The organism is Kitasatospora sp. NPDC092286 (genome assembly GCF_044755565.1).
Classification (GTDB): domain Bacteria; phylum Actinomycetota; class Actinomycetes; order Streptomycetales; family Streptomycetaceae; genus Kitasatospora.
This window is the reverse complement of record NZ_JBIVRD010000012.1, coordinates 109,389-212,598: the sequence shown is the minus strand read 5'-3', so window position 1 is coordinate 212,598 and position 103,210 is coordinate 109,389. Positions and strand designations below refer to the sequence as shown.

The following is a 103,210-nucleotide window of genomic DNA, read 5'->3' as shown; positions in this document are numbered from 1 at the left end:
CGGTCCGATATCCGCTCATCCGCAGGCGACTTGACCTGCCCCACCCTCGCCACACCACAACCAACGAGACACCGACCACAAAGTCACCGGCATTGGCCCTAGCCGGTGCTGAGGGCGAGGGTCGGGGAGAGGCGGGAGGCCCGGACGGCGGGGTAGAGGCCTGCCGCCGTACCGATGAGCAAGGTGGCGGCGAAGCCTCCGGTGACGGCCCACAAGGGGACCACCCAGGGCAGGCCGCCCGAGGCGGCGAAGGCGTAGGTGGCGGCCGAGCCCAGGGCCACGCCGGCCAGCCCGCCCAGTCCGGAGAGCAGGAGGGACTCCGTCACGAACTGGAGACGGATCTGGCCCCTGGTGGCGCCCAGGGAGCGGCGCAGTCCGATCTCGTGGCGCCTCTCCAGTACCGAGATGATCATCGTGTTGGCGACCCCGACGCCGCCGACCAGGAGCGCCACACCGCCCAGCCCGAGCAGGAGGTCGGTGAACGCCCCCTCGGTGGCGGCCTTGGCCTGGAGCGCCGAGGAGGGGTCGGTGACCTGCACGTTGCGCGGGTTCTGCGGATCGACGGTGCGTGGGATCAGCTCGCGGACCGCGCTGACCGTTCGATCCGTCGACCGTTCGTAGATCTGGGTCGGGTGGCCGTCGAAGCCCAGCAGCGCGCCGGCGCCGTCCCAGCCGACCAGGGCGGCCCGCTCGATCTCGGGAGCCAGCGGCAGCGGGTCGAGGATGCCGATGACGGTGAAGTACCGGCCGCCGATGTGGACCTGCTGACCGGGGGTGGTGATGCCCAGGCGCTGGGCCGCGACGTGTCCGAGCACCGTCGACGGGTAGCGCCCGTTGGCCTCGTTGAGCCAGGTGCCCGAGCCGACCGCGCCGCGCACGACGTCCAGCAGTCCTTCGGTGGCGGCCTTCACGGTGATGCCGCCGGTTTCGTCGTCGGGGATCTTCTCACTGCGCCTGACGGACTGGGCCAGGTCACCGGTCGCGCCGACCTGCTCGACCCCGGGGACGCGACTCAGCATGCCGATCGACTCCTTGGGCAGCTTCACCTTCTCTCCGAACAGCCCCTGGCCAGGGGAGGCGACCAGCAAGTTGGTGCCCAACTGGTCGAGCTGCCGCAGGAGTTGGGCCTTGCTGGAGGAGGAGATGCCGACCACCGCGATCATGGTGGCGATACCGATGGCGATGCCCAGCGCGGACAGCACCACCCGCAGTGGCCGGGTGCGCAGGCCCGCCGAGCCGACGTGGAGGACGTCACGGGGGCCGAGCCGGGCCGGGGAGAGCCGTGTGCGGCTCATCGCTCCCCACCCCGATCGGCCGGGTCGGCGGCGCCGGTGCGCAGATCCGCTACGACGCGGCCGTCGCGGATACGGACCTGGCGTGGCAGGCTGTCGGCGATCTCGCCGTCGTGGGTGATCACCGCGATGGTGGCACCCTCGGCGTTGAGGTCGTGCAGCAGCTCCATCACCGCTTCGCTCGAGGCGGAGTCCAGCGCGCCGGTCGGCTCGTCGGCCAGCAGCAGGTCAGGCTCGCCGACCACCGCCCGGGCGATGGCCACCCGCTGCCGCTGGCCGCCCGACAGCTCGTGCGGACGGTGGTGCATGCGGTCCGCGAGCCCGACCCGCTCCAGGGCCAGGGCCGCGCGCCTGCGGCGCTGGGCGCGCGGCAGGCCCGAGTAGAGCAGGCCCTCGGCGACGTTGTCCCGGGCGCTGACCCCGGCCACCAGGTGGAAGGACTGGAAGACGAAGCCGATGTGCCGGGCGCGCAGGGCGGACAGCCGGCGGTCGGAGAGGGCGGCGACGTCGTGGCCCGCCAGGGTGACGGATCCGGCGCTGGGCCGGTCCAGGGTGCCGACGATGTGCAGCAGGGTGGACTTGCCCGACCCCGAAGGCCCGACGATGGCGAGCAGTTCGCCGCGTCCGATGCGCAGGTCCACCCCGTGCAGTGCCACGACCCCGCCCGGATACTCCTTGGTGACCTGGTTCAGCTCGACCACCGCGCTCATGACTTGGGCACCCCGACCTTCATTCCCTCGGCCAGGCCGGTCCCGCTGACCTCGACCCGGCCCTGTCCGAACATGCCGAGCTCGACCGGGACTTCGCGCACCTTCCCGCTCTCCACGACCTGGACGCCGAAGCCCCCGCCGGACAGCGCGAGCAGTGCGTTGACCGGTACCGTCAGCACGTCCTTGCGGACCTCGCCTTCGAGCTCGACGGTGACCGGCGCCTGGTCGAAGCCCTCCGCCTGCCCCGGGTCGTCGAAGAGCACCCGGGCGGTGATCTTGGCGGGCTTGTCCGGGGAGCCCTGCTCCTTGCCGTCCTCACCGATGGTGCGGTCGACGGAGGCGACCTTGCCCTTGGCCCTGCCGCCGCCGGGCAGGTCGACCTCGACCCGGGTACCGGGCTTGGCGAGGTCGGCCCGGGAGACCTCGATCTTGATCTGCACCTGCCGTTCGGAGCCGGTGGTGGTGAGGACCGGCTTGCCGGGAGCGGCCTGGTCGCCGACGGCCGCATCGTTCTTCTTGATCCGTACCGGAGCGGGCGAGAAGGCGATCTGCTCGGGGCCGATCTCGCCGGTCCGGGCCAGACCGCGGGCCTTCTGCCAGCGCTTGACCGCTTCCGCGGTGCCGGGGGTGAACTCCTCGTCCGCAGCCAGCCCCTTGCCGTAGCCCAAGTCGCGGAGGTTCTCCTTCAGCTGTCTGACGTCCGGCCCCTTGTCGCCGGCCTTCAGCGTCCGGTACACGGGGCGCTCGCCCTCCATGAGCCGGACCTTCCGGCCGTCGACCTCGTAGAGAACCCCGTCGCGTTTCACGACCGCGCCGGCCTCCGGGAGCCAGGTGAGGGTGCCCGGCACACCGGCGTTGAGCCGGCGCTCCTCGGTGTAGCCGAGGGTCCCGTCCACCTGGGTCCGGCTGCTCAGGTCCTGTCGTTCCACCGAGCCCGTGCTCGGCGGCAGCCCGTCCGTGCGGTCCGTACCGGCGCTTCCGCCGCCGCCGGTCTGCGAGAGGGCCGTGACCCCGCCCACCAGCGTGACCGAGGTGACCAGCGCGGCGATCAGGCACGTTCGGCGGCTCCGCCCGCGCTCACTCCGCATGCTGACCACTGCACGCCTTGTTCGCCTTGTCGAACCTGTCCTTCTCGGCGCCCTCCGGGATCTTCATCGCCTGTCCCGATATCGCCGAGTCGCCGTCGAACTTCGGGTCCGGCATATCCACACCGTTACTGCGCATGCACTGGGCGAATTCGAGGGCCTTGTCCTTGTCGGCCTGGGACATCTTCGCGCCGCCCGAGCCACCGACGCCCCCGCAGGCCTTGAGGGCTTCCGCCATCTTGTCCTGCCCGCCCTCGAGGACCAGGCCCCGCGGGTCCTGGCCCGGCTCCGGCTCCTTCACCTGGGCGCCGTGCTCGCGCAGGCACTTACGGTGCTCGTAGGCCTGGTCCGCCGCCGCGCCCTTGCCCGACGAGTCCGAGCCGCCGCCCCCTCCGGAGCCCGCGACGCCTCCGCCACAGGCCGCGGTGAACAGCGCCATCCCCGCCAGCAGCACGGCCGCCGCGCCGTACCTGTGGTTCCGCATGTGGTTCCGCATGGAATTCCTCCGTGTCCGATTGCGAGTGACCGACCACGCAGAGGCTGGCACGCACCCGCATTTCGCCGCTGTCAGCCGAGACCTTTACGGCGACGAAAGGTGGTTTTCAGGTACACCTGATGTCATGCGTGTACTGATCGTGGAGGACGAGGAATTCCTGGCGGACATGATCGCCGAGGGACTGCGGCGCGACGCCCTGGCCGTCGACGTCGTGTACAACGGCGCCGACGCGCTGGAACGGCTGAGCCTCACCGACTACGACGTGCTCGTGCTCGACCGCGACCTGCCCGGAGCACACGGCGACGAGGTGTGCCAGAGCGTCGTCGAGCAGCGGTTGCTGACCCGGGTGCTGATGCTCACCGCCGCCGGTACCGTCCGCGACCGCGTCGACGGCCTGGACCTGGGCGCGGACGACTACCTCACGAAGCCGTTCGCCTACGAGGAGCTGCTGGCCCGGGTACTGGCCCTCGGCCGCCGCACCCACCCCGCCCTTCCGCCGGTCATCGAGCGTGCGGGCATCACCCTCGACACCGCTCGCCGCCAGGCCTTCCGGGAGGGCCGCTACCTTGCCCTGTCCCGCAAGGAGTTCGGCGTACTGGAGGTGCTGATGCAGGCCGAGGGCGCCGTGGTCAGCGGTGAGGACCTGATCGAGCAGGTGTGGGAGCGGAACATGGGATACCGCACCAACGCGGTTCGGGTCGCCCTCAGCAAACTCCGCGCCAAGCTCGGCGAGCCCTCGGTCATCGACACCGTGCCCGGCCACGGCTACCGCATCGGCGTCCCGGCATGAGGCGCTCCGCTCCGGTCGGCCCGAACCGCCTTCCGCTGCCCGGCAGACCACGCCCGCGGCTGCCGGGCGGGGAGCGGGGCCGGCTGACCATGCTCTACGGCGGGCTGCTCGTCCTCGCCGGGGCCATGCTCATCTGCCTGGTCAACTTCCTGGTCCGGGAGGGTCTGTACACCTCGATCAGCACGGCCGTCGCCGTCGAACCGCGACTGGCCACACTGGCGACCCCGGGCGCCACCTCGGCGGGGACCCTCACAGTGGGAACCGCTTCACCCGCAAACGCTCCACCCGGAACCGCCCCCGCCGACGGCGGACAGTCCCACTTCCAGGCTGTCAAGGTCGTCACCCAGGCCGCCGAGCAGGCCGCCCAGAACCAGCTGCTGACCGTCTCCCTGATCGCTCTGGCGGCCTTCGCCGTCATCTCGGTGGCGCTGGCCTGGTGGATGTCGGGACGGGTGCTGCGCCCGGTAGCGGTGATCACCAACACGGCGCGGCGGCTCTCGGGTGAGAACCTGCACGAGCGGATCGCCCTCGACGCACCCCCGGGCGAGCTCAAACAGCTCGCCGACACCTTCGACGCCATGCTCGACCGCATGGAGCAGCTGGTGGGTGCGCAGCAGCGGTTCGCAGCCAACGCCGCACACGAACTGCGGACGCCGATCGCGGTGCAGCGGGCCGCGGCCGAAATCGGGCTGGCCACCGAGGACCCGGCCGCCGTCGCCCGGGTCCGCCGCAAACTGATAGAGGTCTCCGAGAGCAGCGAACGGCTCATCGAGGGCCTGCTGTTGCTGTCCGTCTCCGACCAGAGGCTGGACCGCCGCGAACCGGTCGCACTGGACCAGCTGGCCCGCGCGGTGGCCGCCGAGTGCGCCGCCTCGGAGGAAGCCCGAGCGAACCGCGTCACCGTCCGATCCGACATCGCCCCCGTGTCCGTCGAGGGTGATCCGGTGCTGCTGGCACACCTGGTGCGCAACCTGGTCGGCAACGCCCTGCGCTACAACCACGACGGCGGCCGGGTCGAGGTCGGCGTGCGCGACGGTGTCCTGGAGGTCGGCAACACCGGCCCCCAGGTGCCGCCGGAGACGGTCCCCTATCTCTTCGAGCCCTTCCGCCGCCTTCAGGAGCGTCGACACGGCCCGCGTGAGGGCGCGGGCCTGGGCCTGTCCATCGTCGCCTCCATCGCGCGCGCCCATCACGCCGCCGTCACCGCCGTCCCCGGCAGCACGGGCGGACTGCGGGTCCGGGTCGAATTCCCCACGGCCTGACCCGGCTGTTGGGGCGCCTGTACGTTCTCCGAACAGTGCCCACACCGAAGGGCCTGCGCACCTTCAGGGCTGTGACCGCAGGGGTTCACCGAGTTGCTGCGTGCCTGTCCTGGCCGGAGCTCCAGGGCAGGGACAGTCCGGCGACGGCGGCGTTCTCGTCGTACCGGAGCCCCTGGGCGAACGCCCGGATGGCCGGCAGGTCGTCGCGCAAGACACCGTTGATCCAGTCGGGCCGTTCGTGGCCACGGAGGCCGGTCATCATGCCGGCGAAACCACGGACGTGGCCGGTGGTGGCCTTCAGCCGTGGTGCCGAGGTCGAGCGCGACCAGCCGAACGCCGCTCGCGGTCTTCGGCCCCCCTTCGAGGACGTCCCAGCCGAGCTGGACGAGCCGGGTCTCCACCGCCAGGGAGTGTGTGGCCTTGTCGAAGTCCATTCATCCGGCACCCAGGCCCGTGACGGAGGCGGAGTCTTGTTGACGGGCCTCTGGTGTTCCGGTGTGACGCCGCTAACATGACAGTCCCTCATGTTCTCGTCAGGAGGCTGTCATGCCCGACCGCTTCGACCTGCCGGCGGACTTCCGCTGGGGTGCCGCCACCGCCGCCTACCAGATCGAGGGGGCGGTGGACGAGGACGGCCGCGGGCCGTCCGTCTGGGACACCTTCGCCGCCCGCCCCGGGGCCGTCCGGGACGGGCACACAGGGGCGGTGGCCTGCGACCACTACCACCGGTACCCCGAGGACATCGCCCTGATGAAGGGCCTCGGGCTGGACGGCTACCGCTTCTCCGTCTCCTGGCCCCGAGCGGGACCAGCTCGGCCAGCCTCCAGTACGACGCGACCGGCAACACCACGTCCATCACCGACGTGTCCGGTACCACGGCCCTCACCTGGGACGGCGAGGACAAGCTCACCTCCTACCAGAAGGCCGGGAGCGCGGGACCGACCACCTATCTCTACGACGCCTCGGGCAACCAGCTCATCCGCCGGGACCCGGGCAGGATCACCATCACGCTCGGCAACGAGGAACTGGTCTACGACACGACCGTCGGCTCCGCCAACGCGGTCACGGGTGTCCGCTACTACCCGATTCCCGGTGGCATCACCTTGGTCCGCCAGGGCGGGAAGTCGACCTACCAGATCGCCGACCACCACGGCACCGGCGTCCTCGCCCTCGACGGCGCCACGCTGGCCGAGACCCGGCGGCTGAGCGATCCCTTCGGAAAGCCCCGCGGCAACCAGCCCACCACCTGGGCCGGCTCGCGAGGCTTCGTCGGCGGCACCAAGGACGACGCCACCGGCCTCACCAACCTCGGTGCCCGGGAGTACCAGCCCGGCACCGGCCGGTTCCTCAACCCCGACCCGGTCATCGACCCCAACTCCCCCCAGCAGTGGGACGCCTACGCCTACTCCGGCAACGATCCGGTCAACAGCAGTGACCCGAGCGGCCTGTGCCGTGCTGACCAGTGCGGCATCGGCACTCCGATCGGCGGGACCGGCACCGGGCCGGACAACCCGCTGCGGGTCGTCACCGAGGGGCCGATCGACCCCAGTGACCCCGGTAGCGGATACATCCACCACGGAGTGGTGACCAAGCCCCCGACCCCGGCTCCCAAGGGCTCGGTGTCGGCCGACGTACTGAGCAAGGTTCCGAAGAAGCGTCTGGACAACTTCAAGGAAGCGGTCCATATGATCATGGAGGAGAGCCCGAAGACCTGGAACGTCCCGGGAACACCCGCGTACCAGGCGATCGAGGAGCGGGCCAGGCACATGGTGCTCGGCGATCTCACCCTCGAGGAACTGTGGGACGCCGCCAAGGGCCAGCTCGCGGGCATGATCGTCGGCCTGGTGGGGGCGGCACTCTGCCCCGAGACATGGGGCGCGGGCTGCCTCGCGATGGTGGGCGCGGCATCGGGCATGGCCGCCCAATGCGTCGAGGACTGCAAAGACACGCAGAAGATGATCCTGAGCGCGGTCGCCGGTGCCGCCATGGGGTACGCCGGCGGAAAGCTCGGGGAGGGCTTCGGCGGCGCCGGGTGCAGCTTCTCCCCGGACACCCAGGTCCTGCTCGGCGACGGAAGCACCAAGGACATCGCGAGCGTCGGGCCGGGCGATGAAGTCCGGACCGGTGATGGGGAAACCGGAGCACCAGCCGGAAGTGACACGGTCCGCGCACTGTGGATCAACCACGACAAGGACCTCCTCGACGTCACGGTCTCGGACGCGCACGGGAATCAGGCCGTTCTCCGCACGACGGCGAATCACCCCTTCTGGGACGACACGGCCGGCGCCTGGGTGCCGGCCGGCAAGCTCGAGCCCGGCCACCACCTGTCCACGCCCGACGGATCGACGGCGGTCGTCGCGAGTCTCGACCCGGAACCCGGTGTCGCCGACCGCTTCAACCTCACGGTCGATGACCACCACACGTACTATGTGCTGGCCGGAAACACACCAGTCCTCGTTCACAACAGCAACTGCAATCTCTTTAATGGGGGTGGCTGGCAACACGTGCTGGATGAGCACGTAGATGGAAGTCCAGGAGTGGCGCAAGGAAACACAACTTTCTCCAATTATGCGGATCTGGATGAAATTGGAGAGTTGATTGAGGACACTGCAAAAACGCCAGGGCGGCCAAATACTCCCGATGCAGCCGGGCGTCCTCGCGACGGAACAATTCACACACACGATTTCGGCTGCCCTGTTGGATCTCAGGGTGAAACTAGCGTCGAAGTTGTCCTCAATCCAGACGGATCCCTACGTACCGCCTATCCAAGGTGATGGCAATGGAACAATTTTCTCTGCATTGGAAGATGGTACGGGCCGGCTCGGCCGACCTCGTTCTACGCTTTCCGCGAGAGACTATCGAAGTACACACCACATACATTGGAGATGGTCTCGGTTCTGTGGTGCAGGCGGCCATCGACCTCCGACTGGGGTCAAGCTCGGCAATGGCCTTCCTTCCCGCCGAGCCCGCGGGTACCTTCCTGTTCCTTACGGGAGCAGACGAAGAGGCGTACTTGCAGGTCGTCCAATTCGCGGACATGGAATCAGAGTCCCGCCGCTGGAGCGGTGGCAGTCTGCGATGGTGCGGTCGGGTTGACGTCCGTGCATTTATTCGCAGCGTGGTGGTCATGGCTGACGACGTGCTGGTTCGATGCGGCAGCACTGCCGAATATTCAAAGGCGTGGGGTGGAATCACCTTCCCGATTCATGAACTGGAGACCCTCCGGCAAGGGGCGTGATCCTTGTACGCTCAGCAGCTAGGTCTGAGAAGGGTCTCCGAGTGGGTGTTCTGAGAGAGTTCGGCATGCAATTGACGCTGCGGTAGCGCTGCCCAGTTTCTAGATGTCGTGAGTGCAAATCTGAAGGCCCATCAGGCATTGCCTGGTGGGCCTTCAGCGGATCTTGACGGCAGTAGTTGACGGCAACGTCAGCGGACGGGTGCTGCACAAAGCGGCGGTTCGTCGCCGTCGTCGGGTCGAGTGGCGGTCTCGTCGGGGTTGCGAAGGGCGTTGCCGAGGAGGTCTATGGCGTCGCGCTGGAGGCGGAGTCGGACGTGGGCGTACACCGTGGCCGTAACGCCGATGCGGGCATGGCCGAGGAGCTCCTTGATCACGACGAGCTCGACACCCTGCTCCAGGAGGAGCGTCGCCGCCGAGTGCCGAAGATCATGGAAGCGGATGCGGCGGAGCCTGGCCCGGCGGAGCAGGGCGGTGAAGTGCCGGGTGAGGGTGGCTCCCTCGATCGGGCAACCGTCAGGCCGGGTGAAGACGTAGCCGCTGTCCTTCCAGCCCGCTCCCGCCGTTTCCCGTTCCTGGCGCTGCTGGTCGCGGTGCTGTTCGAGTGAGCGCAGGCATGGCGTGGGCAGGGCGATGCGCCGCTCGGAACTCTGGGTCTTGGTGGGCAGGGCGGTCAGGCCGCTGGAGTTGGTGCGCTGGAGGGTGCGGCGGATGCTGGCGGTTCCGCCGGCCAGGTCGAGGTCTTCCCAGCGCAGGCCGAGCAGTTCGCCTTTGCGGAGCCCGGTGCGGAGGGCGAGTTCGAACAGGGCGTGCAGGCGGTGGCCGTGGGTGGCGGCGAGGAACGCCCGGGCTTCCTGGGTGGTGAGGGGTTCGAAGCGGCGGGGTCGGGGTGTGCCCATGCGGACGTTGCGGGCGACGTTGCGCGGGATCTCCTCTTCTCGGACGGCGTGTTCCAGTGCGGACTTGAGGACGGAGTGGACGTAGGCCAAGGTCAGCGGGGACAGTCGCTTGGAACAGCACTTGCCGACGGCGCAGCACTGGGGCTGGTCGCGGGCGGCGTCGAGGCCGCGTGCGCAGCACTGGCAGGTGGTGCGGAGTTGGTCGAGCCAGGTACGGACGTCCTTGACGGTGAGTTTGGCGAGCTTCTTCCGGCCGAGGCCGGGGATGAGGTAGAGGCGGGCGCAGGCGGTGTAGCGAGTGTGGGTGTTCTCGCGGAGGCGGTGGACGGCGACGGTCTCCAGCCAGTAGGTGAGGAACGCGGCGACGCTGCCCTGCGCGGACGCGGTGGGCACTCCGCGGTTGCTGGCGGCGATCTTCTCGGTGAGCTTGGCGAGGGCCTCCTTGCGGGTGCTGCCGTAGACGTGGACGCGCTTGCGGGTGTCGCCGACGGCCAGGACGTAGCCGGCGGCTTCCCAGCGTCCGTCCTTGCGCTGGTAGACGGTGCCGTCACCGTTGGCGCGGACCCTGCGAGAACTGGTGCTGGCGCTGGGGCCGGGGTTGGTTTCGGAGCTGGTCATCAGGCTGCCTCTGCGAGTTGGTGGTGGACGAGGGCGGTCAGGGCGTGGGCGGGGATGCGGCGGGCGCGGCCGATGGTGATCGAGGCGAGCCGCCGAGTGCGGATGAGGTCGTAGACGGTGGAGCGGCTGATTTTCAGGCGGGCCATGACCTCGGGAACGGTGAGGAGTTCGGTCTCGGCGGTCACGCGTTCGCCCCCGTCTGGACGGCGGTGGTCAGCGGGTCGGTGGTGTGACCGGCCGGGTCACCGGCGCGCCGCGCCTGCCGGGGGCGGCTCGGTTGCTCGGTCCGGGGGCGCGGTTTGGTGGACAGGAGGTCGGCGAGGTGGGCGAGTTCGGGCAGGAGGCCGGTTCCGGCGTACTGCCAGTGCGAGATCACCAGAGTCGTGTCCGCGCCGCCGGATCGCCCGTCCTTCGCGCGGTGACCTGCGCGGTGACCGGGGCCGGGGTCGGTGTGGCCGGCGGTCAGGTCAGCGCGGTCCTCGCGGTCACTGTGCCGGTCAGTGACCGGCTGGCCCTCACCGGTCGGTTCCTGACCGGCGTGTCGGCCAACAGCTGCCGGGTCGAGCGGCGTCGAGGCAGAGGTGGCGTCGTCTTGGCGGGTGCGCCAGGCGGTGCGTTCGGCGCGGAGGTGGGTGAGGGTGGTGGAGTAGCGGCGGGTGCGGGTGGAGAAGTGCCCTCGGAAGCCGAGCATGTGGGCCCACTGGCGCAGGCGGAGGTGGGTGGGTGTGCTGGGGTTGGGCGCCGAGGTGCCAGGCGGTGTGGATCATGCGGCGGGCGTGGTCGGTGAGGTCGTACTGGGCGAGTTCGGCCAGCAGACGCAGTCGGCGGTCGAGGGTGCCGGTGGTGGTCTCAGCTCCCTTGGTGGCGTACTTGGCGATGTAGGCGGCGACGTGCCGGTCGGCGACGGGGCCGTCGCCGGTGAAGTCGGTGCCGCGTATCGCGCGGACGTCGATCTGCCGCCCGAACCGGAACACCGAGGGCTCCGGCGACTGTGCCCGATCGCCCTCCCCAGCCCCGGAGAGGTGCTGGACGCGGGTGCGCTTGGCAGCGTCGCGGTCAAGGAGCCCCGTGGTGGCCCAGGTGGGTGGGGTGCTGGTGGGGCCGGTGGGTCCGTCGATGCGGATGACGGTGTGGAAGTGGATCTGGCCGCGCTTTTGGTATTCGGCGACTTTGGCGTAGGAGAGCGTGGCGTGGTGGCGCAGGGTGCGCTGGGTCAGTCCGGCGGCCTTGGCGATCTCGCGGCGCAGGTGGGTGGCGAAGCGGGCCCACAGGGCCGGGGCGTGGGCGTTCCACAGCACCGCGCCGGTGTAGTCGTACCGCTGCGGGTTCAGCGGGGTGCCGAGGAGCGGGTCGCCGTCGTCGTGCCGGGCGCCACAGGTGCAGGGGGCGGCACCGGGTTGGTTGTGGACGGGGCCGAAGCCGGGGGCGGTGAGGGTGGCGAAGACGCGGGGTGGGTGGCGACGGTGGTGGGGACGGTCTTGCCGCCGCGTAGTCCGGCGGCGATGAGCTGGTAGGTGTCGTAGCGGTAGAGGGTGGAGCAGGCGGGGCAGCGGGTGGTGCGGCGGTTGCCGCAGCGCACCAGGAGTTCGCCGGCGGGCAAGTGGCGGGTGTCGGGATGGTCGAGGATCTGGCCGGTGGCGGTGTCCAGGCGGGTGCGGTGTCCGGTCATGCGGATCGGGCGGGCGCAGCCGCCCAGTGAGCCGATCTGCCGGGCCAGGGGTGCGAGGTATCCGGCGGCGGCGAGTTTGGCCAGCCTGGCGGTCAGCCGCGCCCGGCGTTCCAGCGCCGAGTTCCTGTTCGCGGACGTGTCGGCGTTGGTGGTGAGAGCCGGTGCGGCGAACGCCGTGCTGGCGGGAGTGGAGGTGGTCGCGGGGGTGGGGAGTTGAAGCTGCGCGGACATGGGGACAGACCTCCGGCAGGAGTCGGGAGAAGAGGAGTGGCGATTGAGGGGCGACCGGGGTGGTCGGCGCACGTGGGCACGGTGCGCGTGACGGCGGGCGCGGATGGTGGGCCGGGGACGTCTGGCCTGGTCAGCGGTGGTGTTCACCAGCGGTGCGTGAAGGTAGCATCGCTTCAAGCGCGCATTCAAGTGCATCCCTCCTCATCCATTTCGGTGGCCGGTGGGGACGCGAGTACTGTGGCCCCGGTCTTCCGTTTTGGACGGGCCGGATTTCGGTGGTAGTAGCGCAGAGAAGGCGGGGTGACCTGCAGTGACGGTGGGGCGGCGGGGGCGCAGACCGGCGGGCGGCACGGTGTTGCTGACGTTCGAGGTCATCGCCGAGGCCCTGCGGGGGCGGATCCGCTCCGGGGAGCTGAAGCCCGGGGACGCGCTGCCGACGCAGGCCGTGTTGATGGCGGAGTACGGGGCCTCCAGCCTGTCCGTGCAGAAGGCCATGGCCCTGCTGAAGCAGGACGGCTACGCGATCTCCCGCCCCGGCAAGGGAGCCTTCGTCGCCCACCCCGACGCCGACACCGACGAAGACCTCGGCAGCCCGGGCGTGGGGAACGCGCACGGCGGCGGCATGGTGGCCCGCGTGGAGGCGCTGGAACGGGCACTGGCCGAGGCTGTCGGGCAGATCGCCGACCTCCGCACCCGCGTCGAGGCTGTGGAGCTGGGCAGCAGGCACCAGGGTTGACCTGGGGATACTCCGCTCCACGGTCACTGGATCGGGTGAGATTCCCGGCCCTCGACCCGTCGTGCACGGGGCGCGGATAGGGTCAGCTCGGGACCAGGGCCCGGCCGGGGCGGTGGCCGCGTCGACGCCCGGGGTACCGGGGAGGCAGACTGGCCGGGTAGTCGTAGAAGCAGGGAGGTGGCCATGTCGGTGCAGTCGGTCCACATGGAAGGCGCGGGCGAGCGGGTGCCGCGCAACGCCGAGGGGATCGCGGCGGCGTTGTCCGGGGCGCGGCGGATGGAGTTCTACCGCGAGCTGCTGGCGGCGGCGCCGCAGGAGGCGGAGGCGGTGCTGCGGCACTGGTGGTGCGAGGCGGTGCTCGACGCCGACCAGGCGCGCGGCGACCAGCTCACCGCTGCCGCTCTCGCTGGCACGCTGCCCCTGCGAAGCGTGGCCGACGCGGTCGAGGCCCGGCGCGCGGCAGGGCTGCCCGTTGAGTGACTCCGGGGAGCCGTACGACGAAGGCGAGGACGGGGTGGACGACGATGGGTGGCCCTGCTACCTGTCCCCGGAGGTCGAGGCCCTGTTGCAGGACCCGGCCGTGACCGGCGAGGTCTTCAGCGCCATCATCTCCGCCACCGTACGGATTAACACCACCTGCGGCCTGGTCCCCGGCAGCACGGCCTCCGAGCGTTGGCCCCAGCAGCGACGGATGCCGCTCGGGTCCGGCGGCTCCCTCGGCGTCACCGAGTACGTCATCGTCGCCGACGCCCCCGAACCCCACTGTGTCATCACCCGCGTCCAGCTCTACTGACCGGCCGTCCCACCTGGGCGCGCTGCCGCCCCTGCCGTGTCGGTTGGGGGCGTGCGTCCAGATTTTCTCTACGAGGTTCAAGGCGGGACCAGCCCGCTGGAGGTTGCCCGACGTCGCCGACCGACCCAGGGCCGGACCAGCGCATGAGGTCGGTGCGGGGCGGTCAGAGAGCAGCCGGGTCGGGGCGGGCTTCAACTTGTGCCCGATGGGAGCAAGTTGTGGGGTAAGCGCTGCTTACCCGAGCACCGCCCAGGGTCGGAGCAAGTTGTGGGGTAAGGACTCCTTGCGCCTTGCGGAGCAAGTTGTCGCCTGCGACCGTCCTACGGTCGGATCGCTGGCACAGGGTCGGCCAGGGGTCCGACCCTCCGTTTCCATCGCCGGGCCCGCCGAGGGCGGTGTCCGACGCCGCCCTCGGCTCCGCAGGGCAGGTTGCCCGCCGACCGCTCCTGTGCCGAGCGACCAGACCGTGCGCAAGCCCGCCGAGTACCGAGACGCCCGCAATCAGCAGATCCGAACTCGCCCCCCGCGCCCGATCGGGACGATCAGGACGCCAGCAGCTCGGCGACTTCGGGAACGTCGCGGAACGCTCGCAGCCGGTCCAGCACGATCCGTGCGCGCTCGGTGATGCGTTCGCTGCCGCTCTGCCCCAGGGCGAGCATCCGGCCAGCAGTCCCGGCTGCGGCCTCGGGCTCGTTCGCGTCAGCGTAGGCCACGGCCAGCCAGGACAGGTACAGCGCCAACTCCCTCGCGTGACTGGCGTCGTAACGACCCAGGACGTCCGTCAGCAGCGGAACGGCGCGAAGCGGCCGGTGCAGCTCGGTGTAGACGCGGGCCTCCATGACCTGCAGTTCCCCGGCGTCCATCCAGTACAGGTACGACGGCGATTCGGTGCCGGCCGAGTCCTGAGCCAGGGCCTCGCCGGCCTCCCCGAGGGCAGCCATCGCCGGGCGGTCCTGCCCGGCGCGGGTGTGCGCCCAGGCCACCCGGTCCAGGTAGAGCGCGCGGGCTTTCGCCGGAGCATCGGGACCGGCCTCTGCCACTGCGGCGGCAGCCAGGTCTACCGCGTCGGTTGCCAGTCCGGTGTTGCTCCACTGGTAGGCCAGCGAGCCCGCCACGTTCCCCGACAGCACGCCGTCCCCGGCGGCACGAGCGGCACTGATCCCGAGCCGGTAGATCCGCTCCGCCTCGGCATGCTCGCCCGCATCGGAAGCGACCCAACCGGCAATCTGCGCCAACTCGCCAATCGCCCGTAGCAGTTCACGGCCCACATCCTCGGTGTGAGTACCCTCGCGGTAGAGCGTGACCGCCGCCCGCAGTTCCCGCAGGGCCGGGGCGATCAAGTCCTTCCCGTACACCACATCGTCGGCCAGCCGCAGGCCGTGGACCCGCTGAGCCAGGTCGGCCACCTGCCCAGCCCCGATCCGACGGCCCGTACGGGCGCTCAACGGGGACAGCGGGTCGCCCTCGGGCAGGAAGTCGGCCACGGTCAACACGCGCGGCGCGGACTCGGGGGGCTGGACTGCCTTCGCCGCTTCCAGCAGCTCGCGGGGAACCTCCAGCACCAGCGCCAGGAAGGGCAGCCACTCCCGGGGGGACCGAGTGCCGATCTCCCAGCGGGACACATCGTTTCGCGTCGGAGGGATGCGCCCGGGAGCAGCATCGGCCAGCGCCTCGGCGAGCCGCCGCTGACTCCAACCGCGCGCCCGGCGCAGCCGCCTGACCAGTTCCCCGACCGTCTCCCGCACCTGGCCAGCTTGGCAGACACAGAGGCAGACACGCTGGCTACTCCGCAAGGTTCGCGCCAAAGGGGACCCTGATCAACAGCCACAGCGGAGCCGACCACGGGCGGGCACGATGAACCAGAACAGCAGCCAAGCGGAACGCCTGTCTCGCGGGAGTGCGGAGTCTGCAGGGGAGGGGCCTCGGTTGCTTCCTTGGACCACCCCGGACGGGAACCCCTGCTACCTGAGCACCGACGGCAGGGGGTACCTCTCGACCCTCGCCGACGACATCGAAACGGTGCAGATCGGCATGGGCGAGGAACTGTTGGAGTACGCCCGAGGCGTCCTGGAACCTGGTACGCCCGTACGGCCGGCCGTCGAATACCGCTGGCTGGCCTGCCGCCTGACCGAGGCCCTGTCGGACGTTCTCAGAATCGCGGACTCGCGCGGGCAGCGCATCCCCGCCCCACAGGAGGCGACCGAAGATGCCCGACCTGACGAGCACAACTGCCGGCCAAGTCCGCGATACCACCACGGCGGTAGACCTTCGAGACCCGATGACGCGACAGAGGCAAAGGACCACACTGATGGGGACGGCCACCCGCTACCGGTTCCGCGAGTACAACGTGACCACCGACCCGGACCCCTTGGCGCTGCCGACCTTCGAGGCGCTCTGCGTCACCGGCGAAGAACAGGGCTGCGCGGCCGCGTCCGGCGAGATGCACACCCCCGATGACCTGACGCGCTGGATCGCCGGACACTGCGCGCAGACCGGCCACCAGTCCTATCGGCAGACCACCCACGCCATCGTCCGTGCCGAGCCCGGAGCGTGGCAGTAGGATCACGCGCGCAGCCGATGACAGCACAACTGGTCTATACCTCTGACGGCAGTAGCGACGGCAACAACCACGGACTTCGGCGCACATCCACGGACACCAACGGACCGTCAAACCACCGTTGACCTGCGAAAAGGCAGGTGGAGAGGGGTCGCGTAGCACACGTACTATGTACTGGCAGGTAACACGCCAGTCCTCGTCCACAACACAGGACCAGACTGCCTTATCGCCGGTGGCCCACGCGTCCGTTCGGGGAGGGATATTGACGTCGATCCTGAAGGATTCGTTCACGGCCCTTCGGCTGCCAGTTTGGAGGCGCTGAATGTGAGTGGGCTGTCGGTCTTCGACTCCGTCGAAAACCTTCGCGCAGCCAACCTGAGCGGCCAGGTTCGGGCACCGAATGCTCCGCTGCCCGACGGCCTCGGCATCATTGCGGACGGCGCTGGAGTCGGTGGACCCATGCCGATGGGGCACTCTACTGTCTATCCGACGAGGAGCATGACGTTCGAGGAATTCGATGGACTGATCAAGAGCATGAATTGGCAGAACATCGGCGTCAAGCTTCCCTGACCTAGGAGACCCATGGACGCTCGGAAGTCTGATCAAGACCTGTGGACGGCAGTCGTGGCAGCCGAAAGGCGGGCCGCCGATGTCCGGGCCGACTTCTACCGGAACGCCGAGTCGCGTCGTGACGTCCTGGCAGCTGCCTTGCAGGGGTCCAACTGGGAGCGAGACGCAGCCCTCTCGTTCCTCGAGGTGTTGCCGGAAGATGTTCCCGTGTTGCTTGATCAGCTGATCGACAACGCGGTTTCACCTGGATGGGCACTTGCCGCGAGGCGGGTGATCGCGAGTGGGCAGACGGACGTCGTTATATCGGCTGTCCGGCAAATCGTCGACGCGCGTCTGCGGACGGCGGACGCAGACGACTATCGAAGGCTGGCCGAGCTGTTCCGGCATCTGAATGACCGGCCGGCACTTCACCGGCTGGTCGGGCAGGCCGAAATGAGCGATGACCAGGACATTCGGGAGGTGGGCGAAGACTTCTCGCTCTGGCTTTCGGAATCTCTGTGAGTCGGAGCGCCGCCTGCTGAACCGGCATCCCAGGTGACGCCGTCGGACGCTGCCGACGGGGTGGCGCCCCTCCGAAACCCTTCGGAGGGGCGCCCAGGCCGTTGTGGCGGCAAAGCCTCCGGAAGGCCGCTCGACGTGGTGCCGACGTGGCCGGTCGCCGAGGAGCCCCACCGGAGCGGTATCCGGTGGGGCCGGCTGCGTTACGGCGCCGCGTCCGACGGGGCCGCCGCGACGCCGTCGAGGAGGAGGGCGAGGCCGGTGCGGAAGGCCGCGCGGTCGGCAACAGGCCATCCAGCGCGGCCAGTTCGGCCGGGCCGAGCACCGGGCGGGCCTGCGAGACCTGAAGCACCCAGGGGCGGCGTTCTGTCATGTTCGGCTTCAGGCGTGAGTGATGGGGAAGAGGGGATGGCGGCGGCGTCGGGCGGATCGGTGGTGGCTGTGTGTCGCCAGTGCCCAGAGCATCGGCTACACGTATGGCGTCCTGGGCTCGTGGCCAAGGACGTTGCCGGGCAACGCATCACCTACAGCTACGATCGGATGGGCCGCCTCGCCAGTGCGGTCGCCCCGGGTGTTGAGCTGGCCCACCGCTACGACCAGTTGGGGCGTCTGGCCTCGGAGAATGTCAACGGCCGCATCCTGGCGATCGAATGCGACGCAGCAAGTCGCCGCATCCGACGCGTCACCCCACGGGCTTCAGCCGTGCTCCACTGCGGCTTCTCGGAAAGCGGCCTTTTTCTGGGCCACTGCAACAAGCACGTTCTTTGACTCCGAGGGGCAGAGATGCCATGGTTCCACAGCTCTTCGCGGTGAGTCGGTGCACCGCTGAGCCGCGGTGAGGGAGCTCACTGCGGCTCACGGTCCTCTCGCGCGCCTCTCACGGAACCGGTGCCATGAGGTGGAATCAGGTGTCATGGCGGGTGGATGAGATGAACCCAGATCTGCGTGAATCAGACAGAATGGTGATGTGTGCACCTATTTTCGACTGCTGAGGGGCAAGTGGGTTCGGCGGTCGTTGAGGTCCGCGATCTCGGGGCGTCGACCTCTTCTGGTGTTCCAGCGTGACGTCAGTAACATGAGTCATCCTCGCATTAGTCAGGAGGCTGTCATGCCGGATCGTCTCGACCTGCCGGCGGGGTTCCGCTGGGGTGCCGCCACCGCCGCCTACCAGATCGAGGGGGCGGTGGACGAGGACGGCCGCGGGCCGTCCGTCTGGGACACCTTCGCCGCCCGCCCCGGCGCCGTCCGGGGCGGCCACACAGGGGCGGTGGCCTGCGACCACTACCACCGGTACCCCGAGGACATCGCCCTGATGAAGGGCCTCGGGCTGGACGGCTACCGCTTCTCCGTCTCCTGGCCCCGCGTCCTGCCCACCGGCGCGGGCGCCGTCAACCCGGCCGGCCTCGCCTTCTACGACCGGCTCGTGGACGCGCTGCTGGAGGCCGGCATCACCCCGCTGCCCACCCTCTTCCACTGGGACCTCCCGCAGGGCCTGGAGGACCGGGGCGGCTGGCTGAACCGCGACACCGCGTACCGCTTCGCCGACTACGCCACCGTCGTCGCCGACCGCCTCGGCGACCGCGTCCCCGCCTGGATCACCCTCAACGAGCCCTTCGTCCACACCGTGTACGGCTACGCCCTGGGCACCCACGCCCCCGGCCGCACCCTGATGTTCGAGGCCCTCCCGGCCGCCCACCACCAGCTCCTCGGCCACGGCCTGGCCGCGTCCTTGCTCCACGACCGAGGTCTGGAGGCGATGCTCTCCAACAACCTCACCCCGGTCGAGCCGGCCTCCTCGGACCCCGCCGACCTGGCCGCCGCAGCGGCCTACGACGCCCTCCACAACCGCCTGTTCACCGACCCCGTCCTCCTCGGCCGCTACCCCGACCTCTCCGCCCTCGGCGTCCCCGACGACATCTTCGGCGCCGTCCGCCCCGGCGACCTCGACCTCATCCACACCCCCGGCCTCGACGGCCTCGGGCTCAACTTCTACAACCCCACCCGCGTCGCCGCCCCCACCGAACCCGGCCTGCCCTTCGACCTGGTCGACATCCCCGACGTCCCCCACACCGCCTTCGGCTGGCCCGTCGTCCCCGAGGCTCTCACCCAACTCCTCCTCGACCTACGCGAGTTGTACGGCAAGGCCCTCCCGCCCGTCACCATCACCGAGAACGGCTGCTCCGTCGCCGAGGAGACCGTCCCCGACCAGCCCCGCATCGACTTCATGGCCGCCCACCTCGATGCCCTCGCCCGCGCCGCCGCCGAGGGCATCGACATCCGCGGCTACTACACCTGGTCCCTCCTCGACAACTTCGAATGGGCGGAGGGACTGTTCAGTCAGCGCTTCGGTCTGGTCCACGTCGACTTCGCGACGCAGGTGCGCACGCCGAAGGCCTCGTACGCCTGGTACCGCGACCTGATCGCCGCGCACCGGAAGCGGTTCGCGGGGCAGGGGGTCGGGTGACCTTATCAACTCATTTGGGAATTAGTCGACTTGATTCATGGTGTGGCCGAGAGTCAAGGCGGGCGCACTGCCGGAGCTGAAGTCGTGGAAGAAGAACCAGGGCGCCAACGCGGTGCACGAGCATCAAGGTTGATCCTCCGTTGAGCGCGCCCCAGCCCCGGCCGCCCGCGCCTCCCGCGGACGGCCGGGCCGGCGGAGGCGTTGCTCCGCGGCGGGCAGCGGGGCGGGTGCCCGGCGGATCGTGCTCGTCGTGACGCTTCGGAGGGCCTTGACCACCGATCCGTAAGGCCGTCGTAGGCTGGGCCCACCGAACGACGACTCGATCGAGGATGGCCCCGATGGCGCGAACCCCCTTGTCCTGGTTGGCAGGACGCTACACGCTCGGACCGCGGAGCGTCCGGGCGGCGGCCGTGACCTCGGTGGTGGCGGCGATCGGGATCATCATGACCGGCGGCGTCGTCCGGGTCACCGGCTCCGGCCTCGGCTGCCCCGACTGGCCGATGTGCACCGACAGCACGCTCGCGCCGACCTCCGAGATGGGGCTGCACGGCGCGATCGAGTTCTCCAACCGGATGCTCACCGGCGTGCTCTGCGTGGTGGTCGGCTGGGTGATCATCGCCGCCCGGCTGCAGCGCACCCCCGTGCCGCGGGTGCTCCGGGGCGGCTGGGCGCAGTTCTGGATCGTGGTGCTGAACGCGGTGGTCGGCGGCGTCACCGTCTGGCTGAAGCTCAGCCCGTACATCGTCGCGGCGCACTTCCTGGCCGCGATGCTGCTGCTCACCGCGGCCGCGGTCACCTGGGACGCGACGCTGGACGACGCGCGCGGCGGGCCCGCCGGGGCCGCGCCGTCCGAGCGCGCCCGGGGCCTGGCGACGGCCCTGGTGGCGGTCACCGCCGTGATGGTGGTGGTCGGTACGGTCACCAGCGGCACCGGCCCGCACGCCGGCGACTCCTCCGACGTGCCCCGGATCGGCCTGGACTGGACGACGGTCACCGTGGTCCACGGCCTGCTCGCGGCGGTGGTGCTGGTGCTGGCGGCGGTGCTGTTCGCGGCGCTGCCCCGGGACGCGTCCGGCGCCGCCGCGCGCCGCCGGACGGCGGTCTTCCTGCTGGTGGTGCTGGCCCAGGGCCTGATCGGCGTGGTGCAGTCGCTGACCGGCCTGCCCGAGGCGGCGGTGATCCTGCACCTGCTCGGTGCCGCCCTGGTCTGGGTGGGTGCGCTCCGGGTTCTGCTCGCGGCCCGCCCGGCCCGGCTGCTCGCACCGTCCGGGCCGGAGCCGGTGCTCCCGGCGCCGGCCGTTCGGGCTCCGGAGCACTCGGCCTGAGGGCCGTCGCTCGCACTGCTCCCGCCCGGACCCCCGCGGCGCCCGGCCCCGTGCCGGGTGCCGCGGGGGTTCAGCGTTCCGCGCGGGCCGCGGCGTCGACCCGGTCGGCGGCCAGATAGAGCGTCAGCTCGCCGTCGGCCCGGTCCAGTTTGGCCGCCGCCCAGTGGAACGGGTTGGCCGCGGAGCCCTCGGGCGCGGCGGCCGCACAGCGCGCGACCAGCGCCTCGACCCGCCCCCGCACCGCCGGTGCGAGCAGCCCGCCGAGCCGGGCCAGCGTCGGCGCCGCGTGCGGGGTGTAGTGGTTGAACGGCAGGTACAGGGTGGCGTCCTCGGGCCGCCCGGGATGCCGCGCGGTCAGGCTCCAGCAGAGCGTCGGCCGTACCCCCGGCGCCGCCAGCGCCTGCGGCCCGGCGGCCGGGAGGGCGTCCAGCAACGCGGCGGTGCTCTGCCGGGCGGTCGCGGAGAGCCGGGCCATCCGCTCCTCCAGTTCGCCGGCCGACCGCTCGGTGATGGTGGTGTAGAACTTCGCGCGCGCCGCCGGCGAATCCACCAGGTCCAGCGAGAACACCGCCGGCATCGGCACCTCGATGCTCGCCGGGTCGTGCGCGCGCAGCCACCGCCAGGCCTCGCCGTGGCCCAGCCGCTCCAGCGCGGCGCCGACCAGTTCCCGGTTGCGGGCCAGGCCCTGGGCGAGGGTGTCCAGGTAGACCTTGACTCCCGAGAGCCCGTCGGGCCGGACCGTGGCGGCCAGGCAGAGCCCGAACGAGGCCTTCCGGCTGACCGGGCGGAAGAGGTCGCGCAGCACCGCCGCCCGGCCAGCCGTGGCCACGTTCTGCCGTTCCAGCTCGGCGAGGATCCGCCAGCCCTGCTCCCAGCTGCCGAGCGCCGTGGTGTTCCCGGCCGGGGGCAGCGGGCGCAGGAAGATCCGCAGCTCGGGCTCGCCGTCGCCGAGCACCAGCGAGTACTCGAACGGTGCCACCCGCGCGGCCGGATCGGCGGGGTCGGAGCCGCGCGAGTCCCGGTGCCCCCAGCCGTCGAACAGCAGCGGCACGGCGGCGTCCACGGCCGTCCCGAAGCCCGGGCCCAGGGCCAGCGCCTCGCCCAGCCAGCGGAGCCCGCGGGCGGCGCGCTCCGCGAAGCCGTCCGTCGCGGCCCGCCGCTCCGGTCCGGTGGCCGGGAGAGTGGCCGGGGGAGTGGGGCGGGTGCCGGGGTCGCCGAGGTCGGTGGTCATCTCAGCGGCCCGCGCGGAGCTCGGCCGGCACGTACGGGGCGGTGTCGATACCCGGGTACAGCTCCGCCACCCGCTCCAGCGACTGCTCCGTCCAGTAGCCGTCCCCGGGCGGGGGGAAGCCGAGCAGGTGCCGTTGGCGCGGCGAGAGCTCGACCATGAACTCCCGGAAGGTGTCCCAGCCTGGCGAGGCCGGCCGCATCGACCACAGGTGCTTGTCGGTCCAACGGGCCACCGCCGCGTGGATGTTGAAGAAGAGCGCGAGCCGCCGGCCGTGCGTGCCCTGGTAGCCGGCGCCGCGGTGGACGATGTCACCGACGAAGAGCAGCACCGAGCCGCGCTTCGCCTCGATCGGGCGCTGCCGCTCGTACAGCTCGGGGTAGGTCTCCTTCTCGTAGGAGGCCTTGCCGGTCGCGGTGAGCAGCGGCACACCGAGCTGCTCGGCCCGCGCGACCACGTAGGTCGGCCCGGTGTCCACCGTGACGTCGGTCAGGTAGACGATGCCGAACAGCCGTTGGTAGACGCCGTCGGCGCGCGGCGGCAGCAGGCTGCTGGCGGCCCAGGCGTCGTTGTGCAGCGTCTGGTCGATCGAAGGCCCGTACGCCGTGCCGTACTTGGCCTGGATGAACGAGCTGGTGAGCCGCAGGTCGGGGTCGCCCAGCAGGTGTTCGGCGACTTCGATCACGCGCGGGTCGAGGGAGAGCCGGTTGAGCGCGTTGGCGGAGAACGGGAACGGCACCGCGTGCTTGAGCGCGGCGACCTCCTCGGCGGTGGTCCGGCCGTCCTCCGGGTCCGGGAAGTAGGTCTCCATCGCCGCGACCGCGTCGGTCAGGGCCTGCCCGGTCACGAAGTCCGGTACCAGCGCGTAGCCGTTGGCGGCGATCTCCTTGGCGATCGCCGCGGTGTCCAGGGTGCCCATCGTCATGCCTCTCCGTCCGCCGTGGCCGCCCGCCCGGCCCGGGCAGGCGGGCGGGAGACCTGGATGTTCTTGTGGAACCCGTCCAACCGCAGCGGCTCGCCCACCGGCTCCCCGTCGACCTCGATCCAGGCGTGCGCCGCGAACGGCGCGAGGTTCACCCCGGAGACCCAGTCCGCCCAGCCGCCGCGCGCCCGCACCAGCAGGGCGGCGGCCACCGACCGCTCCAGGCAGTACTGGCCGGCACAGCGGCCGCTGACCGAGACCACGTCCTCGCGGGCCCGCAGCGCCTGGGCGTAGGAGGCCGGCCGGGCGTTGGCGCTCAGCCGGCGCAGCAACCGCTCCAGCCGGTCCGGGCTGGAGGTGGTGACCAGCAGCCGGCTCGCGGCGACCGCCAGCAGCGGCACGATCCGGCGGTGCGGCGGCAGCCAGGCGCGTGGCTCCGGGGTCATGTGCAGGGTCATCGGTCCACCACGATCCGGGCCGCGCGCAGTTGTTCGACCAGCCGGAGGACGTCGTCGGGAATTCTCTCCCGGGCCGCCGGAAACCTTTTCCGGAGAGTTTCCGTGATTTCTTCCGGGGATTGTCCGGCGGATAACAACTCGAAAACGTCGGCGCCGAGCCGATTGAGCCGGAAATACTTCCCGGATTTCTTGTCGAGGAGCACCGCCGCCTCGCTCTCCCGGACCAGGGTGACGTGTGGCACCACGCGCGGCGTCACGGCGCCACCGGATAGCTGTTCACCAGAATTCCTCCCGGTTCCCTCGGTGTCGGGGTCGTCCGCCCGGCCACCGTGCGCAGCCAGGCCTCGGCGCCGAGCGTCAGCTCCAGCGCCGCCGTCTCGTGCTGGGGGCGCATGGTGTCCCGGATGCTCGCCCGCAGCGCGTCCGGGTCCACCAGGCCGTGCTCGGCCAGCAGCGGCTCCTCGACCATGGCGAGCAGCGCCCGCCGGTTGCGCTGCAGGCCGCGGTAGACCGACATGCTGAACTCGCCCTTGGTCGAGCGGGAGAGCGCCCCGCTCCCGGTCGGCCCCATGGCGGCCTTGAGCAGCGGCTTGTAGCCCCGGCCCGGGAGCGACTCGCCGCGCGGGACGGCCAGCGCGGCCTCCAGCACGTGGTCGTCCATGTAGGGCAACGACAGCAGCACGCCGGAGCGCTCCATCAGGTCCCGCAGCGGCCCGAGCCGCTGGCCGCCGATCCGCTGCCCGGCCACCGCGGTGTGGGAGGCCCGGTCCCCGGCCTGCGGGCGGACCTCGCCGGACCGTTCGCGGGCGATCTCCCGGATCGCCTCGGCGGCGTGCGCGGTGGCCCAGGGCGGCAGGTGCAGGGCCGGCCCCCAGCCGACGGTCGGCCCGTCCGTGGCCGGGCGCGGCAGGTGCAGGGTGCTCAGCTCCTGGGTGAACCACGCGGCGTACGTCCGCCGGTCGGCCAGCGACCTGACCACCTGCGGCAGCGTCCACCGGCGGAGCCGGGCGAGCGGGCGGATCCCGCGCACCGCCGCCACCGGCGCGGTCCGGTAGAGGTCGCTGAAGTAGGAGGGGGCGACGGTGAACAGCTCGTCGCCGCCGAAGCCGCCGATGTGCACCGTCGCACCGGTGGCGGCGAACAGCCGGGACATGGCGGTCTTACGGGTGCGGTTGCGGATCAGCGTGTACGGCTCGCCCAGGCCGTAGGGCACCTCGGTGACCAGGCCGGCGTCGCCGTCCCAGATGCCGTCGTACGGGCCCGGTACGTCCTCCGGCCCCAGCACGGTCAGCTCCCGGCCGATCTCGCGCGCCGCGAGGGCGGCCCAGCGGGCGTCGTCGTGGTTGGGATCGACGGTCTGCTCGACGAACGACCGGAACGACGCGTCCTGGCCGGCCAGCAGGTAGCAGAGCGAGGTGGAGTCCATGCCGCCGGAGAGGTCCGCGGAGAGGCCGGCCGCGGTGCGCACCCGGACGGCCACCGCCTCCTCCAGCGCGGCGCGCAGCAGTGGTGCCCCTTCGGCGAGCGGGAGCCCGCCGGTCGGGGGCCGCCACCAGGGCCGGGTGTCGGCGCGGTCGCCGGTCAGGCGCAGCCGGTGGTCGGCGGGCAGCCGGTGTACACCGGTCCAGTGGGTGCCGTCGGTCAGGCCGTAGTCGAAGCCGGGGTGGACCAGCCCCCAGGCGACCATCTCCGGCCGCGGGGCGCCCCCGCTCCAGTCGATCAGCGGCTCCACCGAGTCGGCCGCCGCGTAGCCGCCCTCGGGGTGGCGGGCGTAGCAGACCTGCCGCAGCCCGGAGGCGCTGCCCTGGACCCAGAGCGCATCGCCGTCGGCGCAGATCAGGTGGAAGCTGCCCGGGACACGGTGCGCCGCGGCCAGCAGGCCGGGTACGTCGTCGTGCCGGTCGAGCAGCCGTGCCAGGCGCCCGGCGTCGGCGTCGAACTCGCCGAACAGCGCGAGGCGCCTGGCACCCGTGCCGGCGACCACCAGCCGGGCGTGTGAGGCATCCGCGACGATCCACGGACGCCCCGACGGGTGGTGCACCACCCGTACGCCGTCGGCCGGCACCGGGATCCTGGGCGCCGGGCCTTCGGCTTTCCCCGGGAAAGCCACGAACCAGGACGTGCTGCCCACAACCCCTCCGTTCACCAGCGTGCTGTCGGGGCGGGATCAGATGATCGCCACGCCCTCACCGTCGTTGCTCGCCCAGCCGTACCAGGTGGTCACCTCGTTGAATTCACCGACCGGCAGCAGCGCGGGAGCCTCGTACTCCGTCTCCTCGATCTCCTTCATTGATATTCACCTCCTCCGGAAAACTTGCCTCGATGCTAATCACGGTTCAGTTGCGTCGGCAAGAGTGCGAACAGTTCCCATCCGTCCTTCTGTTTGTGGACGCGGTACTTCCGGACGGCTGGGCGATGGTAAAGCAGCGGACATGGCCGGGCGGTACATGCGCGAATTCCGACCGGAATCGGGCGGGAACGTTCGCAGGGCATGCATGGGGTGTGCACATCCGGGGCGCGGCCTGTCACTTCCGCCAGGCTCCGGGCCGGGCCGGGCCGGCGACCCGGCGCCCGGATGGAATCATGGGGATGCCCGGAGAGGGCGCCGCACGGTCGAGTCGGGACAGGAGCCGTCAGTGGGAGAGCGGCAACGGACCGTCCGGAAGCCCAAGGTCGTCCTCGCGGACGGCGAACGGCTCCACGCGGTCGCTCGCGCGGTCATCGGCGATCACCGGAGTGCTGTCGAGCAGGTGTGCCAGGCCGCCGCCGGCCTGAGGGGCCGGCTGGTCCGGGACGAGCTGGACGCCATCCCCCTGGCCCGGCTGAAGGATGTGACCGAGGGGCGGCTGCGCGTCGCCGCGTTGGAGGCCGCCGGGCTCAGGACCGTGCGGCAGGTTGTGGACGCCACGCCCTACACGCTTCAACTGCTCCCCGGAGTCGGGGCCCAGACTGCCGCCCAGGCCATTGCCGCCGCGGGGCAGATCGCCCGGGCCGCCGAGCGGACCGTGGCCATTCGGCTGGACATCGACCACCAGGATCCGGCCGGCACCGCACTGGTCATCGCGCTCCAACGGCTGGTCGCCGCCGGGCCCGATGCGAGACGGGCCAGGGACACCGCGGAGCGTGTCGTCGGTGAGGTCGCCGCCCTGATGTCCGCCGCCCAGCCGGCCCGGGGCGTTGTCAGAGGCCTGTTCGCCGGGCGGCAGCGCAGACAGCAGGCGCTCGCCGCGGTCGATCAACTCGACGCCCTCGTCGCGGAGATGGAGGGCGAAGGGGCGGCCGTGCTCTTCGCCCAGGCGTCCGTGGACCTTCTCCGCCCCCTGGTCACGGACATCGAGGCATGGGCGGACTTCGAAGTCCGCTCGGCCGAGTTCTACAGTGTCCTCGCCGAGACCGCCGGATTCGGCCCCGACGGGGTCACCGCCTCCGAGGGCTTCCTTCCGGAGAATCTGTCGGACCGGGTCCGGGCCGAGCCACTGAACGACACGCGGTGCAAGGTCTCGCTCCGCGGCTACCAGGAGTTCGGTGCCCGCTTCGCCCTCGCGCAGAAGCGGGTGATCATCGGTGATGAGATGGGCCTCGGGAAGACCGTTCAGGCGATTGCCGTGCTCGCGCATCTTCGAGCGCACGGGAGCACACACTTCCTCGTCGTCTGCCCGGCCAGCGTCCTCGTCAACTGGGTCAGGGAGATCGAGTCACGCAGTACGCTGAGGGCGTTCCGGTTCCATGGCCAGGAGAGGGAGGCGGCGCGCGCCGAATGGCTCGGAAACGGCGGCGTCGCCGTCCTGACGTTCGATGGACTCCGCCGGCTGGAGGTCCCGGTCGGCATGGTCGTGGTGGACGAGGCCCACTACGTCAAGAACCACGGCGCCAAGCGTTCTCAGGCGGTGGCCGAGTGGACCGGCCGCGTCGACCGCGTCCTGTTCCTCACCGGCACCCCGATGGAGAACCGGGTGGAGGAGTTCCGGAACCTCGTCCACTATCTGCGGCCTGATCTGCTGCCCCGGATCCACAGCGGTTCGGCCGCCGCAGGGCCGACGTCGTTTCGCAAGGCAGTCGCCCCGGCCTACCTCCGCCGTAATCAGCAGGACGTTCTCACCGAGCTTCCCGACGTCGTTCATGTCGACGAATGGGAGGAGTTGACGGCATCCGATCTCGCCGCCTACCGGCTGGCCGTCGCCGAGGGGAACTTCATGGCCATGCGCCGTGCCGCGTACGCGGACCCGGAGAGGTCCGCGAAGCTGCAGCGGCTGATGGAAGTTGTCGAGGAGGCCGCGGACAACGGATTGAAGGTCGTTGTCTTCTCGTTCTTCCGAGATGTTCTGACGGTTGTCCAGGAGGCCCTGGGACAGCGTGCGTTCGGCCCGGTCGACGGCGGCCTGGACGCGGTTCGACGGCAGGACGTGGTGGACGAGTTCGCCGCTGTGCAGGGTCATGCGGTGCTGCTGAGCCAGATCCAGGCCGGAGGTGTGGGACTGAACATCCAAGCGGCCTCGGTTGTCATTCTCTGCGAACCACAGGTGAAGCCCACCATGGAGAGCCAGGCGATAGCCAGGGCTCACCGCATGGGCCAGGTGCGGCGAGTGCGGGTGCACCGGCTGTTGGCCACGGACAGCGTCGACCAGCGGATGGTGGAGATTCTTCGCGCGAAGAGCCGGTTGTTCGACGAATACGCGCGCCGGAGTGACGTGGCCGAATCGACTCCTGAAGCGGTCGACATCTCGGAGCAGTCGCTGGCGGCGCTGATCGTGGAGGAGGAACAACTGCGCCTCGCCCGGCCGGCCGGCCGGGAGCGCGGAGGTTTCCTGCCCTGGCGACGGCCCGTCCGTCAGATCGTGAGGAGCACGTTGACCAGGACGCCGACGGCGACCACCGCGAGGACGACCCAGGGCCACATCGGACGTTCCTTCGGGGGCTTCCAGCCGGCTGAATCTGACATGACTGCTCCTGACTCGAACTGGTACGGGGAGGGACCGCGGCCGACGTCCTTCCCGGCTCCCGTGGGATCCGGTGGCTGCGTGTGTCCGTTGTCCTGGCGCTGGTTCCGCCTTCGACGACTCCATTCTGGAGCCGGGCGCGGGGGATTTCACGGGGGCCTGCTTCCGGTCTGAGGTGCAGTTCTCTGCACCTTCGGCCGGCAGGCACCCGGCGCCCCGCCCCGGTCCGCCGGGCGGCGGCTGAGGCCCGGCGGCGGTTCAGGCCCGGAGGTAGGTCAGCACGGCGAGCACCCGGCGGTGGCCGCTCTCCGGCGTCGGCATGTTCAGCTTGGCGAAGATGTTCCCGATGTGCTTGTTCACCGAACTCTCCGTGATGAACAGCAGCTCCGCGATGGTGCCGTTGTTGCGGCCCTCCGCCATCAGGGCCAGGACCTCGCGCTCGCGTTGGGTCAGCGTGGACAGCGGATCGGCCCCGACCCGCCGGACCATCAGCTGCGAGATGACCTCGGGGTCCATCGCCGTGCCGCCGTCGGCGACCCGTTGCAGCGCCTGGAGGAACTCCTCGGCGCGCCCCACCCGGTCCTTCAGCAGGTAGCCGACGCCGGCGGCGTTCTGGGCGAGCAGCTCCGTCGCGTACGCCCGCTCGACGTACTGCGAGAGCACCAGGACAGGCAGCGTGGGCAGTTGCCGGCGGGCCTCGACCACGGCCCGCAGCCCCTCGTCCCGGAAGGTGGGCGGCAGCCGGACGTCCACCACGGCGACGTCCGGGCGGTGTTCGAGCAGCGCGGGCAGCAGGTCGTCACCGTTCTCGACGGTGGCGCACACCTCGTGTCCCTCGCTGCCCAGCAGCAGGACCAGCCCCTCGCGGAGCAGGGCGTTGTCTTCGGCGATCAGGATCCGCATGGAATTTCCACCTTCACTACGGTCGGGCCCCCGGGCGGGCTGAACAGCTCGGTGGTCCCGTCGAAGGCGGCGACCCGCCGCCTGAGTCCGGGAAGCCCGCTCCCCGCGCCCTCCGTGGCGCCGCCCCTGCCGTCGTCCTCCACCCTGATCGCGATCGCGTCGGCGGTGACCCGGAGCCGCACCAGCGCGCTCCGCGCGCCGCTGTGCTTGGCGACGTTGGTGAGCGCCTCGGAGATCACGAAGTAGGCGGCGGCCTCGGCGGCGGCCGGAGCGCGCGGCGGCGGGCCGGCCGTCTCGTCGATGTCGATCCTGGCGGGGACCGCGCAGTGGGCGGTGAGCGCCCGCACCGCGTCGTTCAGCCCGCGGTCGGCGAGTACGGGCGGATAGATCCCGCGGACCAGGTGGCGCAGGGACTCCAGGGCCTGCTCGGCGATCAGCTGGGTCGCGTCCACCATCTCCGGGACCTGCTCGGGGCGTTGGCCGAGCGCCCGCTTGATCATGCCCAGGCGCAGTGAGACGGCCACGATGGCGGCCTGGGCCCCGTCGTGCAGGTCCCGCTCGATCCGGCGCAGTTCGGCGTCGTGCGCGTCCAGCGCCTCCGTCCGGGTCACCGCCAGTTCGCGGACGCGCTGCGCGAGCGCGACCCGAGGGCGGGCGGTCAGCAGCCACCGGGACGCCCGGGCGTGCGCGCCGGCCAGCAGCCGCACCGCGGCCATCGCCACCACGGCGTAGCCGACGCCGACGAACGCCGCGGCGACGGCCTTCGGCCACGAGTCGACGTTCAGCAGGATGATCGCGTCGCGCTCGCTCGGCGCGAGCTTCCACCAGACCGGCGCGGTGAGCCAGTTGACCGCATGGCCGCACACGGTCAGGGCGACGGCGCACAGGGCCGTCCCGGCGACGCTGTGGGTGATCAGCCAGAGCAGGTCCTTGCGGACCGCCGGATCGCGCAGGGACGGCCTCCGGGGCGCGGCCGCACCGGGCTCCAGGTCGCGGTAGGGGGTGCGCACCCCGGCTCCCAGCAGACGCCCGACCCGGCCGCGGTGGAACTCCGCGAACCGGCGCACCACCCGCAGCGCTCCGGGCAGCAGCGGGAAGCCCGTCCCCACCAGGCAGAGTGCGAGGACCGCGACCATCAGATAGGCCACCGCCACCCCGGCCAGCCCGGTGCCGAGGCAGATCAGGAGATAGCCCGCGGTGGGCGGGAAACGGATCACCGTCCGGCGGATCCACTGCTCGGGCCGTAACCGTCGTAACGCGGCAACCCAGGGCGCTCGCACGGCTTTTCAGACCCTCCGAGTCGACATTTCGATCACCCTACCACCGTGCGTGGTCCAACCGCGGGTGGCAGTTTTCTGCACCATCGGGTCTCCAGTGCACGCCCTGGTCCCCGTTCCATCGTGAACCTACCGTCGTGAACGTCGGGTTGTGCGTACGAGCGATGGAGGGCCGGAAGTGGGCGGAAGGGAACGCGGAATGCGGACGGAGGGGCTCCCGGACGCGCCCGCACGGGAGGACGCGGCGCAGCCCCGGCCGGACGGCGGCGCCGCTCCGGACCCGCGCTGGGTGGTGCGCCTCGACGGGGTCCGCAAGACGTACGGCAGGGGCGCCGGGGCCGTGCACGCGCTGCGTGACCTGTCCCTCGCCTTCGCCCGGGGCTCGTTCACCGCGGTGATGGGCCCGTCCGGGTCGGGCAAGAGCACCTTCCTGCACTGTGCCGCCGGGCTGGACCGCCCGGACGCCGGCTCGGTGGTGCTGGGCGGAACCGACCTGTCGACCCTGGGCGAGGTGGAGCTGACCATGATGCGCCGGGAGCGGGTCGGTTTCGTCTTCCAGGCGTACAACCTGATGTCGGCGCTGACCGTGGCCGACAACATCACCCTGCCGCTGATGCTCGCCGGGCGCAGGCCGGACCACCAGTGGATGCACCAGCTGGTGACGCGGGTGGGGCTCGCGGACCGGATGAACCACCGGCCCGCCGAGCTCTCCGGCGGCCAGCAGCAGCGGGTGGCCATCGCCCGTGCGCTGGCGGCGCGGCCGGAGGTGGTGTTCGCGGACGAGCCGACCGGGGCGCTGGACACACGCACCGCGCAGCAGGTGCTGCGGCTCCTGCGCGAGGTCGTCGACGACCTCGGGCAGACGGTGGTCATGGTGACCCACGACCCGGTCGCCGCCTCCTACGCGCACCGGGTGGTGTTCCTCAGGGACGGGAGTCACGCGGAGGAGATGACGCGGCCCACTCCTGAGCGGGTCGCCGAGCGGATGACCGGACTGGGGGAGTGGTGAGGCGTGTTCAGACTCGTCGTACAGACCGTCAAGGAGCGTAGGGCCGGATTCGTCGGGGCCTTCGTCGCGCTGTTCGGCGCGTCGGTGCTCATCACGGCCTTCGGCGTCATTCTGCAGTCCGGCATCGGGTCGGGGGTGCCGGTCCAGCGGTACGCGGGCGCACCGGTCGTGGTCGGCGGTGAGAGGTCCTTCACGGTGCACGAGGGGAAGAAGAGCAAGACCAAGGCGCTCACCGACGCGGTGGGCGTCCCCGCCGACCTGGTCGGCACGGTGGCGCGCACCGAGGGCGTCGGCCGGGCCGTCGGCGTTCTCGACTTCCCCGCGCAACTCGTCGACGGGAAAGGGGAGCTGGTCAGAGGGGCCGGTGACCGGCGCTCGATCGGGACGAACTGGGGCGGGGTCGGGCTCGGCCCGTTCGAGCGCAGCGGTCAGGAGCCCCGGCGGGCCGGCGAGGTGGTGCTGGAGAAGTCCGTCGCCGACCGGGCGGGGGTGAAGGCGGGCGACAGCGTCCGGATCGCCTCCACCCGCGCCGCGAGCCCGTACAAGGTCGTCGGCATCGTGACCTACACGGGCGGTGGCGGGGCGCTGCGCATCCCGCCGGTCTTCTTCACCGACGACGAGGCCCGCCTGCTGTTCGGCCGCACCGACCAGGTCAGCGCGATCGGGGTGCTGGCGGCGAAGGGCACGGACACCGGCAGGCTCGCCGACCGGGTCGGGGCGGCGCTCAAGGGCACGCGGACCGACGTCCGCACCGGCGACGGGCGCAGCAGCGTGGAGAACCCGGACGTGGCCACGGCCCGGGGCAGTCTGAGGGAGCTGGCGGGCGCGCTCGGCGGCATCGTCATCCTCATCACCATGGTGGTGGTGGGCAGCACCCTGGCGCTGGGTGTCCACCAACGGCGGCGCGAGCTGGCGCTGTTGCGCGTGGTCGGCGCCACACCCAAGCAGATCCACAAGATGATCTCGGGCGAGACACTGGTCGTCTCACTGGTGGCGTCGGTGCTGGGCTGCATCCCCGGTGCGGCGGCCGCGGAGGTGCTGCGCGGCGCGCTCTCCGTCATCGGTGTGGTGCCCGAGGACTTCGAGTTCTCCTACGGCCCGCTGCCGATGGTCGCGGCGGTCGTCATCGGGGTGATCGCCGCGCAGGTGGCGGCGTTCGCGGTGGCCCGCCGGGTGGTGTCGGTCCGGCCGGTGGAGGCGTTGAGCGCGGCCCGGACCGAGCAGCCCGGCCTCGGCCGGGCCCGGGTCCTCTTCGGGGTGCTGCTGTTCGTCCTCGGCCTCGGTGCGGCGCTGCTGCCGCTGTTCTTCGGCAGTGTCTTCGCGGCGGCCGGCGCGGCCAGCGGCGGGCTGGTCATGGTGATCGCGATCCTCATGCTGGCCCCGCCGGTGGTCGCCCGGGCGACCCGGCTGCTGGCCGCGCCGTTCCAGTGGTGGTTCGGCCGGCTGGGGCGCCTGGCCGTCGCCAACACCCGGGCGAACGCCCGCCGGCTGGCCGCCGGCATCGGCCCGCTGATCCTGGCGATCGGCTTCGCCTCGGTGCAGCTGTTCATTCCCACCACCACGGCGGGCGCGGCCGAGGAGCAGGCCCGGGCGGGCGTGGTGGCCGACTACACCGTGACCAGCGAGGCCGACGGCCTGCCGGTGGACGCCCCGCGGTTCATCGAGGGCCTGGACGGAGTGGAGTCCGCCGCCGGCACCGTGCGGATCGACCTGTTCGCCTCCATCCGGATGCTCGACTCCCCGGAGATCTTCAAATACCAGGCCCAGGGGCTGAGCCCGGGCCGACTGGACCGGCTCGTCGACCTGGACGTGACCGAGGGCGGCCTGGACGGGCTGTCCGCGGACACGGTGGCGCTCAGCAGCGCGGCAGCCGGGACCCTCGGCGCGGGCGTCGGGGACACGGTGCGGCTCCACCTTCCCGACGGGCAGACGATGGAACCGCGGGTGGTCGCCGTCTACCGCCGTGGACTGGGCTTCGGCGACGTCACGCTGTCCTACCAGACCGTCCTGCAGCACAGTTCGCGCCGGATGTACGACTCCGTCCTGGTCCGGGCCGAGGCGGGCGCCGACCGGCAGCGGGTGATCGACGAGCTCACCGGGCTCAACGACCGCTACCCCGGTGTGCTGGTCCGGGGCAAGGGCGGCCTCTCCGCGGCCCAGCAGCGGACGGCCACGGTCGGCCTGGTCGGCAACGCCCTGCCGCTGGTGCTGGTCTTCGGCTACATCGCGGTGGCCGTCGCCAACACCCTGGTGATGACCACCCTGTCCAGGACACGGGAGTTCGCGCTGCTGCGCCTGGTGGGCGCGACCCCGGACCAGGTGATGCGGATGATGCGGACGGAGACTCTCATGGTGATCCTCATCGCGGTCGTGGTCGGCAGCGCGGTGCCGGTGCTGCCGCTGATGACGGTGAGCCTGGGCCTGACCGGCTCCCTGGTCCCGCACATCCCGCCGCTGCTCTATCTGGCGATCGTGGCGGCGACCGCGGCGCTGGCGGCGGCGGCCGTTCTGGTGCCGACCGGACTGGCCCTGCGCGCCCGCCCGGTGGAGGCCATCGGACTGCGCGAATAGCCGCGAACGGCTCCGCCCGTCACCCGGCGCCTCGCGGGGCCGGTCATCACCCGCACCTTCCGCACCCGTCCTCGGCGCCGCCGACACCGCACTGGCCCTACCGGCACCGGGGCGCCTGACAGCGCGCTGTGCGCGGGTTGTCAGTGGCGGGCCGGAGGCTGAGGTCGTCCAGTTCACCCGAAGCGCAGAGGAACGGATCAATGTCCCGCTATGTTTTTTCGTCGGATCGTGCGGTGTGGTCACGCCGTTCGCGCATGCTGTCCGCCGTGGTGACGGCGTCGGCCGTGGGGTTGGCGGTGTCCGCGATCGCGGTGCCCGCCTCGGCGGCACCGGCCACGCCGTCCGCGCCCGCGTCGGCCCGGGCCGACGCGCAGCGGGCCCACTTGAAGCAGCTGGCGCGGGAGTTGGTGGCCGCCGGGGCGCCGGGCGTGATCGTGCGGGTGGACGACGGCCGCGGCCGGCCCGTCGAGATCGTCGAGCAGGCTCCCTGGGCCGGGCGGGATCACCGGCTGGAGGTGGGGGACGAGTTCCGGATGGGGTCCAACACCAAGACCATGATGGCCACGCTCGTTCTGCAGCTGGTCGCCGAGGGCAAGGTCACCCTGGACGACCCGGTGGAGAAGTGGCTGCCGGGCAAGGTCCCGAACGGCGGGGCGATCACCTTGCGGATGCTGCTGAACCACACCAGCGGCCTGTTCGACTACACCGAGGACGGTGCCGTCCTGAACTCGATCCTCGGCAAGGACCCGCGGCGGTGGACCTCCCTGGACCTGCTCGCCGTGGGCGTGCGGCACGAGCCGCTGTTCGCCCCGGGCGCGAAGTGGTCGTACAGCAACACCAACTACGTCGCGGTCGGCGCGGTCCTGGAACAGGTCACCGGGGCGAGCCCGGCCGACCTGATCCGTGACCGGATCGCCCGGCCGCTGGGCCTGCGGCACACCTATCTCGCCACCGACTCCAGCTGGCACGGGCGGTACGTCCGTGGCTACGAACCGGACTCCGCCCACATGCCGCCGGATGTGCCCACCGAGTTCCGGGAGATCGCCGGGGTGCGCCACGACGGCCATGTGGACGTCTCCGGCAATGACCCGAGCTGGGGCGGGGCCGCCGGGGCGGTGGTGTCCACCGCGCGGGACTGGTCCCGGTTCTACACCGCGCTGATGTCCGGCAAGCTGCTGCCCGCCGCTCAGCTGGAACAGATGCGGACCACCGTCCCGACGGACCCGGAGAATCCGGTGAACGGGCCCGGCTCCGGGCTGGGCATCGGGACGGGTACCACCCCGTGCGGCACCATCTGGGCCCACGAAGGGGGAATAACCGGGTACTCCAGCACCAACTTCACCGACGGCACCGGCAGTCGCACCGCCACCGTTCTCGTCCCGACGGAGGTCCTGTTCGAGTTCGGGGCCGCCCCGAAGCTCGTCGAGGCCGACAAGGCGCTCAAGGACGCGGTGGTCTGCACCATGTTCGGCAAACCGGCTCCGACCGGCCCGGTCACGGCCCGGACGGGCTGATTCGCGCAGTCCGGGTGCGTCCCGAGCGCGTCCCGGGTGCGCCGCGGTCTACCTGGACGCGATCCTGGCACAGGGGGACAAGTTGTTCGACCGGGACTTCATGCAGGCCGCGTTCGACCGCTTCTGGGCGGGCGCGCGGCACGCCACCAGGTGGACCAACGCGATGCTCGCCCCGCCGCCGGCCCGCGTCCTCGATCTGCTCGGTGCCGCCGGTCGGATCCCGGCGGTGGCCCACCGCTTCGCCAACGGCTTCGACGACCCCGCCGACCTCGACCAGTGGTTCTACGACCCGGACCGGGCCGCGGCCCACCTCGGGACGGTCACGCCACGGGGCTGACCGCCGGGTCGCACCGCCGGGTCAGGCCGCCGGGGAACGGCCACGGCCTCAGGCGCCGGTCGGGAGGGCGGTGCGCGGATAGGAGGGGAGGGGGACACCGAGGGCGTCGGTGGTGCCCGGGGGCAGGGTGAACGCGGCGGTGGCGGCGGCGGGGAGGTCGTGTACGCCGAGGAGGCCGGCCGCCAGCCGGGCGGTGGCGCGGTGCCAGTCGCCGAGCCGCTGGAGCAGGGCGTGGCCACTGCCGACCACGGTGTAGCCGCAGACCCGGGCGCCGGCCGTCCGGCCGCGGGCCGCGAACCGGCGGGTGTCGGCCGGGGAGGTCACCTTGTCGCGGTCGCCGTGCAGCATCAGGACGTCCCGGCCGGCCAGTTGCTCGCACGGGTCCTCGGCCGGGCACCACGGTGCCAGCGCGACCACCCCGGTGACGTTCGGGTGGCCCGCCGCGCGCAGCGCCGCGCGGCCGCCCATCGAGTGGCCGACCAGCACCGTGGGCACCGGGCCCAGCTGCCCGGCGAGGTCGTCGAGCGCGGCCAGGGTGTCCCGGGCGGCGTCGGCGCGCTCGCCGTTCCACCCCCGGTGGCGGTAGCGGACCGTACCGATCGCCACGCCCGCCCCGGCGGTCTCCCGGCGCACCGCCCGGACGAAGCCGTGCATCCGCAGACCGGGCAGGTTGAGCGGGCCGGGCCTGGCCAGGCTGTGCTCCTCGCCGCCGTGCAGCACCAGCACCGCCGCCGCCGCCGGCCGCTCCGGCCGCACCCGCCAGACCAGCGCCCGGTGTCCGGCCGCGCCGGCCGCACCACCTGCGCCGTCCGCGCCGCCCGTACGTTCCACCGCGTGCCCGCTCACCGTGTACCGTCCCGCCCCGCCGTCCGTCCCGTGGACCGCCACTGTACGCGCCGCCTGCCGGATGACGGGTTCACCCGGGGGGATCAGTGCCGGCCGCCGCCGCGCGCGGTGGTCCGGGCACCCTGCTATCCACGAAGGGTGGGGGGTGTACCCCGCGCCGTTCCGGGCGTCGGGTCGCCTAGTGGAGGACTCCCGTGGCTCAGCAGCTCGCACTCTCCGTCGACTTCGGGTCCGGCTTCACCGAAGCCTGGTCCAAGGTCGCCAAGTTCATTCCGCAGTTCCTCGCGTTCCTGGCGATCCTGGTCATCGGCTGGTTCGTCGCCAAGGTGATCGCCAAGGTCCTCGACCGGGTGCTGCGCCGGGTCGGTTCCGAGAGGGTGGCCGCGCGGGCCGGGATGACCCGGTACCTGAGCGGATCCAAGTACGACATGACCGGCATCATCTGCAAGATCGTCTACTACGCGATCCTGCTGATGGCCCTGCAACTGGCCTTCGGCGTCTTCGGCCCCAACCCGATCAGCGTGATGATCCACGGCATTGTCTCCTGGCTGCCCAGGGGCATCGTCGCCGTGGTGATCGTGGTGATCGCGATGGCCATCGCCAACGCCGTCCGCGACATCGTCGGCAACGCGCTCGCCGGCGCCTCGTACGGGCGCACGGTGGCCACCATCGCCTGGGCGTTCATCGTGGTGCTCGGCGTGATCGCCGCGCTGGGCCAGGCCGGCATCGCCACCGCCATCACCGGCCCGGTGCTGATCGCGGTGCTCGCCTCGATCGCCGGGATCCTGGTGGTCGGCGTCGGCGGCGGTCTGATCATCCCGATGCGCCAGCGCTGGGAGCGCTGGCTGGACCACGCCGAGCGGGAGAGCGCCAACCTGCGCGGCAGCGCCTACCAGGCCGGCCGTTCGGACGCGCTGACCAACCAGCCGGTCCGCCCGACCACCCCGACCACCCCGCCGGCCCCGGGCATCGACCCCGGCCGGCCGGGTGGGCAGCCGCGGTAGGACACCCGGCGGCTCCCGGAGTCAGGGCGTGAGCAGCCCCTGTTCGCGGACCAGCCAGCAGATCGCCGTCAGCCGGTGCACCGCGTAGTCGTACCCCACCGGCTCGCGCCAGCCGATCTCGGCGAGCGCGTCCAGGAAGCCCAGCGCGTAGTCCGACAGTTCCTCACGGTCCAGGGGCCGGGGCAGCAGCTCCGGCCCCTGCGCGTACAGCAGTTCGCGCAGCTCGGCGGCGTGCTGGTCGACCACGGCGACGAAGCCGGGCTCGAACGCGAACTCGGCCAGCCGCGGTGTGAAGGCGGCGACGATCCCGGGCAGCGGACAGCCGGCCGGCTGGTCGGGGGAGCCCCTGCGGGACTCGTCGGGAGTGGCGAACATCCGTCCACCGTAGGCGAGCCCCGGCGTGGAAAAGGCGGCCGGGGGCGCTTCCGGGCTGAGACCTTGGCCACCCTCAGGACGCCCGCCGTTCGCCCGGCCGACGTCCGGGACGATTGGCGAATCGCCGGGGATCATGGGGCGGTCTATACCAGAATGGGCCGCATGGATCTTCGAATCTTCACCGAACCCCAGCAGGGCGCCGACTACGGCACCCTCCTGCGGGTGGCGCGGACCGCCGAGGAACTCGGGGCCTTCAGCGCCTTCTTCCGCTCCGACCACTACCTGCGGATGGGCTCCGCCCCGGAGGGCGACCCGGCCGCCGCCATCCGGGCCGGCCTGCCCGGGCCGACCGACGCCTGGATCACCCTGGCCGGCCTCGCCCGGGAGACCAGCACCATCCGCCTCGGCACCCTGATGACCGCCGCCACCTTCCGGCTGCCCGGTGTGCTCGCCATCCAGGTCGCCCAGGTCGACGCCATGAGCGGCGGCCGGGTCGAGTTCGGCCTCGGCGCCGGGTGGTTCGCCGAGGAGCACGCCGCCTACGGCATCCCGTTCCCGAAGGAGAGGTTCGGGCGGCTGGACGAGCAGCTGGCCATCATCACCGGGCTGTGGAACACCAAGGTCGGGGACACCTTCGACTTCGCCGGCCAGTACTACACGCTGACCGACTCGCCCGCGCTGCCCAAGCCCGCCCAGGAGAAGATCCCGGTCCTGATCGGCGGCACGGGCCCGACCCGCACCCCGGCGCTGGCCGCCCGCTACGCCGACGAGTTCAACATGCCGTTCGTCTCGCCGGAGGCCAGCGCGGCCCAGTTCGGCCGGGTGCGGGCCGCCGTCGAGGCGGCCGGGCGCGAGGCCGACGACCTGGTGTACTCCAGCGCCCTGGTGGCCTGCGTCGGCCGCGACGACGCCGAGGTCGCCCGCCGCGCCGACGCGATCGGCCGGAACGTGGCCGAGCTGAAGGCCAACGGTCTGGCCGGCACCCCCGACGAGGTGGCGGAGACCATCGGCCGCTACGCCGCCCACGGCACCCAGCGCATCTACCTGCAGATCCTCGACCTGGACGACCTCGACCACCTGGAGCTGATCGCCTCGCGGGTCGCCCCGCAGCTGGGCTGACCGCCCGGCCGGTGCCGCCGACGCCCGTTCCCGGGGTGCCGGCGGCACCGGCACGTGCGGGGATGCGCGGGGGCGGCAGGGCTCAGGACAGCGCGGTGACCACGTTGTGGGTGATGGTGCGCACCCGGGGGTCGAGGGCGAGCAGCCGCGGCCAGTCGACGGTGGCGGCGGTGAAGACCGTACCGCCGCTGGTGTACAGGCCGAAGGTCGCGGCCCGGCCGGGGCCGTCGTCCTCCCGGACGGCGGTGTGCCAGCCGGCGGCCGGATCGGCCGGGAGGTCGGCCACCCCCAGGATGGTGAAGCCGGGCGGCGTACCGTCCGCGCCGGTCGCCACCGCCCGCCCGGCGCCGTCGCGGCGGTGGGCGGCGCCGTCGCACTCGTACCCCACGAGGGCGTGTTCGGCGCCGAGGACGTCGCCGTCGCGCAGTCCGGTGCCCGCGAAGAGCTCGTGGCCGGTGTGCTGGACGGTGAAGCCCAGCGGGGCCCGGGGGCCCTCCCAGTGACCGCCGCCGTTGCGGTAGCTGACGCCCGTCAGGGTGTTCTCGGGTTCGGACTCCCACCAGTGGCCGGGGGCACCGCGCAGCCGGTCGACGTCGACGCCCGGGGCCGCGCCGGGCGGGTGCTTCGCGCAGCGCACGGTCGTGCCGTCGGCCGAGACCGTGACGCGCCACCAGCAGGTGTTCGCGCCGAAGACGGCGAGGTTGCCGCCGCGGTCGCGGAAGGCGGTGACGTGGCGGCGGGCGGGTGCGCTCCAGTACTCGTCGTGTCCCGCCGAGAGCAGCAGGCGGTATCCGTCGGCGCGGTGCGGGTCCTGGTGGAGGTCGAGGTCCGTGCAGTAGTCGGCGGTGAAACCGCCGCGCTCCAGCCAGGCGACGAACGGGGCGTCCCAGTGGGCGAAGGTCTGCCGGGGGGTGCGCGGGTCGTGGGCGTCGGGGTAGCCCTTGACCGGGCCGCCGATGCCGCCGCCGGGGCGGCGCAGGGTGACGGCCTGGGTGACCGGGGTGTCCGCGCCGGGCGGCGGATCGTCGGTGCGCAGCGATCCGTAGAGGCTTCCGCCGCCGCTCTGGTTGTACGCGTGGTAGGTGAGGACCGGCACCTTGTACAGCACCCGCGCCTTCGTGGGCCCGGCCGGTGTCACCACGAACAGCAGGCGCGAGTGCCGGGCGTCCAGGTGCTCCGCGCCGGCGCCGGGCTCCGGGAGGTCCGGCGGGCCGGACGCGTGGGGCCGCAGGACGGCGATGTACACGCCCGAGGGCCAGTGCGCGGGGACGGTGAAGTCATGGCCGGGCCAGTGCCAGTCCTGGTCGTAGCGGCCGGCGGGCGCGTACCGGCCGGGCCCGCCGGTGCCGCCCATGTGGCGGACCTCGGCGCCGCAGCGGAAGAAGTCGGCGCGGAAGCGGTCCGCCCGGGTCGAGAGGTGCAGCCGCAGGACGCCTCCGGCCCGCACGCTGGGGCTCGCGGGGTAGCCGTCGACGAGGGGGTGGGCGTCGTCGGTGGGGTGGGCGCCGTCGCTCCGCGCATCGGGCAAGGGGCTCTCCAGACGGCCGGGTTGTGGCCGCTCCGGCGTCGGTGGGGCGGGGCGCGTGGTCGTCACGGATCAGATTCTGGACGGTCCCGGTGTGCGGAGGCACGCGCGGATTCGGACGTTGTCCGGCTCTCCCGGGGTGGAAGCGCCGCCACCGGACGCCGTCGTTCCGGTCCGTGCGGTGCCCTACCGGCCAGCCCGTGCGCGTGGTTCCACCGGCACCGGCCCGGTTCAAACCCGTTGCCCACGGGTCGGCCGGTTCCCACCGGAAGCGGATCGTCACTCTTGGAAGCCGCATGATCACTGAGGATGATGAATGCGCGCCGAGGGCCCGTCATCCGGGCGGGATCCGGTGGTTCGAAGGGAGTCGGATCATGTACGAGGACATCGAGCCCGTCACGTCGGAGGAACTGCCGGAGCTTCCGCTGCTGATCGACCTTCCGGGCGAGTGACCACCCGCGCGTGACGCACGCGGCGGCCATTCGGTCCGCCGCGTGCCACTTCTGATCCATCGTTGACCGGCCTCGCCCGGCGGATCGCCCACCGGCGGCGGCACAGAGGAGCGCGCACGTGGACATCGAACCGAACGCGGCGGAGGCGGCGCGCGACCAGCGGGGAGTCTGCCGGCTGACGCTCGGCGCGCTGCGCCGGGCCACACTGGCCGCCCCCGCCCCCGCCCCCGTTCCCGGAGCGGACGGTCCGGCGGCGCCGCCGCACCATCCGCCCGCGCTCGCCGCGCGCCACCCCGGCCTGACGGCCGACGACCTCGGCCACCCGGCCGTGATCGAGCTCGCCCACACCGCGCAGCGCGCGCTGCGCTCCGGTCCGCTCACCCCGGAGCGCCACGACGAACTCGCCGCCCGGCTCGACACGGCCCTGGCCCTCGCCCGCGCGGTGCCCGGCCGGGACTGCGGCGGCCGCCCGTGGCGGCTCGAACTCGCCGGGCCCCAGCCGCACCTGAGCCGCTCGGTCGCCCGCGCGCTCGCCGACACCCCGCCCGCCCCGGCCGCCGGAGCGCGCAACGGAGCAGCACCGGCGACGAGCGAGGTCCGCGCGTGGACGGACACCGAACGCGCGACCGCCGACGAGGCGATCCGGCTCCTGGCCGCCGTCTGGCCGGCCATGCTCGACGAACTGACGTACACCGTGCGCCAGATCGCCCTGCTGTCCGGCGAAGCCATCGAAGGGTTCACCGACTTCACCGTGCACGGCGCGGTGTTCCTCGGCCGGGAGCGCCTGACGGACGAACCCGACGGCCTGCCCGCCCCGCTGCGCCTGGCGGAGGCCCTGCTGCACGAGGGTACCCATCAGCGCTGCAACGCGGCGCTGATCTCGACACCGCTCTGGCACCGCACGGCCGAACAGGGCGCCCTGGTGGCGACACCGCTGCGCGCCGACCGGCGCCCCCTCGGCGGGCTGTTCCACCAGATGGTGGTCCTGTCCCGCAGCGCGTCGTTCTACCGCAGGCTCCTCACCGGACGCTCAGGACCGGCCCTCGACCAGGAGTTGCTGCGCACCAGGTACGCGCGGCACCGCGAGGACGTCGGACAGGCCGCCACGACGCTGGAGGCGCACCGGGCCGCGCTCACCGACGCGGGCCGCCGGGTGCTGGCCCGGGCCGGCGCGGAGGCGTCGGCGTGAGCGGCTCCGCAGGGGCGCCGGCCCGGCCGTGGGAGGCCCAGGCGTTCCGGCCGTTCGCCGGTGCGCCGGCCGTCGTGTTCGCCCGCGCGGCGGCCCGGTCGGCGCTGTTCACCGGCGTCCGTGCGGGCGGTGACGAGGTCGTCGTCGGCAGTGCGGCCGGGCAGGACGCGCAGGACACCGCCGTCCGGGCCAGGGGCGAACTGATCGAGCGGATGGGCAACATCGTGGCCGGGCGGGAGGCGGAGGCCGGGCCCGGGGTGCGGGCCACGTACCGGCGGCTGCACCGCGCCGGCCGGCCGGCCGTCGATCCCGCGCTGCTGGTCCACGGCGCCCGGGGAGCCGACGGCGACGTGCGGGACGCGGCCCTGCTCTGGGCGGTCGGCCGGTCGCTGACGGACGGGGGAGACGTCCTGGTGCCCGCCGGAGCGGTGTACCTGCGCCACCGGCCCCCGCCCGGCTGCCGGGCGGGGATCAGCGCCGGATCCACCGGGGTGGCGGCGCACCCGGACGAGGCGACGGCCCGTGACCACGCCCTCTGGGAGATCCTGGAACGCGACCTGATCCGGCGCAGCTGGTACGGCGACGACACCGAACCCCCCGTCGTGGTGCCCTGGCGGGCCGACCCCGGGCTGTGCGAGTCGCTCGGCCTCCTCGGTCTGGAGGCGACGGCCTTCCTCCTGCCCGCTCCGGCCGGGGCCGTCTGCGTGGTGGTCTGCGTCCACGCCCCGGACGGCACCGGCCAGGCGTTCGGGGCGCGTTGCGGCCCGGCAGGTCGGTATCCGGCCCTGGCCGGGAAGGCGGCCTACGAGGCCCTGATGGTCCGCTGGAGCATGGACACCCCGGTCGCGCGGGAGACCTGGGCCCGGTGGGCCGGTGCCACGGAGCCGGCCACCGCGCTGGAACACGCGCTCTGGGCCTACCACCGGCAGGACAGCCTGGCCCTCTGGCTCGCCGAAGCCCGCCACGACCACGCCGGTCCGCAGGCCCCGGTGGGGTACCACGCCGGTCCGGGCCCACTGCTGGCCGCGCACACCGGCGCGGACGTGATCGCCGTACCGACCCCGTCGCCGCAGGGCACCGAGGCCGGGCTGCGGGTGGTGCGGGCCGTGGCCCCGGGCGCCCTCCCGCTGCCGGGCGGCCCGACCGGAGCCGCCGGACCGGGACGGCCCGGCCGGCCGCATCCCTTCGGCTGACGGGCCCGCCGCCCGCACCCCGCCCGCACCGTGCCCGCCGCCACGAAAAGGACCGTCCGCCATGGCCGACCAGGACCCGTACTACGCCACCGCGTTCGCCGCCCGCTACGACGACTGGTTCCCCTCGTACGTCACCGACAGCACCGTCGACCTGCTCGCCGGTCTCGCCGGGGCCGCCGGCGGCGGGCCGCTCCTCGAACTGGGCTCCGGCACCGGCCGGATCGCCCTGCCACTGGCCGCGCGGGGCCTGGAGGTCCACGGCATCGAGGGCGCACCCGAGATGACCGACCGGCTCCGCGCCAAACCGGGTGGCCGGTCCGTCCCCGTCACCGCCGGGGACTTCAGCCACGTCCCGGTCGACGGCACCTTCGCCCTCGTGTACGTGGTCAACGGGACGTTCTTCGAACTGCCCACCCAGCACGCCCAGGTCCGCTGCTTCGCCAACGCCGCCGACCGGCTGCGTCCCGGCGGGCTGTTCGTCCTCGACGCCCACGTCCCCGAGGCGCTCGCCGACCCGGGCGCCGCGGTGGCCACCCTCCCGATCCCGGGTGGGGTGACGGTCCGCACCCGCCGCGTCAACCGCGCCGCGCAGCAGTACACCTCGGACTACCTGATCGTCGACGGCGACGGCGTGCACCACGTCCCGGTCTCCTTCCGCTACGCCCATGCCGGCGAACTCGACCTGATGGCCGGGATGGCGGGGCTGCGCCTGCGGGACCGCTTCGGCGACTGGAAGGGCGGCGCCTACACCTCCGCCAGCTCCTACCACGTGTCCGTCTACGAACGGACCGCCTGACCCGCGGTCCGCCCCCGGCAGGAGAGCACCGAAGCACCCGCGGGAGACCACCGGCAGCGGAGACGCCCGGGGCGGCCCCCGCGACCAACCGCCGTCGACGAACGGGAGGTTCCCATGTCCGCACCCGCCCGAGAACCCGGTGCCGCGGCCACCGGCCGGCACGAGATCCTGGAGCCGCGCCCCGGCCCGGGCGGCCTCGGCGTACCGCTGCGCCAGGTGGTCGACGACGGCCGGCTCGTGGTGGTCAGGCGCGGCCTGCACCACCTGGACGCGCTGGAACCGCTGCTCCGCGCCACCGGTCACGCCGCCGCCGGGACCCTTCCGCCCGACGCCGCCGCCACCGTCGGGCGCCTCGGTGTCGAAGCGCTGCACACCGCCGCGACCGTCGAGCAGGCGACCGCCTTCCGTACCCGGCTGGAGACGCTGCTGCGGCCCGTCGCGGCCGAGGCGGTGCGCTCCTTCGCCGAGCGGGCGGCCCCGGGCGGCCCCCGGGTCTACCTGAGCCACCACCTCGGCGTCCGGATCATGCTGCCGCACGCCGCCGTGGCCGGCCGCGCCGAACTCGACCCGCTCGCGGGCTTCATGGTGCCGCACTCCCCGCACATCGACTCGTGGTTCAACACGCCCGTCAACTCCGTCAACCTGTGGATCGCGCTGGGCCGGGTCCGCCCCGGCAACGGTCTGCTCATCTACCCGCACCTCTACCGGGAACCGGTCCGCCGGGAGGGCTTCCGCGTCGCCCCCGGCCAGGACCTCGGCACCCCCGTGCGGGTCACCCTCGATCCCGGCGACATCCTGGTGTTCGCCGGCGACCACGTCCACAGCTCCGAGACCAACACCACCGACGAGACCCGGTACGTGCTCACCAAGCGGATCAGCGTCGGCGCCCCGCGCTTCAGCCGGCAGGGCGGCGGCTGGATCCCGTACCACGACCCGCGGCTGCTCGACGGGCCGCTGCCGGCGCTCGCCTCCCTGCGCTCGCGGGCCACCGCCGCCTACGGCCGGCACCTCCTGCGGGCGGCCCTGCGGAGACCACCCGCCTACGAGAACACGCGGACGCCGCCCCCGTCCCCGGCCCAGGCGTAGGCCGGCATGCGCATCGCCTACCTGCACAGCGGCAGCATCCCCTCCGTCTACGCCAACGGCATCCACGTCATGCGGATGTGCGACGCGTTCACCGAGGCCGGACACGACGTCACCCTGTACGCGCTGCCCGGCTCGTACCCGGCCGACGACCCGCACGCCTACTACGGGACCAGGCACCGCTTCCCCGTCCGCTCCGTGCCCGCCCCCGACACCGGCGCCGCCGGTTACCGGGAACGCGCCGCGCGGGTGAGCGAGTTGCTGATCGACGGCGCCGCCCCCGACCTGATCTACGGCCGCGACGCCTACAGCCTCGCCCTCGCGCCGGACCTCGCGCCGCTCGTGTACGAGACGCACCTGCTCTGGGACGACCCCGACATCCGCCGGGCGGAGCGCGAACTGCTCGCCCGGCCCTCCCTCGCGCGGGTCGTGGTGATCACCCACGCCCTCGCCCGCGACTTCCGGCAGGCCCACGGCGGCCCGGGAACCCCTCCGGTCCTCGTCGCCCCCGACTGCGCCGACCCGCCCGGCTCGTACCCGGCACCGCCGCGGCTGCCCGGGCGCCCGGGTGTGCCCAGGATCGGCTACGTCGGGCACCTCTACGCCGGGCGCGGCATCGACCTGATCCTCGATCTCGCCGGACGGCTCCCCGGGCTCGACTTCCACCTGGTCGGCGGCACCCCCGAGGACCGGGCCCGCTGGGAGGAGCCCGGCCGGCTCCCCAACGTGTACTTCCACGGCCACCGCCCGCCCGGTGCGGTCCGCGCCTACGTCCCGCTCTTCGACGTCGTCCTGGCGCCGTACCAGAAGAAGGTCTACGCCGCCGGAGGGCTCGGGGAGACCAGCCGGTGGGCCTCCCCGCTGAAGCTGTTCGAGTACCTGGCCCACGGCCGCGCCATCGTCGCCTCCGACCTCCCCGTCCTGCACGAGGTTCTCCAGGACCGGGTCAACTGCCTGCTCCGCCCGCCCGGCGACCCGGCCGCCTGGGTGGCCGCGATCACCGAGCTCCTCGCCGACCCGGCGCTGCGCCGGGCCCTCGGGGACGAGGGCCGCCGGCAGGTCCTCGACCGGTACACCTGGCGCCACCGCGCCGACGACGTCCTCGCCGGTCTGCACTGACCCGTCCGCTCCGCGCCCCGGCCCGGACGGGCGGGTGAAACGGTGTCACGCCGCTCGACGGCGCCCCCGTCGCCATGGCCTAGTCTTTACTCTCTCTTGGGAAGGGAAGGCTTCACCGAGAGGCCCGACCGGGGAGACAGGCCGGGGGACAGGGGGAGAGCCGGTGGTGGAGACGAAGGTGTCCGGGGCGGAGCCGTCGGCGGTGGGGGCACCGGCGCAGCGCGTGCCCGCGCCGAGAGCCGCGCACCGTGCCGTGGCCGGGCCGGCGGAACCGGCGCTGCGCCCGCGCGGCCTGCACGACCTGCGGCAGGGGTGCGAGGGCCGCCGGCCGACGGCGCTGCGCTACCCCGCCGACGGCCTGCTGGTCGTCTCGGGGCTGCCCGGCAGCGGGAAGAGCACACTGATGCGCCGTTGCGTACGAGCCCGGCTGGTCGACTCCCAGCAGGTCCGGGAGGAGTACGCCGCCCGGGCGCCCGGCTGGCTGCCCTACTTCGTCTACCGCCCGCTGGTGCGGATCGAGCACTACCGGCGGCTGCGGCGCGCGGTGCTGGCCGGCGGCCCGCTCGCGGTGCACGACTGCGGGGCGCTGCCCTGGGTGCGGCTCTGGCTCACCCGGGCCGCCGCCCGCCAGGGCCGGCGGGTGCACCTGGTGCTGCTGGACGCCAGTGCCGGTGAGGCCCGGGACGGCCAGCACACCCGGGGGCAGGCGGTCTCCGCGTACGCCTTCGCCCGGCACCGGGAGGCCGCGCGGCGGCTGCGCCGGCGGCTGGCGGGCACCGGACGGCCGCCGGCCGGCTGTGCGTCGGCCGTGCTACTCGACCGGGCCGGTGCGCGCGCCCTGCGGGAGATCGTCTTCGTGGCGTCGTAGTCTCGGCGAGGCGGTGCGGGCCGCCGACCCGGATCGTCCTCCCCGGCTCCCCGGCCGGTCGGACGGGACGGTGCGTCAACTGCCGGACGGCACGGGGGCGGTAGGGGATCGAGCGCCAAGGCATCCGCCGTTCCGGGCGGGCCGGGTGGGCCGATCGGGCTTCCGGACGGCGTCCGACGGGGCGTCAGAGTGCCCGGCCCGAGCGGGTCCGGCGCTTCCGGGCGGCCCTGCGCAGCCCTGGCCGGGCGGCCGCCGGTGGCCGCCACCGTGACAACTCCCCCTCAGGAGCGCAGATGCGTCGTTCTGCCCGCGTCCCCTCGTGTGTTCCCCGCAGATTCCTCAGCGCCGCCGCCCTTGTCGCCGCCCTCGGGCTGACCCAGTTCGCCGCCCCCGCGGCGTTCCCCGCAGCCCGGCACGCGGCCTCGTCCCGGTGTGCCGACGCCGACGGCCGGCCCAGCCAGGGCAGCCAGGACGGCCGGAGTGGCCAGGGCACCGGGGCCCGCAAGCCCGCCGGCGGCCCGGACAGCCAGGAGCCGAACGCCGTCACCGAGGTCCAGGCCAGGGCGATGGAGACGGACCTGACCATCCGGGCCGCCCTGGCCGCTGTGGGCCAGGGCGGCATGCCGCCCGTCCCCGGCGGGCCGGGCGGCGTCACCACCATCCCGGTGTACCTGCACGTCATCCACTCCGGGGCGACCGGCCGGCTCGGCCCGGCGGACATCGCCAACCAGCTCGCCGTCCTCAACGCCACCTACGGCGGCCAGGGCGCGGGCAACACGGCCAGCCCGTTCCAGTTCCGGCTGGCCGACACCGACTACACCGACAACGCCGCCTGGTACAGCGGCATGACCCCGGGCTCCCCGGCGGAGAAGGCGATGAAGAGCGCGCTGCGCAGGGGCGGCGCCGGCGCCCTCAACCTCTACACCGCCAGCCTCGGCCAGCCGCTGCTCGGCTGGGCGACGTTCCCGAGCCAGTACCTGCTGAACCCGACCGACGACGGCGTGGTCATCCTCGACGCGTCCCTCCCCGGTGGCGCGGCCGCCAACTACAACCAGGGCTACACCGCGACCCACGAGATCGGCCACTGGCTGGGGCTCTACCACACCTTCCAGGGCGGTTGCAGCGACCCGGGCGACTACGTCGACGACACGCCGGCCGAGGCGAACGCCGCCTACCAGTGCCCCGAGGGCCGGGACACCTGCCCCGCCGTCGGCCTCGACCCGGTCCACAACTTCATGGACTACACCTACGACTCCTGCATGACGCAGTTCACCCCGGGCCAGTCCGCCCGGATGGCCGGTTCCTGGGCGGTCTACCGGGCCTGACGGCCGGTCGGTGCGCGCGCCGGCGGCGGTGCTTCTTCGGCGTTGGCCCAGGGCGGCACAGGGTTCGAATGTATTCGGGGCTTCCGGCGTGGCAATTGGCGATCGTTTGCCCGTATCGATCTATGTTTGTGGTGCAAACGGCAGCTGAAGCCGAGGTAGTCGAGCAAGGAGCAGCGGCATGACCAACAGCGCGCACCCCCGGATCGTCGTCGGCGTGGACGGCTCGCCCGCCTCGGAGCAGGCGTTGCGGTGGGCGATCGACTACGCACGGCTGACCGGCGGCACCGTCAACGCGGTGGCCGCCTGGGAGTACCCGGCGTTCTACGGCTGGGCCGGCCTCAGCGTGCCCCCGGCGGAGGGCTTCAACCCCCAGGACCTGGCCGGGCAGACGCTCTCCGAGACGGTCGCCAAGGTCGTCGGGGACGACCCCGCCGTCCACGTCTCCGAGGCCGTGGTGCCCGGCAACGCCGCACAGGCCCTGCTGGAGGCGGCCGACGGTGCCGCGCTGGTCGTCGTGGGCAGCCGGGGCCTCGGCGGCTTCTCCGGCGCGCTGCTCGGCTCCGTCAGCCGGCACCTCACCGAGCACGCCCCCTGCCCGGTCGTCGTGGTCCGCGAGGGGCAGGTGGCCGCCGCCGGGTGACCACGGTCCGCGGAACCACGCCGGGCCGCCGCGCTCAGGGCAGGATGGAGACATGCCAGAAGGTGACTCCGTCTACCGCGCGGCGGCCCGGCTGCACGAGCTCCTCGCCGGGCAGCTGCTGACCACCGCCGACCTGCGGGTGCCCGCGCACGCCACCGCCGCGCTCGCCGGCCGGCGGGTGCTGGAGGTCGCCCCGCGCGGCAAGCACCTGCTCACCCGGCTCGAAGGCGGCCTCACCCTCCACACCCATCTGCGGATGGACGGCCGGTGGGAGGTCTACCGGCCCGGCGAGCGCTGGGCCGGCGGGCCCGCCTGGCAGATCCGGGCCGTCCTCGGCACCGAGCACGGCACGGCCGTCGGCTACCGCCTGCCGGTCGTCGAGCTGCTCCGCACCGCCGACGAACCACGCGCCGTCGGCCACCTCGGGCCCGACCTGCTGGGCCCCGACTGGGACCCGGCCGAGGCCGTCCGCCGGCTCCTCGCCCACCCCGGCCGCCCGCTCGCCGAGGCCCTCCTCGACCAGCGCAACCTGGCCGGGATCGGCAACGTCTACGCCAACGAGCTCTGCTTCCTCGCCGGCGTGACACCGTGGACGGCGGTCGGCGAACTGCCCGGCCCCGACCGGCTGGTGGCGCGGGCCCGGCAGCTCCTCGACGCCAACAGGCTGCGCCCCGGCCACATCACCACCGGTGACACCCGGCGCGGCCACCAGCACTGGGTGTACGGCCGGGCCGGCCGCCCCTGCCCGCGCTGCGGGACGACGGTGCTGACGGCGGGTCAGGGCGAGCCGCCGCGCGACCGGGTGGCCTACTGGTGCCCGTACTGCCAGCGCGGCCCGGCGCCCGAGGTGCCCGCCGGGCGGCCGCTCAGGGGCGTTCGACCAGGGCCGGGTGCCGAGGGTCGTCCACCCGGACGGTGAGGTCGGCCGTCTCGGCGGGAGTGGTCTCGGCCTCGTAGCGGGCGAAGGCGGGCAGTGTCCACTGCTCGTCGGGCGGGGTGCGGCGGGCGAGCGCGGCGGGTGTGAGCGCGAGATGGACGGTGAGCTCCAGGGGCAGCCACCGGCCGAGCAGCAGCGGGCCGTCCAGCAGCAGCACCCCGCCGGGCGGCATGGTGGTGTACGGCGCGCGGGTCGCACGGTCGGTCGCCGGATCGCGCAGCGAGGGCAGCACCCGGCCGGTGCCGCCGGGCTCCAGCGGGTCCAGTACCTCGCGGGTCAGGGCGCCGTCGTCCAGCCAGAGGTCGTGGAAGGCGTCCGGGTCGTGCCGCCCGTACTCCAGCCGGACCGAGGCCGGCCGCAGGAAGTCCGCCGCCGACACCCGCAGGGCCGGCCGGCCGCGCAGGCGCAGCGGCTCCACCAGGGCGTCCGCGAGCGCACCGGGGCGGGCCGCCGCGGCGCCGTCCACGGCCACCCGCAGCCACCGCTGCCCGGAGCCGGGCAGGGCGGTCACACGGTCGGCGAGGAGGTCGGCCAGCCGTTCGGGCGAGATCGGTCGTACCTGCATCGGGCCATCCTGCCTCGGTGTGCCGGGAGGTGGGGGTTCGGGTGGGGCCGGGCGGGCTCAGGTGAGCGGGAGGGCGTACAGGATGTCGTCGTGGCCCGCGTAGAGCCGGGTCCGGTCCGCGGCGAGGGACCAGACGTCGACGCCGGGACCGGAGTCGCGGAACGTCCACAGTTCGGTGCCGGTGGCGGCGTCGAGGGCGCAGACACCGGCGGCGGCCGGGCCGGGGACGAAGAGGACGCCACCGACCGGCAGCGGGTGGCTGCGGCGGTCCAGCCGGAACGGGAGGCGGCGGGACCAGAGCTCGGCACCGGTGGCGGCGTCGTACGCGGTGACCAGGCCGTTGTCGCGGGGGAGGTAGACGCGGGTGCCGTCGGTCACCGGGGACAGCGAGCGCAGCTCCCCGGCCGGGTCGGCGGCGGTCTCCCAGCGGGCGGAGCCGTCGGCGAGCCGCAGCGCCCGCAGGCCGGCCGGGCCGTCGGGGAGGTAGAGGTTCTCCTGGTCGGCGGCGCACCAGCGCAGGTTCTCGTCGGCCGCCGCCGACCAGGCGCGCTCGCCGTCGGCGGCGCCGCGGACCACCAGTGCGGTGCGGCCCGCCGTGGTGTCGCAGGCCGGGAGCCGGCCGCCGGCCGCGGTGACGGGCGTGAACAGCTGTTCGGCGGGCGCCACCGGACGGGACCAGAGCACCGTGCGGTCCGCGATCCGCACGGCGAACAGGGTGTCGCCCCCCAGGGCGCCCCCGGCCGGCCGGGCGGAGACCTTGCCGTACAGCGTGGCGCCGTCGCAGCCGTAGAGCGTGATGCTGCCGTCGAGGTGGTCGGGCAGCGGCAGGCTCCAGTCGGCGGCCGCGTCGGTGAGGTGACGGCCGTCGATGTGGCCGTACGAGACGGTGAACATCCGGTCGGCGCCGAGCACCACCCGGTCGGCCGGTGTGCCGAGGTCGCCCGGCCGGTCCTTGCCGGGCGTCTCGAAGACGAGGCCGCGCAGCGGGGAGCCGTCGGCGGGGTCGAGCACCTGGAGCCCGGTCCGGGAGAGGAAGAGCGGCCGGTCCGGGTGGTCGGCCAGCCGCTCGGGCGTCATCGCCGCCGGGCCGCGGTACGTCCAGAGCGGCTCCGGCCCGGCGATCCGGGTGGGCAGCGGCCTGGGCGGCCCGGGTGCCGGTCCGCCGCCGGACGGGCGGGAGACCGCCCAGAGCGCGGCGCCCGCCGCCAGCACGCCGGCCCCCGCCAGCAGCCGCCGCCGGCTCGGCCGGGGCCCGTCGCCGTCGGGCCCGGCGCCGCCGCCGACCACGTCCGCGGGCGCGGCGGCCCGGTCGTCCGCCTCCTCGTCCCACTGCCAGGACGCGCCGGACGTGTCCTCGGCCGGGTCGGACGCCTGCGTGGCGGAACGCTCGGACGCTGCCGGCTGCATGCCTGATACCCGCTTTCCCCCCGGGAGCGGCCGTCGCGCCGCCCTGTCCGACGGACAATACCGAAGCGGGCGGGGCCGCCCCCGGGGAGACCGGTCGCGGTGTGCTCGGACAAGCCCCGGGCCGGGCGGTCAGCCGGGGCCGTGGTCGGCGAGGTCGGCGAGGACCTGGGCGTGGCAGGGCAACGGGACGCACCAGCAGCCGAGGCGGTGGCCACGCAGGGCGGGGACGAGCGCCAGCAGGTCGGGGCGGGCCAGCAGATAGGCGCGGTACCGGGCGGTCATCTCCTCCCGGGTGCAGTCCGGGCCGGGGCGGTAGGGGCAGTAGAGCGGGGAACCGGGCAGGTGCCAGCCGCCGCGGTGCATCGGGCGGCCGACGTACAGGACATCGGCGAAGTCCGGGTCGTCCCGGTGGCCCTTGAGGTTGACCACGGTGGTGGGACCGGGGGAGGTCGGCATGCTGTCATGATGGCCCGCCGACGGCGGGGCGGCCCGATGGCGGGGCGGCCCGCCGGGGGAGGCCCGGCCCCGCCTTGACAGTCCCTTGACCCGGGCGTAGCAAGAGAGGATGCGCCAGGGTGTGCCGGCGGACCGGGACGGTCCGCATGTGACCGGCGGTACCCGGGCCGCGCGACCCGACCTGCGCCGCCCAGGGGAGAGCGGTGCCGCCGACGGGACGGCGGACGAACGGGACGAGCTGCTCGCGACCGCCGTCCGCACGGTGCTCGGCAGCACCGACGCGTACGGCGCCATGGTCTACCTCCGCTCGCGCGACCGGCGCTCGCTGACGCTCTGCACGCTCGCCGGTGTGCCGCTGTCGGTCATCAGCCCGTTCCGGCGGGTGGCCGCCGCCGGGCCGCTGCCGGTGGCGGTGAGCTTCCGCACCGGGCACACGGTCGTCCTGGCCGACACCGAGGACACCATGCGACGCTTCCCGCAGCTCGCCGTCGGGATGCCGTACGACTTCGCCTCGGCCTTCGTACCGGTCAGGGCGGGCCCGGAGACGTACGGGGTGCTCAACGTGCTCTGGGCGGCCTCGGCCGACGGGGTGCCGGACGGCGCACGGCGGCAGCTGCGGGCGGTGGCCGACCGGCTCGGGGCCGGGCTGGCCGGGCTGGCGGCGGCCGGGCACCCGGTGGAGCCGGACGGCGGGACGGCCGTGGCCGAGCTGGCGCCGCCGTCCGCGCCGACCACCCGGCTCGGCCTGTTCGACTGGAACGCGGCCACCGGGGCGCTCTCGGCGGACGACCAGTTCTGCGAGATCTTCGGTCTGGACCCCGCCGGGTTCGACGGCCGGGCCGCCACCGTGGACGCCCGGATCGCCCCCGGCGACCGGGCCGAGTTCCGGGCCGCCCTCCGCGGCGCGCTGAACCGCGGCCGGGTGCTGGCCGCCCGGATCCGGGTGCTCGACCGCGACGGCCACCCCTGCCCGGTCGACCTGTGGGGCCGTGTCCCCGAGGGCGACGGGCCGGATGACCGTACCCACCTGGTCGGCGCCGTCCTCGACACCCGGACCGGCACCGCCGCCGCGGCCGCCGTGGAACGCCTGCGCGACGGTGTCCTCTCGCTCGACCCGGACGGCCGGATCGTCTACGCCAACCACAGCGTCGAACTGCTGCTGCACGCCCGCCGCGAGGACCTGCTCGGCCACCACCCCTGGGACGTGCTGCCCTGGCTCTCCGACCCGGTCTACGAGAACCGCCACCGGGCCGCGATGCTCTCCCAGCGGCCGACCGCCTTCCTCGCCGCCCACCCGCCGGACGGCTGGCTCGCCTTCTCCCTCTACCCCGACGCGCACGGCGTCACCGGCCGGGTCGTCGCCGCCGAACCGCCCCCCGGCACGACCGGGCCCGAGCCCGACCCCCCGGCCGCCGCCCGGACCGGCCTCAGCGCGATGCACCACCTGCTCCAGCTGGCCAGCGCGCTGACCGAGGCCGTCACCGTCCGCGAGGTCTGCCGGGCCGTCGCCGACGAGATCCTGCCGGCCTTCGGAGGCCAGGAGCTCGCCATCTACAACGTCTGCGACAAACGCCTCGACCTGGTCTTCCAGAGCGGCTACCCGGACGGCTTCCTCGACCGCTTCGAGGGCACCCCGACCGGCGCCCGGGTGCCCGGCGCCGAAACCCTGAGCACCGGCACGCCGATCTTCTTCGAGTCCGTCCACGCGCTCGCCGCCGCCTACCCCGGCATCCCCCTCGACGAGATGGGCGCCTGGGCCTTCCTGCCGCTGATCGCCTCCGGCCACCCGGTCGGCAGCTGCATACTCGGCTTCGACGAGGCCCGCGCGTTCTCCCCGGAGGAGCGCGGCATGCTCACCGCCCTCGGCGGGTTCATCGCCCAGGCGCTGGAGCGCGCCCGGCTCTACGACGCCGAGTTCGCCCTCGCCCGCGGCCTCCAGCAGGCCCTGCTGCCGCACCGGCTGCCGTCCCTGGAGGGCGTCCGGACCGCCGCCCGCTATCTGCCCGGTACCCAGGGCATGGAGATCGGCGGCGACTGGTACGACGCCATCGTCACCGGCCGCGATCTCAGCCTGGTCATCGGCGACGTCGAGGGTCACAGCGTCGGCGCCGCCGCCACCATGGGCCAGCTGCGCAGCGCCGTCCGGGCCTTCGCCACCGGCGGGCACCCGCCGGACGAGGTGCTCGCCCGGACCAACCAGCTGCTGCTCGACCTCGACCCCGGGCTGCTCGCCAGCTGCTGCCTGGTACGGCTCACCCCGGCCGACGGCACCGCCCTGATCGCCCGGGCCGGCCACCTCCCGCCGGTGCTGCGCCACCCCGGCGGGCGCGCCGAGGCGCTGTACGTGGCGGGCGGCCCGCTGCTCGGCGTCGACCAGCGGGCCGAGTACCCCGTCAGCGAGCTGCGGCTGCTACGGGGCTCGGTGCTCGCCCTCTACACGGACGGGCTGGTCGAGGACCCGGCGGTGGCGATCGACCACGGCGTGGACCGGCTGTGCGCCGCGCTGGCGCGCTCCGCCGGGGTGGCGGACCGGGCGGCGGACGGGACGGCGGACGGGCTGGAGCGGCTGGCCGAGCGGCTGCTGCGCGAGGTCGGCTCGACGCGGCGGGTGGACGACGTGGCGCTGCTGCTCACCGCGTACGGGTGAGCGGGCCGGTTGGCTCCGGGCCCGGTCGGGCCCCGGTTCGCGTGGGGCCGTCCGGCGCCCGCGGCCGCGGTGAGGTGCGACTTTCGTCGGGGCGGGTCGCGACGAAGGGTGGCGGCGGGCCCCGGGCCGCACCGCTAGCCTCACCGGGTGGACGCGATAGCGAAGGCCTGGTCGAGGGCGGTACGGACGGCGTTTCCCGGGCCCTGGCGGCGCTGGCTGGTGGTGCGCGAGCTGGGGTTCGCCCTGCTGCTGGGCGTGTTCGCGGCGGCGATCGAGCTGATCGGCAGGACCGGTCTCTGGCTCCTCGTGGGGCCCGGCATCGCCGCGCTGTTCCTGCTGCGGAGGGGCCTGCCCGGCACCGTGCTGGTGATCACCGCCGCCGCCTGCGGCTGGTTCGGCGGGACGTTTCCGCTGCTGGTCTGCGCGGGGTGGTCGGCCGGTACCCGGATGCACCGGCTCTGGGCGCTGATCGGCTCCTTCACCGGCGGGTTCCTGCTGATGACGTACGCGGGCGTGGTGAAGGACGCCGGCGCGGCGCCGCTGAAGCTCATCATCGGGCTCGGGCTGGGCGGCTATCTGGTGCTCGCCGTGCTGCCCGCGCTCTGGGGCCGGTACCGGGCCCAGCGCCAGGCGCTGCTGGACGCGCTGCGCGAGCGCAACGACCAACTGCTGCGCGAGCGCACCATGGTGGCGCACCAGGCGCGGCTGCGTGAGCGGCACCGGATCGCCCAGGACATGCATGACAGCCTGGGCCACCAGCTGGCCCTGATCTCCGTCCACTCCGGCGCCCTGGAGGTGGACCGTACCCTGACCGACCGGCAGCGGGAGGCGGTCGGCGTGCTGCGGCTGGCCGCCGTCGCCGCGATGCGCGAGCTGCGCGAGGTGGTCGGGGTGCTGCACGACGAGTCCACGGCGCCCGCGCCCGTGGTGGCCGCCGGGCCGGCGGCGTCCGGGGGCGGCCGGACCGGCGGGGTGGCGGGGATCGAGCGGCTGGTGGAGTTCTCGCGGGCGGCCGGGACGACCGTCTCGCTCGGCCGGGACGGCGAGCGGCGCCCGCTGGCGGCCGCGGTCGACAACGCCGCGTACCGGATAGTGCAGGAGGCGCTCACCAACGCGCACAAGCACGCGCCCGGCGCGCCGATCAGCGTCGCGCTGCGCTACGAGCCGGACGCGCTGGTGGTGGAGGTCGCCAATCCGTGCGCGCCGGAGCTCGTCGGTGTGCGCGCCGGTGCGGGGGCGGCCGTCAGCGGTGGGCAGGGGCTGACCGGTCTGCGGGAGCGGGCCCGGCTGGTCGGCGGGATGGTGCACGCCGGGCCGACGCCCGAGGCGGGTTTCCGGCTCGCCGCCGTACTGCCGTACGAGGGGGCGGCGGACCAGGCCGCCGACATCGGCGGCGCGGAGCTGTGGGAACTGGACACCCTGCCCGCGGCCGACGGGGAGGCCGGTGCGCGGCGCCGGCGCAGCCCCGCGATCGGCTGCGCGGCCGGCGGGACGGCCGTGGTGCTCATCGTGCTGGGCCTGCTGGTCTGGGGCATGGTGGCCTTCGTCCGGGGCATCGACGGCGTGACCGTGCAGAAGAGCGTGTTCGACTCGATCCAGGTGGGCACGGACCAGGCCGGGGTCGAGGAGCGGCTGCCGAAGGGCAACCGTTTCTTCAGCAAGGACTGGGAGGGCAGCGGCCCGACCCCGCCGCCGGGCACCACCTGTCGGTACTTCATGTCGGACGAGCCCTCCGGGCACATGGGTGAGGACAACGTCATCAGGTTCTGCTTCAAGGACGGCGTCCTGGTCGAGAAGGAGAACTACCCGGTGAAGGTGTGAGCGCCGGGGGTGTGAGGATGGTGCACGGCACCGGCACCAGCGCTGCCGCCAGCACCGTTCAAGGGGATGACCAGCAGTGATCCGAGTCCTCGTCGCCGACGACGAGCCGCTCATCCGGGCCGGGATCCGGATGATCCTGTCCTCCGCCGACGACATCGACGTGGTCGTGGAGGCCGCCGACGGCCGGGAGGCCCTGGAACTGGCCCGGGCTCACCGGGTGGACGTCGTCCTGCTCGACATCCAGATGCCGGTGATGGACGGGCTCACGGCGCTCGGGGAACTGTCCCGGGTCGCGCCCGGCGCACGCGCGCTGATTCTCACCACCTTCGGGGAGCGCGATAATGTGCTGCGAGCCGTGACCGAGGGCGGCGCCGGGTTCCTGCTCAAGGACACCGCGCCGGCCGAGCTGATCCAGGCCGTGCGGGCCGCCGCCACGGGGCACGCCTTCCTCTCGCCCGCGGCCACCCGGCACATCGTGGACTCGCTGGCCGGGGGCCGGACCGGTCCGGTCGCGGCCCGGGCCGCCGCGGCACGCCGTCGGCTGGAGGTGCTCACCGAGCGTGAACTGGAGGTGCTGGCACTGCTGGGTGAGGGTCTGTCGAACGCCGACGCCGGGGCCCGGATCCATATGAGCGAGGCGACGGTGAAGACGTACGTCAGCCGGATCCTGGCCAAGCTGGGCTGTGAGAACCGGGTGCAGGCGGCGTTGCTCGCACGGGACGCGGGGCTGGACGGGGTCGGCTGAGGGGCATCGTTCGGACACGGTGCGTAGCGGACGTGGCGGATGCCACAGCGATCCGGCACGGAACCGGGAACTCCGGTGGCCCCGGTGACGGTGTGTGGGATCTGCGTCGCGGAGGGTCGATGGTGTCGGCGCTCTCACGGGCCGGCAGGTGTGAGTGAGGGCACGGAAATTGATCGTTTGATCGTGAAAGTATGGTCAAAAGCTGTCAATTCGGGCACACTTTCTCGATCAATACCGCCGGTAACGGTCAACTGACCTGCAGCGTCCAGGAATTGCTTGAAGTGGCCCCGAACGGCCCGTAGCTTCATTGGCGGTGCAACGAGCACCACCCGGGTTCACCCCCGACGCACAGCCCGCCGGCCGACCCCCGGCGTCAGGGCCGTGCCCGTCGACGCGATCGGCTCGAACAGGCCGTCGGCGAGCGGGGGTGGCGGCGGCGGCAGGGCACGTCGGACACGTGCGTGACCGCCCGACGAGTGAGGTGAGCGCGACGACGGCCCCGGCGAGGGCCTGGTTCCGTCTGCCCGCCCGGGGCTTGTCGAGAGGATTTTCATGACTTTCCGTCACGAGAACGCCGCTGCCACCACCACCCCCACCAACGCCACCCCCGCCGGAACGCGCCGCCGTCGTGCCCGTCTGGCCCTGGTCGGCGGGGCCGTCGCGGCCCTTCCGGTGGCCGGCCTCGTCACGGCCACCTCGGCCTCCGCCGCTCCCGCCTCCGCCTGGGACACCGTCGCCCAGTGCGAGAGCGGCGGCAACTGGAACATCAGCTCCGGTAACGGCTACTCCGGCGGACTGCAGTTCACCTCCTCCACCTGGAAGGCGTACGGCGGCACCGCGTACGCGCCGCAGGCCCACCAGGCCAGCAGGGCCCAGCAGATCTCGGTCGCGGAGAAGGTCCTCGCCTCGCAGGGGCCGGGCGCCTGGCCGGTCTGCTCCCGGAAGGCGGGCCTCAGCAAGGGCGGCGCCCCGGCGGCCGTCGACACCTCGGCGGGTTCCTCCGCCAGGAACGGCTCGACGGGTTCCTCGAACCGGTCGGCCGCGCAGGGCCCGGCCGGTGCCAAGGCCCCGAAGTCCAAGGCGCCGCAGCAGGCCAAGCCCGCGCAGGGGCAGACCAACACCTCCGGTGGGTCCGGTTCGGCGCAGCCCGGGAAGGCGCAGGCCGGGAAGGCTCCGTCCGGGAAGGCGCAGGGCGCCGCGAAGCCGGCCAAGCCCACGCAGGGGCAGACGAGCACCTCCGGCGGCAGCTACACCGTCCGGAGCGGCGACACGCTGAGCGGCATCGCGGCCAGGTTCGGCACCGACACCGCGAGCCTGTACGCCAAGAACGTCAGGGCGATCGGTGGCAACCCGGACCTCATCTTCCCGGGCCAGACCCTGAGCATCTGACACCCGATCCGAACGGTGCGAGCGGCCGCCCCCGGCGAGGGGCGGCTGTTCGGTCTGTGGTCAGGGTCGGCCGGGTGCCTCGGCCGACGGGCGACGGGCGACGGCGAGCCGGTCGGCTCGGCTATGGGGCGCCGGCAGCGCGGTGAATCCGGGCAGCCCGCGGTGGTCTCGCACTGCCAGGGCGCGGCGCGCCAGGTGATTGTTGAAGCTTGAACTCGACGTCCGAATACCGCCGGACCTTCGGCCGGCGTCAGCAGAAGATCGATTCATGTCCGAGAACATGATGAGGAGTTCTGCTGATATGGCGTTTTCTGTGCAGGCGAGGCTCGACGGCAAGGTGGCCCTGGTGACCGGCGGCAGCCGGGGGATCGGGGAGGCGGTCGCGCTGCGACTGGCCGAGGAGGGCGCCGATGTCGCGCTGACCTACCGGGGCGGCGCGGAGCGGGCCGAGGCCGTCGCGGCCAAGATCACGGGGATGGGGCGGCGCGGCTGGGCGGTGCGCGCGGACAGCGCCGACCCGCAGGACATCCGGGCGGTGGTGGCGGCGGTGGCCGAGCGCTTCGGGCGGCTCGACATCCTGGTCAACAACGCCGGGATCGGCGTGCTCGGCCCGATCGCGGAGCTCGCGGCGGACGACGTGGACCGGGTGCTGGACATCAACGTCCGGGCACCGTTCCTGTTCGCCCAGGCGGCCTCCGTCCACCTGGGCGAGGGCGGCCGGATCATCACCATCGGCAGCTGTATCGCCCAGCGGGTCGCCTTCCCCGGCGCCACGCTGTACGGGACCAGCAAGGCCGCGATGATCGGGCTCACCAAGGCGCTGGCCCGGGAGCTGGGCCCGCGCGGGATCACCGCCAACCTGATCCACCCCGGGCCGATCGACACCGACATGAACCCGGCGGACGGCCCGGCGGCCGAGGCCCAGCGGGAACTGACGGCCCTCGGCGCGTTCGGCCGGGGCACCGATGTCGCCGCCACCGTCGCCCACCTGGCGGGCGAGGACGGCCGCTACATCACCGGTGCGGAGATCGCGGTGGACGGCGGGTTCGCGGCCTGACGCGCTGAGCGGGGCGGGGCGGGGAGCAGGGGCGAGGACCGGCCCGGCGGTGTCGCGCCGGGCCGGTGGTCGGCGGCCGCGTTTACGATCGCCCGGTTCGACCTGTCTCCCCGAACCCGAGAGGTGCGCCATGACCGCAGCGGAAGACCCGATCGAGCTGCTCGCCCGGGCGCTCGCCCAGACCGCCGGGCTGATCGACGGCGCCGGCGTCGAGCTGGCCACCCATCCGACGGCCTGCCGGTCCTGGGACGTCGGCCAGTTGATCAGCCACCTCCTCTTCGACCTGCGGCAGTTCACCGTCCGGGCGAACGGCGGCAAACCCGACTGGTCGCAGCCCTTCGAGCGGGTGGAGGACGACTGGCTGCACGCCTTCGAGGCCGGCGCGGAGGAGCTGGTCGAGGCCTGGCGCCGGGCCGGTGACCTCGGCGGCGTCGTGGTGGTGCCCGGCGTCGGGGAGCTGCCCGCCCGCTTCCCCGTGGACCAGCAGATCGCCGAATTCGCCGTCCACGGCTGGGACTTGGCGCGTGCCACCGGGCAGTCCACGGACGGCCTGGACCACGAGGTGGCGAGCGCCTCGCTGGCCTGGGCCCAGGGCGCGCTGCGGCCCGAGTACCGGGGTGAGGAGGAGAAGCACTCGTTCGGCCCAGAGGTGGCCGTTCCGGCGGACGCGCCGCCCTACGACCGGCTGGCCGGCTTCTTCGGCCGCGACCCGGGGCGGGGGTGACGCCCCGGGTGGGCGTTCTCCGGGCGAGCCCTAACCGTGGCTCCAGCGGAACTCGATCTCCGGGAAGCGCGCCGAGGGCCCGTCGAGCAGTGGTGACCGGCGGTTCCCGAGGAACCGGTCGAAGTAGGCCCGGGTGTACGCGCGGGTCAGTTCGGTCGCCCGGGCCGGGGCCAGGGTGCCGATGATCGCGGCGTAGAGGTCGGCCGGGACGTGCCCCGGCAGTCCGCCGGGGACGGCGACGTGCACCAGGTCGGTGTAGCTGAGATGGCCGGCCCCGCCGACCCTCAGCTGCCTTCCCCAGCCGCGCTGGTGCTCGCGCCAGCGCTGCCAGGTGTCGTGGTCGGCGATCGAGGTGAGCATCAGGAACGGGCGGTCCAGGCCGAGTTCGGGCACCGGCGAACCGAACAGGCCGCCGTCCAGGTTCAGCCCGGCCGCGAACCGGGGATCCTGGCGGACCGCCTCGGCGGCGGCCGCTCCGCCCATGGAGTGGCCGAGCACCCCGATCCGCCGGGGGTCCACCGACGGCCTGCCGGGCCGGCGGGAGGTCAACTCGGTGGCCACGAAGCGGAGATCGCCCACGCGGGCGGCGATCTCCTTGCGCTCGGTGGCGTCCCGGTCCGGCGGGTCGTTCGACAGGACGGTACGCACCAGCCGGCCGTCCGGGAACTCCACGGCGGCCGCGTCGTAGGTATGGTCGATCGCCGCCACCAGATAGCCGTGGGAGGCCAACTCCTCGGCCAGGGCGGTGCAGTTGCTGCGCCCGCCGGTGCGGCCGTGACCGAGCAGCAGCAGCGGCAGCGGACCGGGGACGGCGGGCGCGCCGGTGTGCGCGGTCGGGCGGACGGCGCTGATCGTGCCCGGGTCCACCGGCAGGATCTCGTCGATGACCGCCGCCACCCGGGCCGTGGTGTACGGCGCGCGGGGGCGGCCGCCGGTGCCGAGCGCCGGATACCAGAGCTGGACCATGAGTTCGCGCGGGCCGGGTACGGGGGCGAACGGGTCCCGGCGGGAGCGGTCGACCAGGTGCAGATCGACGGTGCCGACCGGGCGGTCGCCGGTCGGGGCCGGCAGCGTGATCGCCCGGGGCCGCCCGGCCGCGGGTGCCGGAGCGGGTGCTGGGGTAAGCGCCGGAACGGCCTGGGCGACGGTGGTGGGCAGGGCGAGCGTCGCGCCGCCCAGCCCCGCGAGTGCCAGCAGTGAACGGCGCCTGATCATCCATCCGCCCCTCGGATCGGTCGGCCTGATGACTGATCACCCTAGGTGGTCCGGACCGGAACGGCTAGGGCTTCGGCCAGGGCTTGGTGGCGGTCCGCCGGGCCGCGGCCTTCTTGATCGCCTCGCGGATGCGGGGGTAGGTGCCGCAGCGGCAGATGTTGTGGATCTGGTCGATGTCCGCGTCCGTCGGGGCCGGGGTGCGGCGCAGCAGCGCGACCGCCGTCATGATCTGCCCGGGCTGGCAGAAGCCGCACTGGGCGACGTCGCACTCCAGCCAGGCCTGCTGGACGGGGTGCAGTGTCTCGCCGTCCGCCAGGCCCTCGATGGTGGTGACGCTGTGTCCGGCGCAGTCCCGGACGGCCAGGGTGCAGGGCTGGAACTCCTCGCCGTCCAGGTGGCTGGTGCAGGCGCGGCAGACGCCCACCCCGCAGCCGTACTTGGGGCCGGTGACGCCGAGCTTGTCGCGCAGGACCCAGAGCAGCGGCATGTCGTCGGGGGCCTCGACGGTGACCGGCCGCCCGTTGAGGACGAAGGTGTGGCTGGGCATGGGGAGTTCGGGCCCTTCGGGGGAGGCGCGGCCGGCGCTGTCGTGGGTGCCGGCGGGCGCGCGGGGCGGGCGGGGTCAGAAGTCGATCGGGAAGGAGCGCGGGCTGGTGCCGGTCGCACGGGCGTACGCGTTGGCGACCGCGGCCGAGGCCGCCGGGACGCCCAGCTCGCCGGCGCCGCCGGGCGGTCCGTTCGGTGGCAGGAGGTGGATCTCGACCGTGGGCGGGGTGTGCCGCTGCCGGGCGTAGCGGAAGTCGGCGTAGCTGCCCTCGCGGACCGCGCCGTGGTCGATGTGGTTGCCGGCCTGGAGGATCACCGAGATGCCGTCGACCAGCGCGCCGGTCAACTGGGCTTCCAGACCACGGGGGTTGATCACCTGGCCGAGGTCGGCGGCGATCACCGCCCGGGTGACGCGCGGCTGCCGCGGGTCGGCGGCGTCGAGTTCGACCAGGTAGGCGACGCGCCCGCCGTTCTCCTCGTGGTAGCCGATGCCCTGGCCCTGCCCGGCGGGCATCGGGCGGCCCCAGCGGCCGGCCTGGGCCGCCCTGTCGAGGACGGCCCGCCCCTCCGGGCGGCGCAGCCTGGCCTGCCGGAAGGCGATCGGGTCCTGGCCGAGCCGGTGGGCGAGTTCGTCCATCATGATCTCGTCGGCGACCCGGACGGTGCCCGAGTACACCGACCGCCAGCTCCCGGTGTGCATCTTCAGCGGTACCTCGGACAGCAGTTGGGTGGGGACGCCGACGTCGTACGGGTTCCGCTCGCTGAGCAGGAAGAAGGCCTGGGAGGCGCTGAGCCCGGCCGCCGAGGGGCTGAAGCCGGCGGCGGTCAGCAGCTCGCCGAGGCCGTGCCCGAAGTCGGTCTGCACGGTGGCGACCCGGTGTTCGTAGCTGAGCACCTCGCCGAGGCTGAACGTGGCGCGGACCCGGTGGTGGCTGGCCGGGCGCATCCGGCCGTGGCGCATGTCGTCGTTGCGGGTCCACATCAGCTTGACCGGCCGGCCGGCCGCCTTGGAGACCAGTGCGGCCTCCAGCGCGGCGTCGAAGAACAGCCGCCGGCCGAACGAGCCGCCGCCGCGCACCACGTGGATGGTCACGGCGCTCTGCGGCAGGCCGAGTTCGGCGGCGATGGTCTGCTGGGCGATGACCGGGGTCTGGGAGGCGAACCACACCTCGGCGCGGTTGGCACGGACGTCGGCGACGGCCGTCAGCACCTCCAGCGGCGCGTGGTTGACGAACGCGAAGTCGAACTCGCCGTCCACCTGGTGGGTGAGCAGCGGCGGGACGAGGAACGGCGCGTGGGCGGCGCGCAGCCGGGTCCGGATCCCGGCGTCGGAGAGCGCGGCGAGCGGGCCGGGGTTCCAGGTGGTGCGGAGCGCGTCGCGGGCCCTGAGGGCCTGGTCGAAGGTCTCGGCGAGGACGGCCACACCGGTGGGGATGGTGACCACGCCGAGGACGCCGGGCATGGTGCGGGCGGTGGCGGCGTCCAGGGATCCGAGGGTGCCGTTGATGGTCGGGGGGCGGGCGACCACGGTGGGCACGGCGCCGGGGACGGTCAGGTCCCCGGCGTACTTGGCGCGGCCGGTGACGATGGAACGGGCGTCGATCCGGCCGGTCGGCCGGCCCACCAGGCGCAGCCGGTCGGGCGGTTTGGGGGTGGCGGGCACGGCCGGGGTGGCGATCGCGGCCGCCGCCGTGGCGAGTTCGCCGTAGCCGGCCCGGCGGCCGTCGGGGGCGAGGACGGCGGAGCCGGCGGTGCGCAGGCCGGCGGCGGGCAGTCCCCAGCGCTGCGCGGCGGCGGTCACCAGCCGGGCACGGGCCCCGGCGGCCGCGGCGCGCACCGGGTCGTACAGCGAGCGGACCGAGTTGGACGCGCCGGTGAGCTGGTTGAACAGGAGGTCCGGGCGGCCGTCGGAGAGCGGGACGTCCACGTCGGTCAGCCGGGCGTCGAGTTCGTCGGCGACCAGCATCGCGACGCTGGTGGTGAGGCCCTGGCCGACTTCGAGCCGGGGGAGGTGGAGCACGGCGCGCCCGGCGGTGGTGATCTCCAGCACGAGGAGGTGGGAGGTCGGCAGCCCGGCCACGATGAGCGCGTCGCCGAGGCTGAGCACGTCGGGGACGCCGGACACGCCGGGCAACCTGACCCCGCCGGAAGGCCCTTCGGGGCGGCCGACGGCGCCGGCGGCCGACGGGGCGGTGTCCCGGCCGAGCCCGGCGGCGACGGTGAGGGTCGGGGCGGCGAGCAGATAGGTGAGGAAGCGGCGGCGGGCGGCCGGCGGCCTCCGGTGGGGCGGCCCGGGGACGCGGGGGGTGACGCCGTCCCGGGCCGTGCCGCACCCGGCCTCGGGGGCCGTGGCGTCCCGCGCGTTGTCCACGGGGTCGATGGAGGTGCTGATGGGAGGAGCCCTTCGAGCCGATGGCGGCTCCGGCCGGGCGGGCCTCGGCGGCCCCGGCCCCGGTGCCGGATCGCGAACGCGAACGCGAACGCGGACGAGCATAGGAGCGTGCTACTGGCCGGTCAACACGGGCGTTTCGGTCCCGATCGGACATCTGATCGGACGTCGGGTCGGGTGGGTACGGACGGCACCGGACACATTGGGTCGGGCGGCCGGTACCGCCGTCCGGGTGCGGACGCGGGGTGTCGTACGGGGGTTCAGTGCTCGTGTGCCGGTACGGATGAGGGCGGTATCGGGCGGGCCGGACCGCCCGCGGCGGGGGTGGGGGCGGGCGCGCCGGTCCGCCGGTGCGGGTGCGTCCCTCGCGCTGTTCGGCCTGCGGCCTGGAGCGCCGGCGCCCCGGGCGGCGCGGGATCCGCGGTCCGCGCCGGCCTGCGCGCCCCCGGGAGCGTGAACGCCGGGCGTCGTGCGGCGGGTGGACTCATGGGATTCGGCCTCCTTCCGGCCCAGGCCGACGGTGGACGGCCCTGGGTCGCCCGCGAAGGCTACCGAGTCCGCGCGCCCGTGGAGACACTCCGGGGGAGTGGGGTTGACGTCGGACGGTCGGTGTTCGACCGGCCCGCGATGCCGTTCCCGGTCGGGGCCACCGGCCGCCCGGCCGGGAATTCCCGGAGAATGGCAGAGGTGATTATAGGATCAATATGCCGGTGAATTCGGGCGCGTATGTCGTGGCGCCCGCCGTATATCTCGACTAGCCTCCCCTGGAGTATTGGCGAACTGTTCGTGCCGCCGCCTGGCGGCCTCGGTGTGGTCGGCGGGAGTCGAGGGCGGGGCTGGTGGATACGGAGTCGACTCTTTTTTCGATTTTCACGGCGGACGGCAGGAGCAATCCTTATCCGCTGCTGGCCGAAATCCGGAGAATCGACCCGATTCACTATCATGAGACTTTCGGGACGCGCTTTCTGACGCGGTTCGACGACTGCCAGAGCGTGCTGGCCGATCCCGGTTTCCTGGTGCCCGACCGGGAGTGGTGTGCCCACGCACTACCGGAGTGGCCGGGGCATCCGGCCGCGGACTTCTTCTACTCCTCGATGCTCGCCCGCAACGGCTCGGACCACGAGCGCCTGCGGCGGCCGGTGGCCGGCGCGTTCACCGCCCGGAGGGTGGCGGCGCTGCGGGCGGCGGTCGAGCGGATCACCGCCGGGCTGCTGGACCGGTTCGCCGACGCGACCTCCGGCGGTGGTGCGGCGAACTTCCAGGAACTGGTGGGGTATCCGCTCCCGGTCGCGGTGGTCGGGCAGCTCATCGGGGTCCCCCGGGAGGAGCAGGGGCAGTTCGACGAACTGGGCCGGGGCGCCAGCCGGCTGCTGGAGCCGGTGCGCACCCCGGAGGACTGGGACCGTGCCGACCGCGCGGTCGTGGCGCTGCGGGAGTACTTCACCGCCCTGCTGCGCGAGCGCCGTTCCCGCCCGGCCGAGGACCTCGCCTCGGCCCTGCTCGACCAGCGGGGCGCCCCCGGGGCGCGGCTGACGGAGCGGGAACTGGTCGACCTCCTGCTGCTGGTGTTCGTCGCCGGTTTCGAGACCACCACAGGTCTGCTCGGCCTGATGGTGTTCGCCCTGCTGACCCACCCGGTCCAGCTGGCCCTGGTCCGCGCCGACCCCGCGCTCAGGCCCGGTGCCGTCGAGGAGTCGCTCCGGTGGGACTCGCCGGTGATGATGACCGAACGCATCGCCGCCCGCCCCCGGGTGCTCGCCGGCACGGTGGTGCCCGCGGGAGGAAGCGTGACCGTGGTGCTCGCCGCGGCCAACCGCGATCCCGCCCGGCACCGCGATCCGGACGCCTTCCTCGTCCGGCGGCCGGACACCAGGGTGCTCAGCTTCGGCGCCGGGGCGCACTACTGCCTGGGCGCGGCGCTCGCCCGCCTGGAGGGCGCCGCCCTGCTCGGTCAACTCCTGGACAGATTCCCGGATCTCGCGATCGCCGGCCCACCGGTGCGGCGGGCCGCCGTCAGCCTCCGCTCGTTCGACGACCTCCCCCTGGCCGCCACCGGTTAGCGGCCCGGCGGCCGGCCGCCGCCCGCCCGCACTCCCGCACAGCCGTCCCCCGAAGGGCCTCCCGTGAACTTCCTGCACCTCGAACGCGCGACGCTCGAGACCTTCCTGCCCGGACTCGACGCGGCGCTCGCCCGACACCCGCTGGCGGAGCTGGAGAGCGCGCCCAGCCCGGCGATCCGGGCGTTCCGGGAGGCCGGTGGCCCCGGGCTGCTGGTACCGGCCCAGAACGCCGGCTCGGGCGCGACCGCGTTGCAGGCCGTCCGGGTGCAGCGGGCCGTCGGCGCCCGCTGCCCCTCGCTGGCGGTGGCCACCACCATGCACCACTTCTCGGTCGCCGGCCTGGTCGAGGCCGCCAAGTACGGCAGCGGGCTGGAGGGCCAGCTGCTGGAGGCGGTCGCGACCGACCGGCTGCTGCTGGCCTCGGGCTTCGCCGAGGGCAACACCGGCCAGAACATCCTCCGGCCGCACATCACCGCCGAACGGCGCGGCGACCGCATCGTGCTGAACGGCAGCAAGATGCCCTGCAGCCTCTCGCGCTCGATGGACCTGCTGACGGCCTCCGTCACCATGGCCGACGAGGACGGCGTCGACCGGCTCGCCGTCGCGCTCGTCCCGGCCGACACCCCGGGGATCGAGGTACGGCCCTTCTGGCGGACCCCGGTCCTGGCCGGCGCCGAAAGCGACCAGGTGGTGCTCACCGAGGTGGAACTCGACCCGCAGATGGTGGTGCTCACCGACGTCACCGCCGACGCCGTCCCGGACTCGCTGAACGTGGCCGGGTTCCTCTGGTTCGAGCTGCTGCTGACGGCGGGTTATCTCGGGGTGGCCAGCGCCCTGGTGGAACGGGTCCTGAACCGGCCGGGCGGCGCCGAGGAGGACCCGACCCCGTACCTGGTGGGGGTCGAGGCCGCGATGCTCGCGGTCGAGGCGGTCGCCCGCGCGATGGAGGACGAGGAGTGGGGCGACGCCCTGCTCGTCCGGGCGCTGACCGCCAGGTACGCGGCCCAGGACGCGATCGCCCGCACCACCAGGACCTGCCTGGCGGCGCTGGGCGGCATGGCGTTCATCGGCTCGCCCGACGGCTCCTACCTGGCGTCGGCGGCCGTCGGCCTGACCTTCCACCCGCCGTCCCGGAACCGGATGGCCCGCCCGCTGCGCGACTTCCTGGACGGCCGCCCGCTGCGGATCGGCTGACGTCCGTCCCCGGCGCCGGCCCGCGCCTCCCGGCCCGGATCCGTGATCCGCGCCCCACCCCGTGCCCCGACCCGCCACCCCGACCCGTCCCTCCGACCCGTGAGCAGGTGACCTCGATGGACCCGGCCGCCGCCCGCCACCCCGGCTACCGCGTCGAGATCCTTCCCGGCGTCGACGCGCTGCCCCGCGAACTGTGGGCGGAACTCGCCCCCGGCGACGACCCGATGTGGGCCCGCGGCGTCTTCACCGCGCTGGCGCACTCCTCCGTCGGGCCCGACGGCTATGCCTGCCTGGTGGTGCGCCGCGCCGGCCAGGTGGTCGCGGTGCTGCCGCTCTCCCTGTTCCGGGAGCTCCGGCTGGACCACGTGGTCGGCCCGCGCGAGCGCCGGCTGCTGGCGCCCGTCCGCCGGGTGGCGCCGCGGCTGCTGCGGGTGCCGATGCTGTTCTGCGGCAACCTGCTGGGCCAGGGGCACGTCCTGGCCCCGGGCCCGCTGGACGAGGAGGCCGGCCGGCTGCTGGTGCGCGCGGTGCTCGACTTCGCCCGGCGGGAGCGGCTGGGCACCGTCCTCTTCAAGGACTTCGCCCCGGCCGAGCTGGACCGGCTGCGCCCGGCCCTGGAGGAGTCCGGTTTCTTCTTCGCCCCGGGCCTGCCCGACACCGAACTCCGCCTCGGGTACGGCTCGTTCGACGACTACGTCGCCGCGCTGCCGGCCAAGCCGCGGCGCAACGCCCGCAGCAAGATCCGCAAGTTCCAGGCCCGGCCGGACCTGCGGATCGAGGTCCTCGACGACTTCGGGCACCTGCTGCCCCAGGTGCTCGCCCTCTACCGGCAGGTGATGGCGCGCGCCGACCAGACCCTCGACGTCCTCGACGGCTCCTTCCTGGCCGCCGTGCACGCCGGCACCGACCCGGACCGCCGGCTGGTCGCCTGCTTCGAGGGGGACCGGCTGGTCGCGTTCCTGCTCTGCCTCTTCGCCGGGTCGGGAGCCGTCGGCGCCAGGATCGGTCTCGACTACCGCCTCGCCCACGAGGCCCGGCTCTACCACAACGTGCACTACGCGGCGATCCGGCTCGCGATCGAGGCGGGCTGCCGCCACATCCGCTTCGCCCAGACGGCGTACGAGCCGAAACTCGAACTCGGCTGCGACCTGGTCGAACAGCGGCACGCGATGACCCACGTCCGGCCGCTGCCCCGCGCCGTGCTGCGGCGGCTGCTCCCGCCCGCCCTGGCCGCCTCGGTGGCCGAGGCCCTGGGCCCGAACGCCCCGGCCGGTCCGGGCCCGCTCGCTCCGGCGGCCGGTCCGGCGGCCGGCCCACCGGTCGGCGTGCCGGCCGCCCCCGACGGAGAAAGGTGAAGCCATGCCACGCGTGGAAGTGGATCTGCCCATCGAGGTTCCGCCCGACACCGCCTGGGCGGCGGTGGTCGACGTGGAGAGCTACCCGGACTGCATGGAGAGCGTCGACTCGGTGGTGGTCACCGACCGGACCGACGACCGGCACCGGACGACCGCGTGGTCGGTCCGCCTCAAGGGATCGGTCCTGCACTGGACCGAGGCCGAGGTGATCGACCCCGAGGCCCGCCGCTTCTCCTTCCACCAGGTGAGCGGTGACCTCGGGTACTTCGCCGGCCACTGGGCCGTCCGCCCGGCACCGGGCGGCGGCAGCACCGTCTCCCTGCACGTCGACTTCGACATCGGCATCCCGCTGCTCGCCGCGATGCTCAACCCGGTGGCCGCGGACGCCCTCAGGGAGAACGCCGCCCAGATGCTGGCCGCCCTCGAACAGCGGCTGCTGGGGGTCGCGCCCGCCGCCGGCACCCACCGTCCGCTCGACCCGGCGGTCGCGCCGTGACCGCCGCGCCTGCGGCCGGGCCGGCCACCGCCGCCTCCACCGCCCCGGCCACCGCCACCGGGGTGTTCGACCAGTTGCGCCGCCACCTCTCCCCGAAGCTCGCCCTGACCGGCAGCTTCGCCGGGCGCGGAGCCGTCGAGGAGTCCGCCGGCGGGTGCCGGGTGACGCTCTCCGACGGCCGCTCGGCGCTGGACTTCGGTTCGTACGCCGTCACCCTGCTCGGCCACCGCCACCCGGCGGTGGTGGCCGCCGTCCGGCGGCAGCTCGACACCATGCCGACCTCCACCCGCAGCCTGGCCAACCCGGTCTCGGCCGGGGCGGCGGCCTGCCTCGCCGGCTACCTGGGCGACGCGCTGCCGAAGGTCTACTTCGGCCTCAACGGTGCCGACGTGGTGGAGGTCGCGGTCAAGCTGGCCCGGCTCGCCACCGGCCGGGCCCGGGTCCTGGCGGTGCGCGGCGGCTTCCACGGCAAGTCGCTCGGCGCGCTCGCGCTGACCCACAGCCCGCTCTACCGGGTGGGCCTGCGCGGCTGTGCGGTGGACGTCGTCCATCTGGACCCGGAGGACCCGGACGCGGTGCTCCGCGAGGCCTCCGCCGGCGATGTGGCCGCCGTCGTCTTCGAGCCCGTCCAGGGCGAGAACGGTGCCGTCCCGCTGTCGGCCGAGGTGTTGCGCCAGTGGTGCGAGGACGCCCACCGGCACGGCGCGTTCGCCATCGCGGACGAGATCCAGTGCGGGCTGCGCCGGTGCGGCGAGCGGTCGGTCGCCCTCGCCGACGGCCTCCCCGTCGACGCGGTGCTGCTCGGAAAGCCGCTGGGCGGCGGGGTGGTGCCGCTGTCCGCGCTGCTCTGCTCCGAGCGGATGTACGCCCCGCTGGCCGCCGACCCGTTCCTGCACTCCGCCACGTTCGGCGGCCATCCGCTGAGCTGCGCGGCGCTGCCGGCGGCCCTCGCCGCGATCGAGGAACTGGCTGGCCACGGGGCCGAGTTGTCCCGTCTTCTGGACCTCGCGCTGGACGGTCTCGGGCAGCGCTACCCGGGTGTGGTGACCGAGGTGCGCGGCCGGGGCCTGCTCCGGGGGATCGACTTCGCCACGCCCCGGGCGGCCGGCGCGGTCGTGGTCGAGCTGGCCGGTGCCGGGCTGCTGGTCTCGCCCTGCCTGGGCCGGCCGACCACCGTGCGCCTGCTGCCCCCACTGGTCGGCACCGGAGCGGAGATCGCGGAGGCGACCGGGATCCTCGACGCCGCGATCGCCGCGACCGCGGCGGGTTGACACCACGGACCCGACCCGACCCGACCGGACCCGACCCGACCGGACCCGACCGGACGGGACCCGCCCGCCCGCACCGACCCGCACCGCCCCGTATCGGAAAGGAACGACGGACATGCCCACACGCGAGGACCTGGCCCTGCTGGTCAGGACCACCATCTCGGATGTGCTCGGCACCGAGGTGGAGGAGGTGCACGAGCGGACCAGCCTGCTGGCCGACTACGGCATCGACAGCCTGGAACTGATGGAGATCGGAGCCCGGCTGGAACGGGCCCTGAAACTGCGGATCGAGGTGGCGGACCTGACCGCCGCGCAGAACGTGGGCCAGGCCATCGACCTGCTCCGGATCCGCACGGCGGAGCCCGCATGACCGGCCGTCACCGTTCGGGCGGACACCGCGTCGCCGTCACCGGCATCGGCGTGAAGTCACCGGCGGGCAACGACCCGGAGGAGGCGTTCACCACCGTACTGAAGGCCGACCGCACCGCCGCCACCGTCGCCGGGTGGCTGGCCGAGCAGGACCACCCGGTCCAGTTCGCCTGCCTGGTACCGCCGTTCGACCTCGACGCCTACCTCACCCGCCGTGAGTCGCGCCAGATCGACCGCACCACCCAACTGCTGCTCTGCGCGGCCGCCGACGCCGTGGCCGACGCCACCCTGCCGGCCGGACTGCCGCCGGACCGGGTGGGGGTGCAGATCGGCACCGGCATCGGCGGCCTGCCGAGCATGGAGGCCGTCACCCTGAGCCACGGCGACCGGCCCAGGGACATGCCGGTGCACACCGTGCCCCGCACCATGGCCAACTCGCCGGCCTGCCGACTGGCCATGCGGTACGGCTTCCAGGGCCCCTGCACCACGTACTCCAGCGCCTGTGCCAGCGGTACCACCGCCGTCGGCGAGGCCGCCCGGAAGGTCAGGTACGGGGAGCTCGACGTGGCGCTGGCCGGGGGCGTCGACTCGGCCGTCACCACCGTCGTCGTGGGGGCGTTCGCGCGGATGCGGGCGATGTCCACCAGGAACACCGAACCCGAGCTGGCCAGCCGTCCGTTCGACACCGACCGGGACGGCTTCGTCATGGGCGAGGGCGCGGCCGTGCTCGTCCTCGAACGCTGGGACGCCGCCCTCGCCCGGGGCGCGCGGATCTACGGCGAGGTCGCCGGTTACGCCGACACCTGCGACGCCTCCCACATCGTGGCCCCGCAGGAGGACGGGGGGACCGCCGCCCGGTGCATGCGGCAGGCCATCGCCGACGCGGGGCTGTCCACCGCCGACATCGGCCACATCAACGCCCACGGCACCTCGACGCTCCTCAACGACCGTGCCGAGGCCCGGGCGGTCGACCGCTGCTTCGCCGGGCAGCCGCCGCCGCTCACCGCCTCCAAGGGCGTCACCGGCCATCTGATCGGCGGCTCGGGAGCCCTGGAGGCCGTGCTGGGCCTGCTCTGCGCCGCCCGGGGGGTGGTCCCGCCGATCGCCAACCTCCGCTCCAGCGCGGAGGCCGACCTGGTGGACCTGGTCCGCGGCGCGCCGCGCTCCGTCCGGCCCGCCCCCGTCCTCTCCAACTCCTTCGGATTCGGCGGCCAGAACGCCTGCCTGGTTCTCGTCCCGGCCGGCTGACCAGGCTCCGCCCGCAGCGCGACAGAACAGCCGCACCCCGACAGAAAGGAAGCCATGCGAATCCTGGTCACCGGAGCGACCGGTGTGGTCGGCGCCGAGGTCGTCGAACGGCTGCGCGCCGCCGACGGCCCCGCCCGGCACACCGTCACCCGGGTCGCCCGGCGGGCCACCGACGACTCCGTGCTCTGCTGGCGGATCGGCGCCGAGCCCGCGCCCGCCGTCCTCGCCGGGCACTGGGACGTGATCGTGCACTCGGCGGCCTCCACCCGCTGGACCCTCAGCCGGGCGGAGGCGACCGCCGCCAACATCGACCCGCTGCGGGCCGTCCTGGCCCTCGCCGACCGGGACACCCACCTCGTCCACCTCTCCACCGCCTACGTCGGCGGCGTCCGCAACCCCGAGGACCTGCGGGGCGCCGAGTTCGAGGGGTACCGCAACGGCTACGAGTGGTCCAAGGCGGTCTGCGAGGAGGTCGTCCGCTCGGAGCACGACGGCCCGCTGACGCTGGTCCGCCCGCCGCTGATCGTCGGCCGCCGCGACAGCGGCGAGATCGCCCGCTTCTCCGGTCCCTACACCGTGCTGCAGGCGCTCGTCTCGGGCCTGGCCGCCGTGGTCGTGGGCGACCCGGCCGGCTATGCCGAGATCAGCCCGGTGGACGAGGTCGCCGCCCTCGTCGCCGAGGCCGCGCTCGGCGCGCCCCCGGACGTCCCGCGCACCGAGGTGCTGGCGGCCGGCCGCGGCAGCCTGACCCTCGACTCCCTGCTCGACGTCATCTGCGGCACCCTCAACGAATGGCGCGCCGCCCACGGCGTGGCCCCCATCGAACGGCCGCCCCTGGTGTCCGGCGACAGCTGGAACCGCTTCTTCCTGCCGCTCGCGGACCAGTACCTCTCGCCGTTCCAGAGCCAGGCGGTCAAGCTGCTCGCCATGTTCCAGAGCTACACCAGCATGAGCGAGCCCTTCGAACCCACCCGGACGGTGCACGACCCGGCCGCCGTCATGGCGGCCTCCGTCCGCCACTGGGCCGCCCGCAAACCCCGCCTCGCCCTGGCCCGCCCCGAACCCTGGACCCTGCTCGCCGTCTGACCCGCCGTCCGATCCGCCGTCCGATCCGCCGTCCAGCCGGGCCGGGGATGCGGCACGGCGCGCTGGTCACGCACTGAACGCGCCGCACCGGGCGGTCCCGCACCGGTCCTCCTCCTCCCCGCCGGGCCGCGGGTTTGGCAGGGTGGGGGCTGCCGCCGCCCGGGACGGGCCCGGGCCCGGCGGCCCACGGAAGGACGGCGACCGGCGATGGCAGGGCAGCAGTTCGGCGACTACCAGAACGAGATCTACTTCGACGGGCTGTTCGGCGTCCAGCCGACCCTGCCGATGACCTTCGCGGACCTCGAAACGCGGGCCCGGGCCGCACTGTCGCCCTCGGTCTGGTCGTACGTCGCGGGCGGCGCCGGTGACGAGCGGACCCAGCGGGCCAACGCGAGCGCCTTCGAGGGCTGGGGCCTGGTGCCCCGGATGATGGTCGGCGCCCGGCAGCGCGACCTCACCGTGGACCTGTTCGGCCTGCGGCTGCCCTCGCCGCTGTTCCTGGCCCCGATCGGGGTGATCGGCCTCTGCGCCCAGGACGGCCACGGCGACCTCGCCGCCGCCCGGGCCGCCGCCCGGACCGGGGTGCCGATGGTCGCCTCCACCCTGTCGGTCGACCCGATGGAACAGGTCGCCGATCGGCTGGGCGACACCCCCGGTCTGTTCCAGCTCTACACGCCCACCGACCGGGCACTGGCCGAGAGCCTGGTGCGCCGCGCCGAGGGGGCCGGCTTCCGGGGCATCGTGATCACCCTGGACACCTGGCTCACCGGCTGGCGGCCGCGCGACCTCGCCACCGGCAACTTCCCCCAGCTGCGCGGTCACGCGCTGGCCAACTACACCAGCGACCCGGTGTTCCGGGCCCGCCTCGCCAAGACCCCGGAGGAGGACCCGAGGGCCGCCGTGCTGGAGTGGGCCGGTGTCTTCGGCAACCCGCTCACCTGGGACGACCTCCCCTGGCTGCGCTCGCTCACCGATCTGCCGCTGGTCCTCAAGGGCATCTGCCACCCCGAGGACGTCCGCCGCGCCAGGGACGGCGGCGTGGACGCGGTCTACTGCTCCAACCACGGCGGCCGGCAGGCCGACGGCGGCCTGCCGGCGCTGGACGCGCTGCCCGGCGTGGTCGAGGCCGCCGACGGCCTGCCCGTGCTGTTCGACTCCGGGGTGCGGACCGGCGCGGACGTGGTCAAGGCGCTCGCCCTCGGCGCCACCGCGGTCGGCGTCGGCCGCCCGTACGCGTACGGGCTGGCCCTGGGCGGCGAGGACGGTGTGGTGCACGTCCTGCGCTCGCTGCTCGCCGAGGCGGACCTGCTGATGGCGGTGGACGGCTACCCGGCGCTCGCCGACCTGCGTGCCGACGGCGCCCTGCGGCGGCTCTGAGCGCGCGGCAGGGCGCCCGTCGGCCCGCCGCGCGCCTCGGCGGTCCGTCAGCGGCCCGTCAGAGGTCCGTCAGCGGGACGGCCGGGTCGGCCAGGGCCTTGAGGTCCACCGCCCGGCCGGACCGGACCAGTTCGCGGATCGGGTCGGTGACGTCCCAGACGTTGACGTTCATGCCCGCCAGGACCCTGCCCTCGGCGACCCAGAAGGCGATGAACTCGCGGGTGGCCGGGTCGCCGCGGAAGACCACCCGGTCGTACCCGCCGGGCTCGACGTAGCCGACGTACTCCAGGCCCGCGTCGTACTGGTCCGAGAAGAAATACGGCACCCGGTCGTACACCTCGTCCTGCCCGAGCATCGCGCGGGCCGCGGTCTGCGGCTGGTTCAGCGCGTTGGCCCAGTGCTCGACCCGGATGTGCCGGCCGAACAGCGGGTGGAAGGCGTTGGCGACGTCGCCCGCCGCGTAGATGTCCGGGTCGGAGGTGCGCAGCCGTTCGTCGGTCCGGACGCCGTTGTCGATCTCCAGCCCGGCGGCCTCGGCGAGCGCGGTGTCCGGGGTGATGCCGATGCCGACGATCACCGCGTCCGCGGCCACCGTCGCGCCGTCCGCGAGCCGTACGCCGGTGACCGCGCCGCCCGCGCCGGTCAGCTCCTGGACGCCGGCGCCGAACCGCAGCTCCACGCCGTGGTCGCGGTGCAGGTCGGCGAAGACCTGGGCGACCTCGCGGCCCAGCACCCGCAGCAGCGGCAGCTCGGCCGCCTCCAGCACGGTGACCTCGGCGCCCGCGGCCCGCGCCGCCGCCGCCGTCTCCAGGCCGATCCAGCCGGCCCCGATCACGGCCACCCGGGCGCCGGGCCTCAGCACCGCCCTGATCCGGTCGCTGTCCTCGACCCGGCGCAGGTACAGCACCCCGTCCAGGTCCGCGCCGGGCACCGGCAGCCGGCGCGGCACCGAGCCGGTGGTCAGCAGCAGCTTGTCGTAGCCGATCTCGCCGTTGTCGGTGAGCGTGACGGTGTGCGCGGCCGGGTCGATCGAGGCGACCGCGGTGCCCAGCCGCAGGGTGATGTCGTGCTCGGCGTACCACTGCGGCGGGTGGACGTAGATCTTCTCCCGCGGGGTCTTGCCGAGCAGGTATCCCTTGGAGAGCGGTGGCCGCTCGTACGGCCGCTCGTGCTCGTCGCCGATCAGGACGATGCCGCCCCCGTACCCGGCCTCGCGCAGTGCCTGCGCGGCCTTCGCGCCGCCGAGGGAGGCCCCGACGATCACGTACGGGCGCTCGCGCCCGCCGCCGTCGGCCGTCCCCGCCGTGTTCGTGCTCATGCTGAACTCCTCGCTCTCCGGCCGGAATCACCGACAGCCTGCCGCCGTCCTGCGGGCCTGTCGAGGCCGCGCCGGGCGCGCCGCGACAGGCTCCCCCCGAACGGGTGAAGCATGGTTCGAGCGGGTTTGGAGCGGGCGCTAGGCGGTTCTGCGCGGGTCAGGCCGTCATCGCGGCCCTGACCAGGGCGGTGTCGACGAACTGCTCGAACCGGACGATCCGGCCGCCGCGCACCGTGAAGTGGTGCGCCACCCGCACCGCCAGGGGGCGGCCGGTGGCCTTGTTGACGGCGGTGTAGCGGGCCAGCACGACCACGTTCTCGCCGTCCACCACATAGCGGTCGTCGTGCGCCGTCCAGCTGTCCCACTCGGCGGCCAGGCGCTCCATCACATTGCTGGTGACGCCCTTCGGCGTGCGGTAGGTGCCGGCCAGCGGGAAGCCCGCCATCTCGGTCCACTCCACGTCGTCGGCCAGGGTGGCCCGCAGTGCGGCCAGGTCCCCGCGGGCCGAGGCCAGGTACTGGCGGCGCACCACGTCGGCGGGGGCGTCGGACTCGGCGAACGAGGCCGCGGCCTTCGGAATCTCGATCATCGCGGCTCAGCCCCAGGCCATTTCGCCCTTGGCGACCTTCGTCCCGAGGTCGACCGCCAGCTTCAGGCCCAGATCCGGGAAGCGGCGCTCCAGCGCCTCCTTGGCGGCGGCCGCGTCGGTGGTGCGGCCGATCTCCGTCTCGAACGCCCGCAGGTAGTCCCGGGTGTGTCGGATCGCGGTGGTGTCGGTGGGTGCGCCGGCGGTCCGGTGGCCGGCCGCCACGAACGTCGGCTCCAGCGCCTCCATCCCGTCCAGCAGGTCGATCCAGGCGGCCCGCTGTTCCGGGGTCGGGGTGTCGGCCGTCCAGACGTGCAGGCCCTCGAAGAGCAGCACCCCGCCGAGGATCGCGTGGTGGTGGTGGAGCCAGAGGTAGTGCCGTTCCGGCAGGTGGAAGTCGGCGCCGCGCAGCTCGAACCGGTGGCCCTCGAAGACGAGCTCGTCGTTGTGCAGCACCTCGGGCCGCACCAGCCGGGTCGGCAGCTCCGGCCCGAGACGGGCCCAGGCCTTCAGCTTGTCCTCGTAGGACTCCTGGATGTGCTCGACGGTGGCCGCGGTGGCCAGGAACCGGGCCTGCGGGAAGGCGGCCTGGACCTCCTCGGCGCCGAAGTAGAAGTCCGGGTCGCCGTGGCTGACGAACACCGTGGTCAGCCGCTTGCCGGTGGCGCGGATCCGCTCGGCCAGCCGCCGCCCGTCGGAGCGGGTGAACCCGGCGTCCACCAGCAGGGCGTCGTTCGGACCGGTCACCAGCACGGAGGTCTTGTTCAGTGAGCTGTCGGGGCTGTCGATGACCTCGAAGTCGAGGGAGCTCATGGGGTGTCCTTCCTCGGGCCGGCCCGGCCGCCGTACGCCGGGCGCGCGTCGCCGCCCAGCATCGGCTCCGACGTGCCCGCCCGCACGCCGGACTGGGCCGGGCGGGGGACGGGCGTGGTGCGGCCGGCCGGGTACGGGGCCGGGCTCGTCGGCGCCGGGAGGGACCCACCGGACCGGGGCCGCCGCCGGGTGGTCAGCAGCGCCGTCAGCACCGCGGGGGCCGGCGCGCGGCCACCCGGGCCGTGCTGCGCTGAGAGGGCCTGCGCTGAGGGGGCGTGGGCGGGGCGGAGGGGGCGCGTGGCGATCCGAGTGACACCGGTTGCGGCCGACGAACGGGAACAGCCGTCGGACGGACGGCGTTCGAGCGGTCATGACCAGTGACACCGTGCCCGTGCCCCCCGGCGGCGAGATCCTTCGCTACGCCGCCTTCACCACCCGCCCGGACGGCGGGAACCCGGCCGGCGTCGTGCTGGACGCCTCCGGCCTCTCCACCGAGCGGATGCTCGCCATCGCCGCCGAGGTGGGCTACTCGGAGACGGCGTTCCTGATACCCGGCCGGGCCGAAGGCACCTACACCGTGCGGTACTTCAGCCCGCTGCTGGAGGTGCCGTTCTGCGGTCACGCCACCGTCGCCTCCGCCGTCGCGCTCGCCGAGCGGACCGGTCCCGGCCACTACGTCTTCGCCACCCCGGCCGGCGAGGTGCCGATCGAGGTGGACAAGGACGCGGACGGCGTGCTGCGCGCCACCCTCACCAGCGTCGAGCCGCACGTCGAGGAGGCCGGCGAGGCGGACGTCGCCGAGGCGCTCGCCCTGCTCGGCTGGTCGCCCGAGGACCTGGACGCCGCGCTGCCGCCCCGGATCGCCTACGGCGGCGCCCGCCACCTGGTGCTCGCCGCGGCCACCCGTGACCGGCTCGCCCGGCTGGCGTACGACTTCGACGGCCTCGCCGCCTATATGACGGCCCGCGATCTGGTCACCCTCCAACTGGTCTGGCGCGAGAGCGAGGACGTCTTCCACGTCCGCGACCCGTTCCCGGTCGGCGGCGTCGTGGAGGATCCCGCCACCGGTGCGGCCGCCGCCGCCTTCGGCGCCTACCTGCGCGAACTGGGCGCGGTGACGGTGCCGGCCACACTGACGCTGCACCAGGGCGACGATCTCGGCCGCCCGGGCCTGCTGCACGTCGAACTCCGCGAGGGCGACGCCCGGGTGCGGGTCTCGGGGGCCGCCGTGGCGATCCCGTAGCCGTGCCACCGGGGCCGACGGGACGGAGGCACCGGCGGGCCGGGCGGCCGGCCCCGGACGGGCCCAGCGCCTACGCCGTACCGGCGGGCCGAAATTCGGTCGCGAGGGCGGGCCGGATGAGGGAACCTGCCCGGATGGAACGAGCGAACGGTCGGACGGTCAGCGTCCACCTCACCCACGGGGACGACTACTTCGGGCCGGTGGGCCCGTTCGAGGTGGACGGAGGGTGGTGGTCGGCCGTCGGGCCGGTGGTCGAACGGGTCTCGGCCGTGGCCGGAGTGCCGGTGGCGGTGGTCCGGCTGGCCGAGGTGGCGAGCGGCGAGGGCGGTAGCGGCGGGCATGTGGTCTACCACGCCGAGGCGTTGGAGCGGCCCGCCGCGCCGGCCCCGCGTGAGCCGGGCGCCGACCTGGCCGCCTTGCTCGGCCCGGCCGAGCGGCGGGCCGGCTGGGCCACGCCCGCCGGGCTGCGCGACGTCCTGGACTGGGCGGAGCGGACGCTGGGGAAGGCGGGTCGTCCCGTGGCCGGCCGGGCCCGGCAGCTCAGGACGTGGAACCTGTCCGGCCTGTTCCGCTACTCGACCACGACCGGCGGCGACGCCTGGCTGAAGGCGATCAACCCGGTGTTCAACGCGCGCGAGGGCGAGGTCATCGCCCTGCTCGGCGGCGTCGACGCGACCCTGGTGCCACCGGTGCTCGGCGCCGACCCGGAGCGCGGGCTGCTGCTGCTCGACCATGTGCCCGGGGAGGACTGCTGGGGCCCGTCCGCCGAGACCGTCGCGGACGTGCTGCCCCGGCTGGTCGCCGCCCAGGCGGCGCTCGCGGCGGACGGCCGGGCGGCCGCCGCCGGTCTGCGCGACCGCACCCCGCGCACCCTCCTCGGCCAGGTCGACTCCCTGCTCGACCGGCTGGAGGCCGGCACCGGCCCGGCCCGCTCCGATCTGACGGCCGGTGAACTCGCCGCCGCCCGCGCCCTCGCCGCGCGACTGCCCGCACTGGTCGGTGAACTGACCGCCTGCGGACTCCCCGAGACGCTGGTGCACGGCGACTTCCACCCCGGCAACTGGCGCTCCGACGGCACGCACACGGTGATCGTCGACTACGCGGACTCCTGCCTCGGCCACCCGGCGCTGGACGGGCTGCGCCCGCGTCAGTACGTCTCCGCCGAGCGCTGGGCGCAGATCGCCGGTGTCTGGGCGCGCGCCTGGCGGGAGCATGCCCCCGGCTCGGACCCGGAGCGCGCCCTGGAACTGGTCGAGCCGCTCTACCACCTCTCGTACGCGGTGCGGTACCAGGAGTTCCTGGACCACGTCGAGACCAGCGAGCGCCCGTACCACGAGGGCGATCCGGCGAGCGAGATCCGCAAGGCGCTGGCCTGGGCGGGCGAGCCGGGGCAGGTCCCGGCCTGACCGCCCGTCCGGGACGGGCGGACCGTCACCGGCGCCCCGCCCTCCCGGGGAGGGCGGGGCACCGGCGCGGGCGTCACTCGGCCGGGGCGAGCCGGTGGCCGTGGCGGGCGGAGTAGAGGGCGATCGCCTCGACCGGGCAGAAGTCCACGGCCTCGGCCAGCGCCTCCGTCAGCCGCTCGCCGTTGCCGTCACCGCCGCCGCCCGCGCCGTCGACGGAGCCGCGCACCGGGCGGGCCAGCCCGTCGGCGCCGAGCGCCAGCGAGCCGGGTGCGGTGAGCGCGCACATCCCGGAGCCGATACAGCGGTCCCGGTCCACCCGGACCACCACGGCGTCGGCGTCCGCCGCGTCGGCGGTCACCAGGCGACCTGGAGGGAGTTCGGGCTGCGCGTCAGCAGGCCGCGCCGCCAGTCGATGTCCGTCGCCCCGGCGAGCCGCAGCGCGGGCAGCCGGCGGGCCAGCCGGTGCAGGGCGAGTTCCAGTTCCATCCGGGCCAGCCAGGCGCCCAGACAGTGGTGGGGGCCGGCCCCGAAGGTGTACATCGGCGCGGCGAGCGGGGAGAAGAGCTCGGTCAGCAGGTCCCCGGTGAACACCCCGGGGTCCTTGTTGGCGGCCCCGGTGTCGGCGGCCACCACGCTGCCCGCCGGGATGACCACCCCGCCGATCTCGACGTCCTCCACGGTGCGCCGCAGCAGCCCGGGGAGGATCTTGGCGTCCCCGAGCGGGACGGCGCGCAGCAACTGCTCGGTGGCCGCGGCCGCGCTCTGCTCGTCCGCGGCGAGCCGCTGCCAGGCGTCCCGGCCGTCGCCGAGCAGGTAGACCAGGGCGTTGCCGAGCGTGGTCATGGTGGTCTCGTGCCCGGCCACCACCAGGCCGATGACGAGCGAGACCAGCTGCGCCTCGCCGATGTCGCCGCTCTCGTCGGCCGCCGTGAGCAGACTGCTGACCAGGTCGTCGCCGGGGGCGGCGCGGCGTTCGGCGATCAGCTCGGTGCCGAACGCGGCGAAGTCGTCCATGGCCGCCCGGATCGCCTCGGCGGAGAAGGCGGTGGCGGAGAGCGCGTGGTCGCTCCAGTGGGCGAGGCGCTTGCTGTCGAGGCCGTCCAGCCCCATCAGGCGGCTGATCACGGCGATCGGCAGCGGGCGGGAGTAGGCGGCGACGATGTCGGCGGGGGAGCCCTGGTCGATCAGCTCGTCCAGCAGGGACTCGACCACCGAGGCCACCCAGGGGCGCCAGCGCGCGATCGCGCGCGGGGTGAACGCCCGCTGCACGGTGCGGCGCAGCCGCTGGTGCCCGGTGCCGTCGATGTTCAGCATGCTCTGCGGGTCGTCCAGGATGTTGGGGGTGAGCGACAGCGGCGGCGCGTCGGCGGCGTACAGCGGGGCGCGGCCCAGACGCGGGTCGGTGAGCACCTGCCGGACGTCGGTGTGCCGGCTGACCAGCCAGACCGGGGTGCCGGTGGGCAGCGCGGCCAGGCGGGGCGGGCCCGGCTCCAGGTGGCGCAGGCAGTGCAGCGGGATCAGGGGCGCTTGGGCGGTGCCGGTCGCACTGTTCTCGGCGGACATCCGTACTCCAGACTCCAGGGCGGTGGGCCGCACGGGGCGGCCCGACGGGGGGTGGATCCGGGGAGGTGCGCGGGCGGGGACGGTTCGGCGCGGGTCGGGGTGGTTCGGCCGGGGTGGTTCGGTCGGGGTGTGGCAGGTCAGCTTCGACCGTACGTGGGTGACGGTCCGCAGTCAGCGGCACTTCCAGCCATCGGCGGCCGGTTCAGGGCACGATGACGGGTGCTCGGTGCCGTGCGCGCGCCCCGGCCGACGCGGCCGGCCGGGCCGACCGGGTCACGGTGAGCCGGATCACCAGGCCCGTACGCCGGGGGCGCGGCCGGACGGGCGCTACGCTTCGTGGGCAAGTCATTGATGCAGGTCACGCCGGTGCGGAGGCGCGCCGGCCGACGGAGGTGGAATCGGATGGCCCAGCAGGTCAAGGCAGTCATCGCGCGCGCCAAGGGCGCGCCCGTGGAGGTCACGACGATCGTCGTGCCCGACCCGGGACCGGGCGAGGCGGTGGTGCGGATTCAGGCCTGCGGTGTCTGCCACACCGACCTGCACTACCGCGAGGGCGGTATCAACGACGAGTTCCCGTTCCTGCTGGGCCACGAGGCGGCGGGCATCGTCGAGTCGGTCGGCGCGGGCGTGACCGAGGTCGAGCCGGGTGACTTCGTCGTCCTCAACTGGCGCGCGGTCTGCGGTCAGTGCCGGGCCTGCAAGCGCGGCCGGGCGCAGTACTGCTTCAACACCCACAACGCCAAGCAGAAGATGACCCTGCTGGACGGCACCGAGCTCTCCCCGGCCCTGGGGATCGGGGCCTTCGCCGAGAAGACCCTGGTCGCGGCCGGGCAGTGCACCAAGGTCGACCCGGCCGCCGACCCGGCCGTCGCCGGGCTGCTGGGCTGCGGTGTGATGGCGGGCATCGGCGCCGCGATCAACACCGGCAACGTCGGCCGCGGCGACACGGTCGCGGTGATCGGCTGCGGCGGGGTCGGCGGCGCCGCCGTGCTCGGCTCGCGCCTGGCCGGCGCGTCGAAGATCATCGCGGTGGACATCGACGACCGCAAGCTGGCCACCGCGCAGCGGCTCGGTGCCACCCACACCGTCAACTCCCGTACCAGTGACCCGGTCGAGGCGATCCGCGAGCTGACCGGCGGCCACGGCGCGGACGTGGTGGTCGAGGCGGTCGGCCGTCCGGAGACGTACAAGCAGGCGTTCTACGCCCGCGACCTGGCCGGCACGGTCGTCCTGGTCGGCGTGCCGACGCCGGAGATGGCGCTGGAGCTGCCGCTGCTGGACGTGTTCGGCCGGGGCGGCGCGCTGAAGTCCTCCTGGTACGGCGACTGCCTGCCCTCGCGGGACTTCCCGATGCTGATCGACCTCTACCTCCAGGGCCGTCTGGACCTCGGCGCGTTCGTCACCGAGACCATCGACCTCGACCAGGTGGAGCAGGCGTTCGAGCGCATGCACCAGGGCGACGTGCTCCGTTCGGTGGTGGTCCTGTGACCACCGCGCGCATCGACCGGCTGGTCACCGCCGGCACCTTCGAACTCGACGGCGGCAGCTGGGAGGTGGAGAACAACGTCTGGATCGTCGGTGACGACGCCGAGGCCGTGGTGATCGACGCGGCCCATGACGCCGACGCGATCGAGGCCGCCCTGGGCGGGCGCCGGCTGCTGGCCATCGTCTCCACCCACGCGCACAACGACCACATCGACGCGGCCCCCGCGCTCGCCGCCCGGACCGGCGCGCCGATCCTGCTGCACCCCGACGACCTTCCGCTCTGGAAGCTCACCCACCCCGAGCGGCTGCCGGACGCCGAACTCGCCGACGGCGGGCGGATCGAGGTGGCCGGCACCGTGCTGACCGTGCTGCACACGCCCGGGCACGCGCCGGGCGCGGTCTGCCTGTACGCGCCGGACCTCGGGACGGTCTTCACCGGCGACACCCTCTTCCAGGGCGGCCCGGGCGCCACCGGCCGGTCGTTCTCGCACTTCCCGACCATCATCGACTCGATCCGCGACCGCCTGCTCTCCCTCCCCCCGGAGACGGTGGTCCGCACCGGGCACGGTGACCCGACCACCATCGGTGCCGAGGCCCCGGCCCTCGCCGACTGGATCGCCCGCGGCCACTGAGCCGTGCTCGCCGCCGAGGCGGTGCGGCGTCGCCAGGACCTGCGCCGAGGGGGTGCGTCGCCGTCCGGCCCGGTGCCCGCGCACCGGGCCGGACGTCGTACGATCGCGGGCATGGCCCATGATCCGCGCGAGCTCGACGACACCTTTCTCTCGTTCTGGCGGGAGCGGCACATCTCCACGCTGACCACCCGGCGGCCGGACGGTTCGCCGCATGTGGTGCCGGTGGGGGTGACGTACCAGCCGGAGACGGCGGTCGCGCGGGTGATCAGCAGCCGGACCAGCCGCAAGGTGCGCAACGTGCTGGCGGCCGGCCCTGCGGGGATGCGGGTGGCGGTCTGCCAGGTGGACCGGGCGCGCTGGTCGACGCTGGAGGGCGTGGCCGTCGTCCGGGACGAACCGGGGGAGGTGGCCGAGGCCGTGCGCCGTTACACGGAGCGGTACCGGGAGCCGCGGGTGAACCCGGACCGGGTGGTCATCGAGATAGCGGTCGACCGGGTGCTCGGCCGGGCGTGATCCGGCCGCCCGACGGCGGGGGTGTTTATCGGCTGTTGATCGCCGGGGCATAACGTCGGGGGCATGAACGAGAGAACGGCCGAGGTGCCGGGTGCGCGGGTGCGGCCCGACGGGCGGATGACAGAGCAGGACACCGAGCGGTTCCGGGCGCTGCTGGCGCGGTTGGAGCACTCGCTGGCGGCGGACCGGCGGACGGGGCCGGCGGCGGTCGCGAGCCGGGATGTGTGAGCGCGGGCGGTCGGCGGCCGGTGGTCCGGTGGCGGTGGTGCCGCTCTGGCAGCGCGGGCCGGGACCAGGCGGGGGCGCACACCGGCCCGAGACGCGGGGGCGCCCCGGGCCGGTGGCGGGTGGTGGCGGCGAGGGTCATCCGACCGCGACGGCCGACCAGGCGGCGGCGACCGCGGCGTACTCGGCGCTGCCCGCGCCGTAGAGGTCGGTGGCCGCCTTGAGGGTGGCCGTCCGGGCGCCGGCGTACGTGGTGCCGGACGTCATGTAGACGGTGAGTGCCCGGTACCAGACCGCGCCGAGCTTGTCCCGGCCGATGCCGGTCACGGTCGAACCGTCGCAGGTGGGGCTGGAGTAGGTGACGCCGCCCACCACCTTGGTGCCGCTGCCCTCGGCGAGCAGGTAGGCGAAGTGGTTGGCGACGCCCGAGGAGTAGTGCACGTCGAGGTTGCCGACGCCGGAGCTCCAGCAGTCCGCCGACTTGGTGTCCTTGGACGGCTGGTCCATGAACCGCAGCGCGGCCTTGCCGAAGCCGGGCTTCACGATCTGCTCACCGATCAGGTAGTCACCCGGGTCGGCGGGGTTGGCGGCGTAGAACTCGACCAGGGTGCCGAGGATGTCGGAGGTCGCCTCGTTGAGCCCGCCGGACTCGCCGGAGTAGGTGAGCTTGGCGGTCCGCGAGGTGACGCCGTGCGACATCTCGTGCCCGGCGACGTCCAGCGAGACCAGCGGCCCGAAGGTCGTCCCGTCGCCGTCGCCGTACGTCATGCAGAAGCAGCTGTCCTGCCAGAAGGCGTTGTTGTAGCCGCTGCCGTAGTGGACGCGGTTGTACGCGCCCTTGCCGTCGCCGGCGATGCCGTTGCGGCCGTGCACGTTCTTGTAGTAGTCCCAGGTGACGTCGGTGCCGTACTGGGCGTCGACGGCGGCGGTGGCCCGGTCGGCGGTGGTGCCGGTGCCCCAGTGGTTGTCGGCGTCGGTGAAGAGCACGGCGGGCGCCCGGCTGATGCAGATGCTGCCGATGCAGAGGTCGGTCTTGTTCTGCGCGTCGCCGGTGTAGGTGCCGCCCCGGGTCGGGTCCTTGAGCTGGTAGGAGCCGCCGGCGGCGGTGGCCTCCAGCGGGACGGTGCCGCTGTAGAGCGAGGCGCCGTCGCCGGTGACGGTCTCGATCGCGTCCCAGGTGGCGATGGTGCCGCCGGTGGCCGCGTCCGACAGCACCGTGCGGGCGACCGGGTTGCCGAGGTAGTCCTGGCCGGCGGCGGTGGTCTGCCAGGCGAGCCGGGGCGTGCCGTGCAGGGCGTCGACCACCAGCTCGGCCGTGGCGTCGGCGTTTCGGATGGCGGGGCCGAGGGCCCGGACGGCCTGGGCCCGCGCGGTGGCGGCCGGGACGGCGGGCGTGGTGGTGGGCACCGCGAGATCGCCGGCGGCGGCCCGGTCGGCTCCCGTGAAGGCGCCGCCCGGGGCGAGGTGGACGACCAGGTCGCCGCCGAGCACCGGCAGTCCGGCGAAGGTGCGGTCGTAGCGGACGTGCCGGCCGCCGTCGGCGTCGGCGACGACGTCCCGGACGGTGCGGCTCTGCGCCGGGGTGATGCCGAGCCGGGCGGCGTTGGCGGCGAGTGCCGCGTCGGCGGCCGAGACGGCGGCCGAGGAGGGGGCGGCGGCGGAGGCGGCCGGGCCCGGTTCGGGGGCGGCGAAGGCGGTGCCGGGCAGGGCGGTGGCGGTGAAGGTGACCGCCGCGACGGCAACGGCTATGGCACCGGCGGTCGTTCGGATACTGAACGGCATCGTGCTCCTCGGGTTCTCGGCGAAGGCCGCGGCGGCGGCGCACGGCAAGGTGCGCCGCCGAGCGGGCGCGGCGGCTGGACGCGGTGAACTCCGGCAGCGGTGAAGCGTGCTGAGGCGTGGTGGCGCGTTGCGAGGGGGCTGCGCGCCGCGCGCGGCAGGACGTGCCGAGGGGTGCGCGCGGGGGCGGGGGCGCTGTGCGGAGAGCTGCCGGGAGAGCTGTTTTACATGCTCAGGTCACGGCGCGTCCAGAGGTTCGGCCCGAACTCGTCGAGGAAACGGCCTACTTGGCGAACAGGACCTCCGGATACGCCGCCGAGGGCGCGTCCAGCAGCCGGGCCGGACGGTTGAGCAGATGCCGGTCGAAGAACGCGCCGAGGTACGCCCGGGTGGCGGCGAGCGCACGGTCGCCCTTGATGGTGCCGTACTGCCCCTGTGCGGTCTCGGGCGGTACCTGGTCGCGGACGCCGAGGGAGTCCACCAGCCAGTGCACGTCGCAGAACGACAGGTGGCCGCCCTCCGGCAGGTCCAGCCAGCGCTTCCAGCCGGTCAGGTGCTGCCAGGTCTCCTCCCAGTTCGCCGTCGGGGACGCGCCGGCGTGCCGCTGGGCGCCGAGCAGCAGCACCGGGCGGGAGAGGCCGTCGGCCGGGAGCGGGACGAAGACGTCGCCGTCCAGGTTGGCGGCGGCGCGGATCCGCCCGTCCTCGCGCATCGCCTCGATCGCGCTCGCGCCACCGATGGAGTGACCGGCCGCGCCGATCCGGGAGCGGTCGATCTGCAGCCCGCGGACGAGCCCGGGCCCGGGCGCGGTCAGCCGGTCGATCAGGAAGCCGATGTCCTTCGCCCGGCTGAGGGTGACCTCGGCCGCCCGCTGCTCGTCCACCCGGTCGCAGATCAGGCAGGACTCCACCCGTCCGTCGGGGAACTGCACGACGGTCTCGTAGGTGTGGTCCAGCGCGGCCACCGCGTAGCCCCGGGCCGCGAGGTCCTCGGCGAGGGCGGTGAGGGAGGTCCGGCTGTAGCCGTAGCCGGGGGAGAGCACGACCAGCGGGTGCCGTCCGGGCGCCGGCACCGTACGGGCCTTCACCCCCGTGCCCACGGTGCTGAGGTCCGGGGTGCCGTACAGGGCCGTGGACACCTCGGGGGAGATGTAGGGCAGTTGCTCGCCGCGCGCGGACTGTGCCGGGTACCAGAGGGTGGCCATCAGTTCGCGGGTGGCCGCGTCCGGCCGCCAGGGGTCGTGCCGGCCGGTGTCCACCAGGTGGACCGAGGTGGCGCCGACCGGCCGGCGGGTGGTGGGCGCGGGCACCTGCGGTGCGCCGGCCGCCGCGTCGGCGGGTGAGCCGAACGAGGATGCGGTGGACGGCGGTTCGGCGGTCGGGGAGGCGGCCGGCGCGGCCTGCGGGCCGGCCAGCGAGAGCAGGACGGCGATGGGCACGGCGAGCAGCGCGGCCGTCCGCCACCGGGGGGTTGTCGACATGACGCCACGTTAGGTCCGCGACCGCCGTCGGCGCGTCCTGCGGGCGGCGTAACCCGCTCGGCCGCAGGACGGAGCCGCCACGCCGGGCGGGCCCGCCGCCCGGATGAGCCCGCCTCCACCCAGGGGGCCATTGCCGGGCGTCCGGGCCCGGCCTGCGCCGGTTCAGCAGCTGCCGCAGTCGCAACCGCCGTCGCAGCCGCACCCGTCACAGCAGCCGCCGTCCCCGCAGCACCCGTCACAGCAGTCGCACCCGTTGCCGCAGCAGTCGCAGCCGTCGCCGCAGTCGTGCCGGGAGCACCAGCCCTCCCTGCGCTCGCGCGAGAACGGGTCGTCGTGGTCGCAGCACATCAGCCGGCAGGTGCAGGCCATCAGCGCCCAGACCGCGCAGCCGGCCAGCAGGTTGCGCGGGTGCGGGGGCGGGGCGCCCGGCGGGCTGAAGCCCGGTCCCTGCGGCACCCACGGGGGGACCGGTGCGCCCGGCTCGCCGGGCGGTGCCTGGTCCGGGTCCTGCCGGGGCGGCGCCTGGTACGGGTTGCCGGCGGTGCCGGTGCCGGTGGTGCCGTCGGTGCCGGCGGCCGTCCGGGTGCGGCAGGAGACGGCGTGCGCGGCCGGGCCGAAGACCCGCTCGACCGCGCGCTCGGTCTCGTGCGCGAGCAGGACGTGCACCAGCGCCCGGTCGGTCAGCTCCACCTCGCGCAGGGCGAGCCGGATGCCGTGGACGGCGTCGCGGCAGAGGCGTTCGGCCTCGGCGCGGTCGGTGCCGGTGGCGGTGAGCGGGTTCCAGGCGCCGCTCGCGGCGTCGGCGGCCTGGTCCTCGGCGGCGTCCAGCAGATGGGCGAGCCGGCCGAACAGCCGGCCGGCCTCGGCCAGCGGGGCGGCGTTGCCGGGCCGGCCGGCCAGTACGGCGGTGTGCGTGAACGCCGCCGAGGTGGCGCTCTCGGTGGGCTCGGTGACCAGCAGGACGGAGCCGCCCGGTGCCAGCTCCCGCTCCAGCCCGCCCTGGCGGGAGGCGGCGTCGAGCAGCACGGCGGTGTCGAAGCCGACCGCCGAGGCACTGCCCGCGCTCTTGCGGTCCCAGCGCCTGGTCACCGCCCGGGCCCCGGCGGCGACCGGACGGCGGGCGAACACGCCGTCCCGGTCCTCGACGTGGTCGCGGATCTTCACCGAGGCGAGCGCCAGCGAGACGGCGGCGGCCAGCCGGGCGCCCTCGCCCCTGGCGACCGACGCGGTCCGCATCCCGCGCAGCGGGCAGGGCCCCGCGGTGCGGCGCCAGGAGGCGTCGTCCTTCGCGCTCTGCGCCTCGACCAGCACCGAGATGATCAGGCCGTCGTAGTTGGTGGCGGTCCGGGCCAACTGGCCGTGGTCGTCGCGCAGCGCGAGGCAGAGCCCGCACAGATGCGCCATCCAGGACGTCTGCAGCCGCTCCGAAAGCCGGTGTCTGCACGGTCTGATGATGCCGAACATGATCCCCCTCGCCGGGCCGGGCCGAGCCGGCCTCTGGCTGCGGACATCATATGATCAGCAGCTGGTAGCTCTGATGGGCCGTACCCGCCCGCGAACCGCCCCCGGCCTCCCGCTCTCCCGACTACGCGCCGTGGTCGGCCTCCTTGGCCGCCCGCTCCACGCGGTTCCGGTGGTCCTCCCACCACACGGCGTCCCCGGGTGCCATGTTGCCGCTGTCGCTCCGCTGCCCCACGGCCCCGTCGACGAGTTCCCGCACGATGTCGGCGTGCCCGGCGTGCCGGTCGGTCTCGGCGATCAGGTGGACCAGCGCGCGGTGGAGCGTCACCTCACTCCGCCGCCCCCAGGGCACCCGGCCGACCGCGTCCAGGGGCAGCGACTCGATCGTCGCGTCCGCGTGGGCCCATACCCGGCGGTACAGTCCGACGATCTGCTCACGGGTCTCGTCGGGCCTCGCCCACAGGTCCGAGTTCGGCTCGGCGTCACCGGTGATCCAGAGCGGCGGCCCGTCGAACGGCCGCCCGAAGCCCTCGCCGAGGTACATCGCCTCCGCGCCGGTCATGTGCTTGACCAGCCCCAGCAGATTGGTGCCGGTCGGTGTCATGGGGCGGCGAACGTCGTACTCGGACAGACCGTCAAGCTTCCACAGCAGGACGTCGCGGGCGTCCTGAAGATAGACGCGCAGGTCTTCCTTGGGATCCGATGCAGCCATGGGGGCCAGTCTGCCGTCCATGCGGTCTTTGTTCACCCTCTTTGTCCACCCCCCTCCGCCCGTGGCCACGCGCAGCCGCTGCCGCCCCTGCCGCGGCCAGGGCAAATGCCGTGGACCGCCCCGTGGGCGGTGCGACAGACTCGCCCGCATGCTGACTCTGCGCGTTCTCACGACAGACGACTGGCCGTTGTGGCGGGAGGTCCGCCTCGCCGCGCTCGCCGAGGCGCCGCACGCGTTCAAGTCCCGGCTCGCGGACTGGCAGGACGGCGGCGAAGAGCGCTGGCGGTCCGGCTTCCGGGCGCCCGGCGCCCACCACGTCGTCGCCCTGCTGGACGGCCGGGCCGTCGGAATGGCCCGCGGCGTCCCCGGGGACGGCACCGGGAAGGAGCTGAGGTCGGTCTGGGTCGCTCCCGGGGCGCGCGGCCGCGGCGTCGGAGACCGGCTGCTCACGGCGATCGAGGCCTGGGCCCTGCGGTCGGGCGGCACGGTGCTGAGGCTCGCCGTGATCCCGGGCAACGACCCCGCCCTCGCCCTCTACCTGCGCCACGGGTTCGCCGTCACGGAAGAGCCCGGCGACCTGCTGCCCGACGGCGTGACCAGGGAGTGCGTGATGGCCAAGCCGCTGCACTGACCGCGAGTCACCGCGCCGACCGGACGGCGCGCGGCCCGGACGGACCACCTGACAGGAAGCGCTACGGCGCCTCAAGGCCGTCGAAGGCCACGGCCAGATGGCGGGGACCGCGCAGGACCGGGCTGGGCCGGTACGGCGGCGGGTCGGCCACCAGCCGGGGATCGCGCAGCCGCCGGGCGAGTCCGGTCAGGGCGATGTGCGCCTCCAGGCGGGCGAGCGGCGCTCCGAAGCAGTGGTGGATCCCGTACCCGAAGCCGAGGTGCTGGGTGTCCTCGCGGGTCGGGTCGAAGCGGTCGGGGTCGGGGAAGCGCTTGGGGTCCCGGTTGCCCGAGGCGAGCAGCAGCCAGACCGGCTCGCCCTTGGGGAGGACGGTGCCGGCGATCTCGATGTCCTCCAGGGGACTGCGCTGGGGCAGGATGTGCACGGGCGGTTCGTAGCGCAGCAGTTCCTCCACGAGGGCGGGCGCCGTCTCGGGGGCGTCCCGCAGCCGCCGCAGCTCCTCGGGGTGGCGCAGCAGGGTGAGCATGCCGTTGGTGACCAGGTTGACGGTGGTCTCGTGGCCGGCGATCAGCAACAGGACGGCGGTGCTGACCAGTTCGATCGGCGAGAGGCTGCCGTGCGGTCCGGAGTCGGTGGCCCAGGCGGAGAGCATGTCGTCGCCGGGGTGGTGGCGGTGCTCCTCGGTCAGCCCCCAGAGGTACTGGCCGAGTTCGTGGCGGCCCCGTTGGGCCGTGCGGAGCTGCTCGGCCGGGTCCTCGGTCGGTCTGAGGCCGGCGAGTGCCGCGTCGACCAGGACGCGGAAGTGCGGTTCGTCCGCCTTGGGCACGCCCAGCAGCCGGCAGATCACCGTGACGGGGAAGGGGTAGGCGAAGTCGTCGACCACGTCGAACTCCTGCCGGCCGTCCAGGGCGTCGATGAGGCCGGAGACGGTCCGGGTCAGCTCGCCGCGCATGTCGTGGATGCGGCGGGGGCTGTGCGGGGGGCCGAAGGGCCGCATGGCCAGCCGGCGCAGCCGGTCGTGCTCGGGAGGGTCGAGCCCGATGAAGGCCGGCGGAAGGGTCTCGTCCTCGGCCGCGCCGCGCAGGGGGCTGGACGTTCCGGGGGCGCGGCTGCGCACGTCGGAGCTGATGCGCGGATCCTCGAGCAGCCCGTGGATCTCCCAGTAGGTGGTCACCAGGTGGACGCCGCTCTCGTCGCGCAGCACCGGGGTGCGGCGGAGCTCGGCGTAGAGGGGGTAGGGGTCGGCGCGGTTGCTCTGGTCGAGGATCTGCCGGACCGGGCTGGTGGAGGGCATGGGCGGGTTCCTTGGGGCTCGGCCCGCCGGTCAGGCCGGGGCGGGTGTGAAGACGACCCGCCGCTCGCTGGGCGAGTGACCGGTGAGGGTGACGGTGGGGCCGTGGCTGGGCAGTGCCGGGTCGGGGAACCGGGCCGGTACCGGCTGCTGTCCCCCGCCCGGTCGGTCGACGGCGTGGAAGGAGGGCGGGAAGGGGGCCGCGTGCTCGATCAGCCGCTGGTAGAAACCCATCCATTTCGCCTGGTCGAAGCCGACGGCGGCGATGATGCGGCCCTGGTGGCCGTAGGCGGCCACGAAGCGGCGCTCGGCGAGCGAGCCCTGGGTGACGACCAGTTCGTCGGCCATCGACGGCACTCCGACCGACTTGACGGTGACGCCGAACTGCGAGGACCAGAACGCGGGCGTCCACAGGTGCGGGCGGCGCTCCGTCCCGGGGCTGATCATGTTGTGCGCCGCGATCTCGGCCTGTGCCACGGCGTTGCCCCAGTGCTCCAGTGACAGGAACTGGTAGCCGAACAGCGGGTGGGGGGTGCGGGCCACGTCGCCCGCGGCGAAGATGTCGTCGGTGACGATGCCGTGGATGTCGAAGGCCCGGCAGCCGGCGTCGCAGGCGATCCCGCGTGGGCCCGCCGCCAGCCCGGTCCCCTCCAGCCACCCGGTGTTGCGGACCGCGCCGAGCGCCACCACCGCCACGTCCGCGTCCAGCTGGCTGCCGTCGGACAGGTGGGCGCGGCGCAGCCGTCCGGCCGGGTCGCCCTCCAGGGCGGTCACCGTGATCCCGCAGCGCAGGTCGACACCGTGGTCGCGCTGGAGGTCCGCCGCCGCGGTGCCGACGACCCCGCCGAGCGCCCCGACCAGCGGGGCCGGACCGCGCTCGGCGACGGTGACCTCCAGGCCCCGCTCCCGGCAGGCGGAGGCGATCTCCGAACCGGTGAAGCCGGCACCGATGACCAGGATCCTGCGGGGCCGCCCGGCGAGCCGTCTGGTCAGCCGGGTGGTGTCGTCCCTGGTGCGCAGGACGCAGACGCCGTCCAGCGACGCCTCGCTCTCCTGCGGCCAGGGCCGCGACCGCACGCCGGTGGTGATGAGCAGGCGGTCGTACTCCACCGCGTCGCCGTCCGCCAGCAGGACCCGTCTGTTCTCGCGGTCGAGTCCGGTGGCGGCGGTTCCGAGTCTCCACCGCGCGTCCACGGCCCGCCGCCGGGGCAGGTCGGTGTCCTGCGGCAGCACCTGGCCCAGGAGGACCTGCTTGGACAGCGGTGGCCGGTCGTAGGGTTCGTACGGCTCGTCCCCGACCAGGGTGAGCGATCCGCCGAACCCCTCCTCGCGCAGGTGCTCGGCGGCGCGCAGCCCGGCGAGCGAGGCGCCGACGATGACGATGCGGCCGCCTCTGCGGAACGCCCGCACGGCGCTGTCAGCAGCCATCGCCGTGCCTCGTCCGGGTGTCCCGGGAATCGTCCAGGCGGTCGACGAGAATGGCCTGGACCGGGCAGGCGGCGGCCGCGCGCAGCACGTCGTCGCGGTGCGCCTCGTCGAAGCGGGGCCGGTACATCAGGGACTCCTCGCCGTGCAGTTCGAAAACCTCGGGTGCCAGGAAGACGCACTGGGCGAACGCCTGGCAGCGGTTGAGATCGACGACGACTCTCATGCCGACCCTGCCCCTCTTCCGTTCTTCCGTTTCGGCTCTTCCGTCCCGACGGCCGCGTGGGCGGGTTGCCCGCACGGCCGGATGACGGCGGCTCCCTCTTCCAGCATGACCGGACCCGCCCGCGGCGGCACGCGCGGGAGTTCCGGCGGTCCGACGGTCCGACGGTCCGGTGACCTGGCTGCCCGGCCGCCCGGCCTGGTGCGGGCCGCGGGGCCACCGGGCGGGCCCGCGGCGGACGGGCCGGTCGCCGCGCCCCTGGTGATCCCGGATTCGGGATAACATCGCGAATATGGGAATCGACACCGCCGCCGATGAACGGCTGGCCGGCCGTCTCGCCGAGCTTCGGGTCCAACGTGGCTGGACCCTGGAGGAGTTGGCCCGGCGGGCGGATGTCAGCCGGTCCACGCTCTCCCGGGTCGAGCGGGCCGAGGTGAGCCCGACGGCCGCTCTGCTGGGGCGGCTCTGTGCCGTCTACGGGCGCACCATGTCCCGGCTGCTGGCCGAGGTCGAGTCGGCCCCGGCCCGGCTGGTCCGGGCCGGGGACCAGCGGATCTGGCGGGACGAGGAGACCGGCTTCGTCCGCCGCTCGGTCTCCCCGCCGCACGGCTCGCTGCGCGCCGAGATGATCGAGGGCAGGCTGCCCGCGGGCGCCGACCTCGGCTACGACCGGCCGTCCGTCCCCGGGCTGGAGCACCATCTCTGGGTGCTGGAGGGCCGGCTGGAGCTCACGGTGGACGGCGAGCCGCAGCTGCTCGCGGCCGGGGACTGCCTGCGCTTCGTCGGTGGCGCCACCCGCTTCCACAACCCCGGGCCCGAGGGCGTCCGGTACGCGCTGGTGGTGGTCGAACCGTGAGCCCCGCCGGGCCGGCCGCCACCGGACCGATATCCGCCGAGCGCTTCGACGCCGCCGGCCGCCGCGTCCTGCTGGTCTGCGTCGCGGGCGGCTTCACCACCCTGCTCGACCAGTCCGTCCTCAACACCTCGATTCCCGCCCTGCGCGAGAGCCTGCACGCCCAGCCCGCCCACCTGCAGTGGATCGTCGCCGGGTACTCCCTGGCCTTCGGCCTCGCCCTGGTGCCCGGCGGCCGACTCGGCGACGTCAAGGGCCGCAAGTGGTTCTTCGTCACCGGCCTCGCCCTGTTCAGCGCCGTCAGCCTGCTCTCCGCGACCGCCACCGACCCCACGGTCCTGGTGGCCGCCCGGCTGCTCCAGGGCGCCGGGGCCGGGCTGGTCAACTCCCAGATGATCGGCACCCTCCAGGACGTGTTCAGCGGCCAGTTGCGGGCCCGCGCGCTCGGCATGTACGCCGTCACCGGCGGCCTGGCCTTCGCGCTCGGCCCGCCCATCGGCGGCGCGGTGCTGGCGGCGGTCGGCCCCGGGTTCGGCTGGCGGCTGACCTTCCTGCTCAACGTACCGTTCGGGCTGGCCACCGTCGCCCTGGCGGCCCGCTACCTGCCCCGCCCGCGCCCCAGCAGCCGGAACGCCGACCTCGACCTGGTCGGCCTGCTGCTGGTCGCCGCGCTGACCCTGACGCTGATGCTGCCCTTCGTCCAGCCGCCCGGCTGGGCCGGCTGGCTCGCCTTCGCCGCCGGCGCCTGCCTGCTGCTCGGCGCGCTGGCCTGGTGGCAGCGCCGCTACGCCCGGGCCGGCGGCCACCCGCTGATCCACCCGGCGCTGCTCCGCTCGGCGCCGTACGCGCTCGGCACGGCGGTGGCGATGGCCCAGTTCGGCTCCTCCATCGCCGCCGGGCTGGTGCTGACCATGTTCCTGCAGGACGGCCTCGGCCTCTCGCCGATGGGCGCGGCCCTGGTCTCGCTGCCCTCGGCGGTGGCGATGGGCTTCGCCTCCGCGCTCGCCTGGCGGGTCGTCCGGCGCTTCGGCCGACGGACCGTCACCGTGGGGATGACCGGCTCCGCCCTGGTGATGCTCGGCAGCGGGCTGGTCGCGCACTGGGCGCCCGCCGCGCTGCTGCCCTGGCTGCTCGCGGTGCTGCAACTGTTCGGCGGCACGGCCGTCGGCCTGATGGGCGCGACCAACCAGGCGTATGTGCTGCGCCACGCGCCCGCCGAGGCGGCCGGGGTGAGCGGGGCGATCCTGCAGATGACGCAGCGGATCGCGGCGGCGGTCTGCGTCTCCGCGCTCTCCGGGGTCTATCTGCGCGCCACCGCGGGCGGGGGCGGCCACCGGTCGGCCTATCTGTACGCGAGCGCGGTCTGCGCGGCCGTGGCGGGGCTGGCCGTGCTGGCCTCGGTGTGCGCGAGCCGCGCGGGGCGCACGGGCGAGGCCGCGGCGCTGGCGGCCGCGCCCGGCCCCTCGCCGGTCCGGGCGGAGCGCTGACACGGGGGTTCGCGCGGCCGGCGAACAGCCGGCCGCGCCGCCACCGGCGGATTCCGGTCACCGTCGAGGCCGGGCACCTGGTGCACCGCACCCGGCCGGCGGAGTTCGTCGCGGCGGTCGCGCCGTTCCTCGATCCCGCCGGCCGGGCCCGCGGTGAACGGATGTGACGGATCGTCAGACGCCGTGCTCGGCCGGGAGGCGGCCGGCCCGGATCGCCGCCACCAGGTCGGCGTGGTCCGCCTCCGTGCGGTCCGCGTAGGCCACCGCGAACGTGGCCACCGCGTCGTCCAGCGCCTCGTTCTTGCCGCAGTAGCCGCCGATCAGGCCGGGGTTCGCGGTGTGCGCGTGGGCCCGGGCCAGCAGCGCACCGGTGATCCGGGCGTAGTCGTCCAGCTGGTCGGGCAGCAGCGCCGCCGGGTCCACGCTGCCCTTGCGGTTGCGGAACTGCCGTACCTGGTAGGGCAGTCCGTCGGCGGTGGTCCAGCCGAGCAGGGTGTCACTGACCACCTGCATGCGCTTCTGGCCGAGCACCACCCGCTGGCCCTCGTGGCTGTCCGGCGCCGTCACCGGGTAGCCCGCGCGGGCCAGGTGCGGCAGCAGCGCCGACGGGCGGGCCTCCTTCACCTGGAGCACCAGCGGCTGATCGCGGTGGTCGGTCAGCAGCACGACGTACGAGCGGGTGCCGACGCTGCCGGTGCCCACCACCCGGAACGCCACGTCCTGCACGCGGTAGCGGGAGAGCAGCGGGTGCAGTTCGGCGGGCACCGTCCGCACGTACGGGCCGAGGGCGACGGCCACCGCGGCGGCCGTCGCGTCGGTGACCTCGCTGAGCACCGGGGGAGCGGCGGTGAAACGCCGGCCACCCTCCGTGTCGCGGACGGTGGACTTGGCGGCGAACCTCGCGCTGGTGTTGCCGAGCGCCTTCGCGCCGACCCTCTGCAGCACCTCGGCCAGGCCGTGCGCCTGGGCGAAGGAGACCAGCTCGTCGTCGGCGACGGCGTTCCAGGCGTCCAGGGCGGGCAGCTTGGCGAGCGCGCGCATGGTGCGTCGGTACGAGCCGGCCGTGTCGAACGCGGCCTGGCGCGCGGTCGCCGCATCGGCGCCGATCTCCCGGCCGGCCAGCACCAGGCTGGCGGCGAGCCGCTTGAGGTCCCACTCCCAGGGGCCGGGCACGGTCTCGTCGAAGTCGTTGATGTCCATGACCAGTTGGCCGCGGGCATCGCCGTAGAGGCCGAAGTTGGCGGCGTGCGCGTCACCGCAGAGCTGGGCGGCCGTCCCGGTGGTCGGCGTGCCGACCAGGTCGGCGGCCATCAGGCCGGCCGCGCCGCGCAGGAACGCGAACGGCGTAGCGGCCATCCGGCCGAGCCGGATCGGCACCAGGTCGTCGAGCCGGCCGGCGTTGGACGCCTCGATCGCCTCGACCGCGGTCGGGCGGTCGGGGGAGGGCGTGAACCCGGCGTGCCACTCGCGCGGGGTGCGCTTGCGCAGGGCCTTGCCGCGCTCACGCGCCAGACCGTCCTGCTGCGGCGCGAACCCGTCCACGGTGAACCGCCGCCCCGCCGCCCGCCCCGTCCCCACCACGTCGGCCCGTGTTCCGGACCCGTTCACCACTTCGGTCAGCTGCGTCACTGCGCCCCGCCCCGCCTTTCCGTTCTCCCGCCCGCGACCTGCACGGACCCGGCCCCTCGCGGGCCGCGCAGCAGGCTACCGGGCCATCTTGAACGGCCCGCGCGGAGAGGGACGTCCGGGTGCCCGGTGACGGTTCCGGCCCGACGGGCGGTGCGGGACTCGGCGCTACGGGCCCTGCCGGTCCGGGTTCCGCCGGTCCGGGTTCCGCCGGTTCGGGGAGGGGCGGGCCGCTGCCCCCGCGGTGGTGTCCGCGCGGGGGCGGCGTCCGTCGGGTCAGCCGATTCTGGCGCCGTACACGTGGTCGACCGGGATGGTGATCAGCACCCGGCGGTCGGACACCATCACCGACCGGTACTCGTCCCAGTCGGGGTGCTCCCCGGCGGCGGCCCGGTAGTAGTCCACCAGCGCCTCGACCTCCGGTCCGTCGGGCTCGGTCCCCGGCCCGGTGAGCCTCGCGACGCCCTCGGCGGTGGCCCAGGACCTGCCGTCGGGGCTGGTCACCTCCAGCGCGGCCCGTGGGTCCCGGCGCAGGTTGGCCGTCTTGGCCCTCCCCTCGGTCGTGGAGACGTGGATGACGTTCGCCGCCCGGTCGTAGAAGGGCAGGACGGGGGAGAGCTGCGGCCGTCCGTCCGCCCTGATCGTGGCCAGGACGCCGAGCCGGCTCTCTTCGAGCAGCGTGTGCGGGTTGAACGGTGTGGCGGTCATGGCAGCATCATCGGGGCTCACACCGGTGTGAAGGTCAAGGGGAAGCCGGTGTGTCGCCCCAGGGCCCGTCGGACGACCGCACGCCGCCGGCCGGCCCCGGGCCAGCCCGTGATGAGCACGGGTCTGCGGCCGAACCGGTCGGCCCAGGCGCCGGCCGCCAGGTTGGTGACCGCCTTCGTCGCGCCGAACGCGGCGATGCAGGTGAGGGCCGCGGTGCAGGCGGACAGGTGGAAGACGTCCCTCGCGAGCAGCGGCAGGACGGTGCGCTCCTGGCCGAGCATGCCGCCGACGAGTGCGTTGACCGCGACGAGCAGGGTGAACTGCGGGAGGTTGGCGCGGAGCCCGAGCCGGACGGTGCCGGTGTGTGTGGGGGGGGCGGGGGCCGCAGTGGCGGTCATGGCTCTCCTGCGGGAGGTTTCGGGGGGCGACAAGTGGTGCGCCGCGGGTGCGGCCGGCGTCAGCGCCACAGGGCGTCGGCGACCATCAGGGCGGCGACGGCCAGAAGCGCGACGGCGAACGCCTTCTGGAGGGTGCGGCCGCTGAGACGGTCGGCCAGCCGCTTGCCGTCCCAGGCGCCGAGCACGGCGGTGGCGGTGAACGGCCCGATGACCGCCCAGTCGACGCTGCCGGCCGAGCCGAGCCGGGGCAGCAGTGCCGCGGTGGCGTTGGCACTGATCGCCAGCAGGCTGGTGCCGATGGCCTCCGCCATGGTGAACGCCAGCGCGGAGACCAGGGCGGGTACGGCGAGGAAGCCTCCGCCGACGCCCAGCAGCCCGGTGACCGCGCCCAGGCCCGCGCCGGTCGCGGCGGGACGTACGGCGCCGGTGGGACGCGCGGCGCCGACGGTCGGTGTCGGCCCGGCGGCGGCCGGTTCCGGCTCGGCGGGCTTGCGGGCGTCCGCGAGCATGCGCCAGGCCGCGAGCGCGGCCAGGGCGGCGAAGGCGGCGGTGAGCAGGGCGGCGGGCAGGTTCGCGGAGAGCGCGCCACCCGCCGCAGCGGCGGGAAGCCCGGCGGCGGCGAACAGGGCGCCGGTGCGCCAGCGCACCCGGCCGGCGCGGGCGTGGGCGAGCAGGCCGGTCAGCGAGGTGACCGCGACGATCACCAGGCTGGCGGTGGTGGCGTGGGCGGGGGTGAAGCCGAGCAGGTAGATCAGCGCGGGGACGGCGAGCATGCTGCCGCCGCCGCCCAGTCCGCCGAGGGCCAGGCCGACGACGGCGCCGGCGACGAGGGCGAGCACGAGCGTGGTCATATGACCGGCTCCCTTGAGACGGTCCTGCCGTGGGTGTCCGCGGTGGCTGCCGACGGGAGGGAGGGGAGTGCGGGGGAACGCGGCATGGGTGTCCTCCGGATCGTGTGATGGGGGGTGGATGCCGTGAGCGGCATCTCGGCGTTGATACCGGCGGGGGTATTCGCTCTTCACAGGGTATACCCCCACCCGTATGATCCTCCCCGGCCTCCGCTCCGGGCCCGTCCGCAGTCCCGGCCGCATCCGCGCAGGGCCTCGGATATGCCCTAGGGGGTATTTGACGAGCGGGTGGCCGCTGCCTTACGTTCGAGGGGAAGATACCTGCTGGGGTATTCGGAGGTGCGACATGGCCCGTGAACCAGGCCTGGAGGCCTTCGCCGCGGCGCGGCCCGGCGGCGGATTCGCCGCCGGCCCCCGTCCGCGCCGCACCTGACCCGACGCCGCACCTGACCCGACGCACTCCGCCCGGGCCCGCGCCCGGCCACCGGCCTGTTCGCCGGCCCGTCCGCCGGCCACGACCGACCGTCCACATACCCGACCGGGTATGAAGCCCTTGTTCTGGAGGTTCCCGTGTTCTTCGCCCAGTACTACCTCGACTGCCTCTCCCAGGCGTCCTACCTGATCGCCGACGAGTCCACCGGCAAGGCCGTCGTCGTCGACCCGCGCCGCGACGTCTCGGAGTACGTCGCCGACGCCGAGGCGCACGGCTTCACCATCGAGGCGGTCGTCAACACCCACTTCCACGCGGACTTCCTGGCCGGCCACCTGGAGCTGGCCGCCCGCACCGGTGCCTGGATCGGCTACGGGCGGCGGGCCGAGACCGAGTACCCGATCCGCAGGCTCGCCGACGGCGAGCGGATCAGCCTGGGCGAGGTGACGCTGGAGGTCATGGAGACCCCGGGCCACACCCCCGAGTCGATCAGCATCCTGGTCCGCGAGCACGCCGGCGACGAGATCCCCTACGGCGTGCTCACCGGTGACGCCCTGTTCATCGGCGACGTCGGCCGCCCCGACCTGCTCGCCTCCGTGGGCGTGACCGCCGAGGAGCTCGGCCGGATGCTCTACGACAGCGTCCAGCGCAAGCTCATGGCGCTGCCGGACGAGGTGCGGGTCTTCCCCGCGCACGGCGCCGGCTCGTCCTGCGGCAAGAACCTCTCCACCGAGCGCCAGTCCAGCATCGGCGCCCAGCGCGCCACCAACTACGCCTGCGCGCCGATGGGCGAGGACGAGTTCGTCGCCATCGTCACCGCCGGCCAGTCCGCCGCGCCGGGCTACTTCGGCTACGACGCCGCCCTCAACCGCCAGGACCACCCGCTGTTCGACCCGTCGGCGACCGCCCGGCCGCTGCCCGTCGAGGAGTTCCTCGCCCTGCGCGAGGACGGCGCCGTCGTCGTCGACGCCCGCGACCCGCAGGAGTTCGGCGCCGGCCACCTGCGCGAGGCGATCAACGTCCCCGCCGACGGGCGCTTCGCCGAGCAGGCCGGCGCCGTCCTGTCGCCCGAGGACCGGATCGTGGTCGTCGCGCCGCAGGACCGCGAGGCGGAGGTCGTCACCCGTCTCGCCCGGATCGGCTTCGACCGGGTCGCCGGCTACCTGCGCGACCCCGAGACCGCCCTGGCCGCCCTGGCCGACGACGTCGCCCCGGCCGGCCGCCTGACCGCCGACCAGTTGCGCACCGCGCTCGCCGGTGAGCGGCCCCCGGTCGTCCTGGACGTGCGCACCTGCGGCGAGCGCGCGGCCGGCTTCATCGACGGCTCCCTGCACATCGCGCTCAACGAGCTGCCCGCCCGTCTGGACGAGCTCCCCACCGACCGCCCGCTGGTCCTGCACTGCGCGGGCGGGCACCGCTCCTCCATCGCCGCCAGCCTGCTGCGCCACCACGGCTTCACCGACGTCTCCGACATCCTGGGCGGCTACGGCGCCTGGGAGGTGCTGACCGCCCCGGCGGCGGCCTGACCGCGACCCGGCATCCCAGGCCCGCATCCCCCCGGCCCGCATCCGACGCGGCCGGACCGACACCCCAGCCCGACACCACGGAGGACCTCTCCCATGACCACCACCACCCGCAACCCCGCCGCACTCACCGCGGCCGCACTGCGCGAACTCACCAAGGACGGCGGCGGCCCACGGCTGCTGGACGTCCGCACCCCCGGCGAGTTCCGCACCGTCCACATCCCCGGCGCCTGCAACGTCCCCCTCGACACGCTGCGCGAGCACCGCGCCGAACTCCTGC

Annotated in this window: 98 protein-coding genes and 2 pseudogenes (1 of these 100 running past the window's edge); 57 read left to right on the top strand and 43 right to left on the bottom strand. The window is 73.8% G+C overall.

Annotated elements, in window-relative coordinates; genetic code table 11:
• Positions 1-98: 98 nt before the first annotated feature.
• The 4 genes from ACIQIB_RS15395 to ACIQIB_RS15380 are packed head-to-tail and all read right to left on the bottom strand — an operon-like array spanning position 99 to position 3,583.
• Entirely contained in the window at positions 99-1,295 is a 1,197-nt protein-coding gene (locus ACIQIB_RS15395) for an ABC transporter permease (RefSeq protein ID WP_400651573.1), read from the bottom strand.
• Positions 1,292-2,002 carry an ABC transporter ATP-binding protein gene (locus ACIQIB_RS15390; RefSeq protein ID WP_363606298.1) on the bottom strand — a complete coding sequence of 237 codons (711 nt, stop codon included), beginning with the start codon at positions 2,000-2,002 and terminating at the stop codon, positions 1,292-1,294. Before ACIQIB_RS15390 ends, ACIQIB_RS15395 begins: the two co-directional genes overlap by 4 nt.
• Complete coding sequence (locus ACIQIB_RS15385) at positions 1,999-3,090, bottom strand: efflux RND transporter periplasmic adaptor subunit (protein ID WP_400758329.1); 1,092 nt, start codon at positions 3,088-3,090, stop codon at positions 1,999-2,001. The genes ACIQIB_RS15390 and ACIQIB_RS15385 overlap by 4 nt, the downstream gene beginning before the upstream one ends.
• Entirely contained in the window at positions 3,080-3,583 is a 504-nt protein-coding gene (locus tag ACIQIB_RS15380) for a hypothetical protein (protein ID WP_363606296.1), read from the bottom strand. Before ACIQIB_RS15380 ends, ACIQIB_RS15385 begins: the two co-directional genes overlap by 11 nt.
• A gap of 124 nt (positions 3,584-3,707) precedes the next feature.
• On the opposite strand from ACIQIB_RS15380, the gene ACIQIB_RS15375 reads away from it, so the two are divergent.
• Positions 3,708-4,373 carry a response regulator transcription factor gene (locus ACIQIB_RS15375; RefSeq protein ID WP_363606295.1) on the top strand — a complete coding sequence of 222 codons (666 nt, stop codon included), beginning with the start codon at positions 3,708-3,710 and terminating at the stop codon, positions 4,371-4,373.
• Complete coding sequence (locus ACIQIB_RS15370; protein WP_400758326.1) at positions 4,370-5,635, top strand: sensor histidine kinase; 1,266 nt, start codon at positions 4,370-4,372, stop codon at positions 5,633-5,635. Before ACIQIB_RS15375 ends, ACIQIB_RS15370 begins: the two co-directional genes overlap by 4 nt.
• An 85-nt stretch (positions 5,636-5,720) precedes the next feature.
• On the opposite strand, the gene ACIQIB_RS15365 is transcribed toward ACIQIB_RS15370, so the two are convergent.
• Positions 5,721-5,897, bottom strand: a complete 177-nt coding sequence (locus ACIQIB_RS15365) for a hypothetical protein (RefSeq protein WP_400758324.1) — start codon at positions 5,895-5,897, stop codon at positions 5,721-5,723.
• 284 nt (positions 5,898-6,181) lie between these two features.
• Between ACIQIB_RS15365 and ACIQIB_RS15360 the strand changes: the two are divergent.
• From ACIQIB_RS15360 to ACIQIB_RS15350, 3 genes and pseudogenes are all read left to right on the top strand, one after another.
• Positions 6,182-6,445, top strand: a pseudogene (locus ACIQIB_RS15360) (family 1 glycosylhydrolase); the annotation flags it as partial.
• A 53-nt stretch (positions 6,446-6,498) separates the two neighbouring features.
• Positions 6,499-8,409 carry a polymorphic toxin-type HINT domain-containing protein gene (locus ACIQIB_RS15355; protein WP_400758322.1) on the top strand — a complete coding sequence of 637 codons (1,911 nt, stop codon included), beginning with the start codon at positions 6,499-6,501 and terminating at the stop codon, positions 8,407-8,409.
• Between the two features lie 5 nt (positions 8,410-8,414).
• Complete coding sequence (locus tag ACIQIB_RS15350) at positions 8,415-8,873, top strand: hypothetical protein (protein ID WP_400758320.1); 459 nt, start codon at positions 8,415-8,417, stop codon at positions 8,871-8,873.
• A 188-nt stretch (positions 8,874-9,061) separates the two neighbouring features.
• On the opposite strand, the gene ACIQIB_RS15345 is transcribed toward ACIQIB_RS15350, so the two are convergent.
• The 4 genes and pseudogenes from ACIQIB_RS15345 to ACIQIB_RS15330 all read right to left on the bottom strand — a co-directional run.
• Positions 9,062-10,387 carry a tyrosine-type recombinase/integrase gene (locus tag ACIQIB_RS15345; RefSeq protein ID WP_400758318.1) on the bottom strand — a complete coding sequence of 442 codons (1,326 nt, stop codon included), beginning with the start codon at positions 10,385-10,387 and terminating at the stop codon, positions 9,062-9,064.
• On the bottom strand, positions 10,387-10,572 hold the full coding sequence (locus tag ACIQIB_RS15340) for a helix-turn-helix domain-containing protein (RefSeq protein WP_400758316.1): 186 nt from the start codon (positions 10,570-10,572) through the stop codon (positions 10,387-10,389). Before ACIQIB_RS15340 ends, ACIQIB_RS15345 begins: the two co-directional genes overlap by 1 nt.
• A complete protein-coding gene (locus tag ACIQIB_RS15335; RefSeq protein WP_400758336.1) occupies positions 10,569-10,763 on the bottom strand; it encodes a hypothetical protein in 195 nt (64 codons plus the stop codon). The genes ACIQIB_RS15340 and ACIQIB_RS15335 overlap by 4 nt, the downstream gene beginning before the upstream one ends.
• A 6-nt stretch (positions 10,764-10,769) precedes the next feature.
• A pseudogene (locus ACIQIB_RS15330) lies at positions 10,770-12,056 on the bottom strand (replication initiator); the annotation flags it as partial.
• A 583-nt stretch (positions 12,057-12,639) separates the two neighbouring features.
• Here ACIQIB_RS15330 and ACIQIB_RS15325 point away from each other — a divergent pair.
• The 3 genes from ACIQIB_RS15325 (at position 12,640) to ACIQIB_RS15315 (ending at position 13,816) form a co-directional block, all read left to right on the top strand.
• Positions 12,640-13,023: a winged helix-turn-helix domain-containing protein gene (locus ACIQIB_RS15325; RefSeq protein WP_400758314.1), complete on the top strand. Its 384-nt coding sequence runs from the start codon at positions 12,640-12,642 to the stop codon at positions 13,021-13,023.
• A gap of 183 nt (positions 13,024-13,206) precedes the next feature.
• Positions 13,207-13,503, top strand: coding sequence for a hypothetical protein (locus tag ACIQIB_RS15320; RefSeq protein WP_360644528.1), 297 nt, complete (start codon positions 13,207-13,209; stop codon positions 13,501-13,503).
• Positions 13,496-13,816, top strand: coding sequence for a hypothetical protein (locus tag ACIQIB_RS15315; protein ID WP_400758312.1), 321 nt, complete (start codon positions 13,496-13,498; stop codon positions 13,814-13,816). Before ACIQIB_RS15320 ends, ACIQIB_RS15315 begins: the two co-directional genes overlap by 8 nt.
• 542 nt (positions 13,817-14,358) lie before the next feature.
• Here ACIQIB_RS15315 and ACIQIB_RS15310 read toward each other — a convergent pair.
• Entirely contained in the window at positions 14,359-15,561 is a 1,203-nt protein-coding gene (locus tag ACIQIB_RS15310; protein ID WP_400758310.1) for a helix-turn-helix domain-containing protein, read from the bottom strand.
• 563 nt (positions 15,562-16,124) lie between these two features.
• On the opposite strand from ACIQIB_RS15310, the gene ACIQIB_RS15305 reads away from it, so the two are divergent.
• The 6 genes from ACIQIB_RS15305 to ACIQIB_RS15280 all read left to right on the top strand — a co-directional run bounded on the left by ACIQIB_RS15305 (position 16,125) and on the right by ACIQIB_RS15280 (position 21,230).
• Positions 16,125-16,376 carry a hypothetical protein gene (locus ACIQIB_RS15305; protein ID WP_400758308.1) on the top strand — a complete coding sequence of 84 codons (252 nt, stop codon included), beginning with the start codon at positions 16,125-16,127 and terminating at the stop codon, positions 16,374-16,376.
• Positions 16,377-16,682: 306 nt separating this feature from the next.
• Positions 16,683-16,943: a hypothetical protein gene (locus ACIQIB_RS15300; RefSeq protein ID WP_400758307.1), complete on the top strand. Its 261-nt coding sequence runs from the start codon at positions 16,683-16,685 to the stop codon at positions 16,941-16,943.
• A 12-nt stretch (positions 16,944-16,955) separates the two neighbouring features.
• Positions 16,956-17,444: a hypothetical protein gene (locus ACIQIB_RS15295; RefSeq protein ID WP_400758305.1), complete on the top strand. Its 489-nt coding sequence runs from the start codon at positions 16,956-16,958 to the stop codon at positions 17,442-17,444.
• A 489-nt stretch (positions 17,445-17,933) separates the two neighbouring features.
• On the top strand, positions 17,934-18,209 hold the full coding sequence (locus ACIQIB_RS15290; RefSeq protein WP_400651598.1) for a hypothetical protein: 276 nt from the start codon (positions 17,934-17,936) through the stop codon (positions 18,207-18,209).
• A 340-nt stretch (positions 18,210-18,549) separates the two neighbouring features.
• Positions 18,550-19,905, top strand: coding sequence for a GH1 family beta-glucosidase (locus ACIQIB_RS15285; protein ID WP_400758303.1), 1,356 nt, complete (start codon positions 18,550-18,552; stop codon positions 19,903-19,905).
• Positions 19,906-20,243: 338 nt separating this feature from the next.
• On the top strand, positions 20,244-21,230 hold the full coding sequence (locus tag ACIQIB_RS15280; protein WP_400758301.1) for a heme A synthase: 987 nt from the start codon (positions 20,244-20,246) through the stop codon (positions 21,228-21,230).
• A 70-nt stretch (positions 21,231-21,300) separates the two neighbouring features.
• Here ACIQIB_RS15280 and ACIQIB_RS15275 read toward each other — a convergent pair whose 3' ends face one another.
• From ACIQIB_RS15275 to ACIQIB_RS15250, 6 genes are read right to left on the bottom strand one after another with little or no spacing between them, the layout of a single operon-like run.
• Positions 21,301-22,461, bottom strand: a complete 1,161-nt coding sequence (locus tag ACIQIB_RS15275; RefSeq protein ID WP_400758299.1) for a tryptophan dimethylallyltransferase family protein — start codon at positions 22,459-22,461, stop codon at positions 21,301-21,303.
• A 1-nt stretch (position 22,462) separates the two neighbouring features.
• Positions 22,463-23,383: a phytanoyl-CoA dioxygenase family protein gene (locus tag ACIQIB_RS15270; RefSeq protein ID WP_400651607.1), complete on the bottom strand. Its 921-nt coding sequence runs from the start codon at positions 23,381-23,383 to the stop codon at positions 22,463-22,465.
• Positions 23,380-23,838, bottom strand: coding sequence for a lasso peptide biosynthesis B2 protein (locus tag ACIQIB_RS15265; RefSeq protein ID WP_363606289.1), 459 nt, complete (start codon positions 23,836-23,838; stop codon positions 23,380-23,382). The genes ACIQIB_RS15270 and ACIQIB_RS15265 overlap by 4 nt, the downstream gene beginning before the upstream one ends.
• Entirely contained in the window at positions 23,835-24,095 is a 261-nt protein-coding gene (locus ACIQIB_RS15260) for a lasso peptide biosynthesis PqqD family chaperone (protein ID WP_400758296.1), read from the bottom strand. The genes ACIQIB_RS15265 and ACIQIB_RS15260 overlap by 4 nt, the downstream gene beginning before the upstream one ends.
• Positions 24,092-25,969, bottom strand: a complete 1,878-nt coding sequence (locus ACIQIB_RS15255; protein ID WP_400758294.1) for an asparagine synthase-related protein — start codon at positions 25,967-25,969, stop codon at positions 24,092-24,094. Before ACIQIB_RS15255 ends, ACIQIB_RS15260 begins: the two co-directional genes overlap by 4 nt.
• Positions 25,970-26,005: 36 nt before the next feature.
• Complete coding sequence (locus ACIQIB_RS15250; RefSeq protein ID WP_363606284.1) at positions 26,006-26,128, bottom strand: lasso RiPP family leader peptide-containing protein; 123 nt, start codon at positions 26,126-26,128, stop codon at positions 26,006-26,008.
• 541 nt (positions 26,129-26,669) lie between these two features.
• On the opposite strand from ACIQIB_RS15250, the gene ACIQIB_RS15245 reads away from it, so the two are divergent.
• Entirely contained in the window at positions 26,670-28,949 is a 2,280-nt protein-coding gene (locus ACIQIB_RS15245; RefSeq protein ID WP_400758292.1) for a DEAD/DEAH box helicase, read from the top strand.
• 84 nt (positions 28,950-29,033) lie between these two features.
• Here the strand turns inward: ACIQIB_RS15245 and ACIQIB_RS15240 are convergent, their stop codons facing one another.
• The gene (locus ACIQIB_RS15240; RefSeq protein ID WP_400758290.1) at positions 29,034-29,678 is read right to left on the bottom strand and encodes a response regulator; all 645 of its coding nucleotides are present in this window, start codon (positions 29,676-29,678) and stop codon (positions 29,034-29,036) included.
• Positions 29,666-30,895 carry a sensor histidine kinase gene (locus ACIQIB_RS15235; protein ID WP_400651618.1) on the bottom strand — a complete coding sequence of 410 codons (1,230 nt, stop codon included), beginning with the start codon at positions 30,893-30,895 and terminating at the stop codon, positions 29,666-29,668. The genes ACIQIB_RS15240 and ACIQIB_RS15235 overlap by 13 nt, the downstream gene beginning before the upstream one ends.
• A 259-nt stretch (positions 30,896-31,154) precedes the next feature.
• On the opposite strand from ACIQIB_RS15235, the gene ACIQIB_RS15230 reads away from it, so the two are divergent.
• The 4 genes from ACIQIB_RS15230 to ACIQIB_RS15215 all read left to right on the top strand — a co-directional run bounded on the left by ACIQIB_RS15230 (position 31,155) and on the right by ACIQIB_RS15215 (position 36,386).
• Positions 31,155-31,964, top strand: coding sequence for an ABC transporter ATP-binding protein (locus ACIQIB_RS15230; RefSeq protein ID WP_400758288.1), 810 nt, complete (start codon positions 31,155-31,157; stop codon positions 31,962-31,964).
• A gap of 3 nt (positions 31,965-31,967) precedes the next feature.
• The gene (locus ACIQIB_RS15225; RefSeq protein WP_400758286.1) at positions 31,968-34,535 is read left to right on the top strand and encodes an ABC transporter permease; all 2,568 of its coding nucleotides are present in this window, start codon (positions 31,968-31,970) and stop codon (positions 34,533-34,535) included.
• 254 nt (positions 34,536-34,789) lie between these two features.
• Complete coding sequence (locus ACIQIB_RS15220; protein ID WP_400758285.1) at positions 34,790-36,049, top strand: serine hydrolase domain-containing protein; 1,260 nt, start codon at positions 34,790-34,792, stop codon at positions 36,047-36,049.
• An 82-nt stretch (positions 36,050-36,131) separates the two neighbouring features.
• On the top strand, positions 36,132-36,386 hold the full coding sequence (locus ACIQIB_RS15215; RefSeq protein ID WP_363606330.1) for a hypothetical protein: 255 nt from the start codon (positions 36,132-36,134) through the stop codon (positions 36,384-36,386).
• A gap of 48 nt (positions 36,387-36,434) precedes the next feature.
• On the opposite strand, the gene ACIQIB_RS15210 is transcribed toward ACIQIB_RS15215, so the two are convergent.
• Entirely contained in the window at positions 36,435-37,232 is a 798-nt protein-coding gene (locus ACIQIB_RS15210) for an alpha/beta hydrolase (protein WP_400758282.1), read from the bottom strand.
• A 194-nt stretch (positions 37,233-37,426) separates the two neighbouring features.
• Between ACIQIB_RS15210 and ACIQIB_RS15205 the strand changes: the two genes are divergently transcribed.
• Positions 37,427-38,236: a mechanosensitive ion channel family protein gene (locus tag ACIQIB_RS15205; protein ID WP_363606273.1), complete on the top strand. Its 810-nt coding sequence runs from the start codon at positions 37,427-37,429 to the stop codon at positions 38,234-38,236.
• 21 nt (positions 38,237-38,257) lie between these two features.
• On the opposite strand, the gene ACIQIB_RS15200 is transcribed toward ACIQIB_RS15205, so the two are convergent.
• Positions 38,258-38,611 carry a DUF6401 family natural product biosynthesis protein gene (locus ACIQIB_RS15200; protein ID WP_363606272.1) on the bottom strand — a complete coding sequence of 118 codons (354 nt, stop codon included), beginning with the start codon at positions 38,609-38,611 and terminating at the stop codon, positions 38,258-38,260.
• A 162-nt stretch (positions 38,612-38,773) separates the two neighbouring features.
• On the opposite strand from ACIQIB_RS15200, the gene ACIQIB_RS15195 reads away from it, so the two are divergent.
• Entirely contained in the window at positions 38,774-39,730 is a 957-nt protein-coding gene (locus tag ACIQIB_RS15195; protein ID WP_363606270.1) for an LLM class F420-dependent oxidoreductase, read from the top strand.
• A gap of 82 nt (positions 39,731-39,812) precedes the next feature.
• Here the strand turns inward: ACIQIB_RS15195 and ACIQIB_RS15190 are convergent, their stop codons facing one another.
• Complete coding sequence (locus ACIQIB_RS15190; RefSeq protein ID WP_363606268.1) at positions 39,813-41,258, bottom strand: N,N-dimethylformamidase beta subunit family domain-containing protein; 1,446 nt, start codon at positions 41,256-41,258, stop codon at positions 39,813-39,815.
• A 293-nt stretch (positions 41,259-41,551) separates the two neighbouring features.
• Between ACIQIB_RS15190 and ACIQIB_RS15185 the strand changes: the two genes are divergently transcribed.
• From ACIQIB_RS15185 to ACIQIB_RS15140, 10 genes are all read left to right on the top strand, one after another.
• Positions 41,552-41,707 (top strand): hypothetical protein, encoded by a 156-nt coding sequence (locus ACIQIB_RS15185; RefSeq protein WP_363606267.1) that lies wholly within the window; start codon positions 41,552-41,554, stop codon positions 41,705-41,707.
• A gap of 118 nt (positions 41,708-41,825) precedes the next feature.
• Positions 41,826-42,896: an aKG-HExxH-type peptide beta-hydroxylase gene (locus ACIQIB_RS15180; RefSeq protein ID WP_363606265.1), complete on the top strand. Its 1,071-nt coding sequence runs from the start codon at positions 41,826-41,828 to the stop codon at positions 42,894-42,896.
• Entirely contained in the window at positions 42,893-44,089 is a 1,197-nt protein-coding gene (locus ACIQIB_RS15175; protein WP_400758280.1) for a YcaO-like family protein, read from the top strand. Before ACIQIB_RS15180 ends, ACIQIB_RS15175 begins: the two co-directional genes overlap by 4 nt.
• A 61-nt stretch (positions 44,090-44,150) precedes the next feature.
• Positions 44,151-44,885 (top strand): class I SAM-dependent DNA methyltransferase, encoded by a 735-nt coding sequence (locus ACIQIB_RS15170; protein ID WP_400758278.1) that lies wholly within the window; start codon positions 44,151-44,153, stop codon positions 44,883-44,885.
• Positions 44,886-44,999: 114 nt separating this feature from the next.
• Positions 45,000-45,971, top strand: a complete 972-nt coding sequence (locus ACIQIB_RS15165; RefSeq protein WP_363606260.1) for a phytanoyl-CoA dioxygenase family protein — start codon at positions 45,000-45,002, stop codon at positions 45,969-45,971.
• Positions 45,972-45,977: 6 nt separating this feature from the next.
• Positions 45,978-47,087, top strand: a complete 1,110-nt coding sequence (locus tag ACIQIB_RS15160) for a glycosyltransferase family 4 protein (RefSeq protein WP_400758276.1) — start codon at positions 45,978-45,980, stop codon at positions 47,085-47,087.
• A 163-nt stretch (positions 47,088-47,250) separates the two neighbouring features.
• Positions 47,251-47,955 (top strand): AAA family ATPase, encoded by a 705-nt coding sequence (locus ACIQIB_RS15155; protein ID WP_400758274.1) that lies wholly within the window; start codon positions 47,251-47,253, stop codon positions 47,953-47,955.
• Between the two features lie 293 nt (positions 47,956-48,248).
• Positions 48,249-49,280, top strand: a complete 1,032-nt coding sequence (locus ACIQIB_RS15150; RefSeq protein WP_400758272.1) for a zinc metalloprotease — start codon at positions 48,249-48,251, stop codon at positions 49,278-49,280.
• 178 nt (positions 49,281-49,458) lie between these two features.
• A complete protein-coding gene (locus ACIQIB_RS15145; protein ID WP_363606253.1) occupies positions 49,459-49,920 on the top strand; it encodes a universal stress protein in 462 nt (153 codons plus the stop codon).
• A gap of 52 nt (positions 49,921-49,972) precedes the next feature.
• On the top strand, positions 49,973-50,839 hold the full coding sequence (locus ACIQIB_RS15140; RefSeq protein ID WP_400758270.1) for a DNA-formamidopyrimidine glycosylase family protein: 867 nt from the start codon (positions 49,973-49,975) through the stop codon (positions 50,837-50,839).
• Here the strand turns inward: ACIQIB_RS15140 and ACIQIB_RS15135 are convergent.
• The 3 genes from ACIQIB_RS15135 to ACIQIB_RS15125 all read right to left on the bottom strand — a co-directional run bounded on the left by ACIQIB_RS15135 (position 50,787) and on the right by ACIQIB_RS15125 (position 53,285).
• Complete coding sequence (locus tag ACIQIB_RS15135) at positions 50,787-51,422, bottom strand: uridine kinase (RefSeq protein ID WP_400758268.1); 636 nt, start codon at positions 51,420-51,422, stop codon at positions 50,787-50,789. The genes ACIQIB_RS15140 and ACIQIB_RS15135 overlap by 53 nt on opposite strands.
• Positions 51,423-51,479: 57 nt before the next feature.
• On the bottom strand, positions 51,480-52,829 hold the full coding sequence (locus tag ACIQIB_RS15130; protein WP_400758266.1) for a PQQ-binding-like beta-propeller repeat protein: 1,350 nt from the start codon (positions 52,827-52,829) through the stop codon (positions 51,480-51,482).
• A gap of 129 nt (positions 52,830-52,958) precedes the next feature.
• Positions 52,959-53,285: a DUF4326 domain-containing protein gene (locus ACIQIB_RS15125; RefSeq protein WP_363606250.1), complete on the bottom strand. Its 327-nt coding sequence runs from the start codon at positions 53,283-53,285 to the stop codon at positions 52,959-52,961.
• A gap of 109 nt (positions 53,286-53,394) precedes the next feature.
• Between ACIQIB_RS15125 and ACIQIB_RS15120 the strand changes: the two genes are divergently transcribed.
• The 6 genes from ACIQIB_RS15120 (at position 53,395) to ACIQIB_RS15095 (ending at position 61,668) form a co-directional block, all read left to right on the top strand.
• A complete protein-coding gene (locus ACIQIB_RS15120) occupies positions 53,395-55,932 on the top strand; it encodes a SpoIIE family protein phosphatase (RefSeq protein ID WP_400758264.1) in 2,538 nt (845 codons plus the stop codon).
• Between the two features lie 147 nt (positions 55,933-56,079).
• Positions 56,080-57,753 carry a sensor histidine kinase gene (locus tag ACIQIB_RS15115; protein WP_400758262.1) on the top strand — a complete coding sequence of 558 codons (1,674 nt, stop codon included), beginning with the start codon at positions 56,080-56,082 and terminating at the stop codon, positions 57,751-57,753.
• 76 nt (positions 57,754-57,829) lie between these two features.
• The gene (locus ACIQIB_RS15110) at positions 57,830-58,498 is read left to right on the top strand and encodes a response regulator transcription factor (RefSeq protein WP_363606246.1); all 669 of its coding nucleotides are present in this window, start codon (positions 57,830-57,832) and stop codon (positions 58,496-58,498) included.
• Between the two features lie 552 nt (positions 58,499-59,050).
• A complete protein-coding gene (locus ACIQIB_RS15105) occupies positions 59,051-59,887 on the top strand; it encodes a transglycosylase family protein (RefSeq protein ID WP_400758260.1) in 837 nt (278 codons plus the stop codon).
• 301 nt (positions 59,888-60,188) lie between these two features.
• Complete coding sequence (locus ACIQIB_RS15100) at positions 60,189-60,944, top strand: SDR family NAD(P)-dependent oxidoreductase (RefSeq protein WP_400758258.1); 756 nt, start codon at positions 60,189-60,191, stop codon at positions 60,942-60,944.
• Between the two features lie 130 nt (positions 60,945-61,074).
• On the top strand, positions 61,075-61,668 hold the full coding sequence (locus ACIQIB_RS15095; protein ID WP_400758256.1) for a TIGR03086 family metal-binding protein: 594 nt from the start codon (positions 61,075-61,077) through the stop codon (positions 61,666-61,668).
• Positions 61,669-61,698: 30 nt separating this feature from the next.
• Here the strand turns inward: ACIQIB_RS15095 and ACIQIB_RS15090 are convergent, their stop codons facing one another.
• From ACIQIB_RS15090 to ACIQIB_RS15080, 3 genes are all read right to left on the bottom strand, one after another.
• On the bottom strand, positions 61,699-62,883 hold the full coding sequence (locus ACIQIB_RS15090; protein ID WP_400758254.1) for an alpha/beta hydrolase family protein: 1,185 nt from the start codon (positions 62,881-62,883) through the stop codon (positions 61,699-61,701).
• A 64-nt stretch (positions 62,884-62,947) separates the two neighbouring features.
• Positions 62,948-63,430, bottom strand: a complete 483-nt coding sequence (locus tag ACIQIB_RS15085; protein ID WP_363606240.1) for a (2Fe-2S)-binding protein — start codon at positions 63,428-63,430, stop codon at positions 62,948-62,950.
• A 75-nt stretch (positions 63,431-63,505) separates the two neighbouring features.
• The gene (locus ACIQIB_RS15080; RefSeq protein ID WP_400758251.1) at positions 63,506-65,800 is read right to left on the bottom strand and encodes a molybdopterin cofactor-binding domain-containing protein; all 2,295 of its coding nucleotides are present in this window, start codon (positions 65,798-65,800) and stop codon (positions 63,506-63,508) included.
• Positions 65,801-66,810: 1,010 nt separating this feature from the next.
• Between ACIQIB_RS15080 and ACIQIB_RS15075 the strand changes: the two genes are divergently transcribed.
• The 9 genes from ACIQIB_RS15075 to ACIQIB_RS15035 all read left to right on the top strand — a co-directional run bounded on the left by ACIQIB_RS15075 (position 66,811) and on the right by ACIQIB_RS15035 (position 76,271).
• The gene (locus ACIQIB_RS15075; protein ID WP_400758249.1) at positions 66,811-67,878 is read left to right on the top strand and encodes a cytochrome P450; all 1,068 of its coding nucleotides are present in this window, start codon (positions 66,811-66,813) and stop codon (positions 67,876-67,878) included.
• 63 nt (positions 67,879-67,941) lie between these two features.
• Positions 67,942-69,072, top strand: a complete 1,131-nt coding sequence (locus ACIQIB_RS15070; protein ID WP_363606235.1) for an acyl-CoA dehydrogenase family protein — start codon at positions 67,942-67,944, stop codon at positions 69,070-69,072.
• Between the two features lie 116 nt (positions 69,073-69,188).
• Complete coding sequence (locus tag ACIQIB_RS15065) at positions 69,189-70,427, top strand: GNAT family N-acetyltransferase (RefSeq protein ID WP_400651866.1); 1,239 nt, start codon at positions 69,189-69,191, stop codon at positions 70,425-70,427.
• A gap of 4 nt (positions 70,428-70,431) precedes the next feature.
• Positions 70,432-70,923, top strand: coding sequence for a type II toxin-antitoxin system RatA family toxin (locus ACIQIB_RS15060; RefSeq protein ID WP_400758247.1), 492 nt, complete (start codon positions 70,432-70,434; stop codon positions 70,921-70,923).
• The gene (locus ACIQIB_RS15055; RefSeq protein ID WP_363606231.1) at positions 70,920-72,194 is read left to right on the top strand and encodes an aminotransferase class III-fold pyridoxal phosphate-dependent enzyme; all 1,275 of its coding nucleotides are present in this window, start codon (positions 70,920-70,922) and stop codon (positions 72,192-72,194) included. Before ACIQIB_RS15060 ends, ACIQIB_RS15055 begins: the two co-directional genes overlap by 4 nt.
• Before the next feature lie 112 nt (positions 72,195-72,306).
• Positions 72,307-72,561: an acyl carrier protein gene (locus ACIQIB_RS15050; protein ID WP_363606230.1), complete on the top strand. Its 255-nt coding sequence runs from the start codon at positions 72,307-72,309 to the stop codon at positions 72,559-72,561.
• Positions 72,558-73,808 carry a beta-ketoacyl-[acyl-carrier-protein] synthase family protein gene (locus ACIQIB_RS15045; protein ID WP_363606228.1) on the top strand — a complete coding sequence of 417 codons (1,251 nt, stop codon included), beginning with the start codon at positions 72,558-72,560 and terminating at the stop codon, positions 73,806-73,808. Before ACIQIB_RS15050 ends, ACIQIB_RS15045 begins: the two co-directional genes overlap by 4 nt.
• A gap of 54 nt (positions 73,809-73,862) precedes the next feature.
• A complete protein-coding gene (locus ACIQIB_RS15040; RefSeq protein WP_400758245.1) occupies positions 73,863-74,894 on the top strand; it encodes an SDR family oxidoreductase in 1,032 nt (343 codons plus the stop codon).
• Positions 74,895-75,101: 207 nt separating this feature from the next.
• Positions 75,102-76,271, top strand: coding sequence for an alpha-hydroxy-acid oxidizing protein (locus ACIQIB_RS15035; protein WP_400758243.1), 1,170 nt, complete (start codon positions 75,102-75,104; stop codon positions 76,269-76,271).
• Positions 76,272-76,329: 58 nt separating this feature from the next.
• Here ACIQIB_RS15035 and ACIQIB_RS15030 read toward each other — a convergent pair whose 3' ends face one another.
• The 3 genes from ACIQIB_RS15030 to ACIQIB_RS15020 all read right to left on the bottom strand — a co-directional run bounded on the left by ACIQIB_RS15030 (position 76,330) and on the right by ACIQIB_RS15020 (position 78,988).
• Positions 76,330-77,589, bottom strand: coding sequence for an NAD(P)/FAD-dependent oxidoreductase (locus ACIQIB_RS15030; protein WP_400651683.1), 1,260 nt, complete (start codon positions 77,587-77,589; stop codon positions 76,330-76,332).
• Between the two features lie 157 nt (positions 77,590-77,746).
• The gene (locus ACIQIB_RS15025) at positions 77,747-78,178 is read right to left on the bottom strand and encodes a nuclear transport factor 2 family protein (RefSeq protein WP_363606223.1); all 432 of its coding nucleotides are present in this window, start codon (positions 78,176-78,178) and stop codon (positions 77,747-77,749) included.
• Between the two features lie 6 nt (positions 78,179-78,184).
• Positions 78,185-78,988 (bottom strand): MBL fold metallo-hydrolase, encoded by an 804-nt coding sequence (locus ACIQIB_RS15020; protein WP_363606222.1) that lies wholly within the window; start codon positions 78,986-78,988, stop codon positions 78,185-78,187.
• A gap of 370 nt (positions 78,989-79,358) precedes the next feature.
• Here ACIQIB_RS15020 and ACIQIB_RS15015 point away from each other — a divergent pair, with 370 nt between their 5' ends.
• Positions 79,359-80,231, top strand: coding sequence for a PhzF family phenazine biosynthesis protein (locus ACIQIB_RS15015; protein WP_400651687.1), 873 nt, complete (start codon positions 79,359-79,361; stop codon positions 80,229-80,231).
• Positions 80,232-80,365: 134 nt separating this feature from the next.
• Positions 80,366-81,637, top strand: coding sequence for a phosphotransferase (locus tag ACIQIB_RS15010; protein ID WP_400758241.1), 1,272 nt, complete (start codon positions 80,366-80,368; stop codon positions 81,635-81,637).
• A gap of 73 nt (positions 81,638-81,710) precedes the next feature.
• Here the strand turns inward: ACIQIB_RS15010 and ACIQIB_RS15005 are convergent, their stop codons facing one another.
• Both ACIQIB_RS15005 and ACIQIB_RS15000 read right to left on the bottom strand, forming a co-directional pair.
• Positions 81,711-81,995 carry a ferredoxin gene (locus tag ACIQIB_RS15005; RefSeq protein ID WP_363606217.1) on the bottom strand — a complete coding sequence of 95 codons (285 nt, stop codon included), beginning with the start codon at positions 81,993-81,995 and terminating at the stop codon, positions 81,711-81,713.
• Complete coding sequence (locus tag ACIQIB_RS15000) at positions 81,992-83,200, bottom strand: cytochrome P450 (RefSeq protein WP_363606216.1); 1,209 nt, start codon at positions 83,198-83,200, stop codon at positions 81,992-81,994. The genes ACIQIB_RS15005 and ACIQIB_RS15000 overlap by 4 nt, the downstream gene beginning before the upstream one ends.
• A 402-nt stretch (positions 83,201-83,602) precedes the next feature.
• On the opposite strand from ACIQIB_RS15000, the gene ACIQIB_RS14995 reads away from it, so the two are divergent.
• The 4 genes from ACIQIB_RS14995 (at position 83,603) to ACIQIB_RS14980 (ending at position 86,058) form a co-directional block, all read left to right on the top strand.
• Positions 83,603-84,688 (top strand): S-(hydroxymethyl)mycothiol dehydrogenase, encoded by a 1,086-nt coding sequence (locus ACIQIB_RS14995; protein WP_363606214.1) that lies wholly within the window; start codon positions 83,603-83,605, stop codon positions 84,686-84,688.
• Entirely contained in the window at positions 84,685-85,317 is a 633-nt protein-coding gene (locus tag ACIQIB_RS14990) for an MBL fold metallo-hydrolase (protein ID WP_400651695.1), read from the top strand. Before ACIQIB_RS14995 ends, ACIQIB_RS14990 begins: the two co-directional genes overlap by 4 nt.
• A gap of 111 nt (positions 85,318-85,428) precedes the next feature.
• Complete coding sequence (locus tag ACIQIB_RS14985; RefSeq protein ID WP_400758239.1) at positions 85,429-85,830, top strand: pyridoxamine 5'-phosphate oxidase family protein; 402 nt, start codon at positions 85,429-85,431, stop codon at positions 85,828-85,830.
• 63 nt (positions 85,831-85,893) lie between these two features.
• The gene (locus ACIQIB_RS14980; protein WP_363606208.1) at positions 85,894-86,058 is read left to right on the top strand and encodes a hypothetical protein; all 165 of its coding nucleotides are present in this window, start codon (positions 85,894-85,896) and stop codon (positions 86,056-86,058) included.
• Between the two features lie 135 nt (positions 86,059-86,193).
• Here the strand turns inward: ACIQIB_RS14980 and ACIQIB_RS14975 are convergent, their stop codons facing one another.
• From ACIQIB_RS14975 to ACIQIB_RS14960, 4 genes are all read right to left on the bottom strand, one after another.
• Complete coding sequence (locus tag ACIQIB_RS14975; RefSeq protein ID WP_400758236.1) at positions 86,194-87,837, bottom strand: M4 family metallopeptidase; 1,644 nt, start codon at positions 87,835-87,837, stop codon at positions 86,194-86,196.
• A gap of 280 nt (positions 87,838-88,117) precedes the next feature.
• Positions 88,118-89,314 (bottom strand): alpha/beta hydrolase family protein, encoded by a 1,197-nt coding sequence (locus ACIQIB_RS14970; RefSeq protein ID WP_400758234.1) that lies wholly within the window; start codon positions 89,312-89,314, stop codon positions 88,118-88,120.
• A gap of 162 nt (positions 89,315-89,476) precedes the next feature.
• Positions 89,477-90,778 carry a DUF5685 family protein gene (locus tag ACIQIB_RS14965; protein ID WP_400758232.1) on the bottom strand — a complete coding sequence of 434 codons (1,302 nt, stop codon included), beginning with the start codon at positions 90,776-90,778 and terminating at the stop codon, positions 89,477-89,479.
• Between the two features lie 121 nt (positions 90,779-90,899).
• Positions 90,900-91,487 (bottom strand): DinB family protein, encoded by a 588-nt coding sequence (locus ACIQIB_RS14960; protein WP_363606202.1) that lies wholly within the window; start codon positions 91,485-91,487, stop codon positions 90,900-90,902.
• Between the two features lie 148 nt (positions 91,488-91,635).
• Here ACIQIB_RS14960 and ACIQIB_RS14955 point away from each other — a divergent pair, with 148 nt between their 5' ends.
• On the top strand, positions 91,636-92,118 hold the full coding sequence (locus ACIQIB_RS14955; protein WP_400758231.1) for a GNAT family N-acetyltransferase: 483 nt from the start codon (positions 91,636-91,638) through the stop codon (positions 92,116-92,118).
• Between the two features lie 61 nt (positions 92,119-92,179).
• Here ACIQIB_RS14955 and ACIQIB_RS14950 read toward each other — a convergent pair whose 3' ends face one another.
• The 3 genes from ACIQIB_RS14950 to ACIQIB_RS14940 are packed head-to-tail and all read right to left on the bottom strand — an operon-like array spanning position 92,180 to position 95,060.
• Positions 92,180-93,412, bottom strand: a complete 1,233-nt coding sequence (locus tag ACIQIB_RS14950; RefSeq protein ID WP_400758229.1) for a cytochrome P450 — start codon at positions 93,410-93,412, stop codon at positions 92,180-92,182.
• 30 nt (positions 93,413-93,442) lie between these two features.
• Positions 93,443-94,837: an NAD(P)/FAD-dependent oxidoreductase gene (locus ACIQIB_RS14945; RefSeq protein WP_400758227.1), complete on the bottom strand. Its 1,395-nt coding sequence runs from the start codon at positions 94,835-94,837 to the stop codon at positions 93,443-93,445.
• Positions 94,827-95,060, bottom strand: coding sequence for a ferredoxin (locus tag ACIQIB_RS14940; protein WP_363606198.1), 234 nt, complete (start codon positions 95,058-95,060; stop codon positions 94,827-94,829). The genes ACIQIB_RS14945 and ACIQIB_RS14940 overlap by 11 nt, the downstream gene beginning before the upstream one ends.
• Before the next feature lie 289 nt (positions 95,061-95,349).
• On the opposite strand from ACIQIB_RS14940, the gene ACIQIB_RS14935 reads away from it, so the two are divergent.
• Together ACIQIB_RS14935 and ACIQIB_RS14930 are read left to right on the top strand one after the other, a co-directional pair.
• Positions 95,350-95,913 (top strand): helix-turn-helix domain-containing protein, encoded by a 564-nt coding sequence (locus ACIQIB_RS14935; RefSeq protein ID WP_400758225.1) that lies wholly within the window; start codon positions 95,350-95,352, stop codon positions 95,911-95,913.
• A complete protein-coding gene (locus ACIQIB_RS14930; protein WP_400758223.1) occupies positions 95,910-97,397 on the top strand; it encodes an MFS transporter in 1,488 nt (495 codons plus the stop codon). The genes ACIQIB_RS14935 and ACIQIB_RS14930 overlap by 4 nt, the downstream gene beginning before the upstream one ends.
• Positions 97,398-97,571: 174 nt before the next feature.
• On the opposite strand, the gene ACIQIB_RS14925 is transcribed toward ACIQIB_RS14930, so the two are convergent.
• From ACIQIB_RS14925 to ACIQIB_RS14910, 4 genes are all read right to left on the bottom strand, one after another.
• A complete protein-coding gene (locus ACIQIB_RS14925) occupies positions 97,572-99,017 on the bottom strand; it encodes a DUF2252 domain-containing protein (protein WP_400758334.1) in 1,446 nt (481 codons plus the stop codon).
• 282 nt (positions 99,018-99,299) lie between these two features.
• Positions 99,300-99,731 (bottom strand): PPOX class F420-dependent oxidoreductase, encoded by a 432-nt coding sequence (locus ACIQIB_RS14920; protein WP_363606192.1) that lies wholly within the window; start codon positions 99,729-99,731, stop codon positions 99,300-99,302.
• Between the two features lie 17 nt (positions 99,732-99,748).
• On the bottom strand, positions 99,749-100,129 hold the full coding sequence (locus tag ACIQIB_RS14915) for a hypothetical protein (protein WP_400758221.1): 381 nt from the start codon (positions 100,127-100,129) through the stop codon (positions 99,749-99,751).
• A gap of 59 nt (positions 100,130-100,188) precedes the next feature.
• A complete protein-coding gene (locus tag ACIQIB_RS14910) occupies positions 100,189-100,980 on the bottom strand; it encodes a sulfite exporter TauE/SafE family protein (protein ID WP_400758219.1) in 792 nt (263 codons plus the stop codon).
• A gap of 567 nt (positions 100,981-101,547) precedes the next feature.
• On the opposite strand from ACIQIB_RS14910, the gene ACIQIB_RS14905 reads away from it, so the two are divergent.
• Both ACIQIB_RS14905 and ACIQIB_RS14900 read left to right on the top strand, forming a co-directional pair.
• Positions 101,548-102,933, top strand: a complete 1,386-nt coding sequence (locus tag ACIQIB_RS14905) for a rhodanese-like domain-containing protein (protein WP_400758217.1) — start codon at positions 101,548-101,550, stop codon at positions 102,931-102,933.
• A gap of 93 nt (positions 102,934-103,026) precedes the next feature.
• Positions 103,027-103,210 carry the start of a rhodanese-like domain-containing protein gene (locus tag ACIQIB_RS14900; protein WP_400758215.1) on the top strand. The gene runs 401 nt beyond the window's last position, so 184 of the gene's 585 nt are visible here — the first part of the coding sequence; its start codon is at positions 103,027-103,029; the stop codon falls past the right edge of the window.

Coding starts and splice junctions, on each gene's coding strand:
- ACIQIB_RS15395 (WP_400651573.1), bottom strand. CDS start 1,295: ATGAGCCGCACACGGCTCTCCCCGGCCCGGCTCGGCCCCCGTGACGTC.
- ACIQIB_RS15390 (WP_363606298.1), bottom strand. CDS start 2,002: ATGAGCGCGGTGGTCGAGCTGAACCAGGTCACCAAGGAGTATCCGGGC.
- ACIQIB_RS15385 (WP_400758329.1), bottom strand. CDS start 3,090: ATGCGGAGTGAGCGCGGGCGGAGCCGCCGAACGTGCCTGATCGCCGCG.
- ACIQIB_RS15380 (WP_363606296.1), bottom strand. CDS start 3,583: ATGCGGAACCACATGCGGAACCACAGGTACGGCGCGGCGGCCGTGCTG.
- ACIQIB_RS15375 (WP_363606295.1), top strand. CDS start 3,708: ATGCGTGTACTGATCGTGGAGGACGAGGAATTCCTGGCGGACATGATC.
- ACIQIB_RS15370 (WP_400758326.1), top strand. CDS start 4,370: ATGAGGCGCTCCGCTCCGGTCGGCCCGAACCGCCTTCCGCTGCCCGGC.
- ACIQIB_RS15365 (WP_400758324.1), bottom strand. CDS start 5,897: ATGATGACCGGCCTCCGTGGCCACGAACGGCCCGACTGGATCAACGGT.
- ACIQIB_RS15350 (WP_400758320.1), top strand. CDS start 8,415: ATGGAACAATTTTCTCTGCATTGGAAGATGGTACGGGCCGGCTCGGCC.
- ACIQIB_RS15345 (WP_400758318.1), bottom strand. CDS start 10,387: ATGACCAGCTCCGAAACCAACCCCGGCCCCAGCGCCAGCACCAGTTCT.
- ACIQIB_RS15320 (WP_360644528.1), top strand. CDS start 13,207: ATGTCGGTGCAGTCGGTCCACATGGAAGGCGCGGGCGAGCGGGTGCCG.
- ACIQIB_RS15305 (WP_400758308.1), top strand. CDS start 16,125: ATGGGGACGGCCACCCGCTACCGGTTCCGCGAGTACAACGTGACCACC.
- ACIQIB_RS15295 (WP_400758305.1), top strand. CDS start 16,956: ATGGACGCTCGGAAGTCTGATCAAGACCTGTGGACGGCAGTCGTGGCA.
- ACIQIB_RS15285 (WP_400758303.1), top strand. CDS start 18,550: ATGCCGGATCGTCTCGACCTGCCGGCGGGGTTCCGCTGGGGTGCCGCC.
- ACIQIB_RS15280 (WP_400758301.1), top strand. CDS start 20,244: ATGGCGCGAACCCCCTTGTCCTGGTTGGCAGGACGCTACACGCTCGGA.
- ACIQIB_RS15275 (WP_400758299.1), bottom strand. CDS start 22,461: ATGACCACCGACCTCGGCGACCCCGGCACCCGCCCCACTCCCCCGGCC.
- ACIQIB_RS15270 (WP_400651607.1), bottom strand. CDS start 23,383: ATGACGATGGGCACCCTGGACACCGCGGCGATCGCCAAGGAGATCGCC.
- ACIQIB_RS15265 (WP_363606289.1), bottom strand. CDS start 23,838: ATGACCCTGCACATGACCCCGGAGCCACGCGCCTGGCTGCCGCCGCAC.
- ACIQIB_RS15250 (WP_363606284.1), bottom strand. CDS start 26,128: ATGAAGGAGATCGAGGAGACGGAGTACGAGGCTCCCGCGCTGCTGCCG.
- ACIQIB_RS15240 (WP_400758290.1), bottom strand. CDS start 29,678: ATGCGGATCCTGATCGCCGAAGACAACGCCCTGCTCCGCGAGGGGCTG.
- ACIQIB_RS15230 (WP_400758288.1), top strand. CDS start 31,155: ATGCGGACGGAGGGGCTCCCGGACGCGCCCGCACGGGAGGACGCGGCG.
- ACIQIB_RS15220 (WP_400758285.1), top strand. CDS start 34,790: ATGCTGTCCGCCGTGGTGACGGCGTCGGCCGTGGGGTTGGCGGTGTCC.
- ACIQIB_RS15200 (WP_363606272.1), bottom strand. CDS start 38,611: ATGTTCGCCACTCCCGACGAGTCCCGCAGGGGCTCCCCCGACCAGCCG.
- ACIQIB_RS15195 (WP_363606270.1), top strand. CDS start 38,774: ATGGATCTTCGAATCTTCACCGAACCCCAGCAGGGCGCCGACTACGGC.
- ACIQIB_RS15185 (WP_363606267.1), top strand. CDS start 41,552: ATGATCACTGAGGATGATGAATGCGCGCCGAGGGCCCGTCATCCGGGC.
- ACIQIB_RS15170 (WP_400758278.1), top strand. CDS start 44,151: ATGGCCGACCAGGACCCGTACTACGCCACCGCGTTCGCCGCCCGCTAC.
- ACIQIB_RS15165 (WP_363606260.1), top strand. CDS start 45,000: ATGTCCGCACCCGCCCGAGAACCCGGTGCCGCGGCCACCGGCCGGCAC.
- ACIQIB_RS15160 (WP_400758276.1), top strand. CDS start 45,978: ATGCGCATCGCCTACCTGCACAGCGGCAGCATCCCCTCCGTCTACGCC.
- ACIQIB_RS15150 (WP_400758272.1), top strand. CDS start 48,249: ATGCGTCGTTCTGCCCGCGTCCCCTCGTGTGTTCCCCGCAGATTCCTC.
- ACIQIB_RS15145 (WP_363606253.1), top strand. CDS start 49,459: ATGACCAACAGCGCGCACCCCCGGATCGTCGTCGGCGTGGACGGCTCG.
- ACIQIB_RS15140 (WP_400758270.1), top strand. CDS start 49,973: ATGCCAGAAGGTGACTCCGTCTACCGCGCGGCGGCCCGGCTGCACGAG.
- ACIQIB_RS15135 (WP_400758268.1), bottom strand. CDS start 51,422: ATGCAGGTACGACCGATCTCGCCCGAACGGCTGGCCGACCTCCTCGCC.
- ACIQIB_RS15130 (WP_400758266.1), bottom strand. CDS start 52,829: ATGCAGCCGGCAGCGTCCGAGCGTTCCGCCACGCAGGCGTCCGACCCG.
- ACIQIB_RS15125 (WP_363606250.1), bottom strand. CDS start 53,285: ATGCCGACCTCCCCCGGTCCCACCACCGTGGTCAACCTCAAGGGCCAC.
- ACIQIB_RS15120 (WP_400758264.1), top strand. CDS start 53,395: ATGCGCCAGGGTGTGCCGGCGGACCGGGACGGTCCGCATGTGACCGGC.
- ACIQIB_RS15105 (WP_400758260.1), top strand. CDS start 59,051: ATGACTTTCCGTCACGAGAACGCCGCTGCCACCACCACCCCCACCAAC.
- ACIQIB_RS15100 (WP_400758258.1), top strand. CDS start 60,189: ATGGCGTTTTCTGTGCAGGCGAGGCTCGACGGCAAGGTGGCCCTGGTG.
- ACIQIB_RS15095 (WP_400758256.1), top strand. CDS start 61,075: ATGACCGCAGCGGAAGACCCGATCGAGCTGCTCGCCCGGGCGCTCGCC.
- ACIQIB_RS15090 (WP_400758254.1), bottom strand. CDS start 62,883: ATGATCAGGCGCCGTTCACTGCTGGCACTCGCGGGGCTGGGCGGCGCG.
- ACIQIB_RS15085 (WP_363606240.1), bottom strand. CDS start 63,430: ATGCCCAGCCACACCTTCGTCCTCAACGGGCGGCCGGTCACCGTCGAG.
- ACIQIB_RS15065 (WP_400651866.1), top strand. CDS start 69,189: ATGGACCCGGCCGCCGCCCGCCACCCCGGCTACCGCGTCGAGATCCTT.
- ACIQIB_RS15060 (WP_400758247.1), top strand. CDS start 70,432: ATGCCACGCGTGGAAGTGGATCTGCCCATCGAGGTTCCGCCCGACACC.
- ACIQIB_RS15050 (WP_363606230.1), top strand. CDS start 72,307: ATGCCCACACGCGAGGACCTGGCCCTGCTGGTCAGGACCACCATCTCG.
- ACIQIB_RS15045 (WP_363606228.1), top strand. CDS start 72,558: ATGACCGGCCGTCACCGTTCGGGCGGACACCGCGTCGCCGTCACCGGC.
- ACIQIB_RS15040 (WP_400758245.1), top strand. CDS start 73,863: ATGCGAATCCTGGTCACCGGAGCGACCGGTGTGGTCGGCGCCGAGGTC.
- ACIQIB_RS15035 (WP_400758243.1), top strand. CDS start 75,102: ATGGCAGGGCAGCAGTTCGGCGACTACCAGAACGAGATCTACTTCGAC.
- ACIQIB_RS15030 (WP_400651683.1), bottom strand. CDS start 77,589: ATGAGCACGAACACGGCGGGGACGGCCGACGGCGGCGGGCGCGAGCGC.
- ACIQIB_RS15025 (WP_363606223.1), bottom strand. CDS start 78,178: ATGATCGAGATTCCGAAGGCCGCGGCCTCGTTCGCCGAGTCCGACGCC.
- ACIQIB_RS15020 (WP_363606222.1), bottom strand. CDS start 78,988: ATGAGCTCCCTCGACTTCGAGGTCATCGACAGCCCCGACAGCTCACTG.
- ACIQIB_RS15015 (WP_400651687.1), top strand. CDS start 79,359: ATGACCAGTGACACCGTGCCCGTGCCCCCCGGCGGCGAGATCCTTCGC.
- ACIQIB_RS15010 (WP_400758241.1), top strand. CDS start 80,366: ATGGAACGAGCGAACGGTCGGACGGTCAGCGTCCACCTCACCCACGGG.
- ACIQIB_RS15000 (WP_363606216.1), bottom strand. CDS start 83,200: ATGTCCGCCGAGAACAGTGCGACCGGCACCGCCCAAGCGCCCCTGATC.
- ACIQIB_RS14995 (WP_363606214.1), top strand. CDS start 83,603: ATGGCCCAGCAGGTCAAGGCAGTCATCGCGCGCGCCAAGGGCGCGCCC.
- ACIQIB_RS14985 (WP_400758239.1), top strand. CDS start 85,429: ATGGCCCATGATCCGCGCGAGCTCGACGACACCTTTCTCTCGTTCTGG.
- ACIQIB_RS14980 (WP_363606208.1), top strand. CDS start 85,894: ATGAACGAGAGAACGGCCGAGGTGCCGGGTGCGCGGGTGCGGCCCGAC.
- ACIQIB_RS14975 (WP_400758236.1), bottom strand. CDS start 87,837: ATGCCGTTCAGTATCCGAACGACCGCCGGTGCCATAGCCGTTGCCGTC.
- ACIQIB_RS14970 (WP_400758234.1), bottom strand. CDS start 89,314: ATGTCGACAACCCCCCGGTGGCGGACGGCCGCGCTGCTCGCCGTGCCC.
- ACIQIB_RS14965 (WP_400758232.1), bottom strand. CDS start 90,778: ATGTTCGGCATCATCAGACCGTGCAGACACCGGCTTTCGGAGCGGCTG.
- ACIQIB_RS14960 (WP_363606202.1), bottom strand. CDS start 91,487: ATGGCTGCATCGGATCCCAAGGAAGACCTGCGCGTCTATCTTCAGGAC.
- ACIQIB_RS14955 (WP_400758231.1), top strand. CDS start 91,636: ATGCTGACTCTGCGCGTTCTCACGACAGACGACTGGCCGTTGTGGCGG.
- ACIQIB_RS14950 (WP_400758229.1), bottom strand. CDS start 93,412: ATGCCCTCCACCAGCCCGGTCCGGCAGATCCTCGACCAGAGCAACCGC.
- ACIQIB_RS14945 (WP_400758227.1), bottom strand. CDS start 94,837: ATGGCTGCTGACAGCGCCGTGCGGGCGTTCCGCAGAGGCGGCCGCATC.
- ACIQIB_RS14940 (WP_363606198.1), bottom strand. CDS start 95,060: ATGAGAGTCGTCGTCGATCTCAACCGCTGCCAGGCGTTCGCCCAGTGC.
- ACIQIB_RS14935 (WP_400758225.1), top strand. CDS start 95,350: ATGGGAATCGACACCGCCGCCGATGAACGGCTGGCCGGCCGTCTCGCC.
- ACIQIB_RS14920 (WP_363606192.1), bottom strand. CDS start 99,731: ATGACCGCCACACCGTTCAACCCGCACACGCTGCTCGAAGAGAGCCGG.
- ACIQIB_RS14915 (WP_400758221.1), bottom strand. CDS start 100,129: ATGACCGCCACTGCGGCCCCCGCCCCCCCCACACACACCGGCACCGTC.
- ACIQIB_RS14910 (WP_400758219.1), bottom strand. CDS start 100,980: ATGACCACGCTCGTGCTCGCCCTCGTCGCCGGCGCCGTCGTCGGCCTG.